This window comes from Paraburkholderia sp. BL21I4N1 (assembly GCF_002973525.1).
Taxonomy (GTDB): Bacteria; Pseudomonadota; Gammaproteobacteria; order Burkholderiales; family Burkholderiaceae; genus Paraburkholderia.
In genome coordinates this window covers 57,672-172,549 of record NZ_PVEN01000012.1, presented here as the reverse complement: position 1 = coordinate 172,549, position 114,878 = coordinate 57,672, and the positions used below count along the sequence as shown (strand labels likewise).

At 63.4% G+C, this 114,878-nt stretch carries 103 protein-coding genes and 1 pseudogene (2 of these 104 cut by a window edge); 60 read left to right on the top strand and 44 right to left on the bottom strand.

What is annotated here, in order from left to right; genetic code table 11:
- The 4 genes in view from fhuB to B0G83_RS26540 are tightly spaced (at most 9 nt apart) and all read right to left on the bottom strand, a layout consistent with a single transcriptional unit that may run on beyond the window.
- On the bottom strand, nt 1–32 hold the beginning of the coding sequence (gene fhuB / locus B0G83_RS26555) for a Fe(3+)-hydroxamate ABC transporter permease FhuB (RefSeq protein ID WP_105510351.1). 2,011 nt of this gene lie to the left of the window's left edge; the window shows 32 of its 2,043 coding nt (coding positions 1–32); its start codon is at nt 30–32; its stop codon lies beyond the left edge, outside the window.
- Nucleotides 29–1,201 carry an ABC transporter substrate-binding protein gene (locus B0G83_RS26550; RefSeq protein ID WP_258168287.1) on the bottom strand — a complete coding sequence of 391 codons (1,173 nt, stop codon included), beginning with the start codon at nt 1,199–1,201 and terminating at the stop codon, nt 29–31. Before B0G83_RS26550 ends, fhuB begins: the two co-directional genes overlap by 4 nt.
- A gap of 1 nt (nt 1,202) precedes the next feature.
- Nucleotides 1,203–2,099, bottom strand: a complete 897-nt coding sequence (locus B0G83_RS26545; protein WP_258168286.1) for an ABC transporter ATP-binding protein — start codon at nt 2,097–2,099, stop codon at nt 1,203–1,205.
- 9 nt (nt 2,100–2,108) lie between these two features.
- Nucleotides 2,109–4,322 (bottom strand): TonB-dependent siderophore receptor, encoded by a 2,214-nt coding sequence (locus tag B0G83_RS26540; RefSeq protein ID WP_105510349.1) that lies wholly within the window; start codon nt 4,320–4,322, stop codon nt 2,109–2,111.
- 242 nt (nt 4,323–4,564) lie between these two features.
- Between B0G83_RS26540 and B0G83_RS26535 the strand changes: the two genes are divergently transcribed.
- From B0G83_RS26535 to pheA, 4 genes are all read left to right on the top strand, one after another.
- Nucleotides 4,565–5,380 carry a helix-turn-helix domain-containing protein gene (locus tag B0G83_RS26535; protein ID WP_258168285.1) on the top strand — a complete coding sequence of 272 codons (816 nt, stop codon included), beginning with the start codon at nt 4,565–4,567 and terminating at the stop codon, nt 5,378–5,380.
- A 598-nt stretch (nt 5,381–5,978) separates the two neighbouring features.
- Entirely contained in the window at nt 5,979–7,136 is a 1,158-nt protein-coding gene (locus B0G83_RS26530; protein ID WP_105510348.1) for an acyl-CoA dehydrogenase family protein, read from the top strand.
- Between the two features lie 53 nt (nt 7,137–7,189).
- Entirely contained in the window at nt 7,190–8,305 is a 1,116-nt protein-coding gene (locus B0G83_RS26525) for a 3-deoxy-7-phosphoheptulonate synthase (RefSeq protein ID WP_105510347.1), read from the top strand.
- Complete coding sequence (gene pheA / locus B0G83_RS26520) at nt 8,302–9,258, top strand: prephenate dehydratase (RefSeq protein ID WP_105510346.1); 957 nt, start codon at nt 8,302–8,304, stop codon at nt 9,256–9,258. Before B0G83_RS26525 ends, pheA begins: the two co-directional genes overlap by 4 nt.
- A gap of 147 nt (nt 9,259–9,405) precedes the next feature.
- Here pheA and B0G83_RS26515 read toward each other — a convergent pair whose 3' ends face one another.
- The 3 genes from B0G83_RS26515 to B0G83_RS26505 all read right to left on the bottom strand — a co-directional run bounded on the left by B0G83_RS26515 (nt 9,406) and on the right by B0G83_RS26505 (nt 12,376).
- Nucleotides 9,406–9,816 carry a thioesterase family protein gene (locus B0G83_RS26515; protein ID WP_105510345.1) on the bottom strand — a complete coding sequence of 137 codons (411 nt, stop codon included), beginning with the start codon at nt 9,814–9,816 and terminating at the stop codon, nt 9,406–9,408.
- A gap of 85 nt (nt 9,817–9,901) precedes the next feature.
- The gene (locus B0G83_RS26510; protein ID WP_105510344.1) at nt 9,902–11,305 is read right to left on the bottom strand and encodes a glutamate--cysteine ligase; all 1,404 of its coding nucleotides are present in this window, start codon (nt 11,303–11,305) and stop codon (nt 9,902–9,904) included.
- 189 nt (nt 11,306–11,494) lie between these two features.
- Entirely contained in the window at nt 11,495–12,376 is an 882-nt protein-coding gene (locus B0G83_RS26505) for a helix-turn-helix domain-containing protein (protein WP_105510438.1), read from the bottom strand.
- A 144-nt stretch (nt 12,377–12,520) separates the two neighbouring features.
- On the opposite strand from B0G83_RS26505, the gene B0G83_RS26500 reads away from it, so the two are divergent.
- From B0G83_RS26500 to B0G83_RS26480, 5 genes are all read left to right on the top strand, one after another.
- Nucleotides 12,521–14,080: an efflux transporter outer membrane subunit gene (locus B0G83_RS26500; RefSeq protein WP_258168282.1), complete on the top strand. Its 1,560-nt coding sequence runs from the start codon at nt 12,521–12,523 to the stop codon at nt 14,078–14,080.
- The gene (locus tag B0G83_RS26495; protein ID WP_105510342.1) at nt 14,077–15,447 is read left to right on the top strand and encodes an efflux RND transporter periplasmic adaptor subunit; all 1,371 of its coding nucleotides are present in this window, start codon (nt 14,077–14,079) and stop codon (nt 15,445–15,447) included. Before B0G83_RS26500 ends, B0G83_RS26495 begins: the two co-directional genes overlap by 4 nt.
- Nucleotides 15,444–17,000 (top strand): DHA2 family efflux MFS transporter permease subunit, encoded by a 1,557-nt coding sequence (locus B0G83_RS26490; RefSeq protein WP_105510341.1) that lies wholly within the window; start codon nt 15,444–15,446, stop codon nt 16,998–17,000. The genes B0G83_RS26495 and B0G83_RS26490 overlap by 4 nt, the downstream gene beginning before the upstream one ends.
- A gap of 109 nt (nt 17,001–17,109) precedes the next feature.
- Nucleotides 17,110–17,523 (top strand): hypothetical protein, encoded by a 414-nt coding sequence (locus B0G83_RS26485; protein WP_105510340.1) that lies wholly within the window; start codon nt 17,110–17,112, stop codon nt 17,521–17,523.
- Between the two features lie 91 nt (nt 17,524–17,614).
- A complete protein-coding gene (locus B0G83_RS26480; RefSeq protein WP_105510339.1) occupies nt 17,615–18,361 on the top strand; it encodes an autoinducer binding domain-containing protein in 747 nt (248 codons plus the stop codon).
- On the opposite strand, the gene B0G83_RS26475 is transcribed toward B0G83_RS26480, so the two are convergent.
- Genes B0G83_RS26475 through B0G83_RS26455 form a run of 5 tightly spaced genes read right to left on the bottom strand, consistent with a single transcriptional unit; the run spans nt 18,275 to nt 22,617 of the window.
- Complete coding sequence (locus tag B0G83_RS26475) at nt 18,275–19,114, bottom strand: glutamine amidotransferase (RefSeq protein ID WP_105510338.1); 840 nt, start codon at nt 19,112–19,114, stop codon at nt 18,275–18,277. The two genes, B0G83_RS26480 and B0G83_RS26475, sit on opposite strands and share 87 nt — an antisense overlap.
- A gap of 23 nt (nt 19,115–19,137) precedes the next feature.
- A complete protein-coding gene (locus B0G83_RS26470; RefSeq protein WP_105510337.1) occupies nt 19,138–19,782 on the bottom strand; it encodes a glutathione S-transferase family protein in 645 nt (214 codons plus the stop codon).
- Nucleotides 19,776–21,017, bottom strand: a complete 1,242-nt coding sequence (metC, locus tag B0G83_RS26465) for a cystathionine beta-lyase (protein WP_105510437.1) — start codon at nt 21,015–21,017, stop codon at nt 19,776–19,778. The genes B0G83_RS26470 and metC overlap by 7 nt, the downstream gene beginning before the upstream one ends.
- Nucleotides 21,014–21,691 carry a pyridoxal 5'-phosphate synthase gene (locus tag B0G83_RS26460; protein ID WP_105510336.1) on the bottom strand — a complete coding sequence of 226 codons (678 nt, stop codon included), beginning with the start codon at nt 21,689–21,691 and terminating at the stop codon, nt 21,014–21,016. Before B0G83_RS26460 ends, metC begins: the two co-directional genes overlap by 4 nt.
- Before the next feature lie 23 nt (nt 21,692–21,714).
- Nucleotides 21,715–22,617 carry a CoA ester lyase gene (locus B0G83_RS26455; RefSeq protein ID WP_105510335.1) on the bottom strand — a complete coding sequence of 301 codons (903 nt, stop codon included), beginning with the start codon at nt 22,615–22,617 and terminating at the stop codon, nt 21,715–21,717.
- A 496-nt stretch (nt 22,618–23,113) separates the two neighbouring features.
- On the opposite strand from B0G83_RS26455, the gene B0G83_RS26450 reads away from it, so the two are divergent.
- The 7 genes from B0G83_RS26450 (at nt 23,114) to B0G83_RS26420 (ending at nt 31,761) form a co-directional block, all read left to right on the top strand.
- A complete protein-coding gene (locus tag B0G83_RS26450; RefSeq protein WP_105510334.1) occupies nt 23,114–23,365 on the top strand; it encodes a hypothetical protein in 252 nt (83 codons plus the stop codon).
- Nucleotides 23,366–23,531: 166 nt separating this feature from the next.
- Nucleotides 23,532–24,659, top strand: coding sequence for a hybrid sensor histidine kinase/response regulator (locus B0G83_RS26445; RefSeq protein ID WP_105510333.1), 1,128 nt, complete (start codon nt 23,532–23,534; stop codon nt 24,657–24,659).
- Nucleotides 24,660–24,920: 261 nt separating this feature from the next.
- Nucleotides 24,921–25,739: an ABC transporter substrate-binding protein gene (locus B0G83_RS26440; RefSeq protein ID WP_105510436.1), complete on the top strand. Its 819-nt coding sequence runs from the start codon at nt 24,921–24,923 to the stop codon at nt 25,737–25,739.
- Between the two features lie 110 nt (nt 25,740–25,849).
- Nucleotides 25,850–26,626 carry an amino acid ABC transporter permease gene (locus B0G83_RS26435; protein WP_105510435.1) on the top strand — a complete coding sequence of 259 codons (777 nt, stop codon included), beginning with the start codon at nt 25,850–25,852 and terminating at the stop codon, nt 26,624–26,626.
- The gene (locus B0G83_RS26430) at nt 26,623–27,309 is read left to right on the top strand and encodes an amino acid ABC transporter permease (RefSeq protein WP_105510332.1); all 687 of its coding nucleotides are present in this window, start codon (nt 26,623–26,625) and stop codon (nt 27,307–27,309) included. Before B0G83_RS26435 ends, B0G83_RS26430 begins: the two co-directional genes overlap by 4 nt.
- A gap of 108 nt (nt 27,310–27,417) precedes the next feature.
- Nucleotides 27,418–30,072 carry an EAL domain-containing protein gene (locus B0G83_RS26425; protein ID WP_105510331.1) on the top strand — a complete coding sequence of 885 codons (2,655 nt, stop codon included), beginning with the start codon at nt 27,418–27,420 and terminating at the stop codon, nt 30,070–30,072.
- A gap of 15 nt (nt 30,073–30,087) precedes the next feature.
- Entirely contained in the window at nt 30,088–31,761 is a 1,674-nt protein-coding gene (locus B0G83_RS26420) for a methyl-accepting chemotaxis protein (protein ID WP_105510330.1), read from the top strand.
- On the opposite strand, the gene B0G83_RS26415 is transcribed toward B0G83_RS26420, so the two are convergent.
- Nucleotides 31,718–32,605 carry a LysR substrate-binding domain-containing protein gene (locus tag B0G83_RS26415; protein WP_105510329.1) on the bottom strand — a complete coding sequence of 296 codons (888 nt, stop codon included), beginning with the start codon at nt 32,603–32,605 and terminating at the stop codon, nt 31,718–31,720. The genes B0G83_RS26420 and B0G83_RS26415 overlap by 44 nt on opposite strands.
- A gap of 247 nt (nt 32,606–32,852) precedes the next feature.
- Between B0G83_RS26415 and B0G83_RS26410 the strand changes: the two genes are divergently transcribed.
- The 4 genes from B0G83_RS26410 (at nt 32,853) to B0G83_RS26395 (ending at nt 37,045) form a co-directional block, all read left to right on the top strand.
- On the top strand, nt 32,853–33,782 hold the full coding sequence (locus B0G83_RS26410) for a polysaccharide deacetylase (RefSeq protein ID WP_105510328.1): 930 nt from the start codon (nt 32,853–32,855) through the stop codon (nt 33,780–33,782).
- Nucleotides 33,779–34,732: a polysaccharide deacetylase gene (locus tag B0G83_RS26405; protein WP_105510327.1), complete on the top strand. Its 954-nt coding sequence runs from the start codon at nt 33,779–33,781 to the stop codon at nt 34,730–34,732. Before B0G83_RS26410 ends, B0G83_RS26405 begins: the two co-directional genes overlap by 4 nt.
- Entirely contained in the window at nt 34,729–36,123 is a 1,395-nt protein-coding gene (locus B0G83_RS26400; RefSeq protein ID WP_105510326.1) for an MmgE/PrpD family protein, read from the top strand. The genes B0G83_RS26405 and B0G83_RS26400 overlap by 4 nt, the downstream gene beginning before the upstream one ends.
- Nucleotides 36,124–36,190: 67 nt before the next feature.
- Complete coding sequence (locus tag B0G83_RS26395) at nt 36,191–37,045, top strand: ABC transporter substrate-binding protein (protein ID WP_105510325.1); 855 nt, start codon at nt 36,191–36,193, stop codon at nt 37,043–37,045.
- A gap of 53 nt (nt 37,046–37,098) precedes the next feature.
- Here B0G83_RS26395 and B0G83_RS26390 read toward each other — a convergent pair whose 3' ends face one another.
- Nucleotides 37,099–37,977 carry a LysR family transcriptional regulator gene (locus B0G83_RS26390; RefSeq protein ID WP_105510324.1) on the bottom strand — a complete coding sequence of 293 codons (879 nt, stop codon included), beginning with the start codon at nt 37,975–37,977 and terminating at the stop codon, nt 37,099–37,101.
- A gap of 150 nt (nt 37,978–38,127) precedes the next feature.
- Between B0G83_RS26390 and argH the strand changes: the two genes are divergently transcribed.
- From argH to B0G83_RS26355, 7 genes are all read left to right on the top strand, one after another.
- On the top strand, nt 38,128–39,561 hold the full coding sequence (argH, locus tag B0G83_RS26385; protein ID WP_219849048.1) for an argininosuccinate lyase: 1,434 nt from the start codon (nt 38,128–38,130) through the stop codon (nt 39,559–39,561).
- Between the two features lie 2 nt (nt 39,562–39,563).
- Entirely contained in the window at nt 39,564–40,517 is a 954-nt protein-coding gene (locus B0G83_RS26380) for an amino acid ABC transporter permease (protein WP_105510323.1), read from the top strand.
- Nucleotides 40,518–40,537: 20 nt separating this feature from the next.
- Nucleotides 40,538–41,302, top strand: coding sequence for an amino acid ABC transporter ATP-binding protein (locus tag B0G83_RS26375; RefSeq protein ID WP_105510322.1), 765 nt, complete (start codon nt 40,538–40,540; stop codon nt 41,300–41,302).
- Nucleotides 41,303–41,372: 70 nt separating this feature from the next.
- Entirely contained in the window at nt 41,373–42,215 is an 843-nt protein-coding gene (locus B0G83_RS26370; protein ID WP_105510321.1) for an ABC transporter substrate-binding protein, read from the top strand.
- 76 nt (nt 42,216–42,291) lie between these two features.
- Entirely contained in the window at nt 42,292–43,065 is a 774-nt protein-coding gene (locus tag B0G83_RS26365) for a class II aldolase/adducin family protein (RefSeq protein WP_374954944.1), read from the top strand.
- A gap of 268 nt (nt 43,066–43,333) precedes the next feature.
- Nucleotides 43,334–43,735 (top strand): hypothetical protein, encoded by a 402-nt coding sequence (locus B0G83_RS26360; RefSeq protein ID WP_219849047.1) that lies wholly within the window; start codon nt 43,334–43,336, stop codon nt 43,733–43,735.
- Nucleotides 43,732–44,190: a hypothetical protein gene (locus B0G83_RS26355; protein ID WP_105510320.1), complete on the top strand. Its 459-nt coding sequence runs from the start codon at nt 43,732–43,734 to the stop codon at nt 44,188–44,190. Before B0G83_RS26360 ends, B0G83_RS26355 begins: the two co-directional genes overlap by 4 nt.
- An 82-nt stretch (nt 44,191–44,272) precedes the next feature.
- On the opposite strand, the gene B0G83_RS26350 is transcribed toward B0G83_RS26355, so the two are convergent.
- From B0G83_RS26350 to B0G83_RS26315, 8 genes are all read right to left on the bottom strand, one after another.
- Nucleotides 44,273–45,211 (bottom strand): c-type cytochrome, encoded by a 939-nt coding sequence (locus tag B0G83_RS26350; RefSeq protein ID WP_105510319.1) that lies wholly within the window; start codon nt 45,209–45,211, stop codon nt 44,273–44,275.
- Entirely contained in the window at nt 45,208–45,918 is a 711-nt protein-coding gene (locus B0G83_RS26345) for a c-type cytochrome (protein ID WP_374954942.1), read from the bottom strand. Before B0G83_RS26345 ends, B0G83_RS26350 begins: the two co-directional genes overlap by 4 nt.
- A gap of 108 nt (nt 45,919–46,026) precedes the next feature.
- Nucleotides 46,027–47,082: an extracellular solute-binding protein gene (locus B0G83_RS26340; RefSeq protein WP_181157083.1), complete on the bottom strand. Its 1,056-nt coding sequence runs from the start codon at nt 47,080–47,082 to the stop codon at nt 46,027–46,029.
- A gap of 9 nt (nt 47,083–47,091) precedes the next feature.
- The gene (locus tag B0G83_RS26335) at nt 47,092–47,883 is read right to left on the bottom strand and encodes a transcriptional initiation protein Tat (protein WP_105510430.1); all 792 of its coding nucleotides are present in this window, start codon (nt 47,881–47,883) and stop codon (nt 47,092–47,094) included.
- Nucleotides 47,884–48,077: 194 nt separating this feature from the next.
- Complete coding sequence (locus tag B0G83_RS26330; protein WP_105510317.1) at nt 48,078–49,016, bottom strand: GTP-binding protein; 939 nt, start codon at nt 49,014–49,016, stop codon at nt 48,078–48,080.
- Entirely contained in the window at nt 49,013–50,671 is a 1,659-nt protein-coding gene (locus B0G83_RS26325; RefSeq protein WP_105510316.1) for an amidohydrolase, read from the bottom strand. The genes B0G83_RS26330 and B0G83_RS26325 overlap by 4 nt, the downstream gene beginning before the upstream one ends.
- Nucleotides 50,672–50,691: 20 nt before the next feature.
- The gene (locus B0G83_RS26320; protein ID WP_105510315.1) at nt 50,692–52,077 is read right to left on the bottom strand and encodes a sodium:solute symporter; all 1,386 of its coding nucleotides are present in this window, start codon (nt 52,075–52,077) and stop codon (nt 50,692–50,694) included.
- 12 nt (nt 52,078–52,089) lie between these two features.
- A complete protein-coding gene (locus tag B0G83_RS26315) occupies nt 52,090–52,299 on the bottom strand; it encodes a DUF3311 domain-containing protein (protein WP_105510429.1) in 210 nt (69 codons plus the stop codon).
- Between the two features lie 319 nt (nt 52,300–52,618).
- Between B0G83_RS26315 and B0G83_RS26310 the strand changes: the two genes are divergently transcribed.
- The 8 genes from B0G83_RS26310 (at nt 52,619) to B0G83_RS26275 (ending at nt 60,522) form a co-directional block, all read left to right on the top strand.
- Nucleotides 52,619–53,023, top strand: a complete 405-nt coding sequence (locus B0G83_RS26310; RefSeq protein ID WP_105510314.1) for a nuclear transport factor 2 family protein — start codon at nt 52,619–52,621, stop codon at nt 53,021–53,023.
- Between the two features lie 18 nt (nt 53,024–53,041).
- Complete coding sequence (locus tag B0G83_RS26305; RefSeq protein WP_105510313.1) at nt 53,042–54,457, top strand: FAD-binding oxidoreductase; 1,416 nt, start codon at nt 53,042–53,044, stop codon at nt 54,455–54,457.
- 145 nt (nt 54,458–54,602) lie between these two features.
- A complete protein-coding gene (locus tag B0G83_RS26300) occupies nt 54,603–55,580 on the top strand; it encodes an AAA family ATPase (protein ID WP_105510312.1) in 978 nt (325 codons plus the stop codon).
- Complete coding sequence (locus B0G83_RS26295) at nt 55,577–57,301, top strand: cobalt chelatase (RefSeq protein WP_105510311.1); 1,725 nt, start codon at nt 55,577–55,579, stop codon at nt 57,299–57,301. The genes B0G83_RS26300 and B0G83_RS26295 overlap by 4 nt, the downstream gene beginning before the upstream one ends.
- A gap of 70 nt (nt 57,302–57,371) precedes the next feature.
- Nucleotides 57,372–57,980, top strand: coding sequence for a TetR/AcrR family transcriptional regulator (locus tag B0G83_RS26290; protein WP_105510310.1), 609 nt, complete (start codon nt 57,372–57,374; stop codon nt 57,978–57,980).
- 123 nt (nt 57,981–58,103) lie between these two features.
- Nucleotides 58,104–58,922, top strand: coding sequence for an oxidoreductase (locus tag B0G83_RS26285; protein WP_105510309.1), 819 nt, complete (start codon nt 58,104–58,106; stop codon nt 58,920–58,922).
- Nucleotides 58,923–58,962: 40 nt separating this feature from the next.
- A complete protein-coding gene (locus B0G83_RS26280) occupies nt 58,963–59,964 on the top strand; it encodes an NADP-dependent oxidoreductase (protein WP_105510428.1) in 1,002 nt (333 codons plus the stop codon).
- Nucleotides 59,965–60,108: 144 nt separating this feature from the next.
- Complete coding sequence (locus B0G83_RS26275; protein WP_105510308.1) at nt 60,109–60,522, top strand: PPC domain-containing DNA-binding protein; 414 nt, start codon at nt 60,109–60,111, stop codon at nt 60,520–60,522.
- Between the two features lie 28 nt (nt 60,523–60,550).
- Here the strand turns inward: B0G83_RS26275 and flgM are convergent, their stop codons facing one another.
- The 7 genes from flgM to tauA form a co-directional block, all read right to left on the bottom strand.
- Nucleotides 60,551–60,862: a flagellar biosynthesis anti-sigma factor FlgM gene (gene flgM, locus B0G83_RS26270; RefSeq protein WP_105510307.1), complete on the bottom strand. Its 312-nt coding sequence runs from the start codon at nt 60,860–60,862 to the stop codon at nt 60,551–60,553.
- Between the two features lie 713 nt (nt 60,863–61,575).
- Nucleotides 61,576–62,463, bottom strand: a complete 888-nt coding sequence (locus B0G83_RS26265) for an SDR family oxidoreductase (protein WP_105510306.1) — start codon at nt 62,461–62,463, stop codon at nt 61,576–61,578.
- A gap of 119 nt (nt 62,464–62,582) precedes the next feature.
- Entirely contained in the window at nt 62,583–63,623 is a 1,041-nt protein-coding gene (gene pta, locus B0G83_RS26260) for a phosphate acetyltransferase (RefSeq protein ID WP_105510305.1), read from the bottom strand.
- A 165-nt stretch (nt 63,624–63,788) separates the two neighbouring features.
- Nucleotides 63,789–65,621, bottom strand: a complete 1,833-nt coding sequence (xsc, locus tag B0G83_RS26255) for a sulfoacetaldehyde acetyltransferase (protein WP_181157081.1) — start codon at nt 65,619–65,621, stop codon at nt 63,789–63,791.
- Between the two features lie 190 nt (nt 65,622–65,811).
- On the bottom strand, nt 65,812–66,732 hold the full coding sequence (locus tag B0G83_RS26250) for an ABC transporter permease subunit (protein WP_105510304.1): 921 nt from the start codon (nt 66,730–66,732) through the stop codon (nt 65,812–65,814).
- A complete protein-coding gene (locus B0G83_RS26245) occupies nt 66,725–67,540 on the bottom strand; it encodes a taurine ABC transporter ATP-binding protein (RefSeq protein WP_105510303.1) in 816 nt (271 codons plus the stop codon). Before B0G83_RS26245 ends, B0G83_RS26250 begins: the two co-directional genes overlap by 8 nt.
- Before the next feature lie 46 nt (nt 67,541–67,586).
- Nucleotides 67,587–68,651, bottom strand: coding sequence for a taurine ABC transporter substrate-binding protein (gene tauA / locus B0G83_RS26240; protein WP_105510302.1), 1,065 nt, complete (start codon nt 68,649–68,651; stop codon nt 67,587–67,589).
- 184 nt (nt 68,652–68,835) lie between these two features.
- Here tauA and B0G83_RS26235 point away from each other — a divergent pair, with 184 nt between their 5' ends.
- On the top strand, nt 68,836–70,365 hold the full coding sequence (locus B0G83_RS26235) for a PLP-dependent aminotransferase family protein (protein ID WP_105510301.1): 1,530 nt from the start codon (nt 68,836–68,838) through the stop codon (nt 70,363–70,365).
- A gap of 42 nt (nt 70,366–70,407) precedes the next feature.
- Here the strand turns inward: B0G83_RS26235 and B0G83_RS26230 are convergent, their stop codons facing one another.
- Together B0G83_RS26230 and B0G83_RS26225 are read right to left on the bottom strand one after the other, a co-directional pair.
- Nucleotides 70,408–71,160: an IclR family transcriptional regulator gene (locus B0G83_RS26230; protein WP_105510426.1), complete on the bottom strand. Its 753-nt coding sequence runs from the start codon at nt 71,158–71,160 to the stop codon at nt 70,408–70,410.
- 130 nt (nt 71,161–71,290) lie between these two features.
- Nucleotides 71,291–72,127, bottom strand: a complete 837-nt coding sequence (locus tag B0G83_RS26225) for an IclR family transcriptional regulator (RefSeq protein WP_105510300.1) — start codon at nt 72,125–72,127, stop codon at nt 71,291–71,293.
- Between the two features lie 219 nt (nt 72,128–72,346).
- Here B0G83_RS26225 and B0G83_RS26220 point away from each other — a divergent pair, with 219 nt between their 5' ends.
- Nucleotides 72,347–74,002, top strand: coding sequence for a GMC family oxidoreductase (locus tag B0G83_RS26220; RefSeq protein WP_105510425.1), 1,656 nt, complete (start codon nt 72,347–72,349; stop codon nt 74,000–74,002).
- A gap of 216 nt (nt 74,003–74,218) precedes the next feature.
- Nucleotides 74,219–75,526 carry an MFS transporter gene (locus tag B0G83_RS26215; protein WP_105510299.1) on the top strand — a complete coding sequence of 436 codons (1,308 nt, stop codon included), beginning with the start codon at nt 74,219–74,221 and terminating at the stop codon, nt 75,524–75,526.
- A 16-nt stretch (nt 75,527–75,542) separates the two neighbouring features.
- Here the strand turns inward: B0G83_RS26215 and B0G83_RS26210 are convergent, their stop codons facing one another.
- Nucleotides 75,543–76,307 (bottom strand): IclR family transcriptional regulator, encoded by a 765-nt coding sequence (locus tag B0G83_RS26210; RefSeq protein WP_105510298.1) that lies wholly within the window; start codon nt 76,305–76,307, stop codon nt 75,543–75,545.
- Nucleotides 76,308–76,511: 204 nt separating this feature from the next.
- On the opposite strand from B0G83_RS26210, the gene B0G83_RS26205 reads away from it, so the two are divergent.
- From B0G83_RS26205 to B0G83_RS26195, 3 genes are all read left to right on the top strand, one after another.
- Nucleotides 76,512–77,957 (top strand): aldehyde dehydrogenase family protein, encoded by a 1,446-nt coding sequence (locus B0G83_RS26205; protein WP_105510297.1) that lies wholly within the window; start codon nt 76,512–76,514, stop codon nt 77,955–77,957.
- An 8-nt stretch (nt 77,958–77,965) separates the two neighbouring features.
- Nucleotides 77,966–79,636: an AMP-binding protein gene (locus tag B0G83_RS26200; protein WP_105510424.1), complete on the top strand. Its 1,671-nt coding sequence runs from the start codon at nt 77,966–77,968 to the stop codon at nt 79,634–79,636.
- Between the two features lie 86 nt (nt 79,637–79,722).
- Entirely contained in the window at nt 79,723–81,105 is a 1,383-nt protein-coding gene (locus B0G83_RS26195; RefSeq protein ID WP_105510296.1) for an MFS transporter, read from the top strand.
- Nucleotides 81,106–81,173: 68 nt separating this feature from the next.
- Here B0G83_RS26195 and B0G83_RS39600 read toward each other — a convergent pair.
- Nucleotides 81,174–81,281 (bottom strand): annotated as a pseudogene (locus tag B0G83_RS39600) (NAD(P)-binding domain-containing protein); the annotation flags it as partial.
- Between the two features lie 136 nt (nt 81,282–81,417).
- A complete protein-coding gene (locus B0G83_RS26185; RefSeq protein ID WP_105510295.1) occupies nt 81,418–82,359 on the bottom strand; it encodes a LysR family transcriptional regulator in 942 nt (313 codons plus the stop codon).
- 112 nt (nt 82,360–82,471) lie between these two features.
- On the opposite strand from B0G83_RS26185, the gene B0G83_RS26180 reads away from it, so the two are divergent.
- Together B0G83_RS26180 and B0G83_RS26175 are read left to right on the top strand one after the other, a co-directional pair.
- A complete protein-coding gene (locus B0G83_RS26180) occupies nt 82,472–83,206 on the top strand; it encodes an SDR family oxidoreductase (protein WP_258168276.1) in 735 nt (244 codons plus the stop codon).
- 197 nt (nt 83,207–83,403) lie between these two features.
- Nucleotides 83,404–84,579, top strand: a complete 1,176-nt coding sequence (locus B0G83_RS26175) for a diguanylate cyclase (RefSeq protein WP_105510293.1) — start codon at nt 83,404–83,406, stop codon at nt 84,577–84,579.
- A gap of 390 nt (nt 84,580–84,969) precedes the next feature.
- Here B0G83_RS26175 and B0G83_RS26170 read toward each other — a convergent pair whose 3' ends face one another.
- Nucleotides 84,970–85,635, bottom strand: a complete 666-nt coding sequence (locus B0G83_RS26170) for a TetR/AcrR family transcriptional regulator (protein WP_105510292.1) — start codon at nt 85,633–85,635, stop codon at nt 84,970–84,972.
- An 80-nt stretch (nt 85,636–85,715) separates the two neighbouring features.
- Here B0G83_RS26170 and B0G83_RS26165 point away from each other — a divergent pair, with 80 nt between their 5' ends.
- The 5 genes from B0G83_RS26165 to B0G83_RS26145 all read left to right on the top strand — a co-directional run bounded on the left by B0G83_RS26165 (nt 85,716) and on the right by B0G83_RS26145 (nt 90,089).
- A complete protein-coding gene (locus B0G83_RS26165) occupies nt 85,716–86,903 on the top strand; it encodes a 4-hydroxybenzoate 3-monooxygenase (protein ID WP_219849046.1) in 1,188 nt (395 codons plus the stop codon).
- Between the two features lie 311 nt (nt 86,904–87,214).
- A complete protein-coding gene (locus B0G83_RS26155; RefSeq protein WP_146120297.1) occupies nt 87,215–87,754 on the top strand; it encodes a GNAT family N-acetyltransferase in 540 nt (179 codons plus the stop codon).
- 293 nt (nt 87,755–88,047) lie between these two features.
- Nucleotides 88,048–88,563, top strand: coding sequence for a hypothetical protein (locus B0G83_RS38270; protein WP_146120296.1), 516 nt, complete (start codon nt 88,048–88,050; stop codon nt 88,561–88,563).
- A 161-nt stretch (nt 88,564–88,724) separates the two neighbouring features.
- The gene (locus B0G83_RS26150; protein WP_146120295.1) at nt 88,725–89,354 is read left to right on the top strand and encodes a hypothetical protein; all 630 of its coding nucleotides are present in this window, start codon (nt 88,725–88,727) and stop codon (nt 89,352–89,354) included.
- 303 nt (nt 89,355–89,657) lie between these two features.
- On the top strand, nt 89,658–90,089 hold the full coding sequence (locus tag B0G83_RS26145) for an OmpA family protein (protein ID WP_146120294.1): 432 nt from the start codon (nt 89,658–89,660) through the stop codon (nt 90,087–90,089).
- 698 nt (nt 90,090–90,787) lie between these two features.
- Here B0G83_RS26145 and B0G83_RS26140 read toward each other — a convergent pair.
- Nucleotides 90,788–91,930, bottom strand: coding sequence for a hypothetical protein (locus B0G83_RS26140; RefSeq protein ID WP_105510287.1), 1,143 nt, complete (start codon nt 91,928–91,930; stop codon nt 90,788–90,790).
- Between the two features lie 808 nt (nt 91,931–92,738).
- Between B0G83_RS26140 and B0G83_RS26135 the strand changes: the two genes are divergently transcribed.
- The 7 genes from B0G83_RS26135 to B0G83_RS26100 all read left to right on the top strand — a co-directional run bounded on the left by B0G83_RS26135 (nt 92,739) and on the right by B0G83_RS26100 (nt 100,854).
- The gene (locus B0G83_RS26135) at nt 92,739–93,458 is read left to right on the top strand and encodes an ABC transporter substrate-binding protein (RefSeq protein ID WP_258168275.1); all 720 of its coding nucleotides are present in this window, start codon (nt 92,739–92,741) and stop codon (nt 93,456–93,458) included.
- A gap of 447 nt (nt 93,459–93,905) precedes the next feature.
- Entirely contained in the window at nt 93,906–94,817 is a 912-nt protein-coding gene (locus B0G83_RS26125) for a GHMP kinase (RefSeq protein WP_105510285.1), read from the top strand.
- An 8-nt stretch (nt 94,818–94,825) separates the two neighbouring features.
- Entirely contained in the window at nt 94,826–95,839 is a 1,014-nt protein-coding gene (locus B0G83_RS26120) for a pyridoxal-phosphate dependent enzyme (RefSeq protein WP_105510284.1), read from the top strand.
- A 3-nt stretch (nt 95,840–95,842) separates the two neighbouring features.
- The gene (locus B0G83_RS26115; protein ID WP_105510283.1) at nt 95,843–98,404 is read left to right on the top strand and encodes a lyase family protein; all 2,562 of its coding nucleotides are present in this window, start codon (nt 95,843–95,845) and stop codon (nt 98,402–98,404) included.
- Nucleotides 98,401–99,249, top strand: coding sequence for a formyl transferase (locus B0G83_RS26110; RefSeq protein ID WP_258168273.1), 849 nt, complete (start codon nt 98,401–98,403; stop codon nt 99,247–99,249). The genes B0G83_RS26115 and B0G83_RS26110 overlap by 4 nt, the downstream gene beginning before the upstream one ends.
- A complete protein-coding gene (locus B0G83_RS26105; protein WP_105510281.1) occupies nt 99,246–99,842 on the top strand; it encodes a LysE family translocator in 597 nt (198 codons plus the stop codon). The genes B0G83_RS26110 and B0G83_RS26105 overlap by 4 nt, the downstream gene beginning before the upstream one ends.
- A 55-nt stretch (nt 99,843–99,897) precedes the next feature.
- Nucleotides 99,898–100,854 (top strand): D-aminoacyl-tRNA deacylase, encoded by a 957-nt coding sequence (locus B0G83_RS26100; RefSeq protein ID WP_105510280.1) that lies wholly within the window; start codon nt 99,898–99,900, stop codon nt 100,852–100,854.
- A gap of 11 nt (nt 100,855–100,865) precedes the next feature.
- Here the strand turns inward: B0G83_RS26100 and B0G83_RS26095 are convergent, their stop codons facing one another.
- Nucleotides 100,866–101,672, bottom strand: a complete 807-nt coding sequence (locus tag B0G83_RS26095) for a helix-turn-helix transcriptional regulator (RefSeq protein WP_258168272.1) — start codon at nt 101,670–101,672, stop codon at nt 100,866–100,868.
- Between B0G83_RS26095 and B0G83_RS38730 the strand changes: the two genes are divergently transcribed.
- Complete coding sequence (locus tag B0G83_RS38730) at nt 101,653–101,847, top strand: hypothetical protein (RefSeq protein WP_181157095.1); 195 nt, start codon at nt 101,653–101,655, stop codon at nt 101,845–101,847. The two genes, B0G83_RS26095 and B0G83_RS38730, sit on opposite strands and share 20 nt — an antisense overlap.
- Nucleotides 101,848–101,946: 99 nt before the next feature.
- On the opposite strand, the gene B0G83_RS26090 is transcribed toward B0G83_RS38730, so the two are convergent.
- Both B0G83_RS26090 and B0G83_RS26085 read right to left on the bottom strand, forming a co-directional pair.
- Nucleotides 101,947–103,248: a UDP-N-acetylglucosamine 1-carboxyvinyltransferase gene (locus B0G83_RS26090; RefSeq protein WP_105510278.1), complete on the bottom strand. Its 1,302-nt coding sequence runs from the start codon at nt 103,246–103,248 to the stop codon at nt 101,947–101,949.
- Nucleotides 103,249–103,366: 118 nt separating this feature from the next.
- On the bottom strand, nt 103,367–104,314 hold the full coding sequence (locus B0G83_RS26085) for a LysR substrate-binding domain-containing protein (protein WP_105510277.1): 948 nt from the start codon (nt 104,312–104,314) through the stop codon (nt 103,367–103,369).
- 114 nt (nt 104,315–104,428) lie between these two features.
- Between B0G83_RS26085 and B0G83_RS26080 the strand changes: the two genes are divergently transcribed.
- The 3 genes from B0G83_RS26080 (at nt 104,429) to B0G83_RS26070 (ending at nt 110,266) form a co-directional block, all read left to right on the top strand.
- Nucleotides 104,429–107,965, top strand: coding sequence for an ABC transporter ATP-binding protein (locus B0G83_RS26080; protein WP_105510276.1), 3,537 nt, complete (start codon nt 104,429–104,431; stop codon nt 107,963–107,965).
- Nucleotides 107,966–108,182: 217 nt separating this feature from the next.
- Nucleotides 108,183–109,589, top strand: a complete 1,407-nt coding sequence (locus B0G83_RS26075) for a selenium-binding protein SBP56-related protein (RefSeq protein ID WP_105510275.1) — start codon at nt 108,183–108,185, stop codon at nt 109,587–109,589.
- The gene (locus tag B0G83_RS26070; protein WP_105510274.1) at nt 109,586–110,266 is read left to right on the top strand and encodes a hypothetical protein; all 681 of its coding nucleotides are present in this window, start codon (nt 109,586–109,588) and stop codon (nt 110,264–110,266) included. Before B0G83_RS26075 ends, B0G83_RS26070 begins: the two co-directional genes overlap by 4 nt.
- On the opposite strand, the gene B0G83_RS26065 is transcribed toward B0G83_RS26070, so the two are convergent.
- The 5 genes from B0G83_RS26065 to B0G83_RS26045 are packed head-to-tail and all read right to left on the bottom strand — an operon-like array spanning nt 110,256 to nt 114,429.
- Entirely contained in the window at nt 110,256–110,567 is a 312-nt protein-coding gene (locus tag B0G83_RS26065) for a DUF971 domain-containing protein (protein WP_105510273.1), read from the bottom strand. The two genes, B0G83_RS26070 and B0G83_RS26065, sit on opposite strands and share 11 nt — an antisense overlap.
- Nucleotides 110,567–111,559, bottom strand: coding sequence for a HEAT repeat domain-containing protein (locus B0G83_RS26060; RefSeq protein ID WP_105510272.1), 993 nt, complete (start codon nt 111,557–111,559; stop codon nt 110,567–110,569). Before B0G83_RS26060 ends, B0G83_RS26065 begins: the two co-directional genes overlap by 1 nt.
- A 12-nt stretch (nt 111,560–111,571) precedes the next feature.
- Entirely contained in the window at nt 111,572–111,817 is a 246-nt protein-coding gene (locus B0G83_RS26055; protein WP_105510271.1) for a ferredoxin family protein, read from the bottom strand.
- A 38-nt stretch (nt 111,818–111,855) separates the two neighbouring features.
- Complete coding sequence (locus B0G83_RS26050) at nt 111,856–113,604, bottom strand: fumarate reductase/succinate dehydrogenase flavoprotein subunit (RefSeq protein ID WP_105510270.1); 1,749 nt, start codon at nt 113,602–113,604, stop codon at nt 111,856–111,858.
- 36 nt (nt 113,605–113,640) lie between these two features.
- Nucleotides 113,641–114,429 carry a GntR family transcriptional regulator gene (locus tag B0G83_RS26045; RefSeq protein WP_105510269.1) on the bottom strand — a complete coding sequence of 263 codons (789 nt, stop codon included), beginning with the start codon at nt 114,427–114,429 and terminating at the stop codon, nt 113,641–113,643.
- A 409-nt stretch (nt 114,430–114,838) separates the two neighbouring features.
- Between B0G83_RS26045 and B0G83_RS26040 the strand changes: the two genes are divergently transcribed.
- Nucleotides 114,839–114,878: the beginning of an energy transducer TonB gene (locus B0G83_RS26040; protein WP_105510268.1), read on the top strand. Its footprint extends 656 nt past the window's final position; only the first 40 of its 696 coding nucleotides appear in the window; the start codon lies at nt 114,839–114,841; the stop codon falls past the right edge of the window.

Sequence of the window (114,878 nt, the reverse complement as noted above, 5' to 3'; positions counted from 1 at the left end):
AAGTGCGGCAAGTGGGCGCGGGCGATGTTCATGTGTGCGTCCGTGGGAGCTGGCGGCCGAGCGCGCCGCTTGTTGACGCGACCGTTGCGCTGCCATGCTTGAGCGCCGCAGTCGATCTGGCGTCATGCGTATCCGCAACGCTGTCTGACGAGGCCGCTGCGTTGCCACGGATCAACTCAGCGGTGGCTGCAACGGTTGCTGCGTCGTGCGTCAGCGCCGCCGTCAACGCCTCGGCGAAGCGCACCGCCGACGGCAGCATGCCGAAGCCCCAGAACGGCGGCAACGCGGCCACCCGTCCCGCCGCAACCGCCGGCAACGCGTGCCACAGACGATTCGTGCCCAACGTACGCGCGACGCCCGGCGGCAACGGGTCGAAATACAGCACGTCGGCGGAAGGCGCGGCGGCGAGTTTTTCGAGGCCGGCCACGCCGATGCCCCAATAATCGGTTGGACCTTGCCATGCGTTGGCGACATCGAGCGCGTCCATCACGTCCTGAAACAGACTGTGCGCGCCATACACGCCGATGTGCCGGCCATCGAAAAAACGGATCAGATAGAGCGGCCTTGCACGCGCGGCGGTCGACTGACGCGCGCGATAGGCGGCGATCCGCGCGCGGCAACTCGCGAGCGCACGTTGCGTCGCGTCGACCAGCCTCTGACCGGCGGCCGCGCGACCGCACAACCGGGCCAATTCCAACGTGATCGCCTGCGAATGACGATAGGGCGCGCCGGCCTCGGTATAAACCGCGAACGCGCGCACCGGCGCGATACGTTCGAGCATCGCGCGTTGCGACTCCTGGCTCGAATTGATCAGGATCAGATCGGGCGTGAGCTGCTGTAGCAGTTCGAGGCTCGGCGCGAGTCGCAAGCCGACGTCCGTGACCTGCGCGGGCACGCGCGGCGTCACCACGCTGTCGTTGTAAGCGGCAGTCTCGGCCACGCCGACCGGCAAGACGCCGAGTGCCAGCAGCGTTTCGACGAGTCCCCAATCCAGCACCACGAGACGCGGCGTTTTGACGGACACCGCGGCGTTCACCGCGCCCTGTGCGGCAGCGGCGGCCTGCGCATCCGGCAACGATGCCGGCGGCGTGCGCGTGGCTCCGGTGCCGTTCGCTGCGGCGTGCCGCGCGGCATCGGCTATCCCTGCACCGAGCAATGGCCCCAGCGCCGATACGTAACGGAGAAAATCGCGTCGCCGCATCTCAGCGCGCCACACCGAGCCGGCTGCCGCTCTGCGGATGCTCGACGATGTCCATCGGAATCCCATAGATCGCTTCGAGCACGTCGCTTTGCATCACCTGCGCGGGCGTACCCCGCGTCAAAAACCGGCCGCTGTACAGCGCGATCAGTTCGTCGCAGAAACGCGTGGCGAGGTTGATGTCGTGCAACACGATCACCACGGTCAGCGCGTGGCTGTCGGTCAGACGTCGCAGCAGACGCAGCACGTCGATCTGATGCGCGATGTCGAGCGCCGAGGTCGGTTCGTCGAGCAACAGGCACGACGCGCCTTGCGCGACCAGCATCGCGAGCCAGACACGCTGCCGTTCGCCGCCCGACAAGTGGTCGACTGCTTGCGCTTCGAAACGCTGCGTGTCGGTGAGACGCAGCGCGTCGTCGATTTTTGCGTGATCCGCCGCGCGCAGCCGCCCGAGCGGGCCGTGCCACGGATAGCGGCCGAGCGCGACCAGCTCGCGCACGGTCATGCCGGTACCGGTCGGCGGATGTTGCGGCAGATACGCCACTTGCCGCGCGAAGTCGCGCGCGGACCACGCCGCGAGATCGGCGCCATTGAATCGCACCGTGCCGCGCGACGGCGGTTGCTGATGCGCGAGCAACTTGAGCAATGTGCTCTTGCCCGAACCGTTGTGACCGATCAGCGCGATCATGCGGTTCGCCTGCAGCGACAGGGTGAGCGGTTGCAACAGGACCCGGCCGTCGGCTTCGAATGTGACGCCGTCAAGCTGGTATAGCGGCGTGGCCGTGGCATTGGCCGAAGCCGAAGCATTAGCCGAGGCGGCGGCATTCGCGGCAACCGCAGCCGCGCCGCCCACCTCGCGCTCCACGTTCGGCACCTGGGTCATGTCGTTCAACTCACTCATCCTCGTTGCTTACCAGCGGTAGCGGGCAGTCGCCAGCACTTCGACGCCGTCGCCGTAATTACAGGTGCCGGCGCTCTGACACGACGCCACGTAGACGCGGTTGAACAGGTTCTTGCCGTTCAGCGAGAACAGCCAGTGCGTGCCGGTGTCGTAGTGGACCGCCGCGTCGACCAGCGTGCGCGAGCCGACGTGGATCGTGTTGGTCTGGTCGTAAGTCGCGCCGATGTAGCGCACGCCGCCGCCGAAGCCGAGACCGCGGAACGTGCCCGCATGCAACGTGTAGTCGAGCCATGCCGACGCCACGTGACGCGGCACGCCGTACGCCTGCAGACCTTGCAGCGGCACGCTCGCGCCGTTGAGCGTCGTGCCGGTCAGATTGGTCTGCGTCGTGACGTCGTTCAGATACGTGTACGACGCGACGACGTCGAGATTGTCGCTGAGGCTCGCATGGCCTTCGAGTTCGAGCCCGCGTGCGCGCACCTGGCCGAGCTGCACGCTGTAGCCGGGATGGTCGGCGTCGCCGCTCGCCACGTTGCGCTCGGTCAGGTCGAACAGCGCGGCGGTCACGAAGCTGTTGTAGCCGGGCGGCTGATACTTCACGCCGATTTCGAACTGTTCGGCGGTGGTCGGCTTCAACTGGGCGCCGCCGTAAGTCGCGCCGAGTTGCGGATCGAACGACTTCGCGTAGCTCGCGTACGGCGCGATGCCGCTGTCGAACAGATACACCACACCGGTGCGCCACGTGAACGCGCGCTCAGACTGCGCGAGCGCATAGTTCTGGATCGGATTGGTGTCGTCCGCGCTGGCCCAGTCCTCACGCACGCCCATCAGGAAGCGCCATTTGCCGTACGCGATCTGGTCCTGCGCGTAGGCGCCGAACTGCTTCATCCGGATCATGTCGTGCGACGTTTCGGTCGTGCCCGCGATCGGCAGATAGACCGGGTTGAACAGATTCAGACTCGGCTGGATGAAGTTGGTCCCGACCGCCTGGTCGAACAGCACGCGCTGGAAATCGAAACCGAACAGCACCGTGTGCGCTAGCGGGCCGGTCGAGAATTTCGCCTGCGCCTGGTTGTCGACGGTGAAGAATTTGGCCGATTCGTCGTTGGTGAACGAGTAGCGGTTGATATTGGTCGTCGAGCCCGCCGCATAGCCGTTCGGGTAGGGGAACACGTTCGCCAGGTTGTCGTTGACGACCGTGTAGCGCAGGTTCTGCCGCACTGTCCACGTCGGATTGAAACGATGCTCGAAGTCGTAGCCGATCGAATACTGGGTGCGCGCGTGGCTGTCGAAATTCGGATCGCCGACGTTCAGATGACTCGAAATCCGGCCGTTCGGGCTGTCCAGAACGCTGCCGATTGCGGGCACATTGTTGTAGTAACCGACATCGGGATCGCGCTGGTATTTGGCGAGCACCGTCAGCGTGGTGTTCTCGTCCGGTTTCCAGGTAATGGCCGGCGCGATGAAGATGCGCTTCTGTTTGCTGTCGTTCACCTGGGTGTCGGTATCGAGGCCGAGGCCGGTCAGCCGGTACGACAGTTTGCCGTCCTCGGTCAGTGCGCCGCCCAGATCGAAGCCGAATTCTGCCCGGTTGTGGCTGCCGGTCGTTACGAAGACCTCGTGGACCGGCGTGGTGGTCGGCTGCTTGCTGACCAGATTCGCCACGCCGCCGGGATTCGCCTGCCCGTACAGCACGGAAGACGGGCCATGCAGCACGTCGATCCGTTCGAGGCCGTAGGTGTCGAAGTTCGGGATCGCGTAGCCGTAACTGGTATCGCTCGGCAAGCGCGTGCCGTCGAGAAACTGTTCGAGCACGAAGCCGCGGCTATACAGATAGGGCGCGCCGGCCGTCGAATCGCCGCGAATCTCGGGCAGCACGCTGGCGGTATAGCGCAGCGCTTCCGCCACGCTGGTGGCGGCTTGCGCGGTCATCTGGTCGCGCGTCACCACCGACACCGATTGCGGCGTTTCGATCAGCGGTGTGTCGGTTTTGGTGGCCGTGACGGCGGTGACGGCCACATAGCCGTCCGCCGATCCGACCCGCGCGTTGTCGCGATTGCCGCTTACCTTGACGGTCGGCAGGTTGGACGGACTCGACGGACTGGCCGCCGCGTTGCTTGCATCGTCCGATGCGGTTTGTGCGTAGGCCGCCGTCGTTCCACTCAGCAGACAGAACAGCAGCGCATTGCTCAGCGCGGTCGATGTGCGTACCCCGGTACTCATGTGATTCCCCAAAACAGAGCGTTAATGATAGTGAGAATGATTCGTAATAAATAACAAACTGACGATTTTTCTAGCTCTTGCCGGCTATGGAAACCGCGTCAAAACGAGTGGGGGTGCAACGGGCTGGATGGCCGGCAGCGCGGCCTGGCGCCACTATAATCTGATAGCCTGTCGTCAGTCAGGACAACTTCGGCATAAAAATGGACAAAATTGGCTGTTTCGATGCAGCAGGCGGTGCCTAGGTGACTGATCCGGCCAAGAGCAAACCCAAACTGCAAACTTTCGGCGACGCTTTCGCCGCCAGAAAGGTGATCGCGCAGGCGATCGACTACGCCGGCGGCACGCACGAAATCGCCCACGTCCACCATCGCGCGCAGCTGGTCTATGCGACGAGCGGCATCGTGCGGGCGATCACGCCGCTCGGCCTGTGGATGCTGACGCCCGGCAACGCGTTGCTGATCGGCTCGCAGATCGAGCACGAGTTGCATATGGTCGGCCAGGTGTCGATGCGCACGCTGTATATCGAACCGGCGTCGCTCGCGCCGCAGAAGCAGGAGTGCCGGGTGATTCCAGTCGGCGAACTGTTGCGCGCCACGATTCTCGGCCTGTTCGACGCCGGCGCCGACGAAGCCGGTGAAAGCCGCGCGGCGCTGATCGTGCCGCTGATCCTGCGTCTGCTGCAGGACTCCGAAGACGGCGCGCCGGCCGCGCGTCTGCCGTTGCCGGCTAATGCGCGGCTGCGCAACATCTGCGAGAGCCTGATCGCGCAACCGGCCAGCAGCGATACGCTGGAACGATGGGCCGAACGGGTCGGCGCCAGTTCGCGCACGATCGCGCGGCTGTTTCGTCAGGAAACCGGCATGAGCTTCGGCCAGTGGCGCGAGCAATTGCGGCTCGCCGAGGCCATGTCGCGGCTGTCGATTGGGCATGCGGCGAGCCAGGTCGCGCAAGACCTCGGTTATGCCGACGCACGCACTTTTACCGTGATGTTCAAGCGTGCGTTCGGCAGTACGCCGCAGCAGTTTCGCCAACAGTTTCCCGACTCGCCGGCGGATTGAAAATATCGCGTATTGCCGCCGCGCAGGCGCGCGCTGAAACGGAATACTGAACGCCGATAAATGTCGCCGGGTATCTTGGAAATATAAGGCGAGTCTACGTCCGTGTTGTTTTACTCGCTTCGCTTCGTTTCCCGAGAATAAATCGGTGCGCCTTATATCATTCGTGATACCAGCTCGACCCCTATCAGAAATCTCAGGCGTACAGCGAGATGATCCTCGAGTAGACTAGCCAGCGAATCAACAAGCAGCACTATCAATGGGAATAAAGCTCGCCATAAAATAAGGGTGACCTGTCCCGTGCACTATAGCTGTGTGTGAATATCCGATTGTCCATTAATACAGTCCGAGCCGGTTGCGGCGCTCGCGGTTAATTTGACGTGCGCGAATCGCCGGGGTATTGAATTCGAAAAATCTGCGAAATGCATAGTCTCGCGATTATTTTGACTGATAGAGAAACTGTGAAATCCGGATCAAAGCGGCGATTTATCCGGCGCGCGGTAACCACTCGACTATCACCGGCCTGGTATCAGAGCGCATAGTTTCCGATGCGGACTCCGCCATGCCGTCCATTTAAATCCGATCGACGGAGCGGCGCACGATGTTTCACGACTGGACCCCCGAACAACTGACACTGCGCGAGCGTTTCGCCGCGGTGGGCGAGCAGCTTGCTAAGGCGCGCAACCAGCAACCGGAAGGTTTCGATTACCCCGGGTGGACCCGCCTGCGCGACGAGCAGCTCTGGCACCTCGTGGTGCCCAGGGACTACGGCGGCCATGGCGAAGACTGGTGGGGCTTCACCGCCGCGCTCGACGGCCTGTCGTCGACGATCCGCACGCCGGAACTGCTGTTGTCCGTCATCGCGCAGGCCGGCATGGTGCGCGCGATGGTGCGGCACGGCAGCCCGTTGCAGAAGGAACGTTATCTCGCCGCCATCATGCGCGGCAAGGTCAGCGCGACCGGCATCGCCGAGCCCTCCACCGGCACCGACGTGCGCAGCATTGAAACCACGCTGTCGGAGACGCCGGACGGCTACCGCCTCAACGGCAGCAAATACAACATCGCGCATGCGCCGATCATGGACTTCATCCTCGTGGTGAGCCGTCTGGAGCGCCGCGAGTCCAGCAACATCGCGCTGGTGCTGCTCGATCGCGATACGCCGGGCCTCGTGATCGGCGCGCAGGACGACAAGCTCGGCAATCGCAATCTGCCCACCGGCGAATTGCGGTTCGACGACATTGCTGTCGAGCCGTCGCAGATACTCGGTCAGGCGGGGCGTGGCCTCGGCCACCTGATCGACATCATCTCGCTGGGCCGTCTTTACTACGGGCTGGTGGCGGCGAACCTGCCGCTGCCGTTCGTCGACGAAGCGATGCACTACGCGGCGCAGCGCACCAGCTTCAAAAGCACGATCGACTCGCATCAATATATCCAGAAGCGTTTAGTCGATATGAAGATCGGCATGGAGCGCAGCCGCTGGGCCGCGTACGGTGCGCTCGGCCGTTTGCTGAACTCGCATCCCGAGGCGTTGCTGGCGTGCTCGGTGGCCAAGCTGGTCGGCGCCAGCGATCTGATCGACAACGCCACGAGCCTCGTCAAGCTGTACGGCAGCATCGGCTATCACAACGGCGGCATCGCCACCTTGCTGAAGGACGCGATGGGCTTCGCCAGCGTCGGCGGCACCGAAGAGATGCATCGCAAGAATATTTTCAACCAGATGCAGCGGCTCGCCGGCAGCGCATCGTCCTCGCAAGGCTGAGCGGTTCGGCCGCGTGGTTTCTCTCGGGCGTGACACGCTCATGGGGTCTGTCTATGTTGACTTGGGATATCGGAAGGGGCATGAGCGCGACGACGCCGGTGATCGGGCCGGCGGAACTAAGGCAACACTTGCCGTGCGATGTCGACAGCCTGCACACCGTCATGCAAACGCGTCGCGCGATCTCCGAGGTCCTGCAAGGACTCAGCGGCAGATTGATCGTGATCGTCGGACCGTGTTCGATTCACGATCCGGTCGCCGCGCTCGAATACGCCGCGCGTTTATCGAAGCAACGGCACCTGTGGCAGGACGATCTCGAGATCGTGATGCGCGTGTACTTTGAAAAGCCGCGCACTACGATCGGCTGGAAGGGTTTGATCAACGACCCGCATCTGGACGGCAGCTTCGCGATCGACGCCGGCATCCGGCTCGCCCGTCAGTTGATGCTCGACATTACGCGGGCCGGCGTGCCGGTCGCGACCGAGTTTCTCGACGTGACCACGCCGCATTATCTGGCCGATCTGGTGAGCTGGGGCGCGATCGGCGCGCGCACCACGGAGTCGCAGATTCATCGCGAGCTGGCGTCGGGCCTGCCGTGTCCGATCGGGTTCAAGAACGGCACGGACGGCAACGTCAAGATCGCGATCGACGCGATTCACGCCGCCGGCCATCCCCATCATTTTCTGGGCGTGACGGAGAGCGGGCGGTTCGCGAAGGTCGCGACGAGCGGCAATCAGGATTGTCACCTCGTGCTGCGCGGCGGCAAACAACCCAATTACGACGCGCAGAGCGTCGCCGAAGCCTGCGCGTCGCTCGCGGCGGGCGGGCTGCCGGGGCGGGTCGTGATCGACGCGAGTCACGGCAACAGCTGCAAGCAGCACGACAAACAGCTGTGCGTGTGCGATGCGTTGTGCGAGCAGATCGCCGGCGGCGGCGAGCGGATTGCCGGCGTGATGATCGAATCGAATCTGTTGGCCGGCCGCCAGGACGTGCTGGCCGACGTGCCGCTCGCCTACGGGCAGAGCATTACCGACGCGTGCATCGGCTGGGACGCGACCGAAGCGTCGCTAAGCCGGCTCGCCGAAGCGGTTCGGCAGCGCCGTCAGCGGCACGCGGCGACACCGATGCGGGAAAGCTTGCCCTCGTTGCAGTCCTTGCAATCGGCGGCATGATGGCGACGTCTCACACGCCCATCGCGGCCATCACGCCCATCGCGCCGGGCCTTGCGGCGCCGCAGGCGGCTCAACGCGCCGTGCGCCTGCTCGAACTCGCGCCGGCCCGCGGCGCAATCGAGCGCAACGCGATCGCCTTTCTCGGCCCCTGCGGCACCTATACCGAAGACGCCATGCGTCTGTGCTTCGGCGAGACCCACGACGCGATGTCCTGCGCCAACGTCGACGCCGTATTCGACGCGGTCGCGCACGGTGGCGCCAGTCACGGCGTCGTGCCGGTCGAGAACTCGACCGAAGGCATCGTCGCGCGCACGCTGGATCTGCTGTTGAAGAACCGGCTGACCGTGAGCGGCGAAGTCGTGCTGCCGGTGCGGCATATGCTGATGACGGCGCATGGCGCGCTCGACGGCATTACCTGTGTGACGGCGCACGAGCAGGCGCTCGCGCAGTGCCGCCGCTGGCTCGATACGCATCTGCCGGACATCCCCAGACAGGCGGTGGCCAGCAATGCGCAGGCGGCGCAACTGGCTGCGCATTCGCCGGGGCACGCGGCGATCGGCAGTCAGCGGGCGGCGCATCACTACGGTTTGCGGATCGTCGCAGCGGCGATCCAGGACGAGCATTTCAACAGCACGCGTTTCTACGTGATCGGCCGCGACGAACCGCCGCCTACCGGCGACGATCGCACGCTGTTGTGTGTCGAACTCGAGAACAGCAGCGGAGCGCTGCAACGCGTGCTGGCGCCGCTGGCCGAGCATCGGATTCCGGTGACGCGGCTCGACGCGCGACCGCTGCGAGGCGAGTTGTGGGCGTACCGGTTTTTCGTCGAGTTGCCCAGGCATCGGCACGACGTGCAGATGGCCCACGCGCTCGCGCAGATGAAACGGCATGCGCGGACGCTGGTCTTGCTGGGTTCGTTTCCGGCGGCGCCGGGTGGTGGTGCCGTGATGTGACGACGGCTGCTTTTCAAAGCCGGTTGGGGATCACGTCCAGTTGTTTGCGGAGTGATTCAGAACTGGACTCCAAGTCTCCCAATGAAACGACCCGATCGCTACCGCGACCGGGTCGTTTCATTTTCAACGCGTTACGTCTCGCGCCTGTTACAACGAGCCCTGAAAACTCATCACCCGTTCCTTGAATGCATCCGGGACGAGCGCCGTCTTGTTAGTCGTGTAGTCGAACATCACATGCGTGGATGCGCCGCGCGCGATGATCTGCTTGTCTTCGCGTTCCATGACATGTTCGAGCTCGAAGCTCTTGCTGCCGAATTTGACGACGCTGGAGCGAACCGTCAGCTTGTCGCCGAACATGGCGGGCGCGAGATATTCGCACTGCGTCTTGACCATGATGTGCGGCAGTTTCTCCGTGCGCGGCATGTCCAGCAGATCGAACATGTAGCTCAGATACGAATGCTGCAGATAATCGTAATAGACCGGGCTGCTCACGTGGCCCATCGAATCGGTGTCGCGGTATTTAACGTCGATCGGTGTTTCGTAGTGTCGCTTTGACATGGTTGCCTCAACATGAGAAGTGATTGTCGTATCGGCTCGATCCTGGCGTCTCGCCGTCCTGCCTGATGCCTGGTTACTGCCGGTGCTACTGAACCGCAAGAAATTCCGCCGAGCGATCGTTCTGCAACAACTCGCCAAAAATACGCGTGACGTCGCCGTCCCACGCTTCGCGATAACGCGCGAGCCAGGACTCCGACTGATTCGGCGCGCCCGCGGCAATATCCTGGAGCGGGGCGAGATAGTGCGTTTCATCGTCGCCGGCGGCGTCATGGCGCGCCCGGGCGCGTAAGCCTTTGGCGGCAATTGCCACCACGTCGCCCGCGAGTTCGCGCAGCGTGCGGCCCTGCAAACGCGCGTCGAGACCGAGTCGCGGCACGTCGCGGCGCACCGCCAGCAGCTCCGCGCGACTGATGCCGGAGGTCAAGGTCTGCGCATCGGACAATGCGCCCGCGTCGTACAGCAACCCGACCCACAGCGCCGACTGCGCGACCATCATCGCGGGCGTGCCGGCATCGGCGCCGCGCATTTCGAGGAAGCGCTTCAGCCGTACCTCGGTAAAGGCCGTCGTCATGTGATCGGCGAAGTCGGCGAGCGTCGCCGTTGCGTCTTCGAGACCGGGAATGCGCCGGGCGAGAAAATCGCGGAACGTATGACCGGCCACGTCGATATAACGGTCGTTGCGCCGCACGAAATACATGGGCACGTCGTCGAGCAACCAGTTCACGTAGCGCTCGAAACCGAAGCTGCGCGACATGAACAACGCGGGAATGCCGCAGCGGTCGTGATCGGTATCGGTCCAGACGTCGGCGCGCGTCGACATCAGACCAGACGGCTGGCCCTCGCGAAACGGCGAGTTGGCGAAGAGCGCGGTGGCGAGCGGCTGCAGCGCAAGCGACACGCGCATCTTCGCCGCCATGTCCGCTTCCGACGCATAGTCGAGATTGACCTGCACGGTGCAGGTGCGCAGCATCATGTCGAGACCGCGCGTGCCGACCTGCGGCATATAACGGCGCATGATCGCGTAGCGGCGCTTCGGCATCCACGGCATCTCGTCGCGGCGCATCAGCGGATGAAAACCGAGCGGCGCCGCCTCGAACCCGAGTTGCTCGCCGATCGCTTTAACGGTGTCCAGATGCGCGTGCAATTCGGCCTGCGTGTCGTGTAGCGACGCTACCGGCGCGCCGGACAGTTCCAGTTGCCCCGCGGGTTCGAGCGAGATCGCCGCGCCGTCGTCATAGCGCACGCCGATCAGATGACCGTCGTCGAGAATGGGCGAACCTTGCCGGTCGAGCAGCCGTTGCAGCACCGCGCCGATGCCCGCGTTGCCGTGATACGGAAGCGGTTTGAGCGTATTGCGGTCGAACAGGAATTTCTCGTGTTCGGTGCCGATGCGAAACGCCGCGCGCTCTTTGCATCCCGCGGCGATGTAGTCGGCCAGTTGCTGCACGGAGACGATAGGCGTCTCGTCTGAATCCACGGCGTTGGACATGGTTAAGCTCTACATGAGTGGGGGCGAAACCGTCAGGTAGTCATCCTGATCAGTGTGTGGGACGCTTCGAGCAACGCGCGCACGTTATGACGCAACGGAATAACTATATCCAGTCCGCTGCTAAGCGACTACTGATAGCGTTGACAGGTTTTTCGCCTCACCGTGTAGGAAAACGGTGTCGGGCAGAGGCTACAAGGAGGGTTTGCGCTTCGCGAAATAGTGCGCGGGAGAATCGCCGAAGCAGCGGCGAAACATCGCGATGAAATTGCTAGGCGTCGCGTAGCCCAATGCATCGGCTACGTTGGCGACGCTGTCGCCTTGCGCCAGACGTTCGAGCGCGCGCGTCAAACAGGCCTGCTGACGCCACTGCGCGAAACTGCTGCCGGTCTCGGCGATAAACAGGCGGCTCAGCGTGCGTGCCGAGAGACCTGCCCAGGCGGCCCATTCGTCGAGCGTGCGGGTGTCGTCGGGCTGGCCGAGGATCGCGTTGGCGATGCGCACGAGTCGGCGGTCGGTGGGCATCGGCAGATGCAGCGGCTCATGGGGAGCACGGCGCATCTCGTCGAGCAGCACGAAGCTCATGCGTTCCTGTTCGGCATCGAGCCGGCATTGCGTGGCCCACGAGACCGCGCGCCTGACCAACGCCCGCATCAGTTCGCTGATGCTGATCACGCACGGCCGTTCCGGCAGGCTGGCGCTCGCCGCCGGCGTAATCACGACACTCCAGCCGCTCATTGCGCCGCTAATGCTGACTTTATGCGATTCGCCTGGTGGGATCCAACCGGCGCGATGCGGCGGCAATAGCCACGAACCATGCTGCGTGCGTACATGCGCCAGTCCACTCTCGACGCAAAACACCTGGCCGCGCAAATGATTATGCCAATCGACTTCGCGGGTGCCGAGTTGGTAGTCGCTATCGCCTTCATGTTCGCCCCATACGGCGATAAGCGGCGGCCCGTCGGCGCGTTCGCTCGGGTCGGAGGTGAGGGCGGTGGGCGCTGTCGGCGCTGCCGTTTTGCGTGTGGTTTCCGGTTCGCTAGGATCCGCGTTTTTATGCGCGGATTCGTGCATGAGGTGCTGCGCTTCGCTCTCAGTCGTCTTCCGATATGGCATGGCTGGAATTCATTATTTTTTGTCTAAACAACGTTATCAGCTTTTCTATTGAACGTCCAACAATGCGGGTCATGGCAAGTCGCCCGACAAATGGAGTATTCAATGCAAGGATGGGCTGATAGTCGACGCGTCACGTCAACGAAATCGACGGGATCGACAGGATCGACGTGGCACCGTCGCGATGCGCTGCGCATCGCGGCATGGATGATGGCGACGGCGTTGCTGATGACGTCGGCCGGTTGCGTCACCAGCAGCGGGCTCGCACCGGTCGGTAAGCTGAGCGAACCGTCGCAGTTGCAGGCGTCGCAGAGTCTCGCGGGCATCGACGCCCACCGCGCATGGCCGGCCACCGACTGGTGGGTCGCGTTGGGGAATCCGCAATTGACGGCGCTGATCGAAAGTGCGCTCGCCGGCAACCCCGACCTCGCCATCGCCGACGCACGGGCACGCGACGCGCAATCGCAGGTGAGCGAAGCCTACGCCGCACGCTTTCCGAATCTGACCGCGAACGGCAACTTCACCGCGCAGCGTCAATCGGGCACGGTGTACAGCGAGCAGGAGGGCGGCGGGTTCTTCTATCACACGCGCGGACTCAATCTCGGCTTCAACTGGGACATCGACCTGTGGGGCGGCAAGCGTGCCGCATGGGAAGCCGCCTTAGGGGAAGCGCGCGCGACCGAGATCGACGCGCAGGCCGCGCGCATTCAGTTGTCGGTGAACGTGGCGCGCGCCTACACGAATCTGAACTATGCGTATGCGCAACAGGAAGTCGCGCAGGCGGAGGCGGATCGCGCCAACGAGGCACGCGATCTGACGCTGCAGCGGGTACACAAGGGCATCGACAATCAGGCGCAACTCAAGCAGTCCGATAGCGAAGTCGCCACCGCCGTCCAGCAACAGGCCATGGCCGCCCAGGAAATCGCCAGCGCGGGGATCGCGCTCGCGATTCTGCTGGGGCAGGGGCCGGACGCGGGTCTGTCGATCCAGCGTCCCGCGGCGTTGCCGGTGCCCGCGCTCGCGGTGCCGGCCGACCTGCCGGCCAATCTGTTGGGCCGCCGCGCCGATCTGGTCGCGGCGCGCTGGCGGGTCGAGGCGGCAAGCCGCAACATCGCCAGCGCCCGGACGGAGTTCCTGCCCAACATCAGTCTGAGTGCCATGGCGGGGCTTGCCACGCGCGGCGGCGCGTCGCTGTTCCAGGCTGCCTCGCGCACCTACTCGGTGACGCCGGCCATCAGTCTGCCGATCTTCGACGGCGGCGCATTGCGCGGCAATCTGCAGCATCGCGACGCGCAATACGACGTGGCGGTCGCCCAATACAACAAGACACTGATCGGCGCGCTCAATCAGGTCGCCGACAACCTGCACAGCCTGCAATCGATGCAACTGCAAATCGACGCGCAACAGCACGCGTTCGACGCCGCCCACGACGCCTGGGCGCTCGCCGACCAGCGCTACCGCGCCGGCGTGGGCAGTTATCTGGAGGCGCTGGTGGTGCGTCAGCAGTTGCTGGTTGCCAGCAAACGGATGGCGCAATTGAGCGCCCAACACGTCGATCTGTCTCTGCAACTGGTCGAGGCGCTCGGCGGCGGTTTCATGCCGCAGCAACCCGACGCCGCGTTCGCAGCCGTCTCTCCTTCTCTCGACATTCAAGCTACGCCATGAGCAGCGAAAAAATTCTCGAACCCGTAGGTCAGGCCACCGCGCCTGCGAATCAAACCGCGCTGCGTCCGGGCGCCGCGCCCGAACCGGCGAAGCCGACGCCGGGTGGCGCTGCGCCGGGTCCCACGCCGGGCGGCTCGGGTGGCACGGGCGGCAGTCCGACGCCGCCGGCTTCCGGGCGTCGCAAGCTGCTGCTGCGCCTGCTGGTCGCTGTGTTCGCGATCGGCATCGGCGTGTGGCTCGTGTGGCACTTCCTGGTCGGTCAGTGGTACGAGGCGACGGATAACGCCTACGTGCAAGGCAATATCGTCGAGATCACGCCGCAGGTGCAGGGCACGGTGGTGTCGATCGGCGCCGACGACGGCGACCTCGTGCGCAGCGGCGACACGCTGGTGAAGCTCGACCCGAGCGATACCGAAGTCGAACTGGCCGGCGCGCAGGCCGCGCTGGCCGGTTCGGTGCGCAAGGTGCGCGGGCTGTACAGCAACGAACGCGGCTTGCACGACAGTCTCGAGGGCTCGCAGGCGGAAGTCGACGCGCGCCGCACATCGCTCGACAAAGCCCGTGCCGACTACGAACGCCGCCGCGATCTCGGCCGCTCGGGTGCGATTTCGGCGGAAGAGCTGGCGCATGCCCGTGACACGCTGGTGTCGGCGCAAAGCGCGTTTGTCGGCGCACAAAGCGCGCTGGCGAATCTGCAGCAGCAGTATCAGACCAGCAAGGCGCTGGTGGACGATACGGCCGTGGCGTCGCATCCGGATGTGCAAACGGCCGCCGCGCGCTTGCGCGCCGCCTATCTGGAAAACGCGCGCGCCACGCTGGTCACGCCGGTCACCGGCTACGTCGCGAAACGCACGGTGCAATTGAGTCAGCGCGTGCAGCCGGGCACCCCGTTAATGGCCGTGGTGCCGCTGCGGCAAGTCTGGGTGGACGCCAACTTCACCGAAAAGCAGGTCTCGGAGATGCGCATCGGTCAGCCGGTCGAACTGCGTTCGGATCTGTACGGCGGCAGCGTGCGCTATAGCGGCAAGGTGCAGGCGCTGGGCGTCGGCACCGGCAGCGCGTTCGCGTTGCTGCCCGCGCAAAATGCCACCGGCAACTGGATCAAGATCGTGCAGCGCCTGCCGGTGCGAATCGAGTTCACCGATCCGGAACAACTGGAAAAGCATCCGCTACGAATTGGCCTGTCGATGCACGCCAGCGTCGATCTGCACAATCGCGACGGCGCGATGCTGGCGCATCAGCCGCCCAGCGAACCCCTGTTCAGCAGCGATCTGTATCGACGCCAGTTACAGCTCGCGAATGCGCTGGTCGACCAGGTGATCCACGACAACCTGCCGGTCGCTCATGCCGCGGCGAGCGTGAAATGAGCGCACCCGCGGCTGTGGCCGGCAGCGATTTCCGGCCCCGCAGCGTGCCGCTGACCACGTTCGGTCTTGCGCTGGCCGTGTTCATGCAAGTGCTGGACGGCACCATCGCCAACGTGTCGCTGCCTACCATTGCCGGTAACCTCGGCGTGAGTACGAATCAGAGCGCGTGGGTGATCACCACGTTTTCGGTGAGCAACGCGATCGCGCTGCCGCTCACCGGTTTTCTGGTGCGCCGCTTCGGTCAGGTCAAGCTGTTCGTCTGGGCGACGCTGCTGTTCACGTTCGCTTCGCTGCTGTGTGGCCTCGCGCACAGCCTGCCGCAACTGGTGGCGTTCCGCGCCTTCCAGGGTCTCGTGGCCGGTCCGATGATTCCGACCACCCAGGCGCTGATGCTGTCGATCTATCCCCCGGCGCGGCGTGGCTTCGCGCTGTCGATGATCGCGATGGTGACCGTCGTCGCGCCGATCGCGGGGCCCTTGCTCGGCGGCTGGATCACCGAAAACTACTCGTGGGAATGGTCGTTCCTGATTAACGTGCCGATCGGTATCTTCGCGTGTTCGATGGTGTACGCGCAGATGCAGGGGCGGCCCGAGACCACCGCGAAGGCGAAAGTCGATTATGTCGGTCTCGCGGCGCTGATACTCGGCGTCGGCGCATTGCAGATCGTGCTGGACAAGGGTAACGACGAGGACTGGTTCAACTCGACCTTCATCGTGTGGATGTCGGTGGTGGCCGCGTTCGGCATTCTGCTGTTTCTGATCTGGGAGTTGACCGAGCCGAATCCGATCGTCAACCTGCGGCTCTTCAAGCATCGCAATTTCGCCGCCGGCACGTTGACGCTGGTGCTGGCGTATTCGGCGTTCTTTGCGGTCAACGTGATCGTGCCGCAATGGCTGCAACGCACGCTCGGCTATACGGCTTTTTGGGCCGGTGTCGCGGCCGCGCCGATGGGGATCATTCCGGTCCTGCTCACGCCGTTCATGGGCAAGTACGCGCCGCGCTTCAACATGCGCCTGCTGGTGTGCATGGCGTTCGGCATTCTGGGCTGCGCGTCGTTTCTACGGTCCCAGTTCTTTCTCGACGTGGACTTCGAGCACATCGCAATGATTCAGTTGCTGCAAGGCCTCGGGCTCGCGCTGTTCATCATGCCGATCAACAGCATTCTGCTGTCGGATCTGAAGCCCGACGAGATCGCCGCGGGCTCCGGCCTGTCGACTTTTCTGCGCACGCTCGGCGCGAGCTTCGCGGTGTCGATCACGTCGTTCCTGTGGGAGCGCCGCGCGGTGCAGCATCACGCGCAGATCACCGAGAGCATCAGCGTGTTCGACCCGGCGGTACGTCAACAGTTGCGCGTGCTGGGGCAGGGCAATTCGCAAACTGGCTATCAACTGCTCGACCGCATGATCGACTCGCAGGCCTATCAGATCTCGTTCAACGACGTCGCGTTCGCGTTGGGCTGGGTGTACATCGCGGTGATCGTGCTGGTCTGGCTGGCGAAACCGCCGTTCGGGCCGAGGCCAGCTGGCGGTGCGCCCGCCGGGGCGAAGCGTTGAGACAAAACAATGAAGCGATAAAGCAATGAGGCGCGGGTGCGCCGGGCGTCGAATGCCGGTGCACCCGCTCGATGAAGTTTTTTTTCAACCTGCATGAGGAACCTGAATCATGAATCTGAGCCATGAACCGATGACATCCGCCGTGTTCGATCTGTCGGAATTCCCGCTGGTGATCGCCCGCAACGACGCCATCGCGCCCGGTTACGCAGTGGCCTGGGAGCAGGACATGAATGCGCTGTTGAAAAGCGGCGAGCACTTCGTGCTGCTGTTCGTCTCGCCACGCCCCGAGGAAACGCACGAAGATCGCAAACAGCGTGGCCTGTGGCTCAAGGCGAATCGCGACGCGCTGTCGCAAGTGTGCAAGGCCTTGATTACGGTCGAACCCGACGAACGTGAGCGTGAAGAGTCGAAGGCCGGCGCGGCGGCGATCTCGAAAGCCTTCGGCATTCCGCTCGAAGCGGTCGCCACGCTCGACGATGCCAAGCAGATAGGTAGGCAACTGCTGTCGGAAACGGGAGACTAACGCCGCCGTTCCGATTGGCAACAGGGCTGCGAGATGCTCGGGACGGTTATATCAGTACACCAGAACGAACAGAAAAAACCGGAGTATACGAATGAACGGCCAGAATGATGTCTTGGATTTGCTCGTGCCGACCGACGAGTGCGCGTTACGCAACCGTATTCTCGACGCGACCGCGAAAATGGGCTTCGACAAGGTGGTGCTCGCGGTGCTGCCGTCGCAGGGCGTGTCTTTCAGCGCGGCCCATATGTGGAGCAACTGCGAGCCGGAATGGGAGCAGCGTTATCGCGAGCGCTCGTTCGATCAGATCGATCCGCTGCTCAAACATTGTTTCAGATCGCGTATGCCGCTGATCTGGGACCCGGATTTTTTCGTCGCGCCGGCGCAGCGCGAGTTTCATGACGAAGCGAGCGCGTTTGGCCTGAATCGTGGCGTCACGTTGCCGCTCTATGGATTGAAGGGCGAGGTGGGCATGCTGACGTGCGCGGTACACGACGAATACGCGCTCACCTATGAACATTGCCTGCGGCGCCTGCCGCGTTTGTCGTTGCTGCGCGACATCACGAGCGAGGCGATCGGCCAGTTCGGTTTCGATGCCAAACCCGGTGCGGTGCCGCGCCTGAGCCGGCGCGAAACCGAGTGTCTGCGCTGGCACGCGTTCGGCAAGACCTCATGGGAAATCGGTCACATTCTTAACGTGAGCGAGTCCTGCATCAACTTTCACTTCAACAATATCCGCCGCAAGTTCAACGTGTCACGTCGTCATGAGGCGGTGCTGAAGGCGATCGAATGCGGCCTGCTCAGCGTGACCGACATGACCGCCGGCCTCGCCGCCAGCTAGTAGCGTTTCAGTAGAACGTCCAGCGAGCCAGGTGTCCAGAAAACTGTTGAGCCACGCGACGCCGGCACGATCGTGCCGATGCGCTTCGCGAGTCTGGGTGGGAATATCCTGGGCGCCCGGCGCGGAGAGTTTGTGCGCGGCGGCGGCGGTCCAGCGCCGCATCATCTGATAGCTGACCTCCGGGTGAAACTGCACGCCGTACGCGGCGGGGCCGTAACGCACCGCCTGGTTTTCAAACGCGTCGCCGGCGGCCAGCCGTTCGAGCCCCGCGACACTGTCGAAGCCTTCGCGGTGCCACTGATACACGCGCTCCGGCCATTGGCACAACGCGCGCCCGAGCGGCGTCGGTTTGATCGGCCAGTAGCCGATTTCAGCGCGGCCGTCCCGATGCGTCGTCACGTTGCCGCCCAGATGACGAATCATCATCTGGGCGCCGAGGCAGATGCCGAGAAACGGCGCCTGCTCGCGCAGTGCCACACCGATCCAGTCGGTTTCGGTGCGAATCCACGCATCGTTGTCGTTGGCGCTCATCGGGCCGCCGAATATCATCGCGCCGGCGTGGTCACGCAGCGTGGTGGGCAACGGGTCGCCGAGCGGCGGGCGGCGAATGTCGAGTTCGTAGCCGCGTTGCAGCAGCAGACGGCCAACCCGTCCTGGGCTCGACTGCTCGCGATGCAGCACGATGAGAATCCGGCCTGGTGAAGTGCCGGAAGTGCCGGCCGCATGGCCCGGTGCGTCGTGTGAATTGAGCATGGTGGATAGGCGTTTTGAAGGGATCAGCCGGGACGGCCGCGTAAGGCTTCGAACGAGACCATCACGTGTTCGCGATAGGCGGGGCGTTGTTGCAGCCGGCGATACCACGCGTCGACATGCGGCAACGCCGGGCGTTCGAGGTCGAGCGAGAAATAGCGGAAAAGCGTCGCGCCGACCGGAATATCGCCCAACCCCAACGCGTCGCCGCTCAGAAACGGCCGCGTGGAAAGGAGCCGGTCGAGCATCTGGAAGTGCTGGGTGCAGCGCGCGTTCTTCTCGTGTACCAGCGGCCAGTTTCGCTCGGACTCGGGTGTGCGAACCATTGCCCAGAACAGCCCTGTCATCAGATCGGGTTCGAGCGTGGTTTGGCACCAGTCCATCCAGCGCTCGGCATGTGAGCGCGCGAACGGATCGGCGAGCCAGAACGGCGCCTGACGCGTCTGTGCGGCGAGCAACCGGAGGATCGTGTGCGATTCCCACGCGGTCTCGCCGTCGAGCTCGATCACTGGAATACGCCGGGTCGGATTCAGCGCTTCGAATTCGGCCGTTTCGCAGCCGCCGAATTCACCGCCAACCGACACGTGCCGATGAGCAAGTTCCAATTCACCGGCGAGCCACAGCACTTTCTGCACGTTGAACGAACTGCGTCTTCCCCAGATCGTCAGCATGTGGCGGCGTCCTCCCGCGCGGGGCAGGCGGCGCCGTAGCGTTGCAGGCCGGCGGCGAGATCGGCGATCAGATCGGCCGGCGCTTCGAGGCCGATATGCAGGCGCACGCCGATACTGCCGTCCGGCCAGCGCTGCGCGATGCGCTGCGATTGCAGGTCGAACGGCACCGCCAGACTTTCGAAACCGCCCCAGGAATAGCCGAGACCGAACAGTTCGAGACTGTCGAGGAACGCGGCGAGCGCTTCGTCGGGCGCGGCATGCAGGATCACCGAAAACAGCCCCGACGTGCCTTTGAAATCGCGTTTCCAGAGTGCGTGACCAGGACAATCGTCGAACGCGGGAAACAGGATGCCGAGCACTTCGGGTTGCTGCCTGAGCCAGCTCGCCACGACATACGCGTTCTCCTGATGCTGGCGCAAACGCAGCCCCAGCGTGCGCAGGCCGCGCAGCGCGAGATACAGGTCGTCCGGTCCGACGCACAGGCCGAGATCGCCGTGCAACTGCTTCAACGCAGGCCAGGCGGCGGCGTTGGCGGACACGGTGCCGAGCATCGCGTCGGAATGGCCGACGAGATATTTGGTGCCGGCCTGGATCGACAGATCGACGCCGTGATCGTGCGGCCGGAACAGCAGCGGCGTGGCCCAGCTGTTGTCGGCGATCACGCTCATGCCATGCGCGTGCGCTACGCGGGCAATCGCGCCGATGTCCTGGACTTCGAACGTGTACGAGCCCGGCGATTCCACGTAGACCGCGCGGGTGCGCGGCCGGATCAACGGTTCGAGCGCCGCGCCGAGCATCGGGTCGTAGTATGTGGTGTCGATGCCCATGCGCCGCAGCACGCCGTCGCAGGCATGTCGTACCGGTCCGTAGACGCTGTCCGTCATCAGCAGATGATCGCCGGGCTTGAGACACGACATCAGTGCGAGCGTGCAGGCGGACAGCCCCGAAGGACACAGCACCGCGCCGGCGCCGCCCTCGAGCTCGATCAGTGCGTGTTCGAGCGCGTCGGAGGTCGGGGTGCCGCGCCGGCCGTAAATATACGGCTGGGTCCGGTGCAACAGGTCGTGCGTGGTCGGGCTCAATACGGTCGAGCCGTGATAGACCGGCGGATTGACGAAGCCGTGATACGCGCCGGGGTCGCGTCCCGCGAGCGTGAGCCGGGTCGCGTCGGCGAACCGGTCCAGTAGCGGCGTGTACGGCGACGCGGGCGGCGCGTCCGGGGTAGCGTGACTCATGGCCATAGCAGGCTGCGCTCCCACGAAACGTCCGCGCCGGTTTCCGCGCCGGTGCCCACGCGCACATACCGCAAGCGCGTGAAACGGCGCTCGGCGTCCGACTGCCAGAATTCCACCTGATGCGGCGTCAACGCGTACATGCCCCAGTGCGGCGACATCAGTTCCGGCTGCGCCGTGACGCGTGCGAGTTGCTCGTGCAGCGCATGCCGCAGATCGTCCTGGCTGTTCAGCACTTCGCTCTGCCGGCCGATCAAAATGCTGGCGCGCGAGCGCTCCGGACGCCCCATGAAATCCGCGCGGCACGCTTCATCGGACAGACGCCGCACCTTGCCGCGCAAGCGTATCTGTTGAGCCGTGGCGGGCCAGTAAAACGTCATGGCGGCCTCCGGCCGTTGCGTCAGCTGGCGGCCTTTGGGACTCGTGGCGTTGGCCGCGAAATGCCAGCCTTTCGTGTCCATGTTCAGCAGCACGACGGAGCGGGCGTCGGGTGAGCCGTCCGCATCGACCGTGGAGAGCGTCATGACTTGGGGTTCGCTGACTCCGGCTTCCACCGCGGCATCGAACCACTGCTCGAACAGCGCGTGCGGCGTGGCCGGCACGGTGTCCGTATCGAAGGTCTGGTGAGCGCCCGCGAGGGTCTTGAGCGACTTCAGGCGGCTTTCAAAGGCGTTCATAACTAGGCGAGTGTCCATGTCGTTCAGGCGAGGCCGAATTGCGTGGCGCGTGCGAGCAGCCGGTGCGCGGCGAGATAGTCGGGGACTTCGGCGAGAAAGCCGTCCACCACGGCGGCGGCGACCCGCTTGCCGTTCGATTGTTCGCGGGCTGTGTCGAAGGTCTGGATCACGCGCCGGGCGAGCGCGACTTCGTCCGCACTCGGCGTCAGCACGCGATTGACGATCGGCGTGAGCGGCGCGTTGACGATGCCCTTGGCCTTGTAGCCGAGCGCGCGCGAGCGGCGCATGTCGTGCTCCGCGCCTTCGACGTCCGCGTAGCTGTAGGGACAGTCGATCGCCGTGACGCCGACGGCCGAGCATTCGAGCAGAAACCGCGAGCGCACGTAATCGAGTTCGTGGCCAGCGTGCGTACGTTCGGCGCCGAGATCGGCCACCATGTCTTCGGTCCCGACCAGCACGGCGGAAATACGGCGGCTGCAACGGGCAATCGCCATGGTGTTGACCACGCCGAGCGGCGATTCGATGTTCGGCACGAGTTCGGTCGAGCCCGGTTGAATGTCGTACTCCGCTTCGCAGCGCGAGACCGCTTCGTCGAGCGCGACGACCTGCTCGGGCGTCGACACGAACGACATCATGATGATGTCCGGCCGGCTGCGCATGACGGCGCGCAGATCGTCCACGCCGCCGCTGTCGAGCGGGTTCACGCGCACGGAGGTCAGCACGCCGGCGTCACGCCAGCATTTCAGGACTTCGCCCGCGATACGGTGCGCTTCCGGCCGGCGTGCCGGCGGCGTGAAGGTCTCGAGTTCCTGAACGAGGACGTCGGCGCCGGTCTGCGGACCGGCGAGGAGTGTTTCGCGGTCGGCGCCGGCCAGAAACAGCCAGGAGCGGCGCAACTGCGGCGGACGTCGATTGAGCAGGGGCATCGGATATTCCTCTCAGGCGCGGACCTCGTAAGTGCGCGCGGTGGGTTGGTGACGATGAAGCGGATAGGCCGCGCGACGCGCCGACATTCGAGCCGGTGCGCTACGTGATGGGATGGAGTGATCTGGCGACGCCCGTGGCCGGGACGGATTGAGTCCGCCACACCGATACGATGAGTGAATGACGTGATTCCGTGCGGGCTACCGCTCGTCATGCATCGGTCGTGGCGTCGGTGAGCAGTCCCGGTTGCGTCAGGCGTCGTTGAGTCGGCCAAAGATTAAACTCGGCCGCCGCCGGCAACAACTATCAGGAATGTCAGTGTGCGGCACACAAGCCAGCAGGACCACGCCGGTGTGCGCCTCGCCGCAGGGCCTGTCGATGCAGTATCCTCTCGCGTGGCGCCCGCCCGCTTCATGCGGCCGAGGCGCCGTGCAAGCGCCTGCTTCGCACTCGCCCGTTTGACCTACAAAGCGCCATCGAACTGAAAGGAGGGCGGAGATGAGCTTCTCGGCCGACATGCTCGTGCTGATCTGCGCCGGTTGCTGGGTCGCGGTGGTCCTCGCGCGCTCGGGCGTGCTGCGCGGCAAACGCGGCGCGCGCGATTCGCAAGGTGCGCGTGTCTTGCGTGGCGCCTTGGAGAAACGCGACGTGCCCGACGTGCGCAACGTTCAGGATGTCAGGGACGTGCGAAACGTCGGCCGGATCGGCGGCCTGAAAAACCCGCGCGGCTGGCGCAAGCCGCGCCCCTGAATGCGCCGCGCAGTGCAGCGGCGCGGCGACGCAACCCGCATAAGCACTCAGGCGGAATATTCCCGCGCTCTGGCGAACGCGCTAACATGTTCCCCCCAACGCCAATTTCATCACTCGTGAATCGGGCGCCATTCAACCCTGGCCACCGCGATCGGCAGACAACGCTATGAGTGACACCCCGCAGCCGCCGTTTTCCATTCTCTTCGTCGACGACGACGAACTGTCGCGCAACCATTTCGCACGCGCCATCCGCGCCGATTACAACGTGCATGTCGCCGGCAGCGCGGACGAGGCCATGGCCGTGCTCGACCGCCACGGCGCGGAAATCGCCGTGCTGGTCACGGATTTCCGCATGCCCGGCCGCGACGGCGACCATCTGTTGCGCCACGTCGCGCATGACTACCCGCAGATCGTACGGATTCTCGTCACCGCCTACGCCGATAAAGACCTGCTGCTGAAAACAGTCAATACCGGCGAGATTTTCCGCATCCTCGAAAAGCCGTTGCGCACGGAGAAGGTCCGCGAGGTGCTGCAACTGGCCATGGCGCGCTACGCCGAGCGGGAAACGCGTCAGCAACGCCTGCTGGCCATGGACGAAACGCTGGCCTTCCTGGCGCACGAACTGAACACCCCGCTGGCGACGATCTCGTTGTTCGCGCAATCGGTCGGCAACAATGTGGTGGAGCAATACGATCCGGAGCGTCAGAAGGAGATCGGTCACGCGGCCACCTCGATGCTCAACAACGCGCAGTATTGCCTGACGCTGATCTCGTCGTTCTGGGCGACGGTGCACAAGAGCGGCGGTCAGCAGGCGGCCTCGGGCGTGAGTCTGCGCGAAGTCACCGCAACGCGGCTGATCGCCACGTTGCTCGACACCTATCCGTTCGCCGCCTCGCAGCGCGACTGGATTCAGGTCGACGTGCAAGGCGATTTCGTGGTCCGCACCATGCCCAACTGCGTGGCGCTGGTGCTGTCCTCGCTGTTGTCGAATGCGCTGCGCGCGCTGGAGACGACTGCCGCCCCGGTGCTGCGGCTCGAAGTCGTCGCCACCCCGGAGCCGGAAATCCGGGTTCGCGATAATGGTCCCGGCATCGCGCCGGAGGTCAAAGCGCGTTTGATGCAAGATCCGGTCACCACGTATGCGGGCGCCGGCGGCCATGGCATGGGCATGATCTTTTGCAACCGGATCATGCAATCGTCGGGCGGCTCGCTGCGAATCGACTCCTCGCTTGGCGAAGGCACCACCGTGACGATGGCGTTTCCCAATTACAAAAACCGAACCGAAACGCTGTAAGTGCCGCGGCAGGCGCGCTTTCAGCGCGCCGCGCGTGCCTGCGTGCGCGGGAAAATCTGCTGCGCGCGCGCTCATTTGTTCAATCAGACGTTCAATCGGATCGTGCGGTTAGCGCTCGTTGGCTGTTATCACATCCCCGACTTAGTAGCTGACAAATGCTTGGTTCGTGGCCTCCCGGCGCGCTGCTACAGTGGCCGCCACGCTGACGGGTGCGCCCGCAACGATCAAGAAAATCAACTGATTGACTATGGGGCTTTCACCATGAAGAACTGGACTCGCCATGCCGCTATCGCGGGACTGCTTTTGACGCTGGCGGGCGTCGCACACGCCGATCAACTCGACGACATCAAAAAGGCCGGCGTGTTGCGCGTCGCGACCTTCGACAGCAATCCGCCTTTCGGTTTCGTCGATCCGAAGAGCAATCAGATTGTCGGTCTCGACGTCGACTATGCGCGTGCCGTCGCGGCGAAGCTCGGCGTGAAGCTCGAGATTCAGCCCACCAACCCGGCCAACCGGATTGCGTTTCTGAAGTCGAACAAGGTCGATCTGGTGTTCGCGAACTTCACGATTACGGATGAGCGCAAGAAGGAGATCGACTTCAGCACGCCGTATTTCGCGTCGGGCACGCAGTTCATCGCAAAGAAGGGCGTATTGAAGTCGCCGCAACAACTGGCGAGCCTGCGGATCGGCGCGGATAAGGGCACCACGAACGAACAGCAGGTCCGCGCGCAGTATCCGGCCGCGACCATCGTCGCTTACGACGACACGCCGTTCGCGTTCGCCGCGCTGCGCGCCGGCAACGTGCAGGCCATCACTCAGGACGGCCCTAAGCTGGTCGCGTTGCTGGCGAATGTGCCGGATAAGGACAAGTACGAGATCCCGCCGTTCACGATCTCGAACGACTATGAAGGCGTCGGCGTACCGAAGAACCAGCCGCGTCTGTTGAGCGTGGTCAACGAGACACTGCAGGACCTGGAAGCGAAGGGCAACGCTTCGAAGATCTACGACCAGTGGTTCGGCCCGAAGAGCCGCGCGCCTCTGCCGCGTCTGTTCAAGATCGGCGATCCGCAGAAGAGCTGACCGAAGCGTTGAACTGAGCGCGAAGCAAGGCACGCTCACAGTCCGGCCCGCCGCGCATCTGACGGCGGGCTGATTTGTTTCTGCACGGCAATGGTTTCTCGACGATGACGATGAACACGTGGCTCGAACCGCGCTACACGGCGTGGATCTGGCACGGCTTCGCAATGACGCTGGCGCTGTCGGCCTGTGTGATCGTGGGCGCGACGCTGCTGGGTTTTGGGCTGTCGCTTGCCCGCAGCGCGCCTTATGCGGCCGTGCGCCGCGCGGCGGCCGCTTATGTGCTGATTTTCCGCAACTCGCCACTGATCGTGCAACTACTCTTCTGGTATTTCGGCGCGGCAGCGCTCATGCCCGAGAGCGCGATGAGCTGGCTGAACACACCGCATGCGCTCACGCTCGGGCCGCTGACACTCGGCTGGCCGAGCTTCGAGTTTCTGGCCGGCTGGATTGGTCTGACGTGCTACGCAACCACCTTTATCGGCGAGGAATTCCGCGCGGGTCTGCGCGGCGTGCGCGACGGTCAGCATCAGGCGGCCGCCGCGCTCGGCCTGACGCGTTTCGCGGCGTTCCGCTATGTGATCCTGCCGCAGGCGGTGCGGATCGCAACGCCGCCGCTGGCCGGGCAATACATGAATATCGTCAAGAACTCGTCGCTGACCATGGCAATTGGATTAGCCGAGTTGTCGTATTCGTCGCGCCAGGTGGAGACGGAAACGCTGAAGACATTCCAGGCATTCGGCATGGCGACGCTGCTTTACGTTGCGACGATCGCCCTCATCGAAATCGCGTTGCTGCTGCGGCAGCGCCATGGCGCCCACGGTGCCGGTGGTGCGCGTGGTTCTCACGCCGCAGGCGGCTGGCGCGCCACGCGCGGAGGCGGCTCATGAACGCGCCCGACTGGCTGCCTATCCTGCGTTATCTGCTGCTCGGCACGTTTCCCGATGGCCCGCTCGGCGGCGTTGCGCTGACCGTGGTGTTGACGCTGACGTCGGCGTCGTTGTCGGCGCTGCTCGGCCTCGCCGGCGGCGTCGCATTGGCGATGACACGCGGCATCGCGCATCTCGTGCTACTCACCGTGGTGGGCCTGTTCCGCGCGATTCCCGTGCTGATGCTGATCTTCTGGACCTTCTTCCTGATGCCGGTGCTGCTGCATGCGGACGTGCCCGGACTCGCAACCGTGGTGTGCGCGCTCGCACTGATCGGCGGCGCCTATCTGTCGCATTCGGTGCAGGCTGGCATCGTCGCGATCGGCGACGGGCAGTGGCAGGCGGCACTCTCGCTCGGCATGACGCGTGCTCAGGCGTTGCGTTACGTGCTGTTGCCGCAAGCGGTAAGGGTGATGACGCCGTCGTTCGTCAATCAATGGGTGTCGCTGATCAAGGACACGTCGCTGGCCTATATCGTCGGCGTGCCGGAGTTCACCTTTCTCGCGAACCAGGTCAATAACCGCTTGATGGTCTATCCCGCACAGATCTTTCTGTTCGTCGGGCTGGTGTTTCTGGTGCTGTGCTGCACGTTTCAATGGGCCGTGACGCGCCTGCTGAACGCACGCTTCGAGACGCCGCACTAGCGGCAAAGCGCATCGCAAGGCACGTTTGACGTGGATCAAGGTGAGCCGGGGTGGGCGCTGTTACTGTCGGCGCCATCTCAGAATTGCGACCTACGATCCCGTCACGCCATGGTTCATCACACGCTGGATATCGAAATCGGCCGGCTGGTATCCGGCTCGATGCTGGAATGCTCGCCGCACACGTCGATTCACGATGCCGCCCGTTGCATGGCGGAGCAGCGGCGCAGCGCGATCGTCGTGATGGATGGGCCGCACGCGGTCGGCATCTGGACTGAGCACGACGCGCTGGCGCTCGCCGACGACACCGACGTCCACGCCGCCCCCGTCGAAGCGGTGATGAGCCGGCCGGTGGTGTCGTTGCCGCAGTACACGCGGCTCGGCGACGCCGCGCTGCATTTCAGAAACAGCGGCATTCGTCATTGCCTTGTGGTCGACGACCAGGGGCACTCGCTCGGCATTCTCACGCAGACCGACTTCGTGATGAATCAGGGCGCCGAGTACTTCCTGCGGATGAAGTCGATCGAATCGATCAAGGCCGCCACGCCGGTGCTGGTCGATCACGCGCTGTGTGTGAAGGAAGCCATGCGTTTGATGCGCATGCAACGACTGAGCGCGGTGGTAGTGGTCTATCCGGATGGTGTGCACGGCATTCTGACGGAGCGCGATATCGTCGGGCTGGTTGCGAATGGCGCGACGAACGGCACGGTGGGTTGCCACGCGAGCCGGCCGCTGCGTTGCCTGCGCCAGTCGCAGAGTCTGTATGCGGCGCGCCAGTATCTGATCGAGCATCGCATGCGTCATGTCGGCATTCTCGACCGGCACGACGTATTGATCGGCGTGCTGGGTCTCGCCGATATTCTCAACGACATCGAACACGAGTACGTGCAGGAACTGCAGATCGCGCTGCGCGAGCGCGACGACGCGTTGTTCGAGTCGCGCTACAACCTGCGCCTTGCCGACCGGGTCGTCGAATCGTCGCTCGACGGCGTGATGGTGACCGATCTGCATGGCACCATCGAACGGGTCAATCCGGCTTTTACCCGGCTGACCGGTTACGCGAAATCAGAGGTGGTAGGGCGCAACGCCAGCCTGCTGAGTTCCGGACGCCAGCCGCCGGGTTTTTATCGCGACCTGTGGCAACACCTGCGGGAAACCGGGCACTGGCAAGGCGAAATCTGGAACCGCAAGAAGAGTGGCGAACTGTACCTGGAATATCTGTCGATCTCCGGTATCTGCGACGAAACCGGCCGCTGCACGCATTACGCCGCGATCTTTTCGGATATTACGGGGCGCCGGCTGGCGGAAGAGCGGCTGAGCTACCTGGCCACGCATGATGCGCTCACCGGCTTGCCGAATCGCACGTTGTTCAGCGAACGGCTCGGCCACGCAATGGTGCGCGCGCAGCGCGGCGCCAAACGGGTCGCGGTGATGTTTCTCGATCTCGACCGCTTCAAGCTGATCAACGACACGCTCGGCCACGGCATCGGCGACGAAACGCTCAAGGTAATCGCGGAGCGGCTCAAACACGGCGTGCGCGAAACCGATACCGTGGCGCGTTTAGGGGGCGACGAATTCACGATCGTCGCCGAAGATATCGACGATATTCGCCATGTCGGCAAGATCGCGCAATCGCTGCTCGATGTGATCGGCCGGCCGATCAGCGTCGGCGCGCAGAGCGTGTTCGTGACGCCGAGTATCGGCATCAGCATGTTTCCCGACGACGGCACCGATCCGAAGCAATTGCTGATGCAGGCGGATCGCGCCATGTACGAAGCCAAGGAGGTCGGCAAGAACAACTTCCAGTTCTTCGCGGCGACGATGACGTCGTCGGCGAAAGAGCGGATCGTGCTCGAAGGCGAATTGCGTCAGGCGCTGCTGGCGCAGGAATTCCGTCTGCACTACCAGCCCGAATACGACCTGCGCAGCGGCGCTATGACAGGGGTGGAAGCGCTGATCCGCTGGCAGCATCCGCAGCGTGGCTTGATTGGACCCGACCAGTTCATTCCGGCCGCGGAAGAGTCGGCGCTGATCGTGCCGATCGGCGGCTGGGTGTTGCGCGAGGCGTGCCGCCAGGCGCGCGCGTGGCTCGACGAGGGCTTCGAGTTCGGGCGCATTGCCGTCAACCTGTCCGGCAAGCAGTGCCGCCATGACGGTTTTCTGCACGAGGTGGCCCGTGTGTTGAGCGACACCGGCTTGCCGGCGCAGCGCTTGCAGTTCGAACTGGTCGAGAGTATGGCCATGACCGGCCGCGAGGAAACCGCCGCGTTGCTGGGCGAGCTGGCGCGTCGCGGTATCAGTCTCGCGATCGACGACTTCGGCACCGGCTACTCGGCGTTCGCCTATTTGCAGAGTCTGCCGGTGGATACGCTGAAGATCGACCGCTCGTTTCTGGCGCAGATCGGCCCCGGCACCACCGACGGCGCGATCGTGCGCGCGATCGTCGCGATGGCCAGGGCGCTCGGCATCACGGTCGTGGCCGAAGGCGTCGAATACGACGCGCAGTGGCGCTTTCTGCGCGAGATCGGTTGCGACCGCGCGCAAGGTTATCTGCTAGGCCGTCCGGTCCCCGCCGATCGATTGAGCCGCTGCGCGCAAGCCGAGCATCACACGCGCCGTGCGCCGCATGCCGCGTTGGAGGGCGAGCGCGAGCGACTCGACGGCAAGCGGGAATCCCCAACCGAACCGGCTTCGCCGCACGTATCACGACCGGCTTCACATCAGGCCTCACACCAGGCTTCACCCCAGGCCTCACACCAGGCGTAACCCGCGACCTACCCCATGCGTGAAAATCTCCCGGTCACCGATGAAGAGTACGTGCTGTCCGAACTGGACGTCATCATCACCCGCACCGATCTGTCGGGCAACATCGTCTACGCCAACGAAGCGTTCCTGCGCAGCAGCGGCTATCCGCATGCCGAGGTGATCGGCAAGCCGCAGAATATCGTCCGTCACCCGGACATGCCCGAGGAGGCCTATCGGGATCTGTGGGACACCATCGGCGGCGATCGGCCGTGGACCGGTGTGGTGAAGAATCGCCGCAAGCAGGGCGGGTATTACTGGGTGATCGCCAACGTCACGCCGGTGTTCGAGAAGGGCGAGAAGGTCGGCTATATGTCGGTCCGCACGAAGCCGTCCGACGAGCAGATCGCGCGGGCCGACCGTTTATATGACCGGCTCAATTCGTCCGCCGGCCACAAGCTGCGTTTGTCCGGCGGAACGGTGATCCGCACGGGCGTGGCCGGTGTCGCGGACCGGCTGCTGCGCCTGCCGGTCAATCTGCGCGTGTGGGCCACCATGGCGATGCTGATCGCCGTGATCCTGCTGCAATCGCTCGTCGCAAGTGGCTGGGTGCTGCCGCTTTGGCAAGCCTTGCTGCTGGCCGCCGTGGGAACGGGACTCGCGCTTGCCTGCGGCGTCTATCTCACGCGCAATCTGCTGATGCCGTTGCAGGCGCTCAACGCGGGCGCCTTGAGCGTTCTGAACGGCCACATCCAGCAACGTTTTCCCGAACGCGGCGACGCGCAGACCCGCATGCTCGGCCGGATGCTGAATCAGATGAACGCGAAACTGGTCGGCGTGTTGATCGACGCCAAGATTTCGATCGATGCGATCCGCGACAAGACCCACGAATTCGCGCGCGGCAACAACGATCTCGCCACCCGCACCGACGAACAGGCGAGCGCGATCGATCAGACCACCGCCAGTCTCGCCGAGATCACGGAGACGGCGGAACAGAATGCGCTCGGCGCCGAACGCGCCAATACGTCCGGGCGGCAGACGGCGGAAAGCGCCGAAGTCGCGGCCGGTGAAGTGCAGAAGACGGTCGCCGTGATGGAGCGCGTGCGCGAGCATTCGCGCAAGATTGCGGACATCACGTCGGTGATCGACGCGATTGCGTTTCAGACCAATATCATCGCGCTGAACGCTTCCGTGGAAGCGGCGCGCGCGGGGCAATACGGACGCGGTTTCGCCGTGGTGGCGTCGGAAGTGCGCAGTCTCGCGCAGCGCGCGGCCGGCGCCGCGAAGGAAATCAAAACCTTGATCGAGACCTCGCTGGATACGGTCACCACAGCCTCGCAAACGGCGGCGCGCGCCGGCGAGACGATGAATACCGTCGAGCAGACGGTCACGCAATTGACCCGCACGCTGTACGACATCGCGCTGGCGAGCCGCGGCCAGAGCGTGCAGATCGCGCAGATCAACGAGGCGGTCGGGCAGGTGGCCGGGCTGACCCAGCGCAATGCGGCGCTGGTCGAACAGTCGGCGGTGGCGTCGACCGATCTTCAGCAGCAGACGCAGTCGCTCGAATCGGCGATGAGCATTTTTCATTTGCGCAGCGAGACGCGCGGCGAAGTGCGCAGCGAGGAAACGGCCGACGCGCTGCGGTGCCAACCCAAACACGCGGCGCTTACTCCGCGCTGCTCGCCTGCAACCAGGTCAACAGCGGCTTGAGCTTCTCCCGGTATTCGTTGCGCGGCGGATGTACGAGGTAATACCCGGAGCCGGTTTCCACGATCCGTTTGAACGGCGTCACGAGCGAGCCGCTGGCCAGATTTTCCCCCACCAGATTCAGATCGCCCAACGCGACCCCTAGCCCGCGCACCGCGGCGCTAAACGCGAGGTCCAGCGTATCGAAGACCTGCTCGCGATACGTATGGGCCGCCAGATTGCCTTCCTGCTGCAACCACAACATCCAGCCACGCCGGCCGAAACTCGAATGCAGCAACGTGTGCTGCTTCAGGTCTTCGGGCTCGACGAGCGGCGGCGTGCCGCTTGCGATTTGCGGCGAGCAGACGGGCGTCAGCCGTTCGCGCATCAGACAGGTCGATTCGAGCCCTTCCCAGTTGCCGGTGCCGAACAGGATCGCCGCGTCGAGCGTGCCTTCACCGAAATTCGTGGGCAGGAACCAGGCCGTGTCGATATTCAACTGCGTGCCGGGCACCTGCGCATAGAAGTCGGACAGGCGCGGCAGCAGCCAGCGAGCGGCGAGCGTGGGAGTGACACGCAACGTGATGGTCTGGCTGCCCGTGTTGGTGATGTGCATGGAGCGCCGCGCGGTGGCCAGCAGTTCCTCGACGATCGGCACCAGCCGCTGGCACGCCGACGTGGGCACGACCATGCGCGTGTGGCGAACGAACAGCGCGCAGCCGAAATACTCCTCGATCTGCTGGATATGGCGGCTGACCGCACTCTGGCTCAGAAACAGCTGCTGTGACGCGGCCGTGAAATTGCCGCAGCGCGCCACCACCAGCAGCGTCTGCAGCACATTGAACGGCGGATAGCGCTCGATTTTCATTGATGCATATCTTGCATGGTAACCATGAGATTTTACCGTTTGCCGTCGATAAATTGGCGGCCTTAAATCACACACAGGTTCCGCACGACGACGCCCGGCGGCGCGTCACCGGTGGCCGCCGCTGGACGTGAAAGTCAGGCGGGGCAGCCATCGGCGGGGTCCGGCCGAATTTCATCCGAGGCAAGTTCGCATGAACGCATGGATTGTCCGCGTGGCGTTGTCACGCCTGTACGGAACGTGGTGAGCAATGTCAGTCCCGAATCAATCGCCTGCTTTTGAGCTGCGCTGTCACGCGGCGGCCCGCTCACCGGCACCACGCTGGCCCGACGGTCACCGTTCCTGCGTCGCGCTGGCTTTCGACCTCGACGGTCCCACCGGCGACGCAATGCTCGACGGTTCGATCTGGCGTAACCCGTCGTATTTCACGCTCGGCAGCTATGGGCCGTGGCGCGCGCTGGGACGGCTGCTCGATCTGCTGGACGGGCGGTGTGTGCCCGCCACGTTTTTCGTGCCGGCATGGGTCGTCGAAAACTGGCCGAAGCAGTGCGCGGCGATCCTCGAAGGCGGCCACGAAATCGCCTATCACGGCTATCGGCACGAGGCTTTCTGGACGCTCGATCGCGACGCGCAGCGCGCCGTGATGGCACGTTCCGCCGAGGTCTTCGAGCGCTATCTGGGTGTGCGGCCGGTCGGCTTTCGTACACCGTCGGGCGACTGGGGCCCGGACACGATCGACGTGCTGCTCGAAGCGGGCGTGCGCTATTCGAGCTCGATGCGTGGCGACGATCGTCCCTATCTGCTGCGCGCGCCGGGCAGGGCCGAGCCGATGGTGGAGATTCCCGGGCGCTGGGAACTGGACGACTATGCGTCGCTCGCGTATCACCGCGGCCCGGATTTTCCGGCGAGCCTCGACCGGATCGCGAGCTACGACACGACTCTCGACAACTGGCGTCGCGAATTCGACGGCTCGCATCGCGACGGGCTTTGCCTGACCACGCTGTTTCATCCGAAGGTGTCGGGCAAACCTGGCCGCATCGCGTTGCTGGAGAAGCTGCTCGACCATATGCGAGGACAGGGCGCCGTAGAGGGCAGCGTCTGGTTCGCCACCTGCCGCGACGTCGCGCAATGGTGGCTCGACCACGACGTTTCAACGCAAGCGCGGGAGGTGAGCGCATGACGTCATTTCGCTGGCCGGACAACGCGCGCTGCGCGGTCGTCGTGACGGTCGACTTCAACGATGAACACGGCATCCTCACGCAGGAGCCGCGTATTGCCGGTCGCGAGAAATCGCTGTCGGTCTGGCGTTATGGCGCCAAACGCGGCGTGGACCGCGTGCTCGATGCCTTCGACGAGTTCGACCTCCGCGCGAGCTGGTTCGTGCCGGGACGGGTCGTGCAAACACACAGCGACCTGCTGCGCCGCATCGACGCGCAACACCACGAGATCGGCACGAGCGGGTTTCGTTGCGAGAACTTCGACACGCTGACGCTCGTTCAACAGAAGTCGGCGTTTCATGACGGGCAGCAGGCGCTGATGGACGTGCTCGGGCGCCGCGCCGAAGGCTTCCGTTCGTTCACCGGCAACTGGGCGCCCGGTTTCGCGGATTTCTTGCGGGCCGAAGGCATCGCGTGGTCGTCGTCGTGGCGCGGGGACGATCTGCCGTATTTCCATCTGCCGGATACGCAGGCGGGCGCGAGCGGCGCATCGCACCCGGCGTCGCACCACGCGCCGCTGGTCGAATTGCCGCTGCACTACGAACTCGAAGACGAGCCGTACTTCGTCTACAACCTGTCGCCCGCGGTCCCGGTCGGGCAGCCGCGCATTCCGTCCTATCGCGAGGTGCTGGCGAACTGGAAGCAGGATTTCGCGGCCTTTCATCGCTTCGGGCTGTGCTTCGTGTTGCGCTTGCATCCCGAGTTGATCGGCACGGCGGGCCGCATCGACGTGCTGCGCGAACTGCTCGGCGAGATGCGCGCGCACGACGACGTCTGGTTCGCGACCGGCGCGGAAGTGGCCCACTGGTGGAGGGACAACGTCGACGGCAACGAACCGGGGCATCCGGTCGAGATCTTCGCGCGGCATCGCGATTCGCGCGATTCGCGCGACACGGCGCGGACGCTGCGATGAGCGCGCGCGATCTGTCTTTGTCGGAGCAACTGGCGGCGTTCGTCGCGGGTGTGCCGGACGAGGCGCTGCCGCCCGCCGTGATCGAGCGTGCCAAGCGGCATCTGCTCGACACGCTCGGCGCGGCGCTCGGCGGGGCGGTGGCCGCCGAGCCGCGCAGCGCGCGAGCGGTCATGGCCGCGGACGGTCCAGGCAGCGCGCCGGTGTGGGGCACGCGCCACGCCATGAGCCCGCGCAACGCGGCGTTCGTCAACGGCGTCGCGGCCCATGCGCTGGAACTCGACGACTCGGGCGGCTGCGATCACTCTGGCGCCGTCGTGTTGCCGGCCGCTTTCGCCGCGCTCGCGTGCTCGCCGCGACCTGTGTCGGGCCGGGCGTTCCTCACCGCGATGGTGCTCGGCTACGACGTCGGCCGACGCGTGCTCGAAGCGTGCGGCGGCTACTCGCCGCACAACGCGCGCGGCTGGCATTCCACCATGACCTGCGGCGTGTTCGGCGCGGCCGCGGCCAGTGCACGGATCGTCGGGCTCGATGCCGCGCGAACCGGCGCGTCGTTCGGTCATGCCGGCAGCTTTAGCGGCGGCCTGTGGGGCTTCATTCACGACGCGTCGCAAACCAAGCGCATGCATACCGGCCGGGCCGCGGAAAGCGGACTGCTGGCGGCGCTGCTCGCGCAGCACGACATCAGCGGGCCGACGCAGGTCTTCGCGGATGTGTGGGGCGGCTTCTTCAACGCGTTCGCGCCCGACACGCAGAATCGCGCGGCGTTGCTGGACGAGTTGGGCGACACGTGGAAGATCATGCGTTGCTCGATCAAGCCGCATGCGGCGTGCCGCAGCGCGCACGCGGCGGTGGACGCCACGCTCGATCTGATCCGCGCCCGGCCCCACGATCCGGCGCAGGTGCGAAGCGTGCACGTCAGGTTGAGCGGTTTCGTCGAGCGGATGTGCGGTGGCCGCGATCTGCGCAACCTCGCTTCGTCGCAGATGAGCTTGCCGTATGCGCTCGCCGCGGTGCTGGTGCACGGTCATGCCGGCATCGGCGCGTATCGGGAGGCGGCGCGCGGCGATCCGCGCGTGGCGGCCATGCTGGCGCGCATCACGCTCGAGACGGATCCGGCCATGTCCGATCTGGACGAACCGATGGTCACGCTGACCTTGCATGGCGAGCCGCCGCGCTCGCGCCAGGTGCCCACGCCGCTCGGCGATCCGCTGAATCCGCTGTCCGATGCGCAACTGCTGGCGAAGTACCGTTCGCTCACCGCGCTCGTGCTCGATCCTGCGTCGGCGAACGCGCTTGCCGACGCGATATTCGATCTGCAGAATCTCGCCGACGCCCGCTCGCTTGCAACATGGCTCACCGGCGACGCCGATGCGCGGCCTGTTTTGCGTTAGACGACAGACCGCGGCCGAAGCTCACATCGTTCCGATAACAAGCTGGATTTTTAAAGGGGTGTTCATCATGATCACGCTGAATTTGCCGGGCAGTCTTTCGCGTTCGCTTTCGATCGGCCTCTGCGCGTTGCTGTTCGGCGCGGCCGTGCAGGCCGAGGCCCAGGCGCTGCCTGACGCGATTGCCAGAACGAAGGTGATCAAGGTCGCCGTCAACTCGATCTATCCGCCGATGGAATACAAGGATCCGGAGAGCGGCGAACTGGTCGGCTTCGACATCGATCTCGGCAACGCGATCGCGAAGCAACTGGGCGTCAAGCTGGACTGGCAGGAGTCGGCGTTCGAACAATTGCTGCCGTCGCTGACCACCGGGCGCGTGGACATGGTACTGAGCGGCATGAGCGACGTGCCCGGCCGGCGCGACGCGGCGGACTTTCTCGACTATCTGAATTCCGGCGCGCAGTTCTACATCCTGTCCGGCGCGCAAGGCAGCGCGATGCATCAACCCGTCGATCTCTGCGGCAAAGCCGTTGGCACGAGCCGCAGCACGTCGTTCCCCGCCGACACCGCGGCATGGAGCGCGGCCCATTGCGTCGGCAAGGCCGCGGTCACGGTGGAGGGCACCGAAGACACGTCGGCGGCGCGCATGCAGTTGAAGCAGGGGCGCATCGTGGCCGGCGTGCAAGGCAGCGAAACCCTGCCGTACGCGATGAAGCTCGAACCGAACACGTACAAGCCGATCGGCGAGCCGTTCGCCACCTCGCCGGAAGGTATTGCGATCGCGAAGTCGAACCCGAAACTGCGCGATGCCGTCAAGGCCGCGCTCGACAAGCTGATCGCCAACGGCACGTACAGCGCGATCGTCGCGAAGTGGGGGCTGCAATCCAGCGCGGTCCAGCAATTGACGATGAACGGCACGAAGTAATCGCGGCGCGGCGAGCCGAACCACGGCGAGCCGACCCTCGCGAAGCGCGCGCTTCAGCCCACCTTGTCGCTCAGCCAGGTGGCGAACGCGGACACCAGCGGCATATCGGACAACTCATGCGGCGACACGAGGTAATACGCGTGCCGGGACGGCACGGTGAGGCTGAAGGGGCGCATCAGCGTGCCGTCCACCAGATCGTCGCGCACCGAGAAACTGTCGCCGAGCGCGACGCCCTGGCCGTGCACGGCGGCTTCGATGCCGATATGCGCGTTGCCGATCTCGAGAATCCGCAGGCCTTCGAGCTTGTCGGCCGAGGCCTGCGCGAGCCAGCGCATCCACGAGCCCGAGTGCTCGCAGAACAGTGCCTTGCCGACGAGATCCTCGACCTTGCGGATCGCGTTGGGGCCGTTCATCAACGCAGGGCTGACCACTGGAAACAGCGCGGGATGATCGATCATCGTCACATGCCGGTCGCGCCAGCGGCCTTCGCCGTAGCGCACGCAGACGTCGACGTCCGGCGAGTAGACCTCGCGGTCGTCGTTGGACGGGATCACCTTCAGGTTGATGCCCGGATAGTGGTCGAGAAATTCGCCGATATGGCGGGCCATCCAGCGGGCCGTGAACAGCAGCGGCGTGGACACCACGAGGTCGCCCACCATCTCGGGCGAATCGAGTTTGACCACCGCGTTGGCGATCATGTCGAAGGCGCCCTTGACGGGCTGCAGCAGCGCCTCGCCTTCGCGCGTGAGTTTGACGCGCGCTTTCGAGCGCACGAACAGCGTGACGCCGAGGCTTTCCTCGAGAATGCGGATCTGATGGCTGACCGCGCTCGCGGTCACGTGCAACTCCTGCGCGGCGCCGGCCACGCTGGCGCGGCGCGCGGCCGCCTCGAACGCGCGCAACGGATTGAGCGGCGGCAAACGGTTTCTCATGAGGCGTGGCCAGATGCTGAGAAAAATTGCATTTGAACCGAATTTAATTCTCGCTACAAGAAGAAAAACTGAATACGTACAGTGAGGTCAGCGCGGTCGTCTCATGCCTGGCGACACATTGGCCAACTCAATTCATAGGGACTTGCAGCAATGAACATTTCCGAACCGATCGAGCGTTTGTGGGGCGGCCGTTTCAAGTCGGGACCGTCGGCGGCGTTGAAGGCGCTGTCGCGCTCCGAGCCGAGTTTCTTCCGCCTCGCACCCTACGATCTGGCCGGCTCGCGCGCACACGCTCAGGAGCTGCGTCGCGCGGAGATTCTCGCCGATGACGAACTGCAGCGACTGCTCACGGAAATGGACCGGCTGACGACGCAGTTTCTGGCCGGCGAAATCGCGCCGTCCGACGACGACGAAGACGTGCACACGTTCCTCGAACGCGAGCTCACGCAGCGTCTGGGCGCGACCGGCGGCAAACTGCGCGCCGGCCGCTCGCGCAACGACCAGGCAGCCAACGACCTGCGCCTGTATTTGCGGGCCAAGGCGCGTTCGCTGACCCACGCGGTGATCGATCTGCAGCAGGCCTTGACGGAGCAGGCCAGCGCGCACACCCGCAGCGTGACGGCCGGCTTCACGCATCTGCAGCCGGCGCAACCGGTGGTGTTCGCGCATCATCTGCTGGCGCATGCGCAGTCGATCTATCGCGACGTCGACCGGTTGCTCGACTGGGATCGCCGCAGCGCGCGTTCGCCGCTCGGCGCGGCGGCGTTGGCCGGCTCGGCGATCTGTCTGCACCCGGAGCTGTCGGCGGTGGAACTGGGCTACGAAGCGCCCTGCGAGAATTCGATCGACGCGGTGGCGTCGCGCGATCATGTCGCGGAGTTCGTGTTCGTCGCGAGCATGCTGGCGGTGAATCTGTCGCGGCTCTCCGAGGAAGTGATTCTGTGGACTTCCCGCCAGTTCGGCTGGGTGGTGCTCGACGACGGCTACGCGACGGGCAGCTCGATCATGCCGCAGAAGAAAAATTCCGATATCGCCGAACTGACACGCGGCAAGGCGGGGCGCCTGATCGGCAACCTGGGCGGCTTGCTGGCCACGCTGAAGTCGCTGCCGCTCGCCTACAACCGCGATCTCGCCGAAGATAAGAACGCCGCGTTCGACAGTATCGACACGCTCGAACTGGTGTTGCCGGCCATGGCGGGCATGATTCGCACGATGCGGGTGAATGTCGATGAAATGCGCCGCCAGGCGCCGCTCGGCTTCACGCTCGCCACCGAAGTGGCGGACTGGCTGGCGTTGCGCGGCGTGCCGTTCAGCGAGGCGCACGAGATCACCGGCGCCCTGGTGCGGGCTTGCGAGGAGCAGGGTATCGAATTGACGGAGGTGTCGGTGGCGACGCTGGCACAGGTGGATGCGCGGCTCGACGGGTCGGTGCTCGCGCATCTGACGCTGGAGGCGGCGGTGGCCGCGCGCAGCGGTTTCGGCGGCACGGCGCCGGCGCGCGTCGAGGAACAGATTGCCCGTCTGCGCGCGGCGCTCGACCGGCAGGCAGCGTGGGCAGACGATTACAAGGGGCCATCATGGTGAGTATGTCCGACGATCGTGCGGCGTTGTCCGCGGCGGCACAGGAGCAGGCCGCGCAGAGCGGTGTGGCTGGCGTGGCTGACGTGGGTGCGGCTGGTGGCGCGCCTCACGGTGTTGCCGACGGGTTTGCGGATATCACGCAGTTCAAGCACGTGCGGCGCCGCTATTGGGGCCGCTATGTCGCTTCGGCGGCGATTCTCGCGGTGATCGGCTACGTGGTGCTGGCGTTCGCCCATGGGCAGATCGAATGGCGCTACGTCGCGCGTTTTCTGACCGCGCGCTCGATCCTCACGGGGCTCGTCAACACGATCGTGATGACGGTGCTGGCAATGGCGTTAGGCGTGCTGCTCGGCGTCGTCACCGCGATCATGCGGCTGTCGCCGAACCCCGTGCTACAGGCCGTGGCGCAGGGCTACGTATGGCTGTTCCGCGGCACCCCGGTGATTTTGCAATTGCTGCTGTGGTTCAACCTCGCGCTGGTGTTCCCGTCGATGGGCATTCCCGGGCTGTTCGAATTCCGCACCGTCGATGTGATGACGCCGTTTCTCGCGGCCTTGCTCGGACTGGGCATCAACCAGGGGGCGTACACGTCGGAGGTGGTGCGCGCAGGTCTCCTGTCGGTGGACACCGGTCAGTACGAAGCGGCCAAGTCGATCGGCATGCCGCGCCTGCAGGCACTGCGCCGCGTGATCCTGCCGCAGGCGATGCGGGTCATCGTGCCGCCCATCGGCAACGAACTGGTGGGGATGGTGAAGCTGACGTCGCTCGCCAGTGTGATCCAGTACGCGGAGATGCTGCACAACGCGGAGAACATCTACTACGCGAACGCACGGGTGATCGAACTGCTGATGGTGGCGGGCATCTGGTACCTCGTGGTGGTGACGGTGCTGTCGTTCATGCAGTCGCGGGTGGAGCGGCATTACGCCCGCGGCGCCGGACGCGCGTCGGGTCGGCAATGAACACGGAACGAGGAGACGCAATGAATTCAATCGTTCGCGCGGTGGACGTGCGCAAATCCTATGGCGAGTTCAAGGCGCTGCAAGGCATCACGCTCGACGTCGCCCAAGGCGAGGTGCTGTGCGTGATCGGCCCGTCGGGCTCGGGCAAGAGCACGTTCCTGCGCTGCATCAACCAGTTGGAGAAGATCAACCACGGCGCGCTGTGGGTGAACGGCGAACTGGCCGGTTACCGGCGGGTGGGCGACCGTCTGTACGAACTGTCGGAGCGGCAGATCGCGCGGCAGCGTCTGGCGACCAGCATGGTGTTCCAGCGCTTCAACCTGTTTCCGCACAAGACGGCGCTGGAGAACGTCATCGAAGGGCCGGTGCAGGTGCTCAAACGTCGTCGCGCGGAAGCCGAGAAGGAAGCGCGCGGCTTGCTCGAACGCGTGGGTCTCGGTCACAAGTGCGACGCTTTCCCGGTCGAGCTCTCGGGCGGCCAGCAACAACGCGTGGCGATTGCCCGCGCGCTGGCCATGCATCCGCAACTGATGCTGTTCGACGAGCCGACCTCGGCGTTGGACCCCGAACTGGTGGGCGAGGTGCTGGCGGTGATGCGCGACCTCGCGCAAAGCGGCATGACGATGATCGTGGTGACGCACGAACTCGGTTTCGCACGTGAAGTGGCCAATCGGGTGGTCTTCATGGATCAGGGGCAGGTCGTCGAAACCGGTTCGCCCGACCAGGTGCTGGGCCAGCCGCGGCAAAAACGGACGCAGGACTTCATCTCGGCGGTGTTGTCCTGAGCGCGGCCGCATCGCGACGATACGGCCGGCCGGGGCGCGTTTTTCAATCTTTTCCTACAAGCGAGTTTTTATGAACACATCCCGTGGTTTGCGTGCGCTGCTCACGCTGGTAGTGGGCTTCGTGGCCTGGCACGCACCGTTGTCGCAAGCGCAGAGCGGTGCGTCGGCGTTGGGCAAGAGCACACTCGTCGCAGCGATCGTGCCGAACTATCCGCCGTTCGAATACAAGGATCCCGCCACCGACAAACTGATGGGCTTCGACGTCGATCTCGGCGAAGCGCTCGCCGCGAAACTCGGCGTCAAGCTCGAATGGCAGGAAACCAACTTCGACCAGATGATGAGCGCGCTGACCACGCGCCGCGTCGACGTGATTCTGTCGGGCATGACCGATCTGCCGGCGCGTCGCGGGATGGTCAACTTCCTCGACTACATCACGACCGGTCCGCAGTTCTACACGACGAAGGCGCGCGCGGGCGAGTTCCCGAACATGGAGGCGTTGTGCGGCAAGACAGTGGGCACCAGCCGTCGCACGTCGTTCGTGGACGACACCACGAAGTGGAGCAACGAGCATTGCGTGAAGGCGGGCAAGCCGGCTGTGAAGGTGGTGGGCACGGACGGCTCGTCGGACGCGCGCATGCAACTGCGGCAGAATCGGATCGATGCGGCGGTGCAAGGTGGCGAGACATTGCCTTATCAGAACTCGATCGAGCAGAATGCGTATGCGCCGATCGGTCAGCCGTTCCTGTCGCAGTACACGGCGATCGGCATGGCGAAAGACAATGCGGCGCTCAACGCCGCGCTGACCCAGGCGTTCAACCAGTTGGTGGCCGAGGGCACGTACCAGAAGATTCTCGCGAAGTGGGGCTTGCAGCAGCACGCGGTCGCGAAGGCGCAGATTAACGCCGGCAGCTGAAGCGCCGGCGGTGCGGGAGGCCACGGCATCGAAGCAAGGGAGGCATGAAGTGACGCAAGCGCAGACGCAGGCCCCGATGGAAGCCCGGATGGAAGCCCGGATGGAAGCGCAATCATCCGAATGGGAAGTACGCTGCGAACTTGCGGCGCTCTACCGTTTGATGGCCCATCTGAAGATGACCGATCTGATCGACACGCACATTACCGCGCGTGTGCCGGGCGAGCCCGGTCATTTTCTGATCAACCGCTACGGCGTGTTGTTCAACGAAATGCGCGCGTCGGACCTCGTGAAGATCGACGCCGAAGGCCGCGTGGTGGAACGCGATCCGGATCCGGTCCGGCATCGCGTGAACGTGGCGGGCTTTGTGATTCATTCGGCGGTGCATGCGGCGCGCGAGGACATGCACTGGGTGATCCATGTGCATACCGCCGCGAGCAGCGCGGTGTCGGCGCAGGAAGACGGCTTGTTGCCGATCAGCCAGCACGCGCTGCGTTTTTATCGACGGCTCGCGTATCACGACTACGAAGGTATCGCCCTCGACACGGCCGAGCGTGAACGGCTGGTGGCGGATCTCGGCGCGCACAAGGCCATGATGCTGCGCAATCACGGCGTGCTGGTCGGCGCGCCGAGCGCGGCGGAAGCGTTCAGCCTGATCTATTTCCTCGAACAGGCATGCCGGATTCAGATCGGCGCGATGGCCGGCAACGCGCGTCTGCGTGTGCCGGATGCGGCGGTCTGCGAGAAAACGGCAAAGCAATTCGATGCGGCCGGTGAATATGATTTGATGGACCTCGCCTGGCAGGCTGCCTTGCGCTTGATCGGCGATCAGGCCGCCGCATATCGAAGCTGATAAAACGAGTCGCATAGCGGGCCGCGCATTGCATTGCGCGGCGCCGGGTAAAAAATACAGTTCATTCAAAACCGTTCTGGCCGAATTTACCTGGCCAGAATCGCTCTGATTCGTTTTAAAAATCCCCATTCACATTTCACCCGGCCTCGCTATAATCCGAACGCCTGCATTTTGGGTGTTTTACCTGCGCGAGCGCGATGGGCTTTTTGACGGAACGCCGACATCGCCATAAAAACTGACGCCGTCACACGGTTAATGGACCACGATAATGGCTGCCGCACAAAATATCAAAACCCTTTGTCAGAATCACTGGACGCAATGGAAAGCCGACTGCAGCGGCTTTCTGAAAGCCGTCGCCGCCGACCTCGACGTCACGCTGACAGGCGATGCAAATAGCATCGCCGACCAGATGGGCCGCGCACCGTGGCTTCAACTCGGCGCGGATGCGGATAAAGCGGTTGCGTATGCCGGGCTCGGTTATCTGGTAGTCGCCGGATTGAAGGCAACCCATCATGGCCACGTGGCGATTATCATGCCGGGCCAATCCAAACCTTATCCGCTGGCTTACTGGGGCCGTTATGGCGGCGTCGGCCGGCAGAATACCGCGATTAACTTTTCGTGGAATCATGCGGATCTCGCGAACGTACAGTATTACGCCATCAAGCCATGAAAAAGCATTTCGTCAAGCAGGTCGCGATTATCGTTGCCGCTCTGGTGGTAGCCGCACCGGTTGCGTTCGCGCAGACCTGCCATTACAGCGAAGTCGATCCCGGCAAGGGTAAGGTTAGCGTCGGCGAGTTGTCGATCGATCTCGGGCAAGGGGACGGCACGAATAACCCGACCGCGTGGCTGGGGCCGGTCACCGTCACCCATGCGAACGGCGACGCGTGTTCGGTGGATCCGAACGTGAGCATCGTGGAACGTCCGCTGTACTCGAACGGCAAGCAGCTGCTCGTCTCCGGGTATTCCGGCAGCGAACAGAACGTCTATGCGATCGACGCGGCGACTTGCAAGGTGCTGTGGAAGAGCGAGTCGTTTTCGGGGCACGTGAAGCTGACGGGCAAGCGCTTGCAGTTGGGTAAGCACGGGGTGAAGCTGGGGGAGGATTGCACGCCGGTTCGGTGAGCGCCGGGTCGCGAGGCAAAAAACTGCTTTCTCCCGCGCCCCGTCTGTCAGGGAACCTCGAACAATACGGCCGCGCAACCCCTCACGGCGCCCCCAAAACGCGCCCATTCACTTTCTGCCCGTACATCGACAGCGGCGTGTCGTGGAATTTCGCGCGCGTCGCTGCCACCGAACCCACGAAGCGCGGATCCTGCGGCCGCTCATGACTATCCATGAACGTCGCCACGTCCCACGCTTGCTGATCCGTCAGCGTCCCACCGAGTCCCAACGGCATATTCGCCTTGATGAAACCGGCGGCGTTCTGAATGTCGCCCATGCCTGCGCCCCAGTTGAACGAGTGCGCGCCCCACAGCGGCGGGAAGACCGTCGCGCCGCCGCTGGATTGCCCCTGGCCGTCCGCGCCGTGACACAGCGCGCAGTGCTGCGCGTAGATCGCGCCGCCTCGCGCGTAGTCCGCTTTCTGCGCGGGCGCGGGCAGTTTCGGATAGCCTTGCCCCGCCAGCCGGGTGCCGACGGGCGCGCCTTTCGCGAGCCAGTACGCGTAGCTTTCGAGCGCCAACAGCACGGGGTCGCCGAGCGGCGGCGCCTTGCCGTTCATGCTGTACTGAAAGCAGCCCTGCATGCGTTCGGCGAACGAGTTCACACGATTATTCTTGGCGCGGTACGCCGGATAGAGCGGATACGCGCCCCACAGCGGACTCGAATCCGCCTTGCGTCCCGCATCCAGATGGCAGCTCGCGCAATTGAGCGTATTGCCGACATACTTGCCGGCGAACTGCGTCGTGTGGGTGAAAATCTGTTCGCCGAGTTTGACGGACTGGCCGAAGCCGTCCGTTGGCAGGCTGGCTTCGGCGGGTGGGGTGAACGGTTTTTTCGCGGGTGAAGCGGCCGCGCTAACCGACGAAGCGGATGCAGACACCGACGCAACAGCCGGCGCACTTGCGTCAGCAAACGCCGCATTCAACACCGCACTCGACGCACCCACCAGCGCCAACCGAATCAGGCTGTTCCGATCGATCATGGCTTGCTCCCATTTGCCGACTTGCCTGCGCCGATCGCACCCATGCCGGCATAGTAGTCGGCCACCGCCGTGATATCCGCGTCGGACAGTTTGCTTGCGACCACGGGCATCAACGCCATCGGTCCGGGTGGACGCTTGCCGTCCTTCCAGTTATGCAATTGATTCGCGATATAAGCAGCCGGCTGCCCGGCCAACGGCGGAAAAGTCGGCGCCACGCCGATGCCGCCCGGTCCATGGCATTGCACGCACGCGGGCAGCGCCTGGTCCCAGCGTCCACGCGTGGCGATCCACGGGCCGACATCGGTCGGCGTGACGGCACCGCTCTCCGACGCCTTGACGCCGACAGGCGAGGGCAACCCGGCGAAGTAACTCGCCACCGCCGAACGCTCGCTCGCGGTCAACAGCTTCGCCATGGGTTGCATGATCGGGTTCGGGCGCGTGCCTTCGGCGAAGTCCGTCAACTGGGTCGACAGGTAAGCGGCGCTGAGACCGGCGAGTCGTGGAAAACCGGCTGCCGCGTTGCCTTCGCCTTTCGCGCCGTGGCAGCCGATACACGCGGCGACACCTTGCGCAGTGCCATGAGCGGCAATCGTCTGCCCGGCACTCGCCTCGTTCGCCCCGGCCGCGGACATGACCGCGAACGTCGATGCCACGCTCACGGCCAGCGTCACGCAGGCGCGCCGTAAATTGATGAGGGAATCGTCCACATCGTCTCCTACGATTTGTCGTTTTATATTCTTCTGCAGGCTTGCGCCGCGGCTAGCTGATAAGCGGCCAACGTTCGCCTGGGGGGACGCCGTGCCCGCGAAAGCGCTTCATTCCGCGCTTGAAGGATTCGCGGCACTCGACTTCGCAGCCGCTTCATCATACTTCCCGAAACCATAGCGCCGGAAGATCTCGAACGCCTCGGGCGAGCGCAGAAAAGCCAGCCACTGACGCGCCGCCCGCGGATGCGCCGCACCCTGCACCACGGCGCCGGCGTAGATGGCGGTCGTGTTCTCGGCGGGCGGAATGTCCACATGCTCCAGCGGATGCCCGATCTGCTCCTGGAACAGCGCTTCCGACTTCCACACCACGCCGGCATCCGCGCGACCCTGCATCAGAAACAGCGCGGTTTCCCGATGATGAATATGCGTCAGCTCAGTCGTCCCCGCTCGCACCTTGTCGCCGTAGACGGCCGTCGCGAGCGCCTCGCCACCGGCCTTGACCAGCGACGCATTGATCTGCCGCGTCACGCCTTCGAACTCCGGGTTCGGCATCGCGAGACGCAACCCGGGTTTGCCCAGATCGTTGAGCGAACTTACGTGCTGCGGGTTGCCTTGCCGAACCATGATCGTCAATTGATTCGTCACGTACGGCACGGCGGGGCCGCCAAGCGTGCCGTCCGCGATCAGCGCGTTGACCTTGGCGAGCCCGGCGAAGTAGGCGTCGGGCTTGACGGTCCACGTCATGTTGCCGACGGTGATCGTGCCACCGGCCTTGATCTGCTTGACCAGCAGGCCGGGCGGAATCGTTTCCCAGTAGATGCGGCCGCGAAACTCGGGGTGATCCTGCTCGAAACGGGCGACCAGCGGCGCCATCGCGAAGAAGTAGTTGCCGCCGACGAACAGCACCAGCTTCGGCGCCGTGAGGTCGCCGTGAAAATCGGCCAGCACGTCGACCTGTGGGACCGTGAATTCCATGCCTCGATTGACGGCGTCGTTGTTCGCACCGTGCTGCCAGGGCGGGAAGAGGTCCGGATTCGAAGCCGGATTCGGGTTCGGGTTCGGGTTCAATGCGGCGGTCTCTGACAACGCGCAAGTTGCCGCGCAACACAACGAGACCGCAAGCGTCATTCGCACGAATCGTCTGAGTGTAGGAGTCAATGGCATGAACTTTCCCTACGCGATGTAGTGAAACCCAGCCTGCTGAAGTTCGACCAGCGTAGCCACCGCGCCCGGCGTGACGACCGCGCCCGGAATGACGTGGTTGGTCAGATCGGCCGCGAGCGCGTCGAGCGGCAGTTTGTCCGGATTCACGTTGGCGGCGTTCAGCCGGTCGGCCAGCTCCCAGATCGCGTTGTGGCACGAGAGGAACACGACACCGCGTTGCTGCAGCGCGGGAATGCAGTTCTCATGCGAGGAAAACGCGCCGTCCGGGCTCTGATGATCCATCGTGCCGCTGGCGCTCGCTGCCTTGTTGTCGAGCAACGAATTGGATGCGAACTTGCCGCCGCTCATCTTCGCGAGATCGTACTTGTCCCACGCGAGCTGATCGAACAGCGCCAGATGCGCGGACCCGTGCGTGGCCGATACGGCCAGAAAGTCCGGATGCCTGAACGACCAGATCTGCGCGTTCAACGAGTTGCGCATCAGGTTGAGCCAGGGGCCGGCAATGTCGGTGTTGTCCCACGCCTGTTTCGGACCGGCGCGATAGCCGATCACCTCGGTTAGCGCCGCGTGATCCCACTGGTCCGGATGGTCGAGAATCATCGGCACGGTTTTGAAGTCGCGGCGCCGGGGGGCGGCGGCGAGGCGCCGGGTCAGCTCGGTGAGATTGCCGGCGCCGTCTGGCAGCAGCGACGCGGCGCCGGCCGCAAGCGCCTGCGATTGGCCGCCGGCGCTCACGATTGCCGTACCGGCAGCGACGGCGAAAGTTTTCAGGGCATTGCGGCGGGTAGTATTGTTAGTCATGGTCATGTCTCCAACCTGTTGTCCGAGCCGTTCGCCATGGCTGTGGCGGGTCGAGGTCAAGCCTCGCGCCCGGCAAGCTGCGGCGTCGTTGTCGCGTGCTCAGTCTAGAGACATCCGTGCCATAACAACAATCATAAAATCGGATGTGAAGTATTGGCGCGTCCGATCGTTCGTTCGCTTTTTCCCGGCCGCTGTCAGATTTCCGCCGCGCTGAGCGCCGCTCGCGCGCGCGACTCGTCGTCCCGATCGAACATGCCGATCAACACGATCAGCGACTCCACCGCCGTTCGATTGGGCGATGCGGTGATCAGCACGCGACGGCCGACCACATGCAATTCATGCAACTCACCGTCGCTGTCCAGGCGCACGAAGCCCTTGGCGCGCAGCAGCTTCGCCGAGAAACTTTGCAGCGCTTCCTTGAGCTTGCTGCGGCTCAGGCGCGCGTCGGTGATGAAAGAAAAACTGCTGAGCGCCGCGAGCGTGGGGGTGGGTGAGAGCGCGGCGGCCGACAGCGGCGATCTATCGTGACGCCGTTCAGGCAGCCCCTGGCGGTCGACGATCAAACCGAGCGGCACCACGCCATGAACCGCCTCAAGCATGACGCGGCTATGCGCGAACGCTTCGACACGCGCGATCACCGTCGCGCGCTCCGTTGCGTCGAGTAGATCCATCTTGTTCAGCACGAGGGCGGTTGCGCCTTCAATCTGCCGCTGCGCGATGTCGCCGACGTAAGGATCGGCAAGCGTCGCCTCGATGCGCTCGGCGTCCACCAGCACGACTACGCCGTCGAGCCGGAACGCCCGACCCAGCAACCCGATCTGCGCGATGCGAAGCGGGTCCGACACGCCGCTCGCCTCGATGATCAGCAGGTCCGGCGGGTCGTCACGCGAACTGATGGCGAGCAGCGCATCGACCAGCCGTCCACCGATCGAACAGCAGACGCAGCCGTTCTCCAGGTTGATGACGTCGTCGGTGCGTTCCCGGATCAGCGCGGCGTCGATATTGATCGAACCGAAGTCGTTGACGAGCACCGTGATGCGGCGCGTGCCGGCGTTCGCCAGCACGTGGTTGAGCAGGGTGGTCTTGCCGGCGCCCAGATAGCCGCCGATCACGACGAGCGGAATCGCGCTCATCCCGCCGGCGCCTGGAAGATACGGCCGCCGAGCACCGTGCCCCACACTTCGAGGTCTTTGAGTCGTTCCAGCGCGACCTCGGCGGGATCTTCCGCGAGTACCGCGAAGTCGGCGAATTTGCCGACTTCGATACTGCCGACGAGGTGATCCATCTTCAGCGTATAGGCGGCCCCCAACGTGATCGCGCGCAACGCATCCGCGACCGGCACGCATTCGCTCGCGCCGAGAATGCGGCCCGACGACGTCTCGCGCCGCGCCGCGCACCATGCGGTGAACAACGGATTGAGCGGCGTGATCGGCGCGTCGGAATGAAACGCGAACGGAATGCCCAGACGTCGCGCGGATTCCGCGGCATTCATGCGGTTCGCGCGGTCGGCGCCCATGGTCTGCGTGTAGTGCGCGTCGCCCCAGTAGTAAAGATGATTCGAGAAGAAGTTGATGCACAGACCGAGACTCGCCGCGCGCGCAAGCTGACTCGCATCCGCCATCTGGCAATGTTGCAGCGTATGCCGATGATCGCGCCGCGGATGGCGCGTCAGAAGCTGCTCGAACGCGTCCAGCACGAGTTCGGTCGCTTCGTTGCCATTGGTGTGGACATGCAGTTGCAGGCCGGCTTCATGGAACGGCGTGAACACCTCGACGAACTGGCTCGGCGGAATCAGCCATAAACCGTTGGGCTTGCCGTTGAGATAGCCAGGCCATTTCAGCCGCGCGGTGAAGCCCTGAATCGATCCGTCGACGATGAATTTGACCGGCCCGAAATGCAGTTTCGGCGTGGCGGTCCTGATGGCGTCGAGCACCCGTTGCGCGCCGCCTTCGGGGCTGCGTTGCGGCGCGAACGCCGGCACGATCCGCACCGGAAAATCCGCCGCCCCGGTGACGTCGCGCAGATTGCGATTGCCGCGCTCGGAGAAGTCGTTGACCAGGTCGGTGGCCGTCGTCACACCCGCGAGTTGCGCGACGCGGCCGAAATTCCAGATCGCCTCGACGCTTTCGCTCGCGGCGATCGACAAGCCGCCGCCGATCACCCGATACACGGGGAACATGGCCGCGAACTCCTGCAATTCGCCGGTGGGTTGGCCGGTGCTGTCCTTGTCGATACCGTCGATATCGGTTTCCTCGTCGATACCCGCGCGTTGCAGCATCGGCGAATTGACGTTCATCAGATGCACGCTTGCATGCAGGATCACGATAGGGCGCTCGGCCGATACCGTGTCGAGCTCGCGCACCGTCAGACGCTGCGTGCCGAAGAAGATCGGATCGAAGCCCCACGCAAGCAGCGGGGCGTCGGCGGACGGCATCCCGGCTTGCGCTTCGCGCAGACGTTCGATCACCGCGTCCAGCGTTTTCAATCCGGGCCAGCGCCGGCCGTCGGGGCCACGGCGGTCGTAGTAGCCGACGTAGACGGCATCCCACATCGCGCCTTCCATCAGATGACAATGGCCTTCGACAAAGCCGGGCATCAGCACCTTGTCCCTGAAGGTGTCGACGATCTCGACATCGCCCCATTGCGCCACGTCGTCCGCATCGCCGACCGACAGAATCCTGCCCTCGCGAATCGCGACGTGGGTGGCGTGGGGTTGCATCGGATTCATCGTCACGATCGTCTTCGCGACGAACACTTGGGTCGGGCTTCGGCTATCGGCTTGTGTCATGGACAGGAAAAGTGGTTCGGTCAGGGCAACGCATGTGCACGGCTCGCTTTCGCGGTGAGGTTCACCGCCGTCAGCACCAGCAGGTTCACGCCGAGACACAACAGTCCCAGGTTGAAGCCGCCGAGGTCGACTTGCAGCATGTAGAGAATGACCGCCAGCACCTGTCCGGTCAACATGCCGGAGGCAATCGCAGCGGGCCGCACGCGCAGGCCGAACAGAATGACCATCACGCCCGGAAAGAACTGCGTGACGCCGTAGTAGGTGGTGTTGATCAGCGTCAGCATCAGATTCGGCGTGAGCAGCGTCATCACGATCGACACCAGCAGATACAGCACGATCACCACTTTCGCGCCTTTCTTCTGACGCGATTCGGGCAGGCCGGGCAGCAGATTACGCGTGACGATCGGGCCGATCGCGAGACAGATGCCGGCCAGCACCAGCAGCCCCGACAACGACGCGCCCGCGGCGACGAGCCCCAGCAGCCAGCCTGGGAGCAGACGGATCGCGGCGGCAAAGAACGCTTCGTTCGGCGACGCCAGTTGCAGGTTCTGGCTGATCGCATAGTAAGAGGCGACCACGAGGAACGGGTACATCAGCATGTAGAGCGGCATCGCGACCTGCGTGCGGCGGATCGTGTTCGCGCTCTTCGCGGTGAAGAAGTTCTGCACCGCGAACGGCATCACGTAGAAGCCGAGCGACTGGAACAGCATGGTGCTCATCGAGAAGGTGAGCTGATGCGAGTTCATCCGGTTGCTCACGTGCAAGCTGGCCGCATGGAAAACCTCCGTCACGCCGGTTTGCATCGCGACCGCGACGCCGGTCACCACGATCGCGGCGACCATCAGAATGTCTTTCAGCACGGCGATGTAGGCCGAGGCGCGCACGCCGGCGATCGCGATATAGGTGAATGCGAGCAACGCGGCGAACAGGATCAGATACAGCGGTTTGAAGTGCCAGCCGAGACCGTTCAACGCGGCGACGAGTCCGGTGAATTGCAATTCGCCCCACGGCAGCAGGAACACGATCGCGGACGCGGCCACGAGCAACTCCAGCGGGCGGCTCTGGAAATGACCCTTGAACAGATCGGGCAGCGTGATCGCGTTATAACGCTTGCCGGCCTGCCAGATTTTCGGGCCGATGAAATAGCCCACCGGATACGCCAGCAGAATGTAGCCGAGGAACCAGACGCCGTACGTCGGTCCTTTTGCATAGATGCCGCCGGGAAAACCGACCATGGTGCCGATGCTGTAGATCTCGCCGGCGGCCAGGAAGAACACCAGGTAGGCGCCGAACTGCCGCGACGCCACGAAGAAGTCATGCATGCTTTGCGGGCCGCGTCCCTGATTTGAGCGGATCGCGAGATACAGCGAGAAAGCGATGAAACCGAGGAATACGGCGGTAGCCATCCGGACACTCCTTTAGCGGTTTTGCGGGTGGGACTCGTCGTGACGGCTGTCGAACACGCGCCAGCAGATCATCAGGCAGCCGGAAGTGAGCATGAACCACGCGAAGATCCACGCGTAGATGAACGGCACGCCGAACACGAAGCGGTCGACGGTTGCCACCCATGGCAGCAGGCCGATCACGCCCAGATACGGAATGCCGAGTCCGATAAACAGTTTGAGCACCTTGGTTCCTCGCAGCGTGAAGTCATGAATGATTAAGCGAGCCTGACCACCAGTGTTGCCGAACAAAAAAACAGAACCATAGAGCCAGTTGGCGGGACTCGTTGAGTCCAATTCAGTGTACGCCGCATAGTGACGAAGCCCCAGCGTTCGTCGCGCGGCAAACGGGAGCGCAAGCCGCGCCGTAGCGTGCTGCACCAGGCGAAAGCCCGGCACTGGACCTACCCGTCAGACAAACCCCCTGCCTACAATTTCCGCACGGATCGCCGGGTCGGTGGCGGCAATCCACGCGTGTCCAAAAATCATCCAGGAGGAGAGCTTCATGGCTCAAACACAAACCGCACAACCGCAAGTCACGGCCGAGACATTGGCCGCGTTTTCCGACGCCTTCAATCGTCACGACGCGCAAGCGTTAATGACCTTCATGACCGAAGACTGCGTGTTCGACGCGGCCGGCGGCCCGGAAGTCTTCGGCACGCGTTTCGTCGGCAAGGAAGCGACACGCGCGGCGTTCGAAGGGGTCTTCAAGACGTTCCCCGACGCGCACTGGGGGCAAGGACGCCACACCGTGAACGGTGAGCGCGGCGTGTCCGAATGGGTGTTCACGGGCACCCATGCGGAAGGCTGGCGCATCGAGGCGGAAGGCTGCGATCTGTTCGAGTTCCGCGACGGACTGATCGCGGTCAAGCGCGCCTTCCGCAAGGAACGTCCGAAGCAGAACGTTTGATGCTCACAGGAGCCGCAGATGGAGCACAGTGAAATCGAACGCGTCGCGCAGCGCCTGTCGACGGAGCGCGAGGACGATACCCGCTACGATCCCACCTACGACCCGCTGGTGTCCCCCGGACCGGGCTGGGGCAAGCAATACGCGCCGACCTATTGGGTCGCCACCGCCGGCACGCCGCCCGCCGACGACGGTCCGATCACCGCCGACGTGGACGTGGACGTGGCGATTATCGGCGGCGGTTATACGGGGCTCGCCACGGCGCTGTGTCTCGCGCGCGAGCACGGCATCAAGGCGGTGGTGCTCGAAGCCAACAAGACCAGTTGGGGCTGCAGCAGCCGCAACGGCGGGCAAGGGCAGAACGCGTCGGGACGGCTGTCGCGTTCGCAATGGATCGAGCGCTGGGGCAAAGACGTCGCGCTGAAAATGCACGACGAGATTCAGGAAGGCTTCGACAACTTCAAGTCGCTGATCGCCGAGATCGATTGCGATCCGCAACCCGGTGGCCACTTTCTGATCGCGCACCGGCCGCGCATCATGCAGAAGCTCGCCGCCGAGGCCAAGGTCTGGAAGGACGTGTTCGGCTATCCGTCGGTGCTGATCGACCGGCAGACGTTTCAGCGCGAGTACGTCAACGACGCGGAAGCGGCCGGCGCGCTGCACGAGCCCGAGGGGATCGGCATTCACGCGCTGAAGCTCGCGTTCGGTTATCTGCGGCTCGCGCGCGAAGCGGGGGCGAAGGTGCATCCGGCGAGTCCGGTGCTGGGCTGGGAGACCCTCAACGGGATTCATCATTTGCGCACGCCAGGCGGCACGGTTCGCGCGCGCGCCGTGGGCATCGCGACCGGCGCTTATACCGCGCAAACGCTGCATGACTCGCTGCGCAGCCGCATCATGCCGATCCTGTCGAATTCGATGGTCACGCGCCCGCTCACCGCGCAGGAAATCGCCGCGTGCAATTTCCGCACGACCCAGGTGCTCACCGATACGCGCACGCTGCGCTTCTACTATCGCTTTCTGCCGGATAACCGCTTGCAGATCGGCAGCCGTTCCGCAATCACCGGCGCCGACGCGCCGAATCCGCGCCATTACGATTTGCTGGTCGAGGGTATGGTCCGCAAGTTTCCCGCGCTGCGTGGCGTCGCGATCGACTATTCGTGGTGGGGCTGGGTGGACGTCAGTCACGACATGATGCCGCGCGTGTTTCAGCCGGATCCGCGCGAGACCGTCTATTACGCGCTGGGCTACGGCGGTAACGGCGTGTCGTATTCGCAGCAGGCCGGGCGGCGGCTGGCCGAACGTATTGCGGGAAAAAGCGTGAAGGAGACGCTGCCGATTTTCGCGTCGCCCTTGCCGGGACATCCGTTTGCGCCGTTCAGGCGGATCGGGCAGCGGGCGCTGTACCAGATGTACTTTCGCCGCGACGAGAAACCATAAAACCTAAAGCGACATAAAAATATAAAAAACGGAATGATTTGTATCGGAAAAACAAACTGCGTATGATGAACCGACGAGGCCGCGCCACGTTTCCCCGTGTGCGCGGCCATTGTCGTGAGGCAGGCGACGCAAGGAGGAGAACGCAGTGACCGATATTTCGACAGCCCGGCCCGACCGCATGGTTTCGGTGCGCACCGTGTTCGGCATCGATTCAGGCTTGATGGTGCCGGCCTTCAGCGAACGCGACGACCACGTGCCGGAAATCGACGAGGTGTACCGCTTCAATCCCGAAGTGACGCTGGCGATTCTCGCCGGCTTCATGCGCGAGCGTCGGGTGATGGTGCAGGGCCTGCACGGCACCGGCAAATCCACCCATATCGAACAGGTCGCCGCGCGGTTGAACTGGCCGTGCGTGCGCGTGAATCTCGACGGCCATATCAGCCGCCTCGATCTGGTCGGCAAGGACACGATCGTCGTGCGCGACGATCTGCAGGTGACCGAGTTTCAGGAGGGCATCGTGCCGTGGGCGTTGCAGCGTCCCATGGCGCTGATCTTCGACGAATACGACGCGGGCCGGCCGGACGTGATGTTCGTGATCCAGCGCATTCTGGAGCGCGACGGCAAATTCACGCTGCTCGACCAGAATCGCGTGATACATCCGCATCCTTTTTTCCGGCTGTTTGCCACGACGAATACGGTCGGGCTCGGCAATCTGAACGGCTTGTATCACGGCACGCAGTTGCTGAATCACGCGCAGATGGATCGCTGGAATGTTGTGGCCACACTCAATTACCTGCCGCGCGGGGAAGAGGCGAGTATCGTGCAGGCGCGCGTGCCGGAGCTGGCCGACGAGGTAGGCAGAAGGTTGATCGACTCGATGATCAGCGTCGCCGATCTGACGCGTAAGGGTTTCGCCACCGGTGATCTTTCAACGCTGATGTCGCCGCGCACGGTGATCGACTGGGCGGAAAACTGCCAGATTTTTCGCGACCCGGCGCTGGCGTTTCGCCTCACGTTCGTTAATAAATGCGACGAGGCTGAGCGGGCGATCGTCGCCGAGTATTTTCAGCGCTGCTTCGATCGCGAACTGGATAGTGAGGTCCATTCCACGGAGGCGCGATGAGCGCCGCCGAGCGGCAGGCGGCACGCCGCGCGGAGCAGCGTCAGAATCTGTGCGCGGCGGCCGCGCGTGCTTTTACCGGCGACGCGCAATTGCATTACCGCGCCGGTCGCCTGTGCCGCGGGCTGCGTCCGCTGCCGTTGCACGCGCCGCATCTGCGCACCGATCCGCGAGTGGACGATCTGGCCTCGCTGCGCGGCGCGGCCGACGGCGCGGCATTGCGGCTCACGCATTCCGATGCAACGTTGCACGCGAGTCTGTGTCCTACGGAGCCGGTCGAGCGCCTGCTGTTTGAACTGTTCGAGCAACTGCGTTGCGAAGCGCTGGCGCCGGCCGCGATGCCGGGGCTTGCGCACAATCTTCGACATCGCTTCGAAACGTGGTCACGCGCTTTCTGTCGCGCGGGATTGGCGGATGGGCACCTCGGCATTCTGCTTTATACGGTTGCGCAGATTGTCTGGTCGCGTCTGTCGGGCTGGCCGGTGTTGGAGGAAAGCGAAGGCCTGATCGAAGCGACACGCGCCGCGATTACGCCGACGTTGGGCGTGCCGCTCGCGGCATTGCGGCGGCATCGTACGGAGCAGGGCATGTTCGCGGTGCATGCGCTCGAACTGGCGCGTCTCGTCGGCGTCATGATGCGCGAAGCGCGCGGGGAGTCCACGGAAGAGGACGCAGACGGGCCTGAAGACGATGAAGCCGTGCGCGTGATGTTCGCGCTGTGGTTCGATTCCGACGCGGGCGAGCATGTCGACATGGGACTGGCGGGCACCGGCGACAGCCGCGTGCTGAGAGAAGCCGACCAACGCTATCAGGCCTACACCACGCGCTACGACCGCGAACTGGTGCCCGCCACACGGATCCGTAGCGAATTGCTGGCGCAATACCGCGACCAGCTCGACCAGCGCATCGCCGCGCAACGCATCAACGTGCCCCGGCTCGCGTATGCGCTGAAAGCGGCGCTTGCGGTGCCGCGTCGCGACGGCTGGTCGTTCGGTGAGGAACAGGGGCGCGTGGACGGTCGCCGGCTCGCGCAACTGGTGAGTTCGCCGGGTGAGCGGCGGCTGTTTCTGCTCGATCGTTATCGGCCGGTGGCCGATTGCGTGGTGAGTTTTCTGATCGACTGTTCGGGGTCGATGCGGGCGCATATCGAAGCGGTCGCGGTGCTCGTCGATGTGATGACGCGGGCGCTCGATCAGGCTGGGATCGCGACCGAAGTCCTCGGTTTCAGTACTGGCGCGTGGAATGGCGGGCGAGCGAGGCTGGACTGGTTGGCTGGTGGCCGGCCACGGCATCCGGGCCGGTTGAACGAAATCGCCCATCTTGTGTTCAAGGACGCCGTGACAAGTTGGCGGCGTGCTCGCACGAACCTCGCTGCGCTGTTCAAGGCCGATCTGTTTCGTGAAGGCGTGGATGGGGAAGCGGTCGATTGGGCGTGCACGCGTTTGCGTGCACGTGCGGAGCCTCGGCGGATTCTGATCGTTGTTTCGGATGGGAGTCCGATGGATAGCGCGACTGCGCAGGTCAACGACGCGTATTACCTCGACAATCATCTCAAGCAGGTGGTCGCGCGCAATGAAGCGGCGCGCGACGTCGACGTGTTGGGGCTTGGCGTGGGGCTCGATCTCAGCCCGTATTACCGGCGCTGTCTTGCGGTGGATCTGTCGGTGGCGCCGGATATGGCGTTGTTTGGGGAATTGGTGAGCTGGATTGGCGGGCGGCGGTAGGAGGCTTCGGGCTGGAGGCCTTGATCCGCAACGAGATGGCGCCGTTCAGCAAATTGTGCGCAAGTAGTATATGATGACCATCATGCAAAAGTCATCGATCAATCGGAAAACCGCCAGCCGCAAGGAAATCACGCACGAGCGCATCGTCGAGGTTGCCGCGCGCGCGATTCGGCGCAGTGGATACGATGGGACAGGCGTGGCCGACATCATGAAGGAGGCCGGCCTGACTCACGGTGGCTTCTACGCCCATTTTCCATCGCGCGAGGCGCTGCTTGCCGAAGCTGCCGATCGGGCCGGCTCCGAGGCCGTGGCCCTGTCGGAGCAAATCGCGGCATCGGTGCCGCCGGGGGACGCATTGCCGTCAATGGTGCGCGCTTATCTGTCGAAGGAGCATCGGGACGCCATGGAGACGGGCTGCCCGATCTCCGCTCTTGGCTCGGAGATGCCGCGCCAGGCGCCGGTCGTGCGGCGCGCGGCCACCCGCCGCATCAAGGAGATGATCGATGTCGTCGCGCGGCAACTGCCCGATTGGGGGCAAGCGGGTTCGCATGAACAGGCACTGATGATTGTTGCCACCATGGTCGGCACCATGGTGTTGGCACGCGCCGTCGACGACCCCAAACTGTCGGACGGTTTTCTCGAGGCCGCATTGAAGGAATACGCACCCGCCGTGGAGTAAATCCACGCAACGGGGTGCGGTTTTGCTCCGCCTAAAAATATGATGATCGTCATATTAACAGATGAAGCAAAACGCTCGACTGGCCATGCAAAGGTATCGCTCACCATCTAAGGGAAGGACATTATGAAAAGCGGAATAGCGCTCGTTACGGGCGCCTCGTCGGGCATCGGCGAAGCCACGGCAAACCGCCTTGCGAAGGCCGGATACAAGGTCTATGGCACAAGCCGACGCGGCGCACAAGCCGGCCAGCGGACATTCGAGATGCTGCCTCTTGACGTCACCAGCGAAGAATCAGTCGAAGCTGCCGTCAAGGAAGTACTGCGGCTGGATGGGCGCATCGACCTCCTGGTGAACAACGCTGGCTTCGGCGTTGCTCCTGCCGCCGCGGAAGAGAGTTCGCTTGACCAGGCCCGGGCGATTTTCGATACGAACTTCTTCGGGATTATCCGTATGACACGCGCCGTGTTGCCCCACATGCGGCGACAAGGTGGCGGCCGCATCATCAACATCGGCTCCGTGCTGGGTTTCTTACCCATGCCCTATATGGCGCTCTATTCCGCCACCAAGCATGCGGTTGCAGGCTATTCAGAGTCGCTCGACCATGAATTGCGCACCATGGGTATCCGGGTATCGGTCATTGAACCCGCCTACATCAAGACGCCTTTCGACGCGAACTTCATGGCGCCCGACGCCCCGCTCGACGAGTATCGCGAGGTGCGTTCGGCCATGGATAAGCGGGTCAAGGAGGTCGTCGAGGGTGCTGACGGTCCCGAGGTGGTGGCCGAGGCCGTGCTGCAGGCCATTCTCGCGACTCGCCCGAAACTCCGTTATACAGCCGGCGGACTCGCCGGCCGTCTGCGATTGCTGCGCAGATTTGCGCCCGCAGCCGTGGTAGACGCGGGCATTCGCAAAGACCTGCGGCTCACAACCTGGACTGATTGACTCAACGCAACGTGAAACTGGCAAGGAACAAGAAACCATGATGAAGGCATTCGTCGTCGATCGATATGGACGCAAGAATGGCTTACGGGCTGGCGATATGTCAGTTCCAGAGCTACGCGAGGATGACGTATTGATCCAGATTCACGCCGCTGGCGTGAATCCGCTCGATTCAAAGATCATGAATGGAGAGTTCAAGCTCATCTTGCCCTATCGTTTGCCGTTGATTTTGGGCAATGATTTGGCCGGCGTCGTTGTCCGCGTCGGATCGCGCGTGCGGCGATTCAAGCCGGGCGATGAAGTCTATGCGCGACCGCACAAAGATCGGATCGGCACCTTCGCGGAATTCATCGCGGTCAAGGACGACGGCATCGCCCTCAAACCCAAAACACTCAGCATGGAAGAAGCGGCTTCAATCCCGCTGGTGGGCTTGACCGCCTGGCAAGCGCTAGTCGAAAAAGGGCAACTGAGGAAAGGACAAAAAGTACTGATACATGCCGGCTCCGGCGGCGTTGGCACTTTTGCCATTCAACTCGCCAGGCATCTGGGCGCGATCGTCGCGACGACAGCGAGCGAGGCGAATGCCGGATTAATGAAGCAACTTGGCGCGGATATCGTCATCGATTACAAGAAAGACGATTTTGCCGCCGTACTGAAAGACTACGACCTGGTGCTGGATACGCAGGGCGGAAATACGCTCGAAAAATCGCTGGGCGTGCTCAAGGCGGGTGGAAAGCTCATTGGGATCGCCGGTCCTCCCGACCCTGAATTTGCCAGGCAGATGAAGGCCTCCTGGTTCCTGAAAACGGCGATGCACTTTTTGAGCAATCGCATCCGGAAGGCGGCGAGACGCCATGACGTCAGCTATTCATTCCTTTTTATGCGTGCCGATGGAAACCAGCTAGGTGAGATTGCCAAGCTCATCGAGGCAGGTGCAATAAGGCCCGTGATCGATCGGGTTTTTCCGTTCGAATCGACCCGAGAGGCGCTGGCTTACGTCGAAACGGGACGTGCAAAGGGTAAGGTCGTCATCAAGATCCGATAGAAGCAGGGCGCTCGGTTCGTCTCCTCGCAGAGGCAACGGCGATCGTCCGACGTGAGTTTCTTGCGACGTGGAACCCTAGGGCACGCTTGCCGATGCCCTTGTTCCGACTTAACCTGTCCCGCAACATCAAACCTGCGAGCGAACATGCAAGCCTATCCGTTGCGCCTTTCCCCCGGCGATGACTTGCGTGCCGCCGTCGAAGACGTGCTGCGTCAGCGCGAGTCACACGCAGCCTTCGTGATTCAGGGGATTGGCAGTCTCAGCGTGGCTCAATTGCGATTCGCCGGGGCCGAGGCCCCGACCGAACTGCGCGGCGACCTCGAAATATTGACGCTGGCGGGCTCGATCTCGCCCGATGGCGCACATCTGCACGTGTCCGTTGCCGACGCGCGCGGTCAGGTATTGGGCGGCCATGTGGCGCACGGATGCAAGGTCCGCACGACTGCCGAGCTGTTGTTGGCGCTACTCCCGGAACATCGCTTCTCGCGAGAGTTCGATTCGGTTACTGGATTCCTGGAGCTGATGATCGACAGCGAACCGCAAGGTAAGCCGGTTTGAGCCGCGCGTGCCCTTGCTCAGTCTCCGCTCAGGACGCGGTCGTCTGCAGCAAATCACGCGCATGGCTCAGCATGCCGTCGGCGATCTTCCCCGAATCGATCTTGTAGCTGCCGTCACGCAGGGCGGCCTTGATCGACTCGACCTTGGCCGTGTCGATATCCGAATCCCCGGGCGTGTGCACCGCGGCCATGGACGAAAGACTGACAGTCGAATGCAGCGCGTCGCCAGCGCCAGCCTGTTGCACGGACTCGACGGCGCCCTCTGCATCGTTATTGCTGGTCGTGTTTCGTGCGCCGCTCTGTGGAGCCGCGAGCGGATAATTGCCGGATTCAATCTTCATGGTATATGTCCCTCACCTGTTGAATCCTTTAACGGTCCGGCGTTTGAAATCTTCACCCCGCCACCTGAGGCGCAACGGTATCCGTTCTCCGTTTCAAGCTGCCAGGCCTTGCTGGGCGGGGCCTCCAGCCGCGTGAGGCAAATTGAAACAAAGTGTGAGCAACCCCACATAAGGGCCATGGGCCGCCGGTCCTTGTCGAGCCGCGCCAAAGTAAGGGCGCGATTACACTTGAGAGCAAGCCCGTGCACCCCATTTACCTCCAGTGAAACGTATCCGCCGTCCTTTACCGCCCCAATGGCCCTTTCCGCCGAGTCGCGATGTCGCGGGTCGCTCCTTCGGCGATCTCGTCGCGCTTGAATATCGCGGCGCGGACTCGTGGCTCTGGCGATGCCGGTGCGGCGGGCAGGTGACTGCCGTGCTAAAGAGCGTGGAAAGCGGTGCAGTGCGGGATTGCGGTTGCCGTGAGCAGCGCCGTGTGTGGCGCTCGCGGCCGGGATCCCCCGCGCTGAAAAGCGGCGAGGTTTTCGGTCAGTTGACCACGCAGCGATACGCTGGCGACGGATTGTGGACTTGCCTGTGCGAGTGCGGCGCCGAAACGACAGTGAGCGCCGGGCGTTTGCGAACGGGCAGGGTGCGTTCGTGCGGCACTTGCCTTGCGGCTTCGACGGACCGGGCGGCCTAGCCGCCCCATCGCCTTCATCACTCAACCACCGCTACATATAACGCGCTTCGTCGAGATCGGCGATCAATGTCGGACCCGTTGGCTTCCAGCCCAGTCGCGCCTGCGTCAGCTCACTCGACGCCGGCATATCCAGACCGACGAACATCCCCATCCATCCGAAGTGTGCCGCCGCTTCTTCCTGCGAGATCGAAACGACCGGCAGGTTCAGACCGCGCCCGAGCGATTCGGCAATGTCGCGGCTGCTGACACCCATTTCTCCGACCGCATGATAACGAGCCCCTGGCTTGCGCTTTTCGATCGCGAGCCGATACAGGCGCACGACATCGGAAAGATGCCCAGCAGGCCAGCGATTGCGTCCTTCCCCCACATAGGCCACCACGCCTTTCTCCCGCGCAATGGCGATCAGCGGCGAAATCAGTCCCTGCCTGAAGGGATTGTGAACTTGCGGCAGCCGCATGACCGATACATTGATACCGGCTTCCAGCAGCGCATTGCCGGCCAGTTCCGAGGCAATCCGCGGATTGGCATGGTGGGGATTGAAGACATCTTCGCTCGCCGGTTCGCCGTGCTCGCCGCTGCCCATTCCCGTTCCTGACGTGATGAGGAGGGGACGATCCGAGCCCGCGAGCGCGGACCCGAGCGCGGCGATGGCGCGCTGATCCTTTTCGCAATTCGCGACGAAGTTCGAGAAGTCGTGATCGAAGGCCGCGTGGATGACGGCATCCGCTTTCGCGGCGCCCTCGCGCAAACTCGGGGTGTCCTCCAGAGTGCCGCGATGGACTTCGGCGCCCGCATCGGCAAGCGCCTGCGCGCCCGCATCCGAACGTGTCATGCCGATCACCTGGTGGCCGGCTGCGATGAGCTCGGGAACGAGGGCCGAGCCGATAAAACCGGTCGCGCCCGTCAGAAAAATACGCATAGTGAACTCTCCGTGTTGGTTACCCGTTCACTATCCGGTCATTTCCCCTTCGGTAGAAGTCGTGAGCTCATCATGGTAAACCGACTAACAGGATGCCCACGTCGCCCGATCCGGCTCGATCACCCGGCGGGCGTCTGCGTAGTAGCCGCCGCGACAGGCGCAAGCGCCGCTTGCGCCTGCACCGCCGTCACGGCGATCACATAGTAAATATCGTCCGCGCTGCATCCGCGCGACAGATCGTTAGCCGGCTTCCGCAAGCCCTGCAACAGCGGCCCGATCGCCTTCGCCCCGCCAATCCGTTCCGCCAGCTTATAGCCGATGTTGCCCGCTTCGAGACTCGGAAACACCAGCACGTTCGCATGCCCCTCGACCTGCGAATGCTTGACCTTGCGCAGCGCGATTTCGGAGACGATCGCGGCGTCGAGTTGCACGTCGCCGTCGATCATGAGATGCGGCCGACGCTCCTGCACCCGGTGCGTGGCGTTGATCACCTTATCGACCGCCGCATGATGCGCGCTGCCGCTGGTCGAAAACGACAGCATCGCCACGCGCGGTTCATCCATCAGCAGGCTGCGTCCGCTGTCGGCGGCGGCGATTGCGATCTCGGCGAGCTGGTCGGCGTCGGGTTCGACAACGAGTGCGCAGTCGGAAAAAATCAGCCCGCCTTTCAGCGTGTGGAACGGCTCGCACAGCATCATCAGGAAAAAACTCGACACCAGTTTGAACGATGGCGCAATGCCGATCACCTGGATCGCGGTGCGCACCACGTCAGCGGTGGTGTTGACCGCGCCGGACACGGAACCGTCGGCATCCCCCAGACGCACCATCAGGTTCGCGAAGCACAGCGGCTTAAGGATTTCCTGTTGTGCCTGTTCCAGCGTCATGCCTTTCTTGCCGCGCAGCGCGAACAGTTCGGCGGCGTAGGAAGGGGCGTGTGCCGAACCGGCGGGGTCGACCAGCTCCATCCCGGACAGATCGATATCGAAGCGCGCAGCCACCTCGCGAATGCGCGCGAGATCGCCCACCAGCACGATACGCGCGACGCCTTCGCGGCTCGCGCGCTGCGCGGCCTGCAGCACGCGCGGATCGTCGGCTTCGCTCAGCACGATGCGCATGGGCGAGGCGCGCGCCTGGTCGATGATGCGGAGAATGGCTTTCATGACAATGCCCGATGACGGAGGCCGCAAGACGCGCAGCGAAGAGGCCCGGTCGGGGAGCACTGCAAGCGGCATTCGACCCGGCGACCCACAAGCAAGGCGGGCTCCGACCGCCTCAATCTACAAGACGAAAACCGGAGCCCGCCGACACTCAGATGCCTGCTGCGCTCAAACGTAGTCCTTGTACTTATCGAGCATGCGCACGGGCTTGGACAGCGCATCGCGGCGGAACGGGTCGCCCAGTTCGCGAGTACACATGATCTCGATGATCGTGGTTTTGCCGTGATTCATCTGCAGATCGATCGCGCGCTTCAACGCGGGGCCCACGTCTTCGAGGCGATCCACCACGATTCCCTCGGCGCCCATCGCCTTCGCGATCTCCGCGAAGCTCTGGTTGTCCAGTTCACCGGCCACGAAGCGGCGGTTGTAGAAGTCCACCTGGTTCTTCTTCTCCGCACCCCATTGACGGTTATGAAACACCACCGCTGTCACCGGAATGTTGTGGCGTACACAGGTCATGGTTTCCATCATGCTCATGCCCCACGCACCGTCGCCGGCATAGGAAATCGCCGGGCGGTGCGGCGCGGCGACTTTGGCGCCGATGATGGTCGGGAACGCGTAGCCGCAATTGCCCCAGCTCATCGCCGCGAAGAAGCTGCGCGGTTTGTTGAAGCGCAGGTAGCTGTTCGACACCGAGTTGATGTTGCCGATGTCGGTCGAGACCATCACGTCTTCCGGCATGGCCTTTTCCAGTTCGCGCAGCACCTGGCGCGGATGCAAATAGGTGCCGCCACCCGGCGTGCGTTCCTGTTTCTGTTCCTCGATCATGTCGAGGCTGTACGGATCGCGTTCGTGGGTCCACTCATCGAGCTCTTTTTCCCACGCCGCTTTTTCCGAGGCGATCTGATCGCCGCGTTCGCTGCGGGTGGCGTCGCAGGCAATCTCGCGATCGGCCAGACGCTGCGTCAGCGCGACGGCGGCCGCCTTCGCATCGCCGCAGATGCCGACCGAGATCTTCTTCACGAGGCCCAACATCTTGTGATCGGCGTCGATCTGGATGATCTTCGCGTTGGCCGGCCAGTAGTCCATGCCGTGTTGCGGCAGTGTGCCGAACGGCCCGAGCCGCGAGCCGAGCGCGATCACGACGTCGGCGCGCGACAGCAGCTTCATTGCCGCCTTGGAACCCTGATAGCCGAGCGGACCGCACCACAGCGGATGATTCGCCGGGAACGAGTCGTTGTGCAGATAGCTGTTGACCACCGGCGCGCCGAGCCGCTCGGCGAGCGCCTTGCATTCTTCGACGGCGTCGGCCATCACCACACCGCCGCCGGAAATGATGACGGGGAATTTGGCCTGCGCGAGCAGCTCGGCGGCTTCGTCGAGGCGTTGATCGCCGCCGGCGCCACGGTCGAGCCGCTGCGGCTGTGGAATCTCCACCTTCACCTGGCCGTAGAAATAATCGCGCGGAATGTTGAGCTGGGTCGGGCCCATTTCCGCCATGGCGCGGTCGAAGCAGCGGCCGGTGAATTCCGCCATCCGCGCAGGGTGGGTAACGTGGCCCTGGTATTTGGTGAACTCCTGGAACATCGGCAACTGTTTGGCTTCCTGGAAGCCGCCGAGACCAATGCCCATGGTGCCTGCTTCCGGCGTCACGATCACGACCGGGCTATGCGCCCAGTAGGCCGCCGCGATCGCCGTGACGCAGTTGCTGATGCCCGGACCATTCTGGCCGATCACCACGCCGTGACGGCCCGACACGCGCGAATAACCGTCGGCCATATGGCCGGCGCCTTGCTCGTGAACCACGGGAATCAGACGGATGCCGGCGGGCGCGAAGATGTCCATCGCGTCCATGAACGCCGAGCCCATGATGCCGAACATGTCGGTGACACCATTGGCCGCCAGCGTTTCGACGAAGGCTTCGGACGGCGTCATGGCTTGCGGGCCGCTTGCGCGGTGGTCGGCGCTGGCGTCACGCGGGGAAGGATTCTGCTCGCTCATGGGGGTGTCTCCGGCTCTTTAAGATAAGTGGAACAAAAAATACCGAAAAATGCTTGGTGTCTAGAATGTAGGGCGGCGTTTTCGGGGCGTCAATCGAAAATACAATAAGTGGAACGTTTTGTACCAATATGTTCCAGTATGCGATGGGCGACGCGGCGCGGTGCTTCCGCGAGTGCTGCCGCCCATGCCGTCAGACGCGGCCTTTCCACGGCACCAGCACGCGTTCGAGGTAGCGCATCAGCAGGTCGAAGCAGAGCGCGAAGAAGCCGATCACGATGATCCCCATGATGACGACGTCGCTTGCCAGGAACTCCGCGGCGTTGAGCACCATGAAGCCGAGGCCGCTGGTCGACGCGACCATTTCGGCGGCCACCAGCGTGGTCCAGCCGACGCCGATGCCGATCCGCATGCCGGTGAAAATCTCCGGCATCGCCGACTTCAAAATCACGTACAGCACCACTTGCGTGCGCGAGGCGCCCATCGAATAGGCGGCGTGAATCTGTTCGATCGACACCGAGCGCACCCCGGCGCGCGCCGCGATGGCGAGCGGAGCGAAGATGGCGAGATAGATCAGCAGCACTTTCGAAAACTCGCCGATGCCGAACCAGATGATGATGAGCGGCAAATACGCGAGCGGCGGCAGCGGCCGGTAGAACTCGATCGGCGGATCGAAAGCGCCGCGCGCGAAACGCGACACGCCCATCATCACACCGATCGGAATCGCCGTGACGCAGGCCAGCGCGAACGCGCCGAACACGCGCAAGAGGCTCACGCCGGTGTGCTGCGCGAGCGTCGAGTTGGCGAAGCCTTCGGTGGCGACGAAGATGAACTTCGCGTACACGGCCTGCGGCGACGGCAGGAACAGCGGTTTGATCCAGTGCAGATTGGTCGCGGCGAACCAGAGACCGAGAAACGCGGCCACGGTAATCAGACTTGTCACGACACTGCTGCCCTGGCCCGGCACGCCGAAGGTGTCGCCGGGACGGGCGGGTTTCTTCGCCAGCACGCGGGATTTGCGGCCTGGCCGGCGCGGCGGCTCGATCGGCGCGTTGGTGTCCATCGGCGAAACCTCGTGCCGCAGAACGGCTTGTGCGGATTTGGAACTAAACATGCGCCACCCCGGCTTCGGCGGCGTGCAGCTTCTCGTCGCCGTAAATGATGTTGAGGACCTGCTCGCGCATCGCGATGAAATCGGGACTCGATTTGATCGCGCGGGCGTCGCGCGTGTCGAGAAAACGGCGGTTGAAATCCAGTTCGTAGGTGTGCGTGATGCGCCCCGGCCGCGGCGACATCACGACCAGGCGGCTCGCCAGAAACAGCGCTTCCTCCACGCTGTGGGTGATGAAGAAATACATCTTGCCGGTCTTCTGCCAGACGTCGAGCAGCAACTCCTGAATGGTTTCGCGGGTGAGGGCGTCGAGTGCGGCCATCGGCTCGTCCATCAGCAGCATGGCCGGGTCGCAGGTCAGCGCGCGGGCAATCCCCACGCGTTGCTGCATGCCGCCGGAGAGCTGATAGATCATGTGTTTGTGGAAGTCCTGCAGACCCACCAGCGCGAGGTTGCGCACCGCGATCTCACGGCGCTCCGCGCGCGGCACACCTTGCAGCTTGAGGCCGAATTCGGCGTTGTCGATCACGTTGAGCCACGGCAGCAGCGCGTGCTTCTGGAACACCACGCCGCGATCCGCGCCGGGACCGGCAATCGGTTCGCCGCCCAGCAGCAACTCGCCCTGGGTCGGCGCGATGAAGCCGGCCATCAGCGACAGCAGCGTGGTCTTGCCGCAGCCGGATGCGCCCAGCGCCACCACGAAATCGCCCGGGCGAATGGTCAGGTTGATGTCGTCGAGCGCCCGCACGGTCTGGCCGGCGCGACGCCCCGGAAACGTCACGCTGACGTTCCTGATTGTCATGTTTTCCATAGTGCCTCCTGAAACGCGTCGATCTCTGTTGAAGCCCAAGGCGACGTCACTTGAGTTTGGCCGCGGCCTCGGCATACGCCGGGTTCACGAACTTCGAGTAGTCGGGCAGCACGGTGCCGATCTGCTTCTGGCTCTTCAGAAACTCCGACGTATCCTTGAGCGCCAGCGCCGCGCGGCTCGCCGTGCCGCCGCCGAGCCATTGCGCGGAGGCCTGCTCCTGCAGCGTCGGGAACGCATACAGTGCCAGCGATTCCGGCACGTCGGCGGGCGTGCCGCCAATCATCTTCGCGATCGCCGCGGCCTGCGCCGAGGTCGCGTTCCATTGCGCCGGATTGGCGCGGTATTGCTGGTCGGCGTCGGCGATGGCCTTGACGAGTTTCGCCATGAAGTCCTTATGCGCTTCGCCCCATTGGCGGTCAACCGCGATGCCGTCGAAAGTCGGCTTGCCGAGCTTCGACAGATCGCCCGACGTGATCAGCACCTTGCCGCTTTTCTTCAGCTCGGCGAGCGCGGGATTCCACACATAGGCCGCATCGATGTCGCCGCGCTCCCAGGCGGCGACGATCTGGTTCGGCTGCATGTTCAGAATCTTCACGCTGGACGGATCGATGCCCCAGTGCTGCAGCGCGAACATGGTGTGATAGTGGGTCGTGGAGACGAACGGCACGCCGATCGTTTTGCCCTTCAGATCGGCGGGTTTCGTGATGCCGGCGCCGTTTCGCACCACCATCGCCTCGGCCTGGTTGATGTTGTCGAGAATCCAGAACAGTTGCAGGTCGAGGCCCTGGCTAACCGCGGCGGCGAGCGGGCTCGAACCGATCACGCCGACCTTGACGTCGCCGGAAGCGAGCGCGGTCGCCACTTTCGCGCCCGACTCGAATTGCCGCCAGTTGATCTTGTAGCCGGTGGCTTTTTCGATCGAACCGTTCGCGATGCCGACCACCCACGGATCGACGATCTGCTGATAAGCGATCGTGATCTCCTTGTCCTGGTCCTGCGCATGGCTGGGTGTCGCCACGAGGGCGGCCGTGGCGGCGAACAGCAGCGACAGCACGCAGCGCGCCGTCCATTGGAACCAGGGCCTTGATGTCGAGTTTTTATGGCGTTTCATAATAGGTCTCAGAAGGTCTTGCCGATGGAGCAGGGAGATCGTGTGGCCACGACCGGTGCTTGTCCCGATCGCGTTGGACGGGGTGAGTCGAGTATCGTCAGTAAAAAATGGAGCAAGTTAGTGCCAGACGGCGGCGATCGTTGAGTCCACATCCGCCCGGCTCCCTGTCATTTGAGGAGGAAGCATGTCCAGCCGTACCGCGACAGCCCTATGGACGCAGCGTTTTCAGCGTCCGGGCGACTCGACCATGAGCCTGCAAGGGCAGATCCGGCGAATGCTGGTGGCGGCGATTCTGGACGGCCAGTTGCCGCCGCAGACCGCGCTGCCGTCGAGCCGCGAATTGGCCGATCAATTGAGTGTCGCGCGCAATACGGTCGTGCTGGCGTATCAGCAGCTGGTGGAAGAGGGGTATCTGATTTCGCGTGAGCGCAGCGGCCATTTCGTTAATCCGGCAATGCTGGAAGGGCGCCACGGCTTCACGCCGACGCAGACGGTCGCGGCGAATGGGCACGAAGATGCGCACGCGCGGCCCGATTGGGCGCAGCGCGTGCAGCGGCCGCCGTCGGCGCAGCGCAACATCGTCAAGCCGGGCAACTGGCAGAACTACGACTATCCCTTCATCTACGGACAATTCGACCAGACGCTGTTCCCGACCAACGACTGGCGGGAATGCTGCATGAAGGCGCTCTCGGTGATGGAGATCCGTAACTGGGCGCCCGATCTGATCGGCCGCGACGACGACACGCTGATCGAGCAGATCCGCACGCGCGTGCTGCCGCGACGCGGCGTGTTCGCGATGCCGGACGAGATCGTCATCACGATCGGCTGCCAGCAGGCGCTTTATCTGGTCGCGGATCTGCTGGCCCGCGAACGCACCACGGTGGGCTTCGAAAACCCCGGCTATCCGGACGCGCGCAACATCTTCGAGAACCGCAACGCGCGGCTGGTGCCGCTGCCGGTCGACGCGGGCGGCGTGCGTCCCGTCGAGGATGCAGTGCTGTTCGCGCAGTGCGACTACGTGTACGTGACGCCGAGCCACCAGTGCCCGACCACGGCGACCATGCCGATCGACCGCCGCCACGCGCTGCTGGAACTCGCGCAGCAGCACGATTTCGTGCTGATCGAAGACGACTACGAGAGCGAGAACAACTTTTCGGGCACGCCGCATCCGGCGCTAAAGAGTCTGGATACGGCCGATCGTGTGATCTATATCGGCAGTCTGTCGAAGACGTTCGCGCCGGGTTTGCGGCTGGGCTATATCGTCGGACCACGCGAACTGGTGCTGGAATTGCGCGCGCTGCGGCGGCTGATGGTGCGTCACCCGGCGGCCTATATTCAGCGGGCGTTCGCGACGTTTCTGTCGCTCGGTCACCACGATGCGCTGCTGCGCCGGCTGGCGTTTGCGTACCGTGAGCGTGCGCTGGCGCTGATGGCCGCACTCGACGCGTATCTACCCGAGGCCCGCTATCTGCCGGTGACGGGTGGCGCGTCATGCTGGGTGGAAGGGCCGCCGTGGCTCGACGCGGAGCGTCTTGTCGCGGATGCCGAAGCGCACGGCATTCTGATCGAACGGGGCGACGTGTTCTTTATGGATGGGCTGGAGCAGAAACATTGCTTCCGGATGGGCTTCTCGGCGATCAAGCTGGAGAAGATCGACGAAGGCGTCCGTCTGCTGGCCGGGTTAGTGCGTAAGCAGAAGCCCGCGGAAGGGTGAACCGGTGTGCGCCTCACATTGCGCTTTGCGCAACACACCGCGTCAAAAGGTGTTGGCGAGCTCTCTGGCGGCTTCCTGAAGCCGCGGCACAAACTCTAGTGCCCGCGACAACGGCGCCCGCGACACCGGCGCATGCACCGCGATCGCCGCGATGCATGCGCCGTTCTCATCCACCACCGGCGCCGCGACGCACACGATACCGGCCAGAAACTCTTCGTTGTCGATCGCGATGCGCTTGTGCGCGGTGCGGTCGAGTTCCGCCTCGAGCAACTCCGGATCGGTAATCGTGTTCTGCGTGAAGCGTTCGAGCTTCAACGCGCGCACCAGCGCCGAGCGTTGTTCGCGCGGCAGCATGGACAACAGCAGCTTGCCGCTCGCGCTGCAATACGCCGGCACGTGCGAGCCCGGTTTGAGATCGAGGCGCAACGGCCAGGGCGCTTCCATGCGGTCGAGATACAGCACCTCGGTTTCATGCAGCATGGTCAGATTGCAGGTCTCGCCGAGATCGGCCACCAGCCGCGCGAGAATCGCATGACGCAAGCGCCGCGTGCCGGGATGCCTCACCACGCCCAACGCGAGTTGCGCAAGACGCGGTCCGATCACATACGCGTTTTTTTGCCCCGGTTCGCGGATCACCAGGCCGCCGGCCTCAAGCGAAGCGAGCATGCGATGCAGCGACGCCTTGGGCAGCGCGACGTCTTGCGCGATGTCGGCGAGCGACACCGGGCCGTCGGTGTTGACGAGGTGTTCGAGCAGCGCGAAGGCGCGTAGCGTCGGGGTATCCGCTTTGGTCATGCCTGCCGTTCCGGAAAATGGATCGGCCTCATTGTACCGTTCCGTTTCAGGTGGCCCGGCCTTCGCGCGGGCGGTTTGCGCGGCGGCGGCAGCGTCGGTCGGCTCGTATGGATCGCTCGTCGGCAATGCGTCAGCGGTCATGGTTCGCGTGCTCCAGGGAGTTCGTGGCGGACAACAGCGGCGCAAGCTTCAGCGCCGCTTCCTTGAGCCGCGGCACGCACTTCAGCAGATCGTTCAGATTCGCGCGCGCGGTGGGCGCGTGAATCGCCAGTGCCGCCAGCAGATGCGTGCCGCTCGCGTCGCGCACCGGCACCGCGACCGCCACCATGCCGCGCACCAGCTCTTCATTGTCGATCCCGATACCGCGCACCGCGAGCCGGTCGAGTTCCGCTTCCAGCAGGTTCATCTCCGTCAGCGTGTTCTGGGTTTTGCGTTCGAGCGTCAGCCGCGCCAGCATCGCGCGACGTTCGACCGGCGGCATCTGTGCAAGGAACAGTTTGCCGCTGGCGGTGCAATGCAGCGGCACGCGGGTGCCTGGTTGCAGATGCAGGCGCAGCGGCTCGGCGGTCTCCACGCGCTCCAGATACAGCACCGTGTCGCGGTCGAGCGCGGTCAGGTTGCAGGTCTCGCCGAGCGCATCCACCAGCGCGCGCAGCAGCGAACGGCAGGCGCGGCCGAAGGTGTTGTTGGCCAGTGTGGTGAGCGCGAGTTGCGCCGCTTTCGGCCCTAGCGTGATGCCGCGATCCGAGCCGCGCGAGTCGGGCAGATGCGTGACATAGCCCTGCGCTTCGAGCGATTCGATCAGGCGCATTAGCGTGGCTTTGGGAATGTGCAGGCGCAGCGAGAGTTGCGACAGCGAATACGGCTGTCCCGCCGCCGCCAGTTGTTCGAGCACCGCCAATGCGCGCAACGCCCGTGAGTCTTCGGCCAGGGGTTCGCTGCGTGGAGACGGGCAGGGTGCCTGCATAAGCTTCCTTGCTGTCGATCGAGGAGTGCCCGGCGTCCGCAAGCGTGGCGGGGGCGGTCATTGCGAAAACTGAAACAAAAAATCATGTTTCTGTTTCACATGAGCCGATCTTAGCGGGAATTTCTTGAACAAGAAACCGGCTGAACATAAATTTCGACGAAACATACCGGTTTTTATAAAACACCAGCAACTCAGGTTGCTCGGATGGAGACACGTCACATGGCAGATCGATTCGACTTCGTGGTCGTCGGTGCGGGTTCAGCGGGCTGCGTGCTCGCCAACCGGCTTTCCGAAGGCGGCCGCTATTCGGTGTGTTTACTCGAAGCCGGCCCCGCCGATCGCTTCATGTGGATTCATATCCCCATTGGTTATGGCAAGACGATGTTTCACCCGGTCTACAACTGGGGCTTCTATACCGATCCCGATCCGAACATGCACAACCGCCGGCTCTACTGGCCGCGCGGCCGCACGCTCGGCGGCAGCAGTTCGATCAATGGTCTGATCTACGTACGCGGTCAGAAAGACGATTACGACCAGTGGGCGCGGCTCGGCAATCGCGGCTGGAGCTGGAACGAGTGTCTGCCGTACTTCAGGCGGCTGGAGCACAACGAACTCGGCGACGGACCGACGCGCGGTGTCGACGGGCCGTTGTGGGCGTCGACCATCAAGCAGCGGCATGAACTGGTCGACGCGTTTATCGCGGCGTCCAATTCGTTAGGCGTGGCAAGCGTCGACGATTTCAACACGGGCGATCAGGAAGGCGTCGGCTACTACCAGTTGACGACCCGGCGCGGCTTCCGCTGTTCGACAGCGGTGGCTTATTTGAAGCCCGCGCGGCAACGCAAGAACCTGCACGTCGAAACGGACGCGATGGCCTCGAAGATTCTGTTCGAGGGCACCCGGGCCTGTGGCGTGCAGTACCGGCAGCATGGCGAACTGAGGGAAGTGCGCGCGAATCGCGAAGTGATCCTGACGGCCGGCGCGTTGCAGTCGCCGCAATTGCTGCAACTGTCGGGCGTGGGGCCGGCCGCGCTGCTGCGTGAGTTCGGTATTCCGGTAGTGGCCAATCGGGCGGGAGTCGGCGGCAATCTGCAGGACCATCTGCAGATCCGTCTGATCTATGAAGTCAGCAAGCCGATCACGACCAACGATCAACTGCGATCGTGGACGGGCCGCGCAAAAATGGGCCTGCAATGGGCGCTGCTGCGTAGTGGTCCGCTCGCCGTCGGCATCAACCAGGGCGGTATGTTCTGCCGCGCGTTGCCCGAGGAATCGGCGACGCCGGACATTCAGTTTCACTTCTCGACGCTCTCGGCGGACTCGGCGGGCGGCGACGTTCACGCGTTTCCCGGCTGCACGTACTCGGTGTGCCAACTACGTCCCGAATCGCGCGGCGCGGTGCGGATCCGCAGCGCCGATCCGCGTGAAGCGCCGTCGATCCAGCCGAATTATCTCGACACCGACTTCGACCGCCGCACGACGATAGCGGGCGTGCGTTTCGCGCGCCGCGTCGCAGCGGCCCAGCCGATGGCCGGTCTGATGAAGCGTGAAGTCCGCCCCGGCGCGGACGCCCAGACCGACGACGAATTGCTCGAGTTCTGCCGCGAATACGGACAGACAATTTTCCATCCGTCTGGTACAGCGAAGATGGGGACCGCCGGCGATCCGCTCGCGGTGGTCGACGAGCGTTTGCGCGTGTACGGCACGCAAGGTTTGCGCGTGGTCGACTGTTCGATCATGCCGACGCTGGTGTCGGGTAATACGAACGTGCCGATCGTGATGGTGGCGGAAAAAGCGTCGGACATGATTCTCGACGACGCGCGTGGCGTCGATCGCGGCGCGTCGGTGGCGCCCACGGCGAAGGTGGCGGCTTAGCGGTTTGCAGGTGCAGGACGCAGGTGCAACAAAGCAGGTGCAAAGCAACGCGGCCGAAACGTGCCGCGCAATGCAGTCGCGAGGCCGTGGCTTCAAGAACGGCTCGCGGTCTGCCAACAACACCCCCGGAGGAGACAGCTGGGGTTTTCGTCCGGCCGCGTGTGAGCACGAGTGGCGAACCTAAGCGGCTCGGCCGTCCATTGAGGAGCAACTGCTATGGCAATCGATCCCCGTACTATCCGGCGCGTTGCATTCGCCAGCGTGATCGGCGCGACCGTCGAATGGTATGACTTTTTCCTGTACGGCGTAGTCGCCGGCATCGTCTTCAACAAGCTCTATTTCCCCGCCAGCGATCCGCTGGTGTCCACGCTGCTCGCCTATTCGACCTTTGCGGTCGGCTTCGTCACGCGGCCGCTGGGCGGTGTGCTGTTCGGCCACTTCGGCGACAGGATCGGCCGCAAGTCGGCGCTGATCCTGACGCTCATCATCATGGGAATTTCCACGGCCGGCGTCGCGTTCGTGCCGACCTATGCGCAGATCGGTATCTGGGCGCCGATTCTGTTGTTGTCGCTGCGCGTGTTGCAGGGCATCGGTCTGGGTGGCGAATGGGGCGGGGCGGTGCTGATGGCGTACGAATACGCGCCGCCTGAAAAGCGCGGCCTCTACGCGAGCTTGCCGCAGATCGGCTTGTCGATTGGCCTGTGTCTCGCGTCGGGGATGGTCGCGAGCCTGTCGCGTCTGCTGCCCGAGACGGCGTTTCTGGCGTGGGGCTGGCGGATTGCGTTCGCCGCTTCGCTGGGGCTCGTGTTGATCGGCCTGTATATCCGTTCGAAAGTGATGGAAACGCCGGAATTCATCGCGCTCAAACGCGGCGGCCGGGAAGCCAAAATTCCGTTTGTCGACATGATTACCCGTTATCGCAGCGAGGTGATGCTCGGCATGGGCGCACGGTATATCGACGGTGTGTTCTTCAACATCTTTGCGGTGTTTTCGATCGGTTATCTCACGCAGCGTGTCTCGATGAGCCGGACCGATGCGCTGCTCGGCGTGATGATTGCGGCCGCCGTGATGTGCTTCTTCATTCCGCTGTTCGGCAGCCTGTCCGACCGGATCGGCCGCGCAAAGGTGTATTTCTGGGGTTCGCTGATTTGCGGCGTGTCGGTGTTTCCGTCGTTCTGGCTGATCGAAATGCAGCCTGGCAACACGCTGCTGATCTGGACCGCGATCGTGATTCCGTTCGGCATCTTCTACGCGATGGTCTATGGTCCCGAGGCCGCGCTGTTCGCCGAGCTGTTCGACGCCAAAGTCCGCTATACCGGCATCTCGTTCGTGTATCAGTTCTCCGGTATCTTCGCGAGCGGCCTTACGCCGATTATCGCGACGATCCTGATGCGATTGAATGGCGGCAAGCCGTGGACGGTCTGCGCGTATGTGCTGTTCTCGGCGCTGGTGTCGGCATTGTCGGCGCGTGCGATAGAGCGCAGACGGGCGGGTGCGTTCGATTCGGTGGTGCACGCGCGGTGAGCGGCGGAGGCCTCCGTTACGCGCGAAACGTCTTCGCAGTTTCTTCCGCCGCGTAACGCAGATCGGGCACGAAGGCCAGCAGATCGTCGAGCGTGACGCGGCCCACCGGCGCCTGGACCGCAATCGCCGCGCACGCGCGATTGCGGTCCAGCATGACCGGCACGGCGATTGCGATCAGCCCCTGCAGATGCTCCTGATTGTTGATGGCGAGCAGGCGCCGGCGGGTAGTCGTCAACTCTTTGCGCAACGCGTCGCGGTCGGTGATGGTCCGCTCCGAATAGCCGCGTAGCGGCAGCGTTTCAATCACCCGTTCGCGGCGGTCCTTCGGCAGAAAACTCAGCAGTAGTTTGCCGCTCGCCGAACAATGCAGCGGCACGTGCGAGCCGGCTTGCAAATGCATCCGCAGCGGCCATTCGGTTTCGACGCGGTCCACATAGACCACGTCGTTGCCGGACAGCATGGTCAGATTGCAGGTCTCGCCGATCTTCGCCACCAGCTGTTCCAGCAAAACGTGCCGCGCCGCGGCCGGTCCCGCGTGCATCAGCACGTTCACGGCCAGCATGCGCACGCGTGGCGAGCACTCGTACAGACGGTCGCCCGCGCCGCGTGTAACGAGCCACGCGTCCATCAATTGCACGAGGATGCGGTGCACGGTCTGCTTGGGCAGACCGAGTGCGTTGACGAGCTCCGTCATCGACAACGGGCTGCCTGCTTCGGCCAGCGTTTCGAGCACACGAAACGCGCGCACCGCCGCTGCATTCGACTGATTCGACGTCGACATTCCGCTCCCTTGCCTACGTGGCGATAAGTCTGATTCTGCATCGGATTGGTTGGTTTTCGGGACTGTGGAAAGTACCGAATTCCGCACTTTCCGATGCGCGCGAATGCGCTGCGACGCTTAGCGCGGAAAACGGGACTTCGGCCCGCGCGTCGGTGGCTAGATTAGTAGCACTGCAATCGAAACCGCTATCCGGAGCACACCGATATGAACGTCAGGGCCACAGGAGCCGAAGTCGCGGGCGAACGCACGGACGGCGCAGCCGACCGTGCGGTTGCCGCACTCGTGGAGAAAGCGCGCGCGGCGCAGCGTGTTTTCGAAAACGCGGGGCAAGAGGCGCTCGATACCGCGGCCGCCGCGGCCGCGTGGGCGATCATGGAGCCGCAGCGCAACCGCCGGCTCGCCGATCTGTCGGTGCGCGACACCGGCCTCGGCAACGCCGACGACAAGTTTCGCAAGAACTACCGTAAGACGCTGGGCTTGCTGCGCGATCTGCATGGCCAGAAAACCACTGGCGTGATCGCGCGCGACGACGCCAGCGGGATTGTCGAGATCGCTCGCGCGGTGGGCGTGGTAGCGGCGATCACCCCGTCGACCAATCCGGCCGCGACGCCGGTCAACAAGATCGTCAATTCGTTGAAATGCGGCAATGCGGTAATCGTTGCGCCGTCGCCGAAGGGCTATTCCTCTTGCGCGTTGCTGATCGAGTTCATTCATGCGCAGTTCGTCAAGGCGGGGCTCGACCCCGATCTCGTGCAGATGCTGCCCGCGCCGATCAGCAAGGCCGCCACCGCCGCGCTCATGCGGCAGTGCGATCTGGTCGTCGCCACCGGTTCGCAGGCGAATGTGCGGATGGCGTATGCGAGCGGCACGCCCGCGTTCGGCGTGGGTGCGGGCAATGTCGCTTCGATCGTCACTGCGTCCGCGAATCTGCGTGATGCGGCGCAAAAAATTCTGCGCTCGAAGACCTTCGACAACGCAACGAGCTGCTCGTCCGAAAATAGCGTCGTGATCGAAGCGGCCGTTTATCAGCCGATGCTGGCGGAACTGGCCGCCTGTGGCGGTGTACTGCTCGATGCCGCGCAGAAAACCCGCCTGCAGGCGGCGATGTGGGTCAACGGCAAGCTCTCCGAGCATTGCACCGCGAAATCCGCCGAGGTGATTGCGCGCGTGGCCGGTCTCGACGAGATAGCCGAGCGACATCCCGCGTTTCTGATGGTGGAGGAGAGCGGGGCCGGCAGCGACTATCCGTTCTCCGGCGAGAAACTCGCGCCGGTGCTGACCGTTTATCGCGCGGCGAATTTCGCCGCCGCCGCCGACGTTGTGCGCGACATCTACGCCTACATGGGCGCCGGCCATTCGATCGGCCTGCATTCGAGCGATGCCGCGCAAGCGGTGCAACTCGGCGTCAGCTTGCCGGTGGCGCGCGTGATCGTGAATCAGGCGCATTGCCTCGCTACCGGCGGCAACTTCGACAACGGCTTGCCGTTTTCACTGTCGATGGGCTGCGGTACGTGGGGCCGCAACAACTTCTCGGGCAACCTGGGTTTCCGCCACTACCTGAACACGACGCGAGTCGCGTACCCGATCGAGGAGCGCGTGCCGGACCCGGACGACCTGCTCGGCGACTTCTTTGCGAGGTTCGGTCGATGAGCACGCCGATGAGCCCTCCCGCCACGCTCCGCGCACTGATCGACGAGCGTGCCGTGCAATATCCCGACCAGCCTTTTCTGCTGGCCGCCCTCGACGACGATGAAACGGTGGCCCCCGAGCGTCGCGCGACCGTGCTGACGTTCGGCGCATTGCGCGACGATTGCCGCGTGCTGGAGACGCGTTTCAGGGACGCCGGGTTGCGGCCGGGCGACGTGATTTCGGTGTTCATGGGCAACGGCATCCAGACCGCGCGGCTGTTGCTCGCCGCGATGTATAGCGGGCTGGTGGCGAATCCGCTGAATCTGCTGTGTCAGCCGTCGCAGGTGCGCTATATCGTCGGCCATTCCGATACGCGGATGATTTTTGCCGCGCGCGACACGTACGCCACGATCGAAACAGCGCTCGCCGGTCTGCGAGCCGAAGGGCTGACGCGCGAGATCGCGTTGATCGAAACGGAACCGGACGATCCGACGCCGCCGTTGCTGATGCGGTGTGAGCCTGCGTTGGCGGAAAGCGGGGCACACGGGGCGGGCAGGCCGGTGTCGGGTTCCGCTTCAACGCCGCTTGCCCCGCGCGGCGTCCCTCAGCTCGCCACTGAAGAACGCGCCGACCCTTTAAGCGACCCCGCTCCCGGCGACGTCGCGTTGCTCATGTACACGTCGGGCACCACCGGCACACCGAAAGGCGTGCTGCTGAGCCACCGCAATCTGGTTGCGAACGCACGCAACATCACCGCCGAACATCGACTGAATGCCGACGATCGCGTGCTCGCCTCCCTGCCGCTTTATCACATCAACGGTCTGGTGGTGACGCTGCTCGCGCCGCTGTTTCATGGCGGGTCGGCCGTCATGACGCCGCGCTTTTCCGCGCGCACGTTCTGGCGCGACGTCGCGTTGCATGCCTGCACGTGGATCAACGTGGTGCCGACCATCGTCGCCTATCTGCTCAATGCCGACGAAGCCTGCACCTACGATCTGGCCGCGCTGAAGTTTTGCCGCAGCGCCTCGGCGGCGTTGCCGGCCGACCATCATCGCGCGTTCGAGGCACGCTTCGGCATCGGCGTGATCGAAACGATGGGCATGACCGAAACCGCCGCGCCGGTGTTCAGCAACCCGTACGAGATGGAGCGGCGGCGGGTCGGCAGCATCGGTCTGCCTTCCGGGGGCGAAGCGCGCGTGATCGATCGTGAAGGGCGCGACTGCGCCGCCGACGAATGCGGCGAGTTGATTCTGCGCGGCGAACAGGTGATGGGCGGCTACTACAAACGCCCCGAGGAAACCGCCGCCGCGTTCACCGCCGATGGCTGGCTGCGCACCGGCGACCTCGGCTATCGCGACGCGGACGGCTACTTCTACATCAACGGCCGGGCGAAGGAATTGATTATCAAGGGCGGCGAAAACATCGCGCCGCGCGAGATCGACGAAGCCTTGCTGCGCCACCCGGGCGTGCTGGATGCCGCCGCAGTCGGCGTTCCCGATCCGGCGTACGGGCAGGACATCGTCGCCTTCGTGGTGCCGCGTTTAAACGACGGACGCGCCGCGCCCGACCCGGCCGAACTCCGCGAGCACTGCCTGCGCGAACTGGGCCGCTACAAGACGCCGAAGGAATTCCGTTTCGTCGATGAATTGCCGCGTGGACCCTCGGGCAAGGTGCAGCGGCTGAAGCTGGTGCCCACGTGACGTTGGAAACGGCAGCATCGAACGGCGGCTGACAAAAAGCCGCTCTCGACACACAAAAGACAGCAACTACGTTGCATGGAGACAGCATGGAAACGCGCATCCGGCGTATCAAAACACGCCATATCATCCTGGCGGTCATGTGTCTGATGTACTTCATCTCTTACATTGATCGTGTGAATATTGCCGTAGCCGGCCCGTTGATCCGTCATGAGATGGGCCTCACCACGGTTCAGCTCGGCCTCGTGTTCTCGGCCTTCGCGTATCCGTACGCGGCAATGCAGATCGTCGGCGGCTGGCTGGCCGACAAGTTCGGGCCGAAACTCGTGCTGACCGTGCTGTCGCTGATCTGGGGCGTGGCGACGCTCGCCACCGGTTTCGCGGGCAGCGTGACCATGCTGGTGCTGATGCGCTTCGCGCTCGGCGTCGGTGAAGGCGGTGCGTTTCCGACCGCGACCCGCGCCTTCACCTATTGGATGCCGGTTGCCGAGCGCGGCTTCGCGCAAGGCATCACGCACAGTTTCGCGCGTCTGGGCGGCGCCGTGACGCCGCCGCTCGTGCTCGCGGTGGTGGCGACCGGCGGCTGGCGCGACGCGTTCATTCTGCTCGGTATCGCCAGTCTGGCGTGGACGGTGCTCTACCTGTTCGTGTTCACGAACTCGCCGGAGCAGAACCGCCGCATCACGCCCGAGGAAACCACGGAAATCGGCTACCGCGCCGGCGATTGCGATCGCGCGAAACACGCGGCGACGCCGTGGCGCAAACTGATCCGGCGCATGTGGCTCGTGACCTTCGTCGACTTCTGCTACGGCTGGTTGTTGTGGGTGTATCTGACCTGGCTGCCGTCGTACCTGCGCGAATCGCGTGGCTTCGATCTCAAGCAACTGGCACTGTTCACCGCATTACCGCTGCTGGCGGGCGTGATCGGCGATACGCTCGGCGGTGTGGTGTCGGACAAGCTCTTCAAGATCACCGGACGCCTGCGCTTCGCGCGCTGCGCGGTGCTGGTGGTCGGCATGGGCGGATCGCTGGTGTTTCTGGTGCCGATGGTGTCCGCCACGAATCCGCTGACCGCCGTGTGGTTTCTGTCGGCGTCGTTCTTCTTCCTCGAAATCACCAACCCGGTGCTGTGGACCTTGCCGCTCGATATCGCCGGTAAATACGCGGGCACGGCCGGCGGCATGATGAACACTGGCTTCGGCGTGGCAGGCATGATCTCGCCGGTGGTGTTCGGCTATCTGATCGAGAAGACCGGCAGCTACAACGTGCCGTTCACGATCTCGGCGGGGCTGCTCGCGGTGGGTGTGCTGGCCGCGCTGTTCATCGACACCAGCAAGACCGTCGAGGCCGACGAGGAGCGCGAACGCGCAACCGGTGTGCCGCTTGACGGCCTGCCGGCGTTCTTGCACGCGGGGCCGGCGGTGCGGTTAGAGCGCCATCACTTGCGCCGGCCGTTGCGGTGGTGGAAGTGAGAGGCGCGATTATTCGACTGCCTGTTTAAGCGCCCGCCAACGCCAGATCAAACTCGACGTGTCGAAACGGCTGCCGCCCAGCGCGCTCTTGCCGATTCCCCTTTCGCTGCGGTGCGGTTGCAGACGGTCACGTCGAGGCCGGATCTCGCGAGATGGCCGGCCATTGGTTAACCCATCACGCCGTGGCCGAGAAACGCGACGCGGCGTACGACGGGGCGGGAAGGGGGGCGAGGCGGAATGGGTCATGAGGCTCCCTGGCGTGGCTTCGGAAAACGGCATCATGCACGTTAGGACGGCGGCATCGGCTAACACCTACGAAGACATGGCGCGGCGCCGGGAAGATCGGGGCCGAGCTTCGCTGCGTTGTCCCAACGTTTCCTGGAGAAAGGCGATGAACGTCACCAGCTTCGGTGGCAGGTGCGCGTCGGGCAGATGGACCAGATGGATGGGCCAGGTTTGCGCCGGCCAGTCGGGAAACAGACGAACTAGCCGGCCCGCGTCCAGATCTTCTTGCAGCATCACCTGAGGTTGGAAAATGATCCCCAATCCCGCGAGCGCGGCCTCGCGAAGTGCGAGGCCTCCATTGACGTCGAGGCGGCCTCGCACCGGAATGTGCTCGATGCCCTTGCCGTCGGGACGTGGAAAGCACCACTCGCGTTCGGGACCGGTCGCGACCATAAAAGCCAGACAGTTGTGCTGGGCGAGATCCGCCGGTATCTGCGGATGCCCATGGCGCGCCAGATAGCTCGGTGACGCGCAGGCGATGCGCGGCGAGCAGGCCAGCGGCCGTGCGATCAAGCCCGAGTCCGGCAGCACGCCCGCGCGAATGGCGGCGTCGAAGCCGTCTTCCGCGAGGTCGACAAAACGGTCGTTCAATGACAATTCGACCTGCACTTCGGGATAGCGGTCGAGATAACCGGCCAGTGCCGGAACGAGCACACGCGTGCCATAGATAACCGGACAGCTCACTCGCAGCCGGCCACGCGGTTTGCTCTGCATCTCGCGTGCGTCCAGTTCGGCGGAGTCCACCAGCGCGAGGATTTCGAGGCACCGCGCGTGATAACGCTTGCCGAGTTCCGTCAGACTCTGACGTCGCGTGGTGCGGTTCAGCAAGCGGCCTTTGAGGCGCCGCTCCAGTTCGCGAATGTGGTTGCCGACCATGGTCGGCGTCATGCCGCTGCCCTCGGCCGCCGCGGTGAAGCTGCCGTATTCGACCACGCGCGCGAAGACGGTCATGCTGCTGAATCGATCCATTCGCAAGTCCTGTTAAGAAGTGCTCGAAGGAATGTTGGGTTTATCAACCCTAGTTAAAGAATAATACTGGGGTCCTTGCTGCACTCACACCATCTTGCGAGGACTTTCCACCATGACCGCTGCAGACATGAAGCTTCGGGATCAACGTATCGTCCTGTTGGGCGGTACATCGGGCATAGGCCTCGCCACGGCCCGAGCCGCGTTGGCCGTTGGCGCCTCTGTGATCGTGGTTTCATCGAACGCTGAGAGGGTTGCCGACGCCGTGAACGGGCTCGGCGAGCGGACCACTGGCTACACGGTCGATTTGAAGGAACAGTCGGCCGTGCGCGGCTTGTTCGAACAGATCGGGCCGTTCGATCATCTGGTTTACAGTGCGGGCGATTCGCTGCAAACCGGAGCGCTCGCCGGGATGGATCTCGACACGGTCCGTCAGGTGTTCGATGTGCGTGTCTTCGGTGCCATTGCCGCCGTAAAACATGGAGCGCCGTATCTACGTCCCGGCGGCTCCGTCGTGCTGACGAGCGGTGTCGCCAGCCTGCGGCCGCAGCGGGGCTGGGTAGCGCTTGCCGGTGCCTGTAGCGCCATGGAAGGCCTCGCGCGGGCGCTGGCGGTGGAATTGGCGCCGGTGCGCGTCAACCTGGTGAGCCCGGGGTTGGTACGTACGCCGCTGTGGGCCAATTTGCCCGACGCCGACCGTGAGGCGCTTTTCGCCGCGAGTGGGGAGGCTTTGCCGGTGGGGTATGTCGCAGGGGCCGACGATCTTGCGCACGCTTATCTTTACCTGATGACCAACCGGTATATCACCGGACAGACCGTTGCGGTGGACGGCGGTGGCGTGCTGGTTTGATGGCAGCCTGATCGACTCGTTGCCGATTTGACGGCTCTAAAGTTTGGTCCATTTCCGCCGTTAAATGAACTGCGTCGCGGTATGGCCTTTTCTGTCCGTCACGACCCGTGACGATAACTCGCCTATCATTCCGCTATCGAAACTTTTGCCTGGAATTGCCGCCGCAACGCACCGGCGCTGGATTCTTGCCCTCAGCGATGCACGTCGATCTTCTCACCATTTATTTCCTCATTGTCGGGACGCTTTTAGCCAGTTCCGGGATGACGCTTTGGGAACATCGCGCACATCCCAGGCGCAGCAAGGAATTGAAAATTCTGGCAGCGGGCTACGCAACGCTTGCCATTGGATGTGCGGCGGTAACGTTTCGTCACGAGCTGCCCGGTGCGACGGGCTCCGCCTTGAGCAACCTCGTTATCGTGACTGGCTACCTATTGGTGCTGCAAGGCGTCGCATCCTTGAGCGGCGGGGAATACCGTGGCCGGTCCGTAGCGATGCTCATTGTGCTGGCGCTCACATGGGCCGTAGCGGGCGCGCGCTGGGAAGATTCGGTGTGGTATTACGCGAGCGCCATTCCGATCGCGCTGGCCAGCGGCGCGACCTCGGTCGAACTGTGGAAATCCGATGGCATGAAATCGCTACCTTCGCGCCATATCGCGGTGTGGGTTACGGGCATTCATGCACTTTTGTACGCTGCCAGAGCGTGCATCCTGCCTCTACTGGCGGCGAGGTACGGGCGGGACGTCGTGTCGATCGCGAGCAGCGTGACGATGTACGAAGGCGTACTGTACTCGGTTGTTCTTCCGATGACTCTGCTAAGGCTCGTTCGCGAGGAAACCCACGGCGAGCTTCTGCGAGACTCCCAGACCGATTACCTGACCCGTCTGGGCAATCGCAGATGGTTTTTTGAAGAGGGGACGCGCGTGATCCGCGACGAAGCATCACGCCGCCCGATTTCCCTCCTCGCATTCGATCTCGATCTCTTCAAGACAATCAATGACCGATACGGCCACAAGACGGGCGACGAGGTACTCAAGGCATTTGGCGCCATAGCCCGGCGCGTGGCGGGTCCGGATGCGATTCTCGCGCGCATCGGCGGTGAAGAGTTCGCTGCCTTGCTTCCCAACCAGGGTGCTCTTGGCGCCAAAGACGTCGGTGAGACCATCGCTAAACGTTTCGCTGAGGCGATTCCTCACCTTATTGATGGCGTGGCCATGGAAGCAACCGTTAGTGTCGGACTAGCACAGTTGGGAGTAGAGGCGCCCACGCTTGGCGATCTGCTGGCGGCTGCGGACACGGCGTTGTACAACGCGAAGTCGCTCGGCGGTAATCGGCTCGTATTGGCGCCGCAGGCGGCGCGTTCCGAAGTCGCCTGAGGATCGTGAGGACGGGGCTTGCGGTTAGCCGCGCGATGCGGGTGGGCGACACCGAGGTCGATGACGATCTTCAATCGTTCAACCACGCCGAACCCAATATCGCACAGCAAATAACACAATCAGCGGCGTAACAAAGGACACCGTCAGCGTGATTTTGCGAAAGAGTAGGGGACCACACCCTTCTCGCCGACGATCTATTGTCATAGTGTTCTTGCCAATCGCGTTTAGCCTTTCGGCGATCAGCGCCAGATTCGAAAGAAAGCGCTGGCCGCCGGTCGCGTCAGCATCTACGACATTGGGGCTGACGCCCGCCCGCTTTCTGTAAGCGCGACGGGCTTCGGCGGGTCGGCTCTGGTCCGTGGCGATCGAACCGTCTCCGACCAGCTGCGATCATTCAACAGATGACGCCAGATCGCCAACAATCCCAGGTGGCGAACCAGAAGGAATTCCGAAGTAAGCAATGAGCATGTCGCAGAGAAGATCGGCCTGACGAATCAGTTTTGCAGTTGAGGTTCGCTCGTCCGTGGTTCTTTCGGCGAAGCTTGTGACCAGCAGGACGATGAAGTTGACGTTGAAGTCGAGATCTTCGGCATCCGCGATTTCTAGCGCGTCTTTGATGAATGCCTTCGTCAGTGCTGCGCCCTCCGCAATCAGATCCCGGAACTCCTTCGTCTCCTTGAGATCAACCGCTGCCGTCTTCAATGCCTGACGCAGGTCCGCTTCCGCCGCCTCGATCCTGAAAAATTCGCGAATAAATTCCCGTAACTTACCTTGGTGATCGAAACCCGATCGCTGGAGGATCGGCGATAGCTTTGCAAGCTGCCTTTCCCAGGCCGTCTGGGCTACATAAAAGAGCAAAGCCTGCTTGTTCGGAAAGTACTGATAGAACGACGCGATGTTGACGCCCGCTTTTTCGCAGACCTTGTTGGCAGTGAAGCCGCTGGGCCCCTCACGACGCAAAATGTAAGTGGCAGCCTCGGCAATGGCGGCGACCGTTGCGATAGAGCGCCCCTGTTTCGCCTGCTTTTTCAATGAGATATCTATCTTTCGCTTCACGCCGCAATGGACTCCGGCAATGTGATTAGAGAATATAACTAAAAAATTATATTCTGATTCCATCGAAATCAAACGACGGGATGAAGATCATGGAAGTAAATTGCGAGGAAACCTCGGTTGTCATCGTTGGGGCCGGCGTGGCTGGTCTGACGCTGGCGACCTTCCTGCAGAGTGCGGGGGTGAATTGCGTGGTACTTGAGCGGCGTGAGCGCGCATACATCGAGGTACGTCAACGCGCCGGTGTCGTTGAGGCTCGCGGCGTGCGCATGTTTGAACGGTGGCGGTTGGCCGATAAGCTTCTTGGCGGCCCTGTCGCGCAGACCATTGATTACCGCGTGAACGGCATAGGCCGTATCTTTGAAACATCAGGAGACGATGGCAGCGAAGGTCGGTTTTGCACCCAGCAGATGCTGGTTGGGAACCTGTTGCGGGAACACATTGACCTTGGTGGCGGGGACGTCCGCTTCGCGGTCGCTGACGTGGCAATCCACAACGAACAGGACTGTCGACCGGGGGTCAGCTATTCCGATTCGACTGGTCCGCATGAAATTCTCTGTGATTACATCGTAGGGTGTGATGGCGATCGCGGCGTAAGCCGAGCCTCTATTCCCGATGGTGTTCTCAGTGAGTTTAGTTACGAGTTCGGCTATGCGTGGTTGGCCGCGCTGGTCGACGCCCCGGTAACCGGACAACCGATCATGGGCGTAAGCGATCACGGTTTTGTCGCGCAACTTCCTCGCGGCCCCAGTAAAAGTCGGTACTACCTCCAGTGCCCGCTAAGCGATGGCCCCGAGGACTGGCCCGATGAACGACTCTGGAATGAAATCCGGCTGCGACGGAACGACAACACGATCCGGGATGCGGTGGTCCATGACAAGGACTTCGTCCCCCTGCGCTCCGTGGTCTACGCGCCTATGCAGTACAGGAATCTTTTCCTTGCCGGAGATGCCGCACACCTTGTACCGCCTACTGGTGCGAAGGGTATGAATCTCGCCCTGTTCGATGTTGACGTCCTCGCTCAAGCGTTGACAAGCGCAGTACTCCATCACGACAAAATCGGGCTAGAGTGTTATTCCGACACCGTTCTGCCGCACATCTGGAAGTATCAGGAATTCAGTCTCTGGATGACGGAAACGATGCACGATGCCGGCGACGCTACGCAGCACGGAAAGTTTCGCCAGATGATCGCTCGTGCACGTCTCGACACGCTGTTCGACTCATCGACGGCGAGTCGACTCCATAGTGAGTACCAACGCGGAGATCTTTGATCCCTGGACTGCAATGAACTCGCAATGTGACGAGGCGGGCTGGCAGGACGCTGCGGCTCCGGTTTCTGTGCTGTCGGCTCCGGTTTGCCGGCCTAGATGCGCATGCATGTCTAGGCCGCTTTTGGGAAGGATCAGGACCGCTCAGGGTCGCGTGCTGCCGGTAGATGTCTTGCGAAATTCGGGTGATGTATGCCAATTGCGTGATGCAGTGATCGGCCAGCAGCAGCTACTCGTTCGCGATATTATTTTGCTGTTCGAACGGCTGTACCTAGTTTGTGAACAGACCTTCAAAACCAAACGAGTGGGCACTCTTGAGCGCAACATCTTTTGATTCTTCAATTCTGTTGACACCACGTATCAGACTTGAGCCCCTGGCCGCAGGCCATGCAGCGGTAATGTTCGACGGACTTGCCAACCCCGGTGGCTATCTTTACATTCCGCAAGAGCCGCCGACAAAGCTGGAAGATTTGACCGCCAGATATCGGAAGCTGGAAAGCCGCCGTTCTTCTGATGATACCGAGGCCTGGTTGAACTGGGCGCTAATTGGCCTTGACGGCAAAGCGCACGGCTATGTTCAGGCGACGGTCAACCTGAATTCAAAAGAGGCTTTCATAGCGTATTTCGTATTTTCGCCGAGTCAACGTCTGGGCTATGCAAGGGAAGCTTTAAACGTACTCCTGCCTGCTCTTCGCGAAGCCTACGGCATAGTTAAGTTCAATGCGGAAATCGATACGCGGAATGTAGCGTCGATTCGACTCGTCGAATCTCTTGGTTTTACGTGCACTCGGCACGTGCGGAATGCTGACGAGTTCAAGGGCTCTGTAAGCGATGAATATCACTATTCACTCTAGGAACCACTGTGTGATCCGGCGCGTCGTGAAACGCCTTCCGCAAGGTTCGATTTCGAGCAACCGATCAACCGCCGCCTCGCTGATACGAACGACCGCTTTACCTTGAAAGATGTCCTAGGCTTAACGCGGCACCGTGCATCTGTTCCGGGTCGGCTAGGGTCTGTGGCGATCGGACCGTGTCCGACAAGGAAGGGACACTCGACCGAGGTTCACAAATCGTCGACAATGTCTTAATTGTAGACCGCAGCACTTGACTCGACAGACAGTGTCTGTTCATTTCGTCGAAGGTATCCATGCGAAAGGCGCTCGCGTTTTTAATATTAGCAACCCCGATGATTAACGCGTATGCCGGGTATAACTTCGTGGTGCCGGCTCGCTCTATTGAACGCATCGGTGTGGGACGGATGGAATATATTCCCGGTCCCAACGCTGAGTCTGTTGAGCCGTTTGCGACAGCTCACGAATTTTGCATGCAAGCAGCAACATCTGCGTTGATTCAGTTTGACGATGTCCTGCGAGCTAGTGCGCGATCGGCGTTCCCAAAATCTCCCGTCTCATCCCCGCAATTGCCAGCGTTGAAGTGGGCGTACGCCACAGTTCTGCCTCTTCCAGCACCTTTTACGTCATATCGGTTCCCACAGAATCAGTGTGTGCGCGGCTACGACGCGTTCAAACCTGCACTGGTTGCTCTCCCGACCGTGGAGCACCTCTATTCGGGCGTCGAGACATGCGCGATGATGCATGGCTATGATCACGTTGATCGGCATGAACGTTGCGTTGAGGCAATTGCTGAACATTTGGAACAATGAGTTCCGCTTGGGTCGATTATTTCCGATGCGATTGGCTTCCTCGCGCGCCGCCGAAGTCGCAGCACGGGATCGGCTTACAGACAGCCCATCATCTGTTTCGGGTCCAGAGCACGCCGAGCGCTTTGGACGGTGATCGGCCAGCCGGTAAATCAGGGGATGGTATGTCCGACTACAAACAGACGCGAAGTGTTTCGCGAGCGACTTTCATACTGGCTGGGCTGACGTTCCTCTCGCAGGGAGCTTGGGCAGATGCCCCTTACAGTTTCATTCGTATTCAGTGTATGAGTGCGATCAACCGGCTCGAGGTCAGCACGTTCATTACCTGGAATGTGTGCGACACCGGATGCTCGCAAGCAGCACCGCTGGCGAGGCAAGGGATATACGAACTGAGGAAATTCATCCAGCAATATTCTAAACACCCCTTCGAGTGTGATCTTGGGGCGGGTCAAAAGGCTGTCGTGTCAATTCTGGATCACTGGCCCGGCAGAGCACTTCCCGGGATGGAATTCGATGTCAGTATCAATGGCAGACGAGTCGTACCGCCTCAGAGGCTAGACGGTGAGGATGAGCTTGACCTCCAGGTTCAGGCGTTTCTAGGCAACAACGATGCGGCGGGCCAGCCTATCAATCCTGCGTCGGTTTCTACCAATCTTTGCTTTCTCGACGGGAGAGATCCGCTTGCGCTTCCCGGTTCGATGAGGTGCATGAGAACATGGGTAGGCTCCGGTGAGGGATGGACAAACAATCAGGCCGATAGCGCGCAATACGAAAGAACAGTCCACTCGAACTGAGTAACGATTCGCTATCGCAAGTCCTCGACTGAACGATTCGAGCTACTGTTCGCGACGGTCCGTTTGCGAGAAAGCTAAACGTCTCTTCCCGATCGGGTTATGTCCTTTGCATGATGCGCAGCCCGAGACGGTCGTCGTACTAGGTGGTGAGACGCAGTGCGGCCAGTTGCGGTCGTTCGACACGTCCGCCAAAATCGGCAGCAATCGGCTGAGGACGGGCCAGCCATGTAACCGGATGCGCTTGCGTGTTACGCTCAATTAATATCGAAAGTCTCAGGGGGCGTTTTGAAGAGAGCCGCGTTCTTGATTATGCTGCTGATGATCTTGGGATGGGATAAGCGGGCTACGGCGTTGGTACCCGCGTCGTATCGAGTAGAGCTCAAGGCGTATTTTGATCGCGGTGAACTAACTCTTTCGAAGTCGAAACAACATAGACTCGAAGAGGTTGCCGGCCATCTGGATGATTTCAGTTCTGCGGTGATTTATATCGTTGCCCATGGTGACGCAGAGCCAAGTGCTGCATCAACGGACCGAGAGCAACTGATGGCTCATGCTCGTGCTCAATCGGTGGGCGCAATCTTCGCGAGACGAGCTGATCCATCCGTTCAACAAATGCGTATTGAAACGGAGCCGATTCATGATGTGACCGAAGTGGGACTTGTCGAGATCGTCATAAGTGGCTTTTGCCGACAAGGCTATGCAGCTTGCGATGAACATTGGCGAAGCCACGAGTAATGACCCGCACGTCTCGAATGTGCAGCCGTGTTCATTTGTCGGGTGCTATCCGGCCATGAAGGGACTATCGACGCGCATAGCTAAATCATCGACAATCTACGTCGATACGTCGTCGACGACGGGGAAAGTTGAGGGATCTGGCCTTACGGCAAACATAGGGCTCCAATGCGTAAAATATGCGTACTCATTGCTCTCGCGGTGACCACTTCGGGAGCAACAGCAAACCCGTCAGTGGCTGCTCTTTACGGCGTGGAATTTGATCCTGCGCTTCCAACTGCCACGCATCCCGGGGGATTAATCTCCGCTAATGGCGAACTATCACCGCTGCTGCCGCAGGCGCGGGCGTGTTTTGAACGGCCCGCGGCGCAAGCGTTGGTCCGCTTTACTATAGGGCTGTCCTCGGACGCGTTGCGACACTTGCCGATGTCGTTGGGGTTCCTCCACGCTTGGCTGCGATCAACCTGTCCAATAGCCGTTACTCAAGATTGAACAGCGGTTCGACGAGATCCTTGAGGCGTGTCAAGGATGAGTATGCGTTTACCAAATGACCGCTAATGAGAACTGCAACTGACCGCTCCGGGTCGAACCGGGCCGGTCGCCATTCCTCCCAGGTCGGCCAGGAACAGCCGTTCGAAGTTGGCGGCCAGATCGGTGCCAATTTGATGTCTGCGGGATTAGATCGCCACGCTGCCGACGAATCACTGAGGATTGCCGGCAATAGCGCCTAGGCGTTTGTGGCCCCGCAGCGGCACTGGCTTGAACGGAAGGTCAAAGTCGCTTTGGGGTATTAGTCTAAGTCTGCTTGAGGATGCGATTCTTTCCGGCCGGATAGCTTTCAGCCTAGGATCGTACCAAGCGACGACGAGCACGTGGCCTCGCATGCTTCCTTGTGTCGGCCAGTAAGCAATATCCATTAACACTTCGCGTCGGCCTTTGTTTGTGTAGTCTCCCTGTGCAGAGGTGTGGTAACGCACATTGAAGTCGTCGAAGCAGAACGAATCAACGCTTTTAACCAGAACCTTTTCGCATCCCGGGTAAGTCCAGACAGGGAACTTGCCGTCTGTAATTCGTATCTCCCCCTCTTGATCGCGGCGATGAAAGGTCTCCACACGTTTGAGTTGATCGTAGTGGTTACCGTCGCAGGAATAGATGAGACACATGAATTCGTTAGAAAACATCTCGACATTGTCCAGGTCGACGGCGTCTTGCGCTCTCTTTTTCGAAGAATGATCCTGGGCGGACAATAGTGCGAATTGACAAAGTTGATAGTTGGCGCCATATGCGCTATCGCCCATCGTATCCGACGAGTACTGCCATGCGCCCGCATTCAATGTGTACAACTGGCGACAGGTTTTTGGATGTCGATAGGTCTGGAAATTCATATCAAAGTACATGGCGTAGTACATTCCGTCACCGCCGTCATCCAGAATATCTCCACGATCCAGAATTGCCTCGAGGTCAGGGGCAGCCGCCGCGTAAGCCTGCACTACATAAGACTGCTGGACGACCAATTCATCATTTAGCTCGGCCTCGCGTTCTCGGTAGACGTTAGTGATGCATTCCGCGAGATGCTCTGAGGGCAGGCCGTCGATTAGACACGCCTCGTCCCGCAGTTCCAGCCAATTCATCTGTCCGACGATCAGACTGCGTTGCTGTGAATCGTTGTAAGCGAGCAGCAACCTTTGTATAAGAAGGGCGACTTTCGCATCCTCCATCTGAAGACCATTATCGAGGCACACTATTCGATCGATCTGACTGTTATTCGAACAATTGGCCGCAGATGCGGTCGACGAAAAAGACAGCCACATGATTGCGATCAGGATGGGAGCGAAGTGCTTCATATGTCCGAAAGATTATGGAAATATTTGAGGGGTGTAAGGACGTGCCCACTGCGATAACGGCAGCGGCGGACGGTACTTGAGCGACAGAGACAATGGACCAAGCAGTGAAAATGGAATAGCCACGGCGCAGTAGGGGCCCCAGCGCCCACTCAAGACATTGATCAAATGCACGTAGATACACCCACCAACCCGCCCGCAGAAGTGGCTTGTCGTATCCGTTCTCTCAAGAACGACCACGTTGAATGTCTGCTTTCCGGATTTAACAATGTCGCGTCAGGGTTGATCAACAACTCCCGCTCCCCATCGCGCACACGCCGTACGAAAAACCGAATCCTGTGGCCACCCCTGGTTAAAAACTGGCACCTCAGACCACTGCCTCCTTCACCATTCAATACCATCACGCCCGAGCTACATAAGGGTGAGCCGCTCAACGTCCACGACGCCCACGAACCCCCGTTCCCTGAAGCCCCCCGTGAGCCTGGCGATAACCCGTAAACGCATCACACGCCGCCACCTCGCGCCGCCCGGCATGAAGTCTTCCGCAACCACCCGCATAATATCGTTCTGCTTCGCTCACCCAAGGCAGCCGAAGATGAACAGTCTTTCAACAATGAAACCCCATCGCCCCACGATAAAAACGCGGGCCGCTGCCGTTGTGCTGGCAACAAGCGCGGTCTTCCCCACGGGGCTCGCGTTGTCCATGCTCGCGTTCATGCCCACAGCCGCATTCGCGCAAACGCAAAGCCAAACGCAAAGCGCCTCGCAACCACCAGCTCTGACGACCCCGCCCACCCCCTCAAGGACCACCATGGCCTCCGCATTCGCCCCGCACGGCACGCTTCGCGCGTCGATCAATCTCGGCAATCCGGTGCTGGCCAGTCTCGATCCGGCCACCGGTCAACCCGTCGGCGTTTCCGTCGATCTCGCCACCGAATTCGCCAAACGCCTCGGCGTGCCGCTGCAACTGGTCGCGGTCAAATCGGCGGGTCTGTCGGTCGATAACGTCAATCAGGACAAAGCGGACATCGGCTTCTTCGCTGTCGATCCAAAACGTGGCGAGGAGATCGCGTTCACGAAGCCCTACGTGCTGATTGAAGGCTTCTATCTGGTGCGCGATACATCGCCGATCACCGGCAATGCGCAGGTCGATCGACCCGGCGTAACCGTCGCGGTGGGCAAGGGCAGTGCTTACGATCTGTTTCTGACGCGCGAACTTCAGCACGCCACACTGGTTCGCATTCCGACATCGCCGGCGGTCGTGCAAGGTTTTCTGGATCAGCATCTTGACGTGGCCGCGGGCGTCAAACAACAACTTCAGCAAGACGCAGCGCGCACGGGTGGATTGCGCCTACTCGATCAACGCTTCATGGTGATCCGGCAGGCGATGGGCGTGCCCAAGGCGCGAGGCGAGGACGCGGCCGCTTATCTCTCGAGCTTCGTCGAGGAGATGAAGGCGTCGGGGTTCGTGAAGGCGTCGCTGGCGCGGCATCGTATCGATGGCGCGGCCGTCGCGGGCGACGGCGACTAGCAAGTCAGGCGACGGTCGATCCTCACCGACACGAAGCAGACAGCGCGCATGAAATGCATGAAACGCATGAAACGCATGAAACGCATGAAACGCATGAAACGCATGAAACGCATGAAACGCATAGGCGCGCACCCCCGCACTTCTCACGCAAACGTTTCCGCGTTTATGATTCAACCGTCATAACGATTCAGGATTCGTCAACACGACACGCGCCGCAAAGCCTGACAATCGAACACCATCAATGCGCGCTCACCGCGCATTGATTCATGTCCCGCGCATCAATTCCCAGCGGCTCAACGGCCGATCAAGCAAAGGCGAAGCCCACTCGCCGTCAAACAGCAATTTTCAGATAGCACTGCGCAATTCCCCCTAAGAACTGACCCGCCAACCGTCGCTATGCTCCGGGCTCGGCTTTATCAAATCGTCGCGTCTTTTACGAGGAGATATATGGTTGTTCTATTCGAGCACGATGAGCTGGACGAGGCGCCTCAGCATCACGATTACGCGCCGCAGGCATCCACGGGTCAGTGCCATGGAACGTTCGGCGAGTTGATGCAAGGCGTATTGCCGGACGACCGGCATATTCTCGTCACGCTGCCGATCAACCTGAAGAGTGTGATCGAATTCAGCGCCGCGCGCACCGACCGGGTGGGCGCCGACGTCAGCCGCAAGACCAAGGCGTGTCGCGCCGTCGAGGATTATCTGCGCCTCGCCGACCTGCCGCCCGGTGGTCTGCTGAATTTCAGATCGACGTTCCCGGTCGGCAAGGGGCTGGCGAGTTCATCGGCGGACATGGTCGCGGCGATCCGCGCGGCGGCCCGGCATTACGGCCAGACGCCCGCGCCGGAAACCATCGAATCGGTGTTGCGCTTCATCGAACCGACCGACGGCGTGATGTACGACGGCGTCGTGTCGTTCTATCACCGCGAAGTCAAACTCGACGAACAGCTCGGCGCCACGCCGGGCCTCGCGATCGTCTCCGCCGACCGCGGCGGCGAATGCGACACCGTCGAGTTCAACCGTCGCAAGCACGAGATGCCCAGTGCGGTGCGTCACGAGTACCGCGACATGCTGGCCGGCATGAAAGAGGCGATCCGCGCATCCGATCTGCGCACGATCGGTGCGATCGCGACGCGCAGTTGCGACCTGTCGCAAGCCTTCAACCCGCATCCGCACATTGGCCTGATGCGCGAACTGCGCGCAGGAACCGACGCGCTCGGCCTCGTGGCGACCCATTCCGGCACCTGCATCGGCCTGCTTTACGACGCCGGCGACCCCGAGCGTCACGCGAAAACGGCGCACGTCCAGGCGTCGCTGCGCGCGCTCCAGATTGAATCGAGTCAATACACGACGGTATAGGAATCCAGATGCTCAGATATAAATCCTCGCTGGACGCGATGCGGGACGCCACACTGTTTCCAATCGCCGACCAGGAGCACACGCTGCACATGGTGTCGTTCAAGGCGATGAAAATCGTGCCCGCGAACTTCATCATCCAGAAGGCGATCGCGCGCGGCGATCTGAAGCCGGGCGGCACGGTCGTGGAAACCTCGAGCGGCAACTTCGCGCTCGGCATGGCGATCGTCTGCAACCGCCTGAAGCATCGTTTCGTCGCGATCGGCGATCCGGCCATCGAGCCGTCGTATAAGCGTCAGCTGGAAATGCTGGGCGGCCAGGTCGAAATCATCACCGACAAGAAGGGCAGTCAGGGCTATCAGAAAGCACGCCTCGACCGTCTGCACGAGATTCTCGACGACGAACCTGGCTCGTTCTGGTGCCGTCAATATGACAACGAGGACAACGCGAACGCCTATGCCGAGCTAGGCCGCGAATTGCTCGCCGCCGTGGGTCAACGGCTGGTGCTGGTCGCGCCGGTCGGGTCGGGCGGTTCGAGTTGCGGGATCGCCGGCGCGCTGCGCGCGGCCGGCGCGGACTGCACGCTGGTGGGTGTCGATACGTTCAACAGCATTCTGTTCGGCCAGCCGGACGGACCGCGCAAACTGCGCGGCCTCGGCAACACGGTGATGCCGAAGAACCTCAAGCAAACGCTGTTCGACGACGTGCATTGGGTCGGTTCGGACTTCGCGGAACATTTCACGCGCAAGCTGTACGCGTCCACCGGACATTTTCGTGGGCCGACCACCGGCGCGGCGTTCGCGGTCGCGCGCTTCGTCCGCGAGCGCCATGCGGAGACGCCCGTGGTGTTCCTGAGTCCGGACGACGGCTCGCGCTACGTCGACACGACCTACGCCGCCGACCCGGCCAACGCCGCCTACGACACGCTCGCGCCGCAACAGATCGCGCAGCCCACCGCGTATGCGCCTGGCTCGGACTGGGCGTGGATGAACTGGCAGCGCGCCGATATTCAACAATACCGTTAAGCCATGGCGATCATTTACGTCGAATCGAACACCACGGGCTTTGGGCACCGCTTGCTGGAGGTGTCGTGTCTGTATGACAGCGTGTACTTCTTCATTAGCGACCCGGCGCGCTATGCCTTTCTGGACCGCTTGCCGGCCGCGGTGAATGTCGTGCTCTGCGATACGCGTTCAGTCGACGCGCTTCGCGAGGCCTCGGCACCTATCGACGCGATCCGCTACGTCGTATCGACGAGCGATGCCTTCATCGACATCGCCGCGCGGCTGTCCGACGAACTCGGTTTGCCGACCAACTCCGCCGCGGCCATTGCGTTATGTCGCGACAAGCTGCGCTTGCAGGACGTGCTGCGCGACAGCGGCGTCGCCTATCCGCACACCACGACGATCCGCTCGGCCGATGCCGTGGCGCGCCTGAGCTTTCCGGTGATCGTCAAGCCGCGGCAAGGCACGGGCAGCATCGGCGTCCGGCTGGTTGAACGTGCGCAGGACTTTCCGCTGCAATTCGACGACGACCTGATCTGCCAGCGCTTCATTCCGGGCACGGAGTTTTCGGTCGAATCCTTCAGCGACGCCGACGGTCATCAGATTCTCGGCGTGACGCGCAAGTTCGTCACCAAGCCGCCGCATTTTCTGGAACTGGCGCACGTGTTTCCGGCCGACCTCGACACCGTGATTCGCTCGCGCATTGTCGATACGGTGCGGCGCGCGCTCGACGCGGTCGGCTACAGTTTCGGCCCCGCGCATACCGAGGTGAAGGTGCACGACGGCGCGGTGTCGATTATTGAAATCAACGCGCGGCTCGCCGGCGGCATGATTCCGACGCTAATGGAGCGTTCGTTCGGCTGGTCGATGGCGGAGCTGTACGTACGCAGCTATCTCGCCGGCCGCAGCCAGTTCGTGGTGCCGACGCCCGCGCTCTACAGCGCGGTGGCGTTCGTGGTGCCGGAGGTGGGGCGTCGTTACGTCGGCATCGACTTTCCGCGCGATTGCGTCGACGCGGGGCTGTTTCGCAGCGAAGGCGTCAACGCGGGCAAGTTCGATTTTTCCGATCGCGCGGGTTATGTGATTTCGGTTGGCCGTAGCGCGATGTCGGCGCTACGGCAAAGTTTGTCGTTGCGCATGCGCTCGGCGGTGCTCTATGACGACCGGCGCGACCCGCCGCCCGACGCGCAGACAATTCACGAAATCGTCTACCGCACCACGGGGCCCGGCTTCGGCGCGCTGACCGACACGCTGCTCGTGATCGAAAAGGCCCATCTGACGATGCTGCGTCAGCAAGGCCTGCTGAACGCCACCCAGTTCGCCGCGCTGAAACAGGCCGTGCTGGCGCTGGAAGCCGAACCGGGACTGCTGCGCGATCACGTCTCCGGTCGCGGCGATTACTTCGATTACGAAAACTACGTGATCGACCGGTGCGGACGTGAAACGGGCGGCATGATTCAGGCGGCTCGTTCGCGCAACGACATCAACGCCACGCATCTGTCACTGACGTTGCGCGAAGCGCTGTCGCGGGTCAGTTCACGCACGGTCGACCTGGCCGCCGTGCTGGCGCGGCGCGCCAACGAAACCGCCGACGTGCTGCTGCCGATCTACAGCCAGTATCAGACGGCCATGCCGGGTTCCGCCGGTCACTACCTGGTCGCGCAAGGCCAGATCCTGCTCGATACGCTCGGCGCGTTATCGGCCTTGCACGACAGCCTGAGCGTGTCGCCGCTCGGCGCCTGCGCGGGCGCGGGGACGACGTTCGTCACCGACACCCACAGCACGGCGGCCTTGCTCGGCTTCGCGAGCGGCCCGTCGAATTCGCTGCGGGCGATCAGCGACAAGAATCACGCGCAGCGCGGCGTGTATCTGCTGACCGAACTGAGCGGCAACCTGAACCGGATCGCCAGCGACCTGCAACTGTGGACCATGCGTGAGCTGGCGCTCGTCGCGTTGCCGGAGGCGATGTATGGCGGCTCGTCCAACATGCCGCAAAAGCGCAACCCGTACCTGCTCGAATGGCTGCGGCTGGGCCACGAACGCAACGCGGCCCGCCTGACGATGGCGGTGTCGTCGCTGTCGCATCTGCCGACCGGCAACTCCTATCAGGCGAGCCGCACGGCCGTCGAAACGCTGGTCGAGTCGACCGGGCAGATCGTCGATATGTTGACCGTACTGACCTATGCCATCGACGGCGCGCGTTTCGACGCAGACGCAGCACGTCGCGCGCTTGAAGCGGGTAACGGTTGCGCGACACTCGTGGCGGAACTGCTGGTGCAGCGGCACGAGGCTTCGTTTCGCGATGCCCATGCGCTGGTGGGCCACGCCCTTGCGACTACCGGGGCCGTGTCCGCCGCCGACGCAGCCGCGCGCGCCCTAGTCGCCAGCATGAACGACGAACTGACCTCTGGCCACGTAGTCGACCGCCTCGGCGGCGGCGGCGGACCGTCGGCGGATAACACGCGCGCGGCATGGAAAGTCCTCGACATGCAACTCCGCGACGCCCGTCGATATCATCTGGCGCGCGAGGCGCGCGCCGCCGCGTTGACGCGTGAACTCGATCGCCGCTTCAGGAGAACCCTTTGAACCGCTCGACCCGATCGACTCCTTCGATGCCGAACATCACCTTGCTTTGCTCGGACGGGCCACATCATCTGTATCTGGCCGCCGAAATCCTGAAGACCTTCGGCAAGCTGCGCCTCATCGTCGAACCCGGCCATGCGCAGGCGTCCCGTTTGTGGCGTAACGGCCAATACCGCGCGTACGGCTGGACGCTTTATCACCAGTGGCGGCGCAGCCTGTTCGGCTACGACACGTACCGTCAGCGCTATTTCACGCAAGGCGACGCGCCGCTCACGTGGGACGCGCTGCGCCGCGACGCTCGCGTGCGCCTGATCGAAACGCCGTGGATCAACGATCCCTGCGTCGTCGAAACCTTGCGGGAAGAGGGCGCCGACGCGTACATCGTGATGGGCACCAAGAAGATCGGCGCGGCCGTGCTGGAGCAGATTCCACCGGACCGGATTCTTAACCTGCACGGTGGCCATCTGCCTCATTACAAGGGCAATCACTGTTTCTTCTTCGCGTTGCATCACGGCGAATTCGACAAGCTGAGCACGACGCTGCACCGTGTGGCGTCCGGTCTCGATACCGGCGCGATCGTCTCGCACCACACGGTGCAATTCCAGCCGGGCGACAATTCGGAAATGCTCTATTCGCGCGCCGAAAGGCGCGCCGTGGACAATCTGGTCGTGCGCCTCAAGATGGACCCGGACGTCACGCGCTGGGACAGCGAACCGCAACCCAACGCGGGCGTGACGTACCGCATGCGCGATCGCGGTCCGCTGGTCGAACTCGCGCACCGCTTCGCGCTGTTCCGACATCGCCGCGCGGCGTCGGCCGTGCGTCGGCAAGGGAATCAGGCACGATGAACAGCGCACTGATTGCCCAGCTTTCGCAGGTCGCGCTGTTTTCGATCCCGCTGACCATTTCGCCGGGGCCGAACAACCTGATGATGACCACCAACTGCGCGCAGTTCGGCTTCCGGCGCACGCTGCCTTCGCTGGTCGGCATTTCGCTTGGCGTGTTCGTGCTGTTCATGGTGGTGGCGTTAGGCCTAGGCGGTGTGCTGGCCCGCTATCCGCAACTGCATCTCGTGCTGAAAGTGGTGGGTTCCGCGTACATTCTGTATCTGTCGTATCTGCTGTTCACGTCGCATTCGTCGAGCGCGCAGAAGAAATCGACCGAGCGGCCGATCACCTTCGTTCAGGCGGCCTTGCTGCAAGTGTTGAATCCCAAGATCTGGCTGCTCGCCGCGACGGCCTGTTCCACGTTTCTTCCCCTGACCGGCAACATCCACACCGACGCGATTCTGCTGTCGCTCACGCTCGGCGCGATCTTCTTTCCGTGCAATTCGATCTGGGCGTTGTTCGGACTCGTGATGCGCGGGGTGATGCGCGGCCGGGCGTTCTACCGGACCATGGGCTTGATGACGGCGTCGTCGGTCTTTTTTGTACTGTTTTGAATGGACTCATTAGCCGCTACGTCACGGCTTGCGCGCATTTTTATCAAGGACGGCCATGAACCACATCGTGCTGGCTTTTTGCATCGACCCGGCAAAAGATCCTGTTTCGTCGCATGTGCTCGAGCGACTGCTGGCCTCGGGCGCGTTCGCGCCGACCGACGGCAGCGTGGACAACCACCCCGTGTTGCGTGCGCAACTGGGCAGCGTACGCTGCGATCTGCTGCAACTCGACGACGTGCTGAGCCACGACTATCCCCGCTACGCGCCGATCCTCAACGACGCGTTCGGCAGCGCCGACGCGGTCGTGATCGTCAACTGGCATGAAGGCAAGAACGCGCCCGATCCGATCTTCACGGTGCAAACCACCGGCGACATCGAAACCGGCACCTTCAGCCCCGTCGATCCGGCCGTGACGCGCGCGCTGTTCCTCGCGGTGGAAACGCAGCGGCAAAAGGCCGGCCTCGGGCAATTCTCGACGTGGATGGAGGCGACACACTGGTCCGGCCCGCTGTACGGCGCCGCGTCCGGCAAGCTGGTGAGCCTCGTGAAGCCCTCGGTGATCGATCTGGAGATCGGCAGCACGCCGCGCGCATGGTCGTATCCGGCCGCCGCCGAGGTGCTCGCGCGGGCGCTGCTCACGGCGTTCGAGTCGCCGGAGAAGCCCGCGATTTCGCTGCTGGGAATCGGCGGCACGCATTTCGAAGCGGGTTTCACGCAACTGCTGCGCGACTACGGTGAAACGCAAGGACTCGCTTTCTCGCATCTGCTGCCGAATCACTGGCTGGTCGCGCATCGTTATGAATCGTCGGCGCGGCTGCCCGATCTGCTGGCCTGCGCCCGCTCGATCAAAGGCGGCGTCGATGCGATTGCGTTCCACGACAATCTGAAAAGCAGCTACAAGCATCAGGTGCAGTTGCTCGCCAGCGAGCTGGGCGTGCCGGCGTTCTCGCACCGCAAATTGCGTTCGGACGACATCGCCGGTCTGATTCGCGACGCCCGCGTCGAATCCTGATGCGTGGCCAATCAAAGCCCTCGCAGCGCCCTTGGCGGATAGCCGAAATGCTTCTTGAACGCCGTAGTGAACTGACTATGCTGCGCGTAGCCGCATTCAAGCGCGATGGTGGTGATTTTCTGCGGACTGTTCTTGAGCAGGTTGTGCGCGCGGCTCATTCGCGCGTGGGTCAGAAACGCATGCGGCGAGTGGCCGAAGGTGGTTTTGAATTTACGCAGAAAGTGATACCGGCTGAGACTCACCAGGCTCGCCAGATCTTCGAGCCGCACCGGTTCGCCGAGGTTGTCGCCGAGAAAGTCGCGCAGCAGTTTGGTCTGATGGGCCGAGAAGCGGCCGCGCGTAGCCGGCGTGTCCAGATCGGTGGCGGCATACGAGCGGATCGTGTTGAGCAGAATCCAGCTCATCAGACCGTCCACGCCGAGCAGCAGCGATTTATCGTCCCAATCGGCGAGCGCGATACTCGCGGCCGCCGCGCTGATCACCGGCGACGCCTCCTGGAACACCTCGCGGAACGAATAACTTTCCGGCGGCTGGCGCAGCGACTGCAGCAGGCTTTCCTCGAAGTTGCGCGGATCGAAATACACGTGCAGGAAATTCAGCCGCTCGGTGATCTGCCATTGCGACTGGCCTTCGCCGATCGGGAACAGGCAGACCGCGTTCTTGAAGCCCCGCCGCAAAATCTGCCGTCCCAACACCTGGTTGCAGTTTTCCCCGCCCGACAGATACACGCTCAGCACGTTCTCGTTCGAGCTTTGATACTCGGTGAGCGTATTGCGGCCGGTCCACTCCGATACCACGATGCCCGACGGCAAGTGCATGGACCGGACGAGTTCGGCACCCGCCGATTTCAGCGCGCCTCTGACGTTAATCGAGTTTGAAGACAGCATCTTGCAAATGATCGCTTATCGGCTGGTGGTAGAGCGGGCGGCGGAGCGCCGTGCCATGGAAAGCAGCAAAAGCGGCCCGCCGGTCCGGAATGAGTGTGCCTGCTGAAGTGGCTAATGAGTGCCTATTGTGTCAGAAGATGAGCGTGGTGAGCGCGCGGCCGGGCGGGGTAGCCAGCGCGCATAAAACAGCATGTTTTCAGCGGTTTTATTCGCTGCTGGTCCACTCCACGTTCGCGCCGACCGAACGCAAATTTTCGACGAAATGCGGATGCGCACGGCGGATCGGCAGGGCATTCATGATCTCGGAGCGTCCTTCAATGCTGGCCGCGACCATCAGCAACGCAATCGCCACGCGAATGATGTACGGGCTCTCGACCCGCGCCGGGCTCAGCGTCAGGCCGCCGAACGTGATCAGCCGGTGCGGATCGGACAGGAACACGTGCGCGCCGAATTTCGACAGTTCGCTGGTCCAGCCCATTGCGCCGTCGTAGACCTTGTTCCAGAACATCGCGCTGCCCTCGGCTTTCACGCCGAGCGCGACGAAGATCGGCAGCAGATCGACCGGCACGTACGGCCATGGCGCGGCTTCGACCTTGGTGAGAATGTTTTGCGTGAACGGCCGGCGCACCTGCAGCGCGCCGTTGCTGTGCGCGCGCGACCAGCCATCGCGATGCACCACGTCGACGCCGAACTTCGCGAACGTGCGGTCGATCAGCGGGAATTGCTCGGGCGCCGAATTCCTGACCACGATGTCGCCGCCGGTGATCGCGCCCAGCGCGAGAAACGTGGCGATTTCGTGGAAGTCCTCGCTGAAGCGGAACTCGCCGCCGCCGAGCCGCTTGCCGCCCGTCACGCTGAGCCGCGAGGTGCCGATACCGTCGATGCTCACGCCGAGCATTGCGAGAAAGCGGCAGAACTCCTGCACGTGCGGCTCGGACGCCGCGTTGGTGAGCGTGGAGGTGCCTTCGGCGGCCGCCGCGCACAGCGCGAAGTTTTCGGTGGTCGTCACCGACGCGTAGTCGAGCCAGTGATCGTTAGCGGCCATGCGCCGCTCGTTGCACACGATCAGCGATTCGTCGGTGCGCGTGACGCGCGCGCCGAAACGCTCGAACACCTCGACGTGCGGGTCGATCTCGCGCACGCCGAGCGTGCAGCCTTTCACATCGCTTTCGAGTCGCGCCACGTTGAAGCGCGCGAGCAGCGGCGGCACCAGCATGATCGACGAACGCATTTCCTCGGGCAGCTTGTGCGTGGCCGGGTCGAAGGTGGTGGCGTGATGATGCAGATCGAGCCTGCCGGTCGAGAAATCCACCGACACGTCGCTGCCCAGCGCGCGGAAGATGTCGAGGATTTTCTTGACGTCGGTGATCTCCGGCACGCCGATCAGGCGGACCGGCTGGTCGGTAAGGAGGGTGGCGCAGAGAATCGGCAGAACAGCGTTCTTGTTGGCGGACGGCGTGATTTCGCCGCGTAGCGGCAGGCCGCCGTGAACGATCAGGTTGGACATGTTCGGAAAGCTTTGAAGAATGAAGACGCGAGGTCGTCATGATGCCATCGCCGGGGCGCGCCCGCTGCAACTATCCGCCGGGTCGCGACCTGTCCCGGCGAATCGCGCGCTCGAGCATTTACACGCCCGCCACCACCGCCGCCGAACGCGCCGGCGCCCCAGGCAACGCGGCCTCCAGACGCAGAAACTCGATCAGCGGTTCGAGCAGCTTATGCCTGCGCTCCGGTGCCGTGCGCAGCACGAAGCACCACGACGCGGTCCGCGACAGGTCGGGAAAAAGCCGCACGAGACGGCCGCTGCGCAGATCCGCTTCGATCAGCGGCAAGCGTCCGAGCGCGATTCCGGCGCCGCCGATCGCCGCGCCGAGCACCTGGCTGAAGCCGCTATAGCGAACGATCTTGGTGTCGAAATCGCCGGGCAAGCCGAACTGCGCCTTCCAGTTGCGCCATTCGAATTCGGGGGCGTTTTCATGGGTTTCCTGCAGCAGACGGCAGCGGCACACCGCAGTCGACGCGAACGGATGCAGTTCCGGCGCGCACACCGGGAAGACCTCCTCGCGAAACAGCACGAGATCGTCGGCGCGCACCTTGTCGACGTGAATATGCACGACGGCGAGATCGACGTCGTGGCGGGCGAAGTCCGGCTCGCCGTCGAGCGTGATCGCGCTCAACGGCGTCTGCGGATAGCGGGCCGAAAACTCGGCGAGACGGCGTGCGAGCCACATCGACGAAAACGAGCCGTTGGCGGCGACCGTCAGCTTCTTCGGCACGCCCTTGACCTGCGAGCAGGCTTCCTCCAGTAGCGACAACGCGTGGCTCACGGCGGGCAGCAGGCTGGCGCCCGCCTCGGTGAGACCAATGCCGCCGAGGCCGGTGCTGCGCTCGAGCAGACGGGCGCCAAGCAGGTCTTCGAGGCCGCGGATCTGATGGCTGACCGCGCTGGTCGACACACTCAGTTCGGTCGCGGCGCGGGCGAAGCCGCCGAGCCGCACGGTCGCCTCGAAAGCACGCAGCGAGGCCAGCGGCGGGATATGCGACTTGGGAGACGGAGGAGACTTGAGGGTCATGCCGGGTATTGTAGGATACTCAATACCCGTTGAAAAACCATCTTTTGCCTCGCTTCGCGCGCCCCTGTAACGTCGCATCCATCCAAGACGACAAGCAATCAGGAGGGGGCAGGCATGTATTTCGACAGCAGGTTATGGGCCATGCTGGCCGGGCTGAGACTACGCGTGGCGGCGGCAGTCGGGCTCGGTCTGATCGCGATGGGGTTCGGCGTGTTGCGCTTCGTGTTTCTTGGCAGGATGCTGGCGCTCGCGTTCCAGGGCGCGCCGGTACGTCAGGTCGCGCTGGCGGCAGCGGGCGTCGCGGTTTGCGTGCTGTTGCGCGCCGCGCTCGACCATCGTCGGGTGGTGGTCGCGCAGCGCACGGCGGGGCGCGTGCAGTCGGTGCTGCGGGCACGGCTGTTCGACCGGATCGTCGAACTCGGGCCGGCATGGTTCGGTGCGGAGCGGACCGGCGGCGTGATGCTGGCGGTGATCGACGGTGTCGAGCAGTTGCAGACCTTCTTCGGCGCCTACGTGCCGCAGTTGATCATCGCCGCCTGCGCGCCGCTGATGATATTCGCGGTGCTGGCCTGGTGGGACGTGCCGACCGCCGCCGTGCTGCTGGTGGCGGCGTTGGCCACGCTCGCGTTGCCGATGCTGGTCCACAACGCCGACAAGCAGGCGGCCATCGCGCGGGCGGGCGCGTTCAAGGCGTTCGGCGAGGAGTTCCTCGACGCGGTGCAGGGCTTGCCCACGCTGAAGGCGTTCGGCCAGAGCGGCGCGTTCGCGCGGAAACTCGCGGAGCGGGCGCGGGCGCTTTCCAGCAGCACCTTCTGGGTGCTCGCGCTCGGCCTGCTGACGCGTTTCTTCACCGATCTTGGCACCGGGCTCGGCGCGGCCGCGGCGATCGCCGTCGGCGCATGGCGGGTCAGCCATGGCGAGATGAGCCTGGAAGCCTTGCTGATCGTTTTGATGGCGGGCACGGAGGTGTTCCGTCCGTTGCGCGATCTGCGCAATGTGCTGCATCAGGGAATGATCGGGCAATCGGCGGCGTCCGCGATTCATACGCTGCTGGAGGCGCGCGGCGACGCGCCCGTAACGGGCGCCGCGCAGGTGCCGGACCTCAGTCCGCGCATCACGTTCGAGCAGGTCGGCTTCAGCTATCCAGGACGCCGCGCGGTCGCGCATACCGGTCTGAGCTTCGAGATCGCCGCGGGCGAAACCGTCGGCATCGTCGGGCCGAGCGGTGCGGGCAAGTCGACGATTCTGCGCTTGCTGTTGCGTCAGCACGATGCGCAGGCCGGCACGATCCGGATCGGCGGGCAAGATATCCGCACGCTCGATCCCGATCAGATTCGCGGCATGATCGCGATCGTCGCGCAGGACACCACGCTGTTCGACGGCACCATTGCGGACAATCTGCGGCTCGGGCGACATGACGCCGCCGAAGCCGACGTGATCGCGGCCGCGCAAGCCGCCAATATCCACGATTTCATCCAGGCGCTACCCGACGGTTACGCTACCCGCATCGGCGAACGCGGGGCGACGTTGTCCGGCGGCCAGCGCCAGCGGATCGCGATTGCCCGCGCGCTGTTGCGCGACGCGCCGATCCTCGTGCTCGACGAAGCGCTGTCGGCCGTGGACGCCGAGAACGAAGCGGTGATCCAGCAGGCGCTGGACCGGCTGATGCGCGGTCGCACGACCCTGATTCTGGCGCACCGTCTGTCGAGCGTGATCGGCGCCGACCGGATTCTGGTGCTGGACCAGGGGCGCGTGGTCGAAAGCGGCAAACATGCGGAGTTGATCGAGCGGCCAGGCGTCTATCGGCAGTTGATGGGGCCGCAGGTCGCCGCGCCCGTCGAGCGTGCCACGCTCACTGCGCCGGCGCGGGCCGCGTCGCGCGCGACAGGGCCCGAGGAACGCGCGCTCGCCGCCGACGCCGCCGAGATCGGCTGGGTCGACACGCTACGCAGTTTGCTGCGCTTCGTGCGGCCGTGGCGCACTCAACTGACGCTCACGGTGCTGTGCGGCATCGGCCGGGTGCTGGCGTTTATCGGCGTCGGTGCGTTGGGCGCGCTGGTGGTGGCGGGCATCGCGTCGGGCCGGCCGGTCGAGACGCTGACCATCGCGTTGCTGATCAGCGCGCCGGTCGCGGCGACGCTGCACTGGCTGGAATCGTGGATGGCGCACGCCATGGCCTACCGTCTGCTGTCCGAGATGCGGATCGCGTTGTTCGCGAAGCTCGAACGGCTCGCACCGGCGTATCTGTTGCGCCGCCGCTCCGGCGATCTGGTGGCGCTGGCCACGCAGGACGTGGAGACCGTCGAGTATTTCTACGCGCACACGGTCGCGCCGGCCTTCGTCGCGCTGCTGGTGCCCGCTGCGGTGCTGGCGCTGCTCGCGTGGACGGCCTGGCCGCTCGCACTGGTGCTGCTGCCGTTTCTCGCGTCGGCCGGCTTAACGCCGATCCTCGCGCGCGGCAAGATCGACCGTCTGGGCGGTCGCGCGCGCGCCGCGTTGGGACAGATCGGCGCGCATCTTACGGAGACGATCCAGGGGCTCGCCGAACTGATCGCATTCCAGGCCACGGGACGTCGCCGCACGGTTTTCCTCGACGATCTCGCTAGCTACCAGGCGCAGCGTTCGGCCTTGCAGGACGATCTGTCACGCCAGAGCGCCGCGTTGGAAGTGGCGACCGGCCTGGGCGGTCTCGCCGTGGCGTTGCTCGGCGCAGTGCTGGCCGCGCATGGCTGGTTCGCGCATGAATGGCTGCCGCTGCTGGTGCTGGTTTCCGTGGCGGCGTTCATGCCGGTGGCGGAGATCGGTCAGGTGGCGCGCCAGTTGGCCGATACGATTGCGTCGACGCGCCGTCTGCATGTCGTGGAGTCGGAACCCGAACCGATCGTGGACGGCGATCAGCCGGTGCCGGCGAACCCGTCGGTGCATTTCGATACGGTGAGCTTCGCGTATCCGGGCCGTGGCATAGCGGCGCTGGACGAGGTGAGCTTCGCGGTGCGTCCCGGTAGCACGGTGGCGCTGGTCGGCGCATCGGGCGCGGGCAAATCGACGGTGGCGAATCTGTTACTGCGGTTCTGGGATCCGCAGCAAGGGCGTATCACGTTGGGCGGTGTCGATCTGCGTGACCTGCACCCGGACGGCTTGCGCCGCCACATCGCGCTGGTTGCGCAAGACACGTATCTGTTCAACGACACGCTGGAGGCCAACATCCGTCTCGCCGGCCGCGACGTTTCCGATGCCGACGTGCGCCGGGCGTTGCAACGCGCCGCGCTGAGCGATTTCGTCGACAGTCTGCCGGAGGGCCTGGCCACGCGGGTGGGCGAGCGCGGCGTGCAGTTGTCCGGCGGGCAACGTCAGCGGGTGGCGATTGCGCGCGCGTTTCTCAAAGATGCGCCGATCCTCATCATGGACGAAGCCACCTCGCATCTCGACACGATCAGCGAACAGCAGATTCGCGCTGCGTTGGAGGAATTGATGTCGCAACGGACGTCGATCATCATCGCGCACCGTCTGTCGACGATTCAGAACGCCGACACGATTCTCGTGATGGACGCGGGCCGCGTGATCGAAGCCGGCAGTCACGACGAACTGCTGGCCGCACGCGGTGCGTATGCGCGGCTCGTCGCGAATCAGTCGTGGATGGTGACGGCGTAGCACGCCTTGGCGTGACCTATCCGTTTTGCTAGTGTCCGATACGTGGCGTGGCACGTATCGTCACAGTCCTTGCCGGAACCGGCAAAACTTCCGGTTGCTCTCGCCGCCGCCGTGAACTACAAATCTAAACCGGAGCGCGTGCGCATGGCGCGGCGCGCACCGTCAAGATCATCCGGCATCCAACCTTCCGAATCAGACAGACAAGGAGACTCCCGTCATGGGTATGCGCCCCGATCCCACGTTCCACGCATCGCCGAAACTCGCGATGGAGGCGCCGCCGGAAGATTACGCGTACACGCTGCTGCTGAGCCCCGACTTCTCGCAACCCGACGCGCTCGCCGTGATCGACGTAAAGCCCGGCTCGCCCACCTATAGCCAGGTGGTGCATACGGTCACCATGCCGAATACCGGCGACGAATTTCATCACTTCGGCTGGAATGCGTGCTCGTCGTCGTTGTCGCCGCTCACCGGGCATGCGTTTCTCGAACGGCGTTATCTGATCATTCCGGGGCTGCGTTCTTCACGCATCTACATTGTGGATACCAAGCCGCATCCCACGCAGGCGCGCATTCACAAGATCATCGAACCCGACGAAATCTTCCGCAAGACGGGTTACTCGCGGCCGCATACGGTGCATTGCGGACCCGAAGGGATTTACATCAGCACGCTGGGCGGTGCGGGCAAAGACGGCACCGACGGGCCGCCCGGTATTTTCATCATGGATTGCGAAACCTTCGAAGTGCTCGGCCGCTGGGAAATCGACCGTGGCATGCAGGAGAAGCATTACGACTTCTGGTGGAATCTGCCGCGCGACTACATGGTGTCGAGCGAGTGGGCGTTACCGCCGCAGTTCGAGAATGGGATCGTTCCCGAAGATCTGCTCTCCAATCAATACGGTCACCGGGTCCACTTCTGGGATTTGCGCGCCCGCCGCAACGTGCAGACGCTCGACCTCGGCGCGAATCATCAGATGGCGCTCGAAGTGCGGCCCGCGCACGATCCCAGCCGCGAATACGGGTTCCTCGGCGTGGTGGTCGACACGACCAATCTGGAAGGTTCGATCTGGACCTGGTGGCGTGAAGGCGGCCAGTTCCACATTGAAAAGACCGCGACCATTCCGGCCGAACCCGCCGCCGCGGAATTGCTGCCGCCGCTGCTGCAAGGCTTCGGCGCGGTGCCGCCGCTCGTCACCGACATCGATCTTTCCATCGACGACAAATATCTCTACGTGGCGTGTTGGGGGACCGGCGAGTTGCGCCAGTACGACGTGACCGAACCGCGCAGGCCGAAGCTGACCGGCTCGGTGCATATCGGCGGCATCGTGCGGCGCACGCCGCATGCGAACGGCGAGACGTTCGGCGGCGGCCCGCAGATGATCGAGATCAGCCGCGACGGCAAGCGCGTCTACTGGACCAACTCGCTGTATTCGACGTGGGACGACCAGTTCTATCCGGAGGGCGTCCCCGCGGCAAAAGTCATGGCGCATGTGGAGCCGGGCGGTGGCCTCACGCTGGACAAGGACTTCTGGGTCAGGTTTCCCGACGGCTACCGGTCGCATCAGATCCGTCTGGAAGGCGGTGACTGTTCTACCGATTCGTTCTGTTATCCCTCGGTGGGCAGTTGATCGGCGCAGGTTGGTCGCAGACCGGCCTGTGGCTGGCGGTTCTCGCGAGCGGCCTTTATCACGGGCTCAACCCGGCCATGGGCTGGCCGCTCGCGGTATCGAGCGGTCTGATGCAACGACGCGCGCGGGCGCTCGCCGGCGCGCTGCTTTATCTCGCGGCGGGACACGTGCTGGCCATGCTCGCGGTGATGATGCCGTTCGCGATGCTGGCGGTCCTGCTTGCATGGCAGCGTGAGATCCAGGCTGGGGCGAGCGTGCTCGTGATCGGCTTCGGCGTGTGGCTGCTGGTCCAGAAACGTCATCCGCGCCTGCTGGCAAGGATTCCGCCGTCGCGGCTGGCGCTCTGGTCGTTCGCTGTAGCCATCGCGCACGGCGCCGGCTTGATGCTCGTGCCGGTTTATCTCGGATTGTGCCGCTCATACGGGATGGACCACGCGCATCGGGCCGCGCAAACGCTGATCGATGCCAATCTCCAGATGGCCTTGCTGGTTTCCGCCGTGCATGCCGCCGCCATGATGGCGGCGGGCGGTCTGCTGGCGTGGCTGGTTTACCGCTACCTCGGCCTGAAATTCGTGTCGCGGAGCTGGTTCAATCTGGATACGGTCTGGGCGGTGAGCCTTGTGCTCGTGGGCACGCTTTCGCTGGCGCTGGTCGCGACCGACAGTGTCAGGCTGTGAGCACGGCGGTGCTTTCGATTTCCGGCAGGGCCTGAAGATACGGCCACGGAAAGACGCCGCGATCGTGTCCGTCGCTAAAGACCAGTTGCACGCCGTAACCCATCGGCTGGATTTCGGTGACGACCACGTCTTGCGCGTACGCGGTTGCGCCGGTTTTGCCGACCGCGATACGCAGACGACGACATCCCGCGCACGGACACGCGCCGCGCAACGTGCGGTGAGCGATCCGCTGCGCGAGCGCGCCGGGCCAATGCAAAATCAAGGCGTCGGCATTCAGTTCGACGTGATCCGGTACCTTCATCAGCGGGCGTCCTCGAACTGCTGAAGCGCGATTCGCACCGCTTTGCGTACGTCGGGGTCCGCGTCGTTCAGCGCGTCGCGCAGTGCGGGCAGCGTCGCGGGTTCGCGCAATTCGCCCAGCGCGAGCGCGGCTTCCTTGCGCAGATTGCTGATCGGATTCGACAGCAACGCGGCGATCGGCAACGCGGCGGCGCGTTCGCCCATTTGGCCCAGCGCACGCACGGCGCGCAGACGGACTTGCCAGTAGTCGTCGGCAAGGGCGGCGATCAGCGCGTCATGCGCGGAGTTCGCGTGTAGTTTGCCGAGCGTCGTCGCGGTTTCCTCGCGGACCTGCCAGATCGGATCGCGCAGCGCCTGCAGCAGCGCGCTCAGCGTCGCCGGGTGCGCGACCGGCGCGAAGCCCAGCGCGCCGACCGCCGCGCGACGGATCTCCGCGTTGACGTCGCGGGTTACGGTGTCGGCGAGCGGGGCCAGGGCGCGTGCGTCCTTCAACCAGCCGAGCAGTACGACGGCTTCAATGCGTACGCTATCGTCCGTATGTTCGAGCGCTCGCAACGCGGGTTCCAATGCATCGGCGTAACGCAGTTCGCGTAAGCCGCGCAACACGGCGGCCTGCACGAACGGTTCGGCGTGATCCGTCCAGCGGTGCAGCACAGCGCCGCATGCGTCGTCCTTCAAGGCGGACAGACTCTGCGCGGCGGCCATGCGCACGTCGTGGTCGGCGTCGAGCAAGGCGTGGCAGAGCACGTCGACAATCCACGCTTCTTCCCACGAGCTCAGTACGCGCGCCGCTTCGAGTCTGACTTCGGCCGACGCGTCATGCGCCAACGCCTGCGCGATTAGCGGCAGCGTCTCCGGTTCTTCGAGATCGGCCAGTTCGAGCAGCGCGATCCGGCGCACGACCGGATCGGCATCGGCGAGACGCGGCAGCAGGGCGGTGGCTTCGGGCGCCAGGGTGTCGGGATCGTGAGTCAGTACGGTGGAATCGGTCATGAACGGTCGCGCCTAGCGAAGCAGATAAGGAATCTCGACCTTGACCGCGCCGGTCGGGCAATCCTGCTCGCACGGCATGCAGTACCAGCACTCGTCGAATTGCATGTAGGCCTTGCCTTTGCTCACGTCGATCGCGAGCAGGTCGAGCGGGCAGACGTCGACGCAGACCGTGCAGCCCTTGTCCGCGATGCATCTGTTTTCATCGATCGTGACGGGTGCGCTGCTGCGCTGGAAAATCTCATGGGGCGTATAGGACATCGCGGGCCTTCCTTTCATTCGTTTTAGCGTTCTTTCGTTCAGACAGCGGCATCGGCGAGCGGGCGGCTCTCCGTTTCAGGAATGCGCAGCTTGCGATACGAGTCGACGTCGGTCTCGGCGAGCGCCACCACATACGGCTCGACCGCGCGTTTCTCGCTGACCATGCGGCCCGCGTCGTCCTTGCGCAGATGGGTGTGGCAGAACCAGTCGGCGTCGTTGCGCCGCGGATAGTCGACCCGATGGTGGTACAGCCCCCAGCGGCTCTCGGTGCGAAACAGCGACGCGCGTGCCGCCATTTCGGCGCAATCGCGAATCGCGCGGACTTCGGCGGCGCGCATCAACTCGTGCGGATTGTTGGCCTTGATCTGGGCGATGTCGTCGGCGATTTCCGCAAAGCGCTGCAGGCCGATTTCCATCTTGCGCGTGACCTTGGGCGGTTGCAGATAATCGTTGACCATGCGGCGCAGCTTGTATTCCACCTGCGAAGGCGCGAGACCGTTGTCACGGTCGAGCGGCGCGTAAATACGTGCGCGTTCGGCGTCGATCTGTTCCTGATCGAGCGCGGCATGCTCGCGGCCCGCCACATAGGCCGCCGCGTTCTGTCCCGCGAACCAGCCGTACGTGAAGGCCCCAAGCATGTAGTTGTGCGGCACGGCGGCCATGTCGCCGGCGGCGTAAAGACCCGGCACGGTCGTCTCGGCGCGCGCGTTCACGTACACGCCGGAGGCGCTGTGGCCGCTGCAGAAACCGATCTCCGAGATATGCATCTCGACCATCTGTTGCCGGTAATCGGTGCCGCGTCCCGCATGAAAACGTCCGCGGCTCGGGCGCTCGTTCGTGTGCAGGATCTGCTCGATGGTCTGAATGGTTTCCTCGGCGAGGTGGTCGAGTTTCAGGAACACCGGCCCATTGCCGCTTTGCAGTTCCTGGTAAAACTCCCACATCATCTGTCCGCTCCAGTAATCGCATTCGATGAAGCGTTCGCCCTTGCCGTTCGCCGTGAACCCACCCAGCGGGCCGGTCACGTACGCACACGCGGGGCCGTTGTAGTCCTTGATGAGCGGGTTGATCTGGAAGCATTCGAGGTTCGCGAGCGCGGCGCCCGCGTGATAGGCCATCGCATAGCCGTCGCCGGCATTGGTGGGGTTTTCATAGGTGCCCATCAGATAGCCGGAGGCGGGCAGGCCGAGACGGCCGGCCGCGCCGCACGACAGGATCACCGCCTTGGCGCGCACCACGTAGAAATCCGCGCTGCGGCAGTCGAAACCGAGCACGCCGCACACGTTGCCCCGCGCGTCCTTGAGCAGACGCGTGGCGACGATACGGTTGGTGATCGCCACCCGCGCGCGCTTCAATTGCCGGTACAACACTTTCTTGATGTCATGGCCTTCGGGCATGGGCAGCACGTACGATCCCATGTGATGCACTTTCTTCACCGCATAGTCGCCGGTGCCGTCCTTCTCGAACTTCACGCCCCAGCGATCCAGTTCCTCGATCGTCTTGAAGCTGTGTTTCGCGTAGGCGTAGACCGCTTCCTGATCGACGATACCGTCATTGGCGATGGTGATCTCGCGGGTGTATTGCTCGGGCGTTGCGTGACCGGGAATCACCGCGTTGTTCAGGCCGTCCATGCCCATCGAAATCGCGCCGCTGCGTTTGACGTGGGCCTTTTCCAGTAGCAGCACCTTGAGGTTGGGATTCGCTTCCTTCGCCTTGACGGCGGCCATCGGGCCCGCCGTGCCGCCGCCGACGATCACGATGTCGTATTCGAGTACATGGGTAGTCATGGTGCTGTCCTTGTTGCGTTGCGTTTGCCAGCGCGTTTAACGGTGCGTTTGTCTGTCTGGCTGGCTGGCGCCGGCCGTCCTGTCGCGGTCGACCCGCAGCCGGTACTGGAACGCGTCGCCGCGAAAATAGAGGTGTTCGTAGTCGATCGGCGCGCCGTCGGCATCGTGGGTCAGACGGTCGATGCGCAACAACGGGCCGCCGGCCTCGACACGTAACGCGCCGGCGATTTCGTCGTCGGCGAGCATGGCGTCGATCGCGATGTCGGCGTGACCGAGCGGCACGCCGCAGTCGTTTTCGAGGATCAGGAAGATGTCGCGCGTGACCAGGTCCGCATTCGCGAGACGCTTGCCGAGCGCTTCAGGCAGCCACGTCAATTCGAGCGACACCGGCTCCCGATCGAGCAAACGCACGCGATGAATCTCGACCACCGGCGCGCCTTCGTCGAGCTTCAGCCGCGCGGCGACCTGGCGATTGGCCGCCACGACACGAAAGCTGCGCAACTGGTTGACGATCTCATGGCCCATCGACGCCATCGCCTCGGCGAAGCCTTGCAGCGAACTGACGTTCTGAAATGCCCGGGGTTTGGAGACGAAGGTGCCTTTGCCGTGCAGCTTGAACAGCAGGCCTTCTTTCTGCAGATCGCCGAGCGCCTGGCGCACGGTGATGCGGCTCACGCCGAACATCGCGCAGAGTTCGTGTTCGGAGGGCATCTGGCTATGCGGCGCGTAGCTGCCGTCAAGGATGCCGGTGCGTAGCGTCTCCTTGATCTGTGCGTAGAGCGGCAGAGGCGAAGGGGAAACAAGCTGGGCGGCCGGGTTCGACATGGTTCGACTTGTTATGACAAGATGAGTCGCAGTCTAGTGAGCGTGCCGGCGGGATCAAACCAACTATTTCTGCTATCGATCTGCGCAATCGTGGAACACGGAGCGCGCCCGCATGCGCGAGCCGGCGACCAAGATGCATTGACGTCTTTATCCGTGCCAAAGCGGCATGGCGTGGCGCGTGCGGCGTCGTCTAACCCAACCTTCAATCACCGCTTAGGGCCTTGGCATTCACCGACATGCCAAGGCAGTTTCTCGCCATTCTTTGCCAGGCCGTGGCGGGAATTCAAATATCGAATTCTTCGTTCACTGAAATACAGGATCTCGGTAACGTAGGCCACTTTCCGATGCGTCGCGCCGGCTGCACCCGTGCGATTGCAAGTAGTTCGGGCTATCGCTAACGGAGTGTTGTATGTCAGCCGAGCTGATTTCCCCATCGACGCCGCCGCTCG

Bases quoted from the DNA above. Each gene is read 5' to 3' on its own strand.
- B0G83_RS26550 (WP_258168287.1), bottom strand. From the start codon at position 1,201: ATGCGGCGACGCGATTTTCTCCGTTACGTATCGGCGCTGGGGCCATTG.
- B0G83_RS26545 (WP_258168286.1), bottom strand. From the start codon at position 2,099: ATGAGTGAGTTGAACGACATGACCCAGGTGCCGAACGTGGAGCGCGAG.
- B0G83_RS26540 (WP_105510349.1), bottom strand. From the start codon at position 4,322: ATGAGTACCGGGGTACGCACATCGACCGCGCTGAGCAATGCGCTGCTG.
- B0G83_RS26530 (WP_105510348.1), top strand. From the start codon at position 5,979: ATGTTTCACGACTGGACCCCCGAACAACTGACACTGCGCGAGCGTTTC.
- B0G83_RS26525 (WP_105510347.1), top strand. From the start codon at position 7,190: ATGTTGACTTGGGATATCGGAAGGGGCATGAGCGCGACGACGCCGGTG.
- pheA (WP_105510346.1), top strand. From the start codon at position 8,302: ATGATGGCGACGTCTCACACGCCCATCGCGGCCATCACGCCCATCGCG.
- B0G83_RS26515 (WP_105510345.1), bottom strand. From the start codon at position 9,816: ATGTCAAAGCGACACTACGAAACACCGATCGACGTTAAATACCGCGAC.
- B0G83_RS26510 (WP_105510344.1), bottom strand. From the start codon at position 11,305: ATGTCCAACGCCGTGGATTCAGACGAGACGCCTATCGTCTCCGTGCAG.
- B0G83_RS26505 (WP_105510438.1), bottom strand. From the start codon at position 12,376: ATGCACGAATCCGCGCATAAAAACGCGGATCCTAGCGAACCGGAAACC.
- B0G83_RS26500 (WP_258168282.1), top strand. From the start codon at position 12,521: ATGCAAGGATGGGCTGATAGTCGACGCGTCACGTCAACGAAATCGACG.
- B0G83_RS26495 (WP_105510342.1), top strand. From the start codon at position 14,077: ATGAGCAGCGAAAAAATTCTCGAACCCGTAGGTCAGGCCACCGCGCCT.
- B0G83_RS26490 (WP_105510341.1), top strand. From the start codon at position 15,444: ATGAGCGCACCCGCGGCTGTGGCCGGCAGCGATTTCCGGCCCCGCAGC.
- B0G83_RS26485 (WP_105510340.1), top strand. From the start codon at position 17,110: ATGAATCTGAGCCATGAACCGATGACATCCGCCGTGTTCGATCTGTCG.
- B0G83_RS26480 (WP_105510339.1), top strand. From the start codon at position 17,615: ATGAACGGCCAGAATGATGTCTTGGATTTGCTCGTGCCGACCGACGAG.
- B0G83_RS26475 (WP_105510338.1), bottom strand. From the start codon at position 19,114: ATGCTCAATTCACACGACGCACCGGGCCATGCGGCCGGCACTTCCGGC.
- B0G83_RS26470 (WP_105510337.1), bottom strand. From the start codon at position 19,782: ATGCTGACGATCTGGGGAAGACGCAGTTCGTTCAACGTGCAGAAAGTG.
- metC (WP_105510437.1), bottom strand. From the start codon at position 21,017: ATGAGTCACGCTACCCCGGACGCGCCGCCCGCGTCGCCGTACACGCCG.
- B0G83_RS26460 (WP_105510336.1), bottom strand. From the start codon at position 21,691: ATGAACGCCTTTGAAAGCCGCCTGAAGTCGCTCAAGACCCTCGCGGGC.
- B0G83_RS26455 (WP_105510335.1), bottom strand. From the start codon at position 22,617: ATGCCCCTGCTCAATCGACGTCCGCCGCAGTTGCGCCGCTCCTGGCTG.
- B0G83_RS26450 (WP_105510334.1), top strand. From the start codon at position 23,114: ATGAGCTTCTCGGCCGACATGCTCGTGCTGATCTGCGCCGGTTGCTGG.
- B0G83_RS26445 (WP_105510333.1), top strand. From the start codon at position 23,532: ATGAGTGACACCCCGCAGCCGCCGTTTTCCATTCTCTTCGTCGACGAC.
- B0G83_RS26440 (WP_105510436.1), top strand. From the start codon at position 24,921: ATGAAGAACTGGACTCGCCATGCCGCTATCGCGGGACTGCTTTTGACG.
- B0G83_RS26435 (WP_105510435.1), top strand. From the start codon at position 25,850: ATGAACACGTGGCTCGAACCGCGCTACACGGCGTGGATCTGGCACGGC.
- B0G83_RS26430 (WP_105510332.1), top strand. From the start codon at position 26,623: ATGAACGCGCCCGACTGGCTGCCTATCCTGCGTTATCTGCTGCTCGGC.
- B0G83_RS26425 (WP_105510331.1), top strand. From the start codon at position 27,418: ATGGTTCATCACACGCTGGATATCGAAATCGGCCGGCTGGTATCCGGC.
- B0G83_RS26420 (WP_105510330.1), top strand. From the start codon at position 30,088: ATGCGTGAAAATCTCCCGGTCACCGATGAAGAGTACGTGCTGTCCGAA.
- B0G83_RS26415 (WP_105510329.1), bottom strand. From the start codon at position 32,605: ATGAAAATCGAGCGCTATCCGCCGTTCAATGTGCTGCAGACGCTGCTG.
- B0G83_RS26410 (WP_105510328.1), top strand. From the start codon at position 32,853: ATGTCAGTCCCGAATCAATCGCCTGCTTTTGAGCTGCGCTGTCACGCG.
- B0G83_RS26405 (WP_105510327.1), top strand. From the start codon at position 33,779: ATGACGTCATTTCGCTGGCCGGACAACGCGCGCTGCGCGGTCGTCGTG.
- B0G83_RS26400 (WP_105510326.1), top strand. From the start codon at position 34,729: ATGAGCGCGCGCGATCTGTCTTTGTCGGAGCAACTGGCGGCGTTCGTC.
- B0G83_RS26395 (WP_105510325.1), top strand. From the start codon at position 36,191: ATGATCACGCTGAATTTGCCGGGCAGTCTTTCGCGTTCGCTTTCGATC.
- B0G83_RS26390 (WP_105510324.1), bottom strand. From the start codon at position 37,977: ATGAGAAACCGTTTGCCGCCGCTCAATCCGTTGCGCGCGTTCGAGGCG.
- argH (WP_219849048.1), top strand. From the start codon at position 38,128: ATGAACATTTCCGAACCGATCGAGCGTTTGTGGGGCGGCCGTTTCAAG.
- B0G83_RS26380 (WP_105510323.1), top strand. From the start codon at position 39,564: ATGTCCGACGATCGTGCGGCGTTGTCCGCGGCGGCACAGGAGCAGGCC.
- B0G83_RS26375 (WP_105510322.1), top strand. From the start codon at position 40,538: ATGAATTCAATCGTTCGCGCGGTGGACGTGCGCAAATCCTATGGCGAG.
- B0G83_RS26370 (WP_105510321.1), top strand. From the start codon at position 41,373: ATGAACACATCCCGTGGTTTGCGTGCGCTGCTCACGCTGGTAGTGGGC.
- B0G83_RS26365 (WP_374954944.1), top strand. From the start codon at position 42,292: ATGGAAGCCCGGATGGAAGCCCGGATGGAAGCGCAATCATCCGAATGG.
- B0G83_RS26360 (WP_219849047.1), top strand. From the start codon at position 43,334: ATGGCTGCCGCACAAAATATCAAAACCCTTTGTCAGAATCACTGGACG.
- B0G83_RS26355 (WP_105510320.1), top strand. From the start codon at position 43,732: ATGAAAAAGCATTTCGTCAAGCAGGTCGCGATTATCGTTGCCGCTCTG.
- B0G83_RS26350 (WP_105510319.1), bottom strand. From the start codon at position 45,211: ATGATCGATCGGAACAGCCTGATTCGGTTGGCGCTGGTGGGTGCGTCG.
- B0G83_RS26340 (WP_181157083.1), bottom strand. From the start codon at position 47,082: ATGCCATTGACTCCTACACTCAGACGATTCGTGCGAATGACGCTTGCG.
- B0G83_RS26335 (WP_105510430.1), bottom strand. From the start codon at position 47,883: ATGACTAACAATACTACCCGCCGCAATGCCCTGAAAACTTTCGCCGTC.
- B0G83_RS26330 (WP_105510317.1), bottom strand. From the start codon at position 49,016: ATGAGCGCGATTCCGCTCGTCGTGATCGGCGGCTATCTGGGCGCCGGC.
- B0G83_RS26325 (WP_105510316.1), bottom strand. From the start codon at position 50,671: ATGACACAAGCCGATAGCCGAAGCCCGACCCAAGTGTTCGTCGCGAAG.
- B0G83_RS26320 (WP_105510315.1), bottom strand. From the start codon at position 52,077: ATGGCTACCGCCGTATTCCTCGGTTTCATCGCTTTCTCGCTGTATCTC.
- B0G83_RS26310 (WP_105510314.1), top strand. From the start codon at position 52,619: ATGGCTCAAACACAAACCGCACAACCGCAAGTCACGGCCGAGACATTG.
- B0G83_RS26305 (WP_105510313.1), top strand. From the start codon at position 53,042: ATGGAGCACAGTGAAATCGAACGCGTCGCGCAGCGCCTGTCGACGGAG.
- B0G83_RS26295 (WP_105510311.1), top strand. From the start codon at position 55,577: ATGAGCGCCGCCGAGCGGCAGGCGGCACGCCGCGCGGAGCAGCGTCAG.
- B0G83_RS26290 (WP_105510310.1), top strand. From the start codon at position 57,372: ATGATGACCATCATGCAAAAGTCATCGATCAATCGGAAAACCGCCAGC.
- B0G83_RS26285 (WP_105510309.1), top strand. From the start codon at position 58,104: ATGAAAAGCGGAATAGCGCTCGTTACGGGCGCCTCGTCGGGCATCGGC.
- B0G83_RS26280 (WP_105510428.1), top strand. From the start codon at position 58,963: ATGAAGGCATTCGTCGTCGATCGATATGGACGCAAGAATGGCTTACGG.
- B0G83_RS26275 (WP_105510308.1), top strand. From the start codon at position 60,109: ATGCAAGCCTATCCGTTGCGCCTTTCCCCCGGCGATGACTTGCGTGCC.
- flgM (WP_105510307.1), bottom strand. From the start codon at position 60,862: ATGAAGATTGAATCCGGCAATTATCCGCTCGCGGCTCCACAGAGCGGC.
- B0G83_RS26265 (WP_105510306.1), bottom strand. From the start codon at position 62,463: ATGCGTATTTTTCTGACGGGCGCGACCGGTTTTATCGGCTCGGCCCTC.
- pta (WP_105510305.1), bottom strand. From the start codon at position 63,623: ATGAAAGCCATTCTCCGCATCATCGACCAGGCGCGCGCCTCGCCCATG.
- xsc (WP_181157081.1), bottom strand. From the start codon at position 65,621: ATGAGCGAGCAGAATCCTTCCCCGCGTGACGCCAGCGCCGACCACCGC.
- B0G83_RS26250 (WP_105510304.1), bottom strand. From the start codon at position 66,732: ATGTTTAGTTCCAAATCCGCACAAGCCGTTCTGCGGCACGAGGTTTCG.
- B0G83_RS26245 (WP_105510303.1), bottom strand. From the start codon at position 67,540: ATGGAAAACATGACAATCAGGAACGTCAGCGTGACGTTTCCGGGGCGT.
- tauA (WP_105510302.1), bottom strand. From the start codon at position 68,651: ATGAAACGCCATAAAAACTCGACATCAAGGCCCTGGTTCCAATGGACG.
- B0G83_RS26235 (WP_105510301.1), top strand. From the start codon at position 68,836: ATGTCCAGCCGTACCGCGACAGCCCTATGGACGCAGCGTTTTCAGCGT.
- B0G83_RS26230 (WP_105510426.1), bottom strand. From the start codon at position 71,160: ATGACCAAAGCGGATACCCCGACGCTACGCGCCTTCGCGCTGCTCGAA.
- B0G83_RS26225 (WP_105510300.1), bottom strand. From the start codon at position 72,127: ATGCAGGCACCCTGCCCGTCTCCACGCAGCGAACCCCTGGCCGAAGAC.
- B0G83_RS26220 (WP_105510425.1), top strand. From the start codon at position 72,347: ATGGCAGATCGATTCGACTTCGTGGTCGTCGGTGCGGGTTCAGCGGGC.
- B0G83_RS26215 (WP_105510299.1), top strand. From the start codon at position 74,219: ATGGCAATCGATCCCCGTACTATCCGGCGCGTTGCATTCGCCAGCGTG.
- B0G83_RS26210 (WP_105510298.1), bottom strand. From the start codon at position 76,307: ATGTCGACGTCGAATCAGTCGAATGCAGCGGCGGTGCGCGCGTTTCGT.
- B0G83_RS26205 (WP_105510297.1), top strand. From the start codon at position 76,512: ATGAACGTCAGGGCCACAGGAGCCGAAGTCGCGGGCGAACGCACGGAC.
- B0G83_RS26200 (WP_105510424.1), top strand. From the start codon at position 77,966: ATGAGCCCTCCCGCCACGCTCCGCGCACTGATCGACGAGCGTGCCGTG.
- B0G83_RS26195 (WP_105510296.1), top strand. From the start codon at position 79,723: ATGGAAACGCGCATCCGGCGTATCAAAACACGCCATATCATCCTGGCG.
- B0G83_RS26185 (WP_105510295.1), bottom strand. From the start codon at position 82,359: ATGGATCGATTCAGCAGCATGACCGTCTTCGCGCGCGTGGTCGAATAC.
- B0G83_RS26180 (WP_258168276.1), top strand. From the start codon at position 82,472: ATGACCGCTGCAGACATGAAGCTTCGGGATCAACGTATCGTCCTGTTG.
- B0G83_RS26175 (WP_105510293.1), top strand. From the start codon at position 83,404: ATGCACGTCGATCTTCTCACCATTTATTTCCTCATTGTCGGGACGCTT.
- B0G83_RS26165 (WP_219849046.1), top strand. From the start codon at position 85,716: ATGAAGATCATGGAAGTAAATTGCGAGGAAACCTCGGTTGTCATCGTT.
- B0G83_RS38270 (WP_146120296.1), top strand. From the start codon at position 88,048: ATGCGAAAGGCGCTCGCGTTTTTAATATTAGCAACCCCGATGATTAAC.
- B0G83_RS26150 (WP_146120295.1), top strand. From the start codon at position 88,725: ATGTCCGACTACAAACAGACGCGAAGTGTTTCGCGAGCGACTTTCATA.
- B0G83_RS26140 (WP_105510287.1), bottom strand. From the start codon at position 91,930: ATGAAGCACTTCGCTCCCATCCTGATCGCAATCATGTGGCTGTCTTTT.
- B0G83_RS26135 (WP_258168275.1), top strand. From the start codon at position 92,739: ATGGCCTCCGCATTCGCCCCGCACGGCACGCTTCGCGCGTCGATCAAT.
- B0G83_RS26125 (WP_105510285.1), top strand. From the start codon at position 93,906: ATGGTTGTTCTATTCGAGCACGATGAGCTGGACGAGGCGCCTCAGCAT.
- B0G83_RS26120 (WP_105510284.1), top strand. From the start codon at position 94,826: ATGCTCAGATATAAATCCTCGCTGGACGCGATGCGGGACGCCACACTG.
- B0G83_RS26115 (WP_105510283.1), top strand. From the start codon at position 95,843: ATGGCGATCATTTACGTCGAATCGAACACCACGGGCTTTGGGCACCGC.
- B0G83_RS26105 (WP_105510281.1), top strand. From the start codon at position 99,246: ATGAACAGCGCACTGATTGCCCAGCTTTCGCAGGTCGCGCTGTTTTCG.
- B0G83_RS26100 (WP_105510280.1), top strand. From the start codon at position 99,898: ATGAACCACATCGTGCTGGCTTTTTGCATCGACCCGGCAAAAGATCCT.
- B0G83_RS38730 (WP_181157095.1), top strand. From the start codon at position 101,653: ATGCCCGACGGCAAGTGCATGGACCGGACGAGTTCGGCACCCGCCGAT.
- B0G83_RS26095 (WP_258168272.1), bottom strand. From the start codon at position 101,672: ATGCACTTGCCGTCGGGCATCGTGGTATCGGAGTGGACCGGCCGCAAT.
- B0G83_RS26090 (WP_105510278.1), bottom strand. From the start codon at position 103,248: ATGTCCAACCTGATCGTTCACGGCGGCCTGCCGCTACGCGGCGAAATC.
- B0G83_RS26085 (WP_105510277.1), bottom strand. From the start codon at position 104,314: ATGACCCTCAAGTCTCCTCCGTCTCCCAAGTCGCATATCCCGCCGCTG.
- B0G83_RS26080 (WP_105510276.1), top strand. From the start codon at position 104,429: ATGTATTTCGACAGCAGGTTATGGGCCATGCTGGCCGGGCTGAGACTA.
- B0G83_RS26075 (WP_105510275.1), top strand. From the start codon at position 108,183: ATGGGTATGCGCCCCGATCCCACGTTCCACGCATCGCCGAAACTCGCG.
- B0G83_RS26065 (WP_105510273.1), bottom strand. From the start codon at position 110,567: ATGAAGGTACCGGATCACGTCGAACTGAATGCCGACGCCTTGATTTTG.
- B0G83_RS26060 (WP_105510272.1), bottom strand. From the start codon at position 111,559: ATGACCGATTCCACCGTACTGACTCACGATCCCGACACCCTGGCGCCC.
- B0G83_RS26055 (WP_105510271.1), bottom strand. From the start codon at position 111,817: ATGTCCTATACGCCCCATGAGATTTTCCAGCGCAGCAGCGCACCCGTC.
- B0G83_RS26050 (WP_105510270.1), bottom strand. From the start codon at position 113,604: ATGACTACCCATGTACTCGAATACGACATCGTGATCGTCGGCGGCGGC.
- B0G83_RS26045 (WP_105510269.1), bottom strand. From the start codon at position 114,429: ATGTCGAACCCGGCCGCCCAGCTTGTTTCCCCTTCGCCTCTGCCGCTC.